Consider the following 98,839-nt stretch of genomic DNA (forward strand, 5'->3'; position numbering starts at 1 on the left):
CTCTCCAATCGCAATGGATGAAGGTCTACGTTTCGCAATCCGCGAAGGTGGCCGTACTGTAGGTGCTGGTGTAGTAGCAACTATCGTTGAGTAATAATTAACTTATAAAGTTAATTATTAGAAAAAAGGTCACTTAGGTGGCCTTTTTTAATGCCTGTGAAAAAGTTGTTAGAAGTTAGAAGTTAGAAGTTAGAAGTTAGAAGTCAGACTTTAGTTGGCGAGTGAATGGCTTTATTTATTGTGGAACTCAACGAAGGTGCTTGATAGCAATGGCAGTTGGTTATTATTTCTCACTAACCACTAACCGCTTATGGCTTTTTTTAACTTTTTCTGTGCGCGCTTTTGTTCTGCTTTTTTAACGTGTTTGCTGATCCACTTGGTCATTTTTACCATTAATGCTGGCGGGAAGTCGTGCCCCATGCCGTTGACTATTCTTAGTTTGGCTTTACGGATTTGCACAGCTGTTAATTTACCAGCTGAAACAGGTATCACAGGGTCTAGATTACCGTGGATCACTAAAGTAGGCGCTTTAATTTTTGCCATTAAGTATTGTCTGCAATCACTTGCTGCAATAGCAGCAAGTTGACGATTGAAACCTCGTGGGTTGTAAGCACGTTCGACGCCCAAAATGGCTTGTTTACGCAGTGTTTGTTCATCTTGCGGGTAAGCAGGGCTACCAATGAGCTGGTTGAGTTTAATGTTGTAATTAATAGCCCCATCTCGGCAAGGTGATTTGGGGCGGTGCTTTGCAAGCTGTAAAAATAGCTTGAGCTCAGACAGAGACATTTTAGGCTTACCTGAACTAGACATAATAGAGGTTAAGCTCAAGACCTTTTTTTTATGTTTAGCTGCGATAATTTGTGCAATCATGCCACCCATAGATGCACCGACTAAATGCGCTTTTTTGATGCTCAGAGCAGCCATTAATTCAATAACATCGGTTGCCATATCGTCAAGGGTATATGCTATGCTGGAAGTAATAGGTAAGCGTTTACTCAGCCAAATTTTTAGTAAGCTCGGATCACCAAATTGATCTAACTGGCTTGAAAGACCAGTATCGCGATTATCAAATCTGATAACCCTAAAGCCATTCTCAACTAACCCGTAATAGAGCTCTTCAGGCCACACTGTTAGCTGCGCTCCAAGGCCCATAATCATAATGATAACAGGCGCTGATTTCTTGCCTTTATCTTGATAGCTAATTGTAATGCCACTTTTAATTTTAATCGTGCGCATATTACGTTATGTTGATAGCTTATTTAGCGACTTATGTAAAACAGTATAATTAAAATTCAGCAGTCCTTCATGAGTAGAAATATGAATTTTTTATATCAGAATGGGAGTCGCTTTTTAATACGTTTAACCTTCAGCATGTTTTCGCAGTTCTTCTAGCATGCTCGAATTTCCAATCATTTCATCAAGTACAGAGCGAACATTATTATCACTAGAGTGCTGGTAAAGTGATAAAATATGTTGGGCAATTTGTTGGCTATTGCCACCTTCTGAGCTTTGCGATTGATAGTATTGCGATATCAGGCCTTGCCCCGCTAAACGGCGAATATAATCGTTAGGCTCATGTTGCAGTAGTGAAGTAAAGCGCTCAGTCAGGCGTTGATCGAGTACGGGGGCTTGAGTTATGACTTCAATGGCTTGAATTTTGAATTTCTCATTATCACTATTTGTGGCCAGCTCTAAAATATTATCGACTACCGCAAAGTCATACTCAGGTATTTTTGATTTATTCAAAATATACATATTCATTTGTAGTTGAGTTAGGGCTGCGAGCCTATCGATATCTGTGGCATTTGGGTCGAGTATTTGCTCTCGTAATTGTGTGGTTATTTTTTTCGCATAATCAGAGTCTGACTTTATGCGTAGTTCATAGTCTTGTGGTAAGTCGGCATAAAAACCGTAAAGCGGGTTGCTTTCACGCATTTCATCTATTTCTTGCTGTTCTTTTTCCGTCAGTACAGCAAGCACTAACTCCTTAAAATCATCGTTATTATATTCTTGATCTATAGAAGTATTTTTTATTTTTAGGCTGGCAACTTGTCGCTGTAAAGATATTATTTTGTTATGCAATTGAGTAATTGAAAGTTCGTTGTTGTCATTATTCAGTGGCATATTAGTAACAATGATCGATGACTGTTCAGTGCTGCTTTTATTGTTAGGTAAACTCACTGATTTGAAAAATGTACCGTAACACGAGATGACAAGTGCGGCTGAGGCAAGGACTATTGCGACTGATCCTTTACTAATTAGCATGTGGTGGAGGCTCCATATTTGAAAAGGCGTAATTTACCGCCTTGAGGGCTATAAGTCTGTTAAAAGATGTAGAAAGTTAAGTATGCTCAAGCGTATTATAATTTATTCGCTAAGTATGATTGATAATGAAGGTTATTACAAAGATGCAAATGCGCTTCATACCTATGCTGAGCTTTTTGTATATGATGTGCCTTCAGGTGATTTATTTGCAGAGTCAACGAAACGAATTATCAGTACAACTTGTTTGACGTGTTTAGCTGTACACAAGGCATCTTTGCGACAACAGGGGCGATTATGAGTTGATTAAAATAGCAGGATTTACGTCTCAAGAGAAATTGATAAATGAGATTTTTCAGTCATCAAAAAGCAATTAGGCCCTGAACCTCAGGACCTAATTATTTATCAATTAATGTTTTTTTGCATACTGTTCGGCTTGTTGCCATACGCGCAGCACATTGCCACTGAGGATTTTTTTGATATCTTTGTCACTGTAACCACGATCCATTAATCCTTGCACTAGGTTTGGGTAGCTAGATACATCTTTTAAGCCTACTGGCAGCGAATCGCCAACACCATCGTAATCAGAGCCGATGCCAACATAATCGATACCAATTAGTTCAACAACGTGATCGATATGCTCAAGTACTTGCTCAAGGCTCGCAAATGGATACGGGTTTTTAGCACGATACGCGGCATCAAAATCTTGACTTAATTTAGTGCCTTCTTTTTTGGCCGACTCTTTTTTACTCTTTAACTGCTTACCCCAAGCACCTGCTTTAGCGGTTACAAAGCTTGAACCAAAGTTTATTTGAATAACCCCGCCGTTCTTTTTCAGCGCTAGTAGCATATCGTCATCCATATTACGCTCAAAACCCGGCGTATATTTGCGCAGTGATGAGTGTGAGGCAATAACCGGTGTTTTAGATAGCTCCATTACTTGATAAAACGCATCATCTGAAATATGTGAAACATCAATCAGCATGCCGATATTGTTCATCTCAGCAACCAACTTTTTACCAAATGGGCTAAGACCTTTCCATTTACGGCGAATATCATAAGATGAATCTGAAATATGGTTGCTTTGTGAATGAGCAAGGGTGATATAGCGTACACCACGGTCAAAAAAATGTTTAAGGTTATTCATGTCACCTTCAATTGGTGAGCCGTTTTCCATCCCCATTGCTATCGACATTTTGCCTTGTTTAAACTGCTTTTTAATATCGTTCGTTGAATCGGCAATAGCAAATTTGTCAGGGGCGCGCTGGGCAATTGCTTCCATACTATCAATGAGTTGATTTGCTAGTTGAAAACTTTTTCCTTTCCCTTCAAACTCTAAATGAGCAGGAATATATATCGACATAAAAGGGGCATTTAAACCGCCTTTAACTGCACGTGGGTAATCAAAATCACCACCGTCAGTCGCTTGCGTTACATCGGCCCAATTTCGGTGTATACGATACGGTACATCAATGTGGGTATCGATCAAAATTGTATCTTTTGCGAGTTTAATTGCTTTATCAGAGAGGGTAACTTGCGTAGCTTGTGCCCCTGTAATAGTTAGTGCAATGGCGCTAAGTGCTAAACGTATTTTCATGTTCTTACCTATATTATTATAATAATGCTAATGATTGTAACAATAATCGATTAGTCCTGCCTACTATCCTATTTTTTAGCCATTAATCATTTATTACCCTTAGGTATCAAACGTAATCATTATAGTTCTAGCCAACAAAAACTCAGTATGCATCTAAGGCGTACGGCAATTTTAAAGCTGATCTTCCGCACCCACTTTAAGAATAAACTTTCTGATACTGTTCACCCAAACAATCAATAATGGTTTGATTACGCGCTAAAGTGAACTGACACTATTTGGAGTGAGCTAAAGCTTATGATTCACACAATCGCAACGTTTTTGCAAGCAATCACCCAGTATTTCACATTATGCCCCAGAGATGTTATATCAACAGTTACGTCAAGGGGTTTAGAGGAAACTTGAAGCTGCAACTAGGCGACAATATTCCATGGCAAGCCCAGCTACGATTGGTGTAATTCAGGTGGTATAAAGTTCGACTACGAAGGCTGCACTTTCACCTGCTGCTCGTTTTGGTTTAGTACACTGGAATGACATAGGATGATAGCGATGATTGACACGCCCCCTAACAAGATCCAACTGTTGGTCAAATTAGTGTAGGTGATCAATAAGGCTGTCATCGCAGTGCCAAGGAGGCCACCGAGGCGCGTGCTCAATGAGGTCACTGACTCGATACTTACTCTGACGTTGTCACTACTTAGCTGGTGTTGCAGCTGCAATTGTGCGGGCTGTGCTAATCCCATGCAAAAATAGAAGCAAACTAATGCAAGTATGAGCATAGGTACAGAGCTAACCCAACTGAGTAACACCACAAACATCAGCTTGAATACGTGTGAAAAGGCCATTACATATCCTAGGCGTTGGTCAAACCAGCGGCAAAGTTGTGTGCTTAGTGCTGCGGCAAGGCCATTTAATGCAAACCCAAGCGCTAACATTGCCGGAAATATCCATGCCAATGCCTCGACAGGCACCTGACTATATTGCTCAGCGAGGGCAGGCCAAAACTTCTCTATGCTACTTGCAACTGGCACGGCAAATACCAGTATCACTAATAGCTTGCGCATTCCGCGTTCTTTGCAAGTATTCAGTATGGTAGTGCAGTGAGAAAATAGGGTGGGTGTTACGTCGTCGGTTTGCTTGGCTGTCTGTGCGCGGACAATAAAAAAGGTGCGGATAAACGTGATAATGAACACCACAATAGAAATCACTAAAAGGGCTTTATACAAAGAGGTTAAGTGAAAGTGGCTGGCGTCCATAAACGCTAGAAATAACGTAGCAAATAATGCAGCACTTGCCCCGATAAGATAACTTAATCCATACACTTTACCAAACCCACTATTGAGGGGCTCATCTCCATCTAATTTTTGATAGGCTTCAACAAACCAAGCGTTGAGAGTGCCGGTCAGAGATGCTTGACTTAACCCCCAAAAAGCCATTGCAGCACATAGCTGCCATAAGTGTTGGCTAAAGAGTAAAGTTAGGTTACAAAGTGCAGCAAACACTAAGGATGATAGGAATACTTTACGCCGACCTAATGCATCGGCAAAGACCCCACTGGGCACTTCAAATACAATGATAGTAAACGCCATTACCATCATTGTAATTGCGATATCCTGTAGCATAAAGCCCAAGCTCAGCATATAGGGTGTAAAGATCGGTAGTACTAGCATGCTCGCAAACATGGTTAGCCCGAGGTGTTTCCCATACTGAATGGCAAATTGTGAGCGGGTCATGCGTTAGATACCTGTAAAGTTGAAAATACTTGGTCAAGCTTATTGCTTATCGTGCTTGCAATACACTCTAAGTCCCTTTTATCTGTCATTATTTCATCATGTAATCGAAGCAGAGGTACTACGTCTACCGACGTTAGTATATGATCTAAACCATTACAAGGTGGTTTAAATACATCATGATAAAGTGATGATATATCAGTTACTTGATGTATTATGTTTAACACCTTTAACGGCACGGCAGTATCACTGACATCGCTCGCTGAAAAGAAAGTCGCATCGTGTTGGTAAGGGGCGGTTGTTGAAAAGTGTCGAGTGAGTGTTAAAAAAGCTTCGGCAATGGTCGCAGACTTAACATCATCGCTTTGTGCAACTAGCTGTTCTGCTTGCTGGCGTTCAGAGCTCGACAGCAATGGTAATACAGGATCGATTAAAAAGCAGTGTGCAACTTGATAGCCTAAATCACTGAGGTAGTTCGCCACCTCAAGAGACATCATGGCTCCTTCACAAAACCCGCCGATAAAGAATGGCCCCGAAGTCTGTTGCGCAAGTATGCGTTCGGCATAGTAAACCACTAAAGGTTGCATGCTAATGTGCTTTCCTGTGAATAACTTTACGTTTTCAACTGCATGAAGCTGGCAGTATGGGCTTAATTCACCCCCAAGTTGCGCAAAGCTATCGGCGCCCGCAGCCGCGGGTAACATATGTATCGTTGGTAGCGCACTGTCATTAAAAGTCAAGCTCGGTGTAAAGTGCGGATGAGCAAGAGCTTGTGCTAGCGCTTGTTCATCATTTAGGTGAGCAAACTGTTGGGTTGCCAAGTCATTTATCACCATGGCCAACTCACGAATGGAAGTGTGTTCTAACAATATTTGTGGAGTAAGTTGCCAGCCAAGCTGGTGAGCTTGACCGCAGAACTTAAGCATACTGATAGAGTCTGCACCATAGTCGATAATGGGATCTATGACTGAGATCGCATCGCAATGTAAAATTTGTTGCCACAGTGCTAGGATATTGCGCTCGATTGTTGTGCTTGGAAGCTCAATAGGCCTGCACGTATGCTGTGGCTCAGGAAGCTTTCGTTTGTCTAATTTACCGTTTAAGGTTAATGGTAACGTATCTAAAAACATAACCGTATTAGGCAGCATATAACTTGCAACCTTGGGGCGTAGCGCTTGAAGAATAGCTTCAGCTGTAAGGCATTGATCATGACTACGTTCGCTAATGATGTAGGCATGTAACTGTGTTTGACCATGCACCTTACGAGCGATGACTGCGCTACTTTTAATACCGCCAATAGTATTGAGCTGCTGTTCAATACCAGCTAATTCAACTCTGAAGCCGCGTATTTTTACTTGCTCATCATTACGGCTAACATAGCATAGCTGATCTACTTGATTCCAATAAACTAAATCTCCAGTGCGATAGTAAGTACTAGCATTGCCCCATAATGAACATTGCACGAATTTGCTGTTGCTTAGTTCGGGTTGCCCAACATAACCTGCTGCAACTCCACTGCCGCTGACCAGTAACTCACCGGGGCAGCCTATAGGTAACAATTGATTATGCAGGCCTACAACTGCTACAGCGCGACCGGGGATTGGTTTACCTATGGGGATTGGCTTATCTTGGACAGTAACGGTATGTAAGGTCGTAAAGGTTGTACATTCAGTTGGGCCATATCCATTGATAAAATGTTGTGGTGCAAATTCAGAAGACACTAATTGATGAACTAGGTGATCCGTTAGTGCTTCACCACCGACCAGAAGATAAGTTAAAGAGTGAAAAATCGCGTTATCCTGGCTAAATATGGTGTCGAATAAAGTACGAGTGAGCCACAGTGTCGAAATATTCAACCGGACAATGGTGTCTTTAAGCTCGCTCGGGGAGTGGAGTATATGTTGGTATCCGAGGTGCAGTTGAGCCCCATTCAATAAAGCACCCCAGATCTCAAATGTGGCAGCATCAAATGCAGGGTTAGCAAGCTGAATAAAATTATCATGCGTTGAAAACTGTAGCTGTTCGCTGCTTTGAACCAAAGAAGTACAACCGATGTGCGTAACCGCTACACCTTTTGGTTTGCCAGTCGTACCAGAGGTATAAATGATATTGGCAATATCTGTACTTTTGGGTAAATCAAATGGACAAGACGTGTCACCGCCCTCGAAAAAAAGAGTCTCGTTGACTTTAAAGCCGATGGCGTTGTGCGTATCAAGCAAGGGCTGCAGTAAATGAGCCGAGTTGTCATGATAGAGCAGCAGATCTGCTTTACTGTCGTCTAGTTGATAGCGTTTTCTATCATTAGGATCCTTTAAAGCCAATGGCGTATACGCAGCTCCTAGCTTTAGTGTGGCGAGCATAGCAACTACCATGGCAATATTGCTTTCCATACAAATAGCAACGACACGAACCGATGGTACTTGTTTGTGCATCAAATGGGCGAGTTGATTTGCTTTGCTATCTAACGCCTGATAACTCAACTGAGTAGCGGCATTACTGACGGCTATGCTATCTGGCGTCATTGCTACGATTTGGTGAAAGCGCTCAACAATGCTAGGTGCATTAAAGGCATTATTTTGCATCCCACTCAGATATTGCTGGTGGTTGATATCATAGTCGGTGAGCAGATTAAGTTCGAATAATTGGCTGTGAGTAGGCTCGACAGCATAGCAACACAGTATACGCTGAAATAATGTCGCAACCTGCTTTATATAGCATCGAGTGTAAAGCGTTGTTGCATAAGTTAAGCTGATCCTTGGTTGGTCGCCAATATGTAAATAGGCTGCCAAATCGAATTTTGCTTGATTGTCGTCAATCGCTGGCAGTTCAGCCACGGACCAGTATTGGCCGGATTGAGTGGGTGTAAACTGGCTGAGCGTAAAGATACTCTGAAAAACAGGGTGCATGCTGGTATCGAGTTTGATATCCAGCAGAGACTTTATCTCTTCAAACGCAAGCGCTTGATGCTGCTTGGTGAGGTTAACCAGAGCGTTTACCTCGGCTATCCAGCTTGATATCGTCTGCGCGTACTTGAACACAGGTTTTATCGGCAAGGTATTCACAAAGTAGCCAATAATTCCTTGCTCGGCCATGGAGTTTCTATTTTCACTAGGCATGCCCACCGCAAAATTATCTTGGCCGCTGAGTAACGCAAGCGTATGATACCAAGCTGCTAATCCTATGGTATTGAGAGAAACTTGATGGTGTTTAGCAAGTGCTTCAAGCTTAAAATTTAACCCTGTTTCTAATGGTAGTTGAACCGTATCACCTTGATGTTCAAATTTTGCGGGCCTATTTTGGCATTGCGCAAGGGTAAGTGGTGAGAGATCGTCTAGTTGAGTACACCAAAATTGCTGAGCTTTTTGCTTCGATGCGAGCTGTTTTGGTGATGATTGAAAATAAGCATAATCATTAAATTGTACCGCACGTGCTAATGGCTGTTGTAAATACAGTCGTTCAAGCTCTTGCAGAAACACGCCTAACGACCAGCCGTCAAACGCGATATGATGCCAAATGAGCAATACGTACCGAGTATGCTCAGTATCAATGAAAGTTACCTTAAAAGGACGCTGCTCACGCAAACTAAATGGCGCGTAAAACGCTTCTTTACAATAGGTATTCAGTGCAGTGTTTGTAATCGAGACATGTTCAAATGCTATCGGCTGATGACACGGTGCCTGGATTGGATCACCCGTTTCATCAAATGACACAATATTGTTTAATACGCTGTGTCGAGTGATGATGCATTCAATTGCTTGAGTTAATTGTGAGTGGCAGCATGTATCTGCCAGTGTTAGTAAGCACGGAATATGATACGTACTGGCAGAGTCAGATGCGGTTTGGGCAAAATACATTTGCTTTTGCCCAAGCGTTAAAGAGGCATGAGGCATAGGCGCAGGCAAAATAGCTAAGGTATCAAATCGCTGCTTACTGATGATGTTGTTCTCCGTTAAGTAACTCAGTAGCTCAGCTTTATGGGCTTTTAGTGTTGTGACCACATCGCTTTTTGATAAGTCATGTTGGCTGGCAATTTTTAGCTTTTCTTGGTCTTGCCAAAGGCTTATCCCTTGCTGTTTTAGATCATAAATAATATCGGTGATCATGGTTTAAATCTCCATTTTAAATTCGTCGTGAGTAGCTTGGTACTGTGCTAGCTGCGCTTCTATTGCTTGAGCAAACATTTTGAACTCGGGGTTGGTAAGCAAAGTAGACACCGGTATGTCTAGCGCAAATTCAGTGCCGCATTGGCCGACCAATTTGGCGGCAACAATGGATGAACCTCCTAGAGTAAAAAAGTGTTGACTAAGGTCAGCCTGTTCTACTTCTAAATGTGCTATCCAAAGCGGAGCTAATGCTTTTTCTACAGCAGTTTCAGGAGGTTGCGGATGGCTGTTTGAAGCATCAAAGTCATGAGGTAACTGAGCGACATCTAGTTTTCCATTAACTGTTAACGGGATTTCTGCAAGCGTAATTACGGCGCTAAGCTGCATATAATGAGGCAGCTGTTGGTTGAGCCAGTGGCGTATGGATTGTGTGTTTTGGCTAGGGGTTACGATGTAAGCGACAAGTTTGTTACCGCCAGATGGTGTTTTAAACAGATGCATCACCGCTTGCTGCACATCACAGTGCTGTAACAACTTACGTTCGATCTCACTGGGCTCGACACGGTGACCGTCAATGTCCCACTGGTTGTCAACTCGGGCGATAAACTCAAGCGCGTTTTTCTCGTTTATTCTTACCAGATCGCCTGTGCGATATAACCGCGTTTCGATCTTATTGCTAGTAACACTAAGAGTATGCTTTGCAAAATGAGCAGCAGTCAGTTGTGGATCTTTCCAATACCCTAAACCAACAGCGCTGCCGCCCACATAGAGCTCACCGATTGCACCGTTTGGCATTATGTTTTGCTGTTCATCAAGTACGACTAGGTGAGTATTACGAATAGCATACCCAATGTTGATAGGTTCATTGTGTTGTACTTCTGATTGTGTGACGCAAACACTGGTTTCACTCAGGCCATACTCATTTAAGAGCGTCTCGGCGAGCTTTCTCTCTGAAGAGTTAAGTGTAGAACCTCCGGTAAATAACAGCTTTAGTCCCACCGCAGCTATGTCGCTGGCAAATTGATTGATGAGCACCGTTGGCAAAAATGCCACGTCGACTTGCTGCTGTGCCAAATAGCTGCATAGAGCTTTGGGGTCTTTTCTGAGAGGCTCAGGGATGATCTCAAGTTTTGCCCCTGCTGCTAGCGCTGGAAAAATCTCGCAGATGGAGGCGTCAAACACATACTCTGCAAACTGGCTTGCGGTTACTTGCTGAGTACTTTCAAGCTGATGGCTTTGGCGCATCTCTAGGCATAGATTGGCAAGTCCACCATGATGTAGCATCACGCCTTTAGGCTTACCTGTAGTACCTGATGTAAAAATCAGATAAGCAAGTGCCTCTTCTGAATATGGTGCTGGTGTAAAATTATGGTACAGAGGGTGGGCCAGCATAGTATCCAGTTCAACCACCAGCGCATTGCCTAAATACCAGGTTGGATACTGTGAGCATAGCAGCAACTGAACTTCAGCTTGGATCAGTACTTCTTGGTTACGTGCAGCAGGCTGGTTGGTCGATAGGTTGATAAATGGGAGTCCCGCTTTTAGGGCGGCTAACATAACTAACGGAGCTTCAAGCCCCTTATCAAAATACAGCCCAATGTTCCCCGAGATCTTTGGGCGATAGGTTATCAGTTGAGCGGCTAAGTGCTCGGAGCCTTTGTCTACCTGCGCATAAGTGATCTCCTTACCTTCAAAACTCAATGCTGTACGTGAGGGGTAACGGCATACGGTGTCTTTGAATTGCTGTAAAAACGAAGGTGTATGTTTAGTAGGTGCAGGTATTAAAGATAACAACGTAGATTTGTTGATTGTGGAGACTGTATCTAAAGGTTGCTGCGCGTTATCGCATAAATTAGCGAGATACACAGTGAAAAAGTCAACAAACTGCTGGCATCTCTGAGGCAAATAGCAGGCTGCCATATAGATAAACTGAGCTTGGATTGTGCTTCCTGCATCTTGGCAGATTAAACTCCAATCAAACTTAGCAGGGTGATAGTCTGTGGCTTCGGTGTTCGTTGTAGCTACTCTAAAGTGACAGTCACTCTGGTTATGGATATTAAACTGATCAAGGCTGAAAAACGTTTGAAATAAAGGAGAAACGCCAGCTTCGCGCTGTGGCTCGACAGCGCGACTTAAGGCCTCGATCGGCACCGATTCATGGCACTTTGCAGCAGCTAAGTAGGCTTGGTTTTCGCGTAAATGAGTCGCAAAGCTTTGTTGGTTTTGCTTATGCAGCACATGCGGTAAGGTGTTAACAAAGTAACCAATAGCCTGCTTCAAGGCGGCTGGGCGGTTATCACTTGGAGAGCCAACAACGACATGTTGTTTTTGACTCCAAGTACATAGTGCTAATTGGTACGCGGTAAGCAGCACAGTGTATAGTGAAACATGCTGTGCGCGGGCCAGATCTTTTAGTTTTTGTGTCAGTGTTTCAGGTAGAGAAAAGGTAATCGATTGACCGATATGATCATTTACAGGCTTGCGGGCAAGGTCGGTTTCCCATTGCGTCAGTGTTAGGTTGTCAAATCGTGGCTGCCAAAATGTCAGATCATGGGCTATTTTATCAGCCTGCCATGCGGCATAGTCCTTAAACTGTAAGGTATCTGGGTGATGAGTCTGTCCACTTAACTGAGTTTTAAGAGCATCCAAAAAGACCTGAGTGGACCAGCCGTCAAAAGCAATGTGGTGGAGCACCAAACAGATAGCATAACTAGCCGTACTTGAGGTCTCGAGTAAAGCTAAGCGCACGGGGGCTTGCTGAGCAAGATCAAAGCTGCGCTGGGTAAAGTCATGGAGCTGTGATGGTGCAATAGTCTCGGCATTAATGTCAGTTAATGTTTCACTATAACTCCACTGTCCATGTTGCGTTTGTAAATAAGTGGTACGCAAAATATCATACTGGCCAATAACCTGCAGCGCGGCATTATACAATGCATGTTGCTGTTCGGGATTATCACACTCTAGCATTAAGGGTATATGGTAGGCGCCCGTATTGGCACTGAGCTGTTCGTGAACTAGCAAGGAAATTTGCTGGGCAGTTAGCGGTTGTTGGTGCAGCGGTCGCTTACTGGGTTGAATATGCTCGGTGGTCATTGGCAAGTTACCAATGTTGGCGATGGTGCGGGTCATTAAAAATTTCTTTAGATCAATAGGTAACGATAAGGTGCTCTGCATCTTGGCAACCAAGTTCATTGCACTGAGTGAGTTCCCTCCAAGTGCAAAGTAATCATCATCTATACCCACTTTATCGACTGATAAATCATATTGCCATAACTCACATAGGTGCTGCTCTTGATGATTTCGAGGTGCTCGATAGTGTTGCGCAGAAGTAATTCTCACCGGCTCTAGTGCCGCCAAGTCAACTTTATTATTTGCCGTGAGCGGCAATGTATCTAGCCAACTTACTGCGCTCGGATGCATATAGTCAGGTAAGAGTTTGGCAAGGGTTGAATGGAGCGCTTCAAGCGTGCAGGTTGTGCCACAAAGGTAGGCAACCAATACATCTCCTTGTGGTGAGCTTTGTACTTTGGCACAGGCTTGGCTAATACTTGGATGTTGCAAGAGTGCATTTTCAACTTCTGTGAGCTCAATGCGATAGCCTCGCAATTTTATCTGTCTATCATTACGTCCTAAATATTGATAGTGACCGTTGGCTAACTGACGGGCGAGATCACCTGTTCGATAAAAGCGTTTTCCTTGGTGGATGATAAAGCGAGATTGAGTTTGTTGCGCTAAGTTTGCATATCCTCTTGCAACCCCTAGTCCGCCAATTAACACTTCGCCAGGACAGCATAGCGGCAAAGGGTTGATCGCCTCATCGATAATCACAAACTCGGTGTGATCCAGTGTCGAGCCGATATTAGCTGGTACGGTGTTTTGTGCTGAGGTGGCATACACTGACGCGGTAACCGTAGCTTCTGTTGGACCATACTCAATGAACAGAAGCGGCGTCCACTCCTCAATGAGGTCACGGTGGCAAGCTTCTCCCCCTGTCACTACTCGCCTTAGCTGTGCCTCTTCTGGGCGGGTAAGTATGCTTAATAATGCAGGTGAAATGACCAAGTGAGTAATATTTCGGCTGATCAATGTATTGATGTGTTGTGGTGATCGGGCCGTTTGTTCAGAGGGGATCACCAGTGTTGCGCCGTTGAGGAGGGTCATAAACAGAGGTTCGACAAAGGCATCAAAATAATAGGGAGGCAGCGCACACACTTGCTCATCTTGCGTGAACTGGTAGTAAGCCGTGGTGCTATCAATGAGCGCCAGTACTTGCCTGTCTTCAACCAAAACGCCTTTTGGTGTGTCTGTACTGCCTGAGGTATAAATAATATATGCTAGTTGGTCATTCGTGCGTGTCGCTGTGCTTAGCTCCTGAGGAATCGTTTGTTTGAGTGTATTAATACAGAGTGATGGGAGCTCTAAATCTAATTCATTGATCTGTGTATTACAGTCTGTGCTATGCAGTAGCAAAGCAGCTTGGCTGTCTTTTAGCATAAACTCGGTGCGATTACTGCCTTGTTCCGGGTTGAGCGGTACGTAGCAGCCACCCGCGGCGAGTACGGCTAATATTGTAATAACCATATCTGGACTGCGATGAAACATCAGAGCCACTTTCTGAGACTGCTGTTGTGCGAGCAAAGGCTGAATGTGCATGGCTATATGCTCTACTAGTTCAGCTAACTCGCCATAGCTCAGTGTTTGGTCTTCATATCGCAGCGCAATCTGATCTCGGTGTTGCAGCACAGCATGTGTGAAGCCGTGATATAAGTTGAGGTTGTCGTCAGAATTCGGGGTTTCAACATCTGTGGTAGACACAGTTTGCTGATACAGTTTTACCAGCGGCGTATCTGGGTGTTCAAGTGCAGCGACCATATTGGTGATGTAAGCAGTACCAAACTGCTCGACAAAAGCGTCATCAAATTTACTCGGATCGTAATTGAGCTGACCTTGTAATTGTGCCTTGCTATCGTCAAATGCTAGGCGGAGCTCGCACTTGATAGGATTATACAAGGCGTCATTGTCAAACTCATTAGCCTGTTGGAATGGCAAATCAAATTCATCGACAATATCGCTGCCAAATCGCTGCACGCTAAACATTAAACTTGGCAGGGAGCTATCAGTCGATTCGCTTAAATATTGAAGTTGTTCGTCATAAGGCAAATGTTGATAGCGCTTTGCATCGTTTAGGGTACTTGCTGTTCTGTGGATAAGGGCATTGAAGCTAGGTTGTGCTGAGGTGTTAATTCGCAGTAATAGGGTATTGATCAAACAGCCAATGATCTCTTGAGTTTGAGGGTGATCGCGATTATCTGTCGGTACACCTATCACAACATCAGACTCACCACTATATTGCGAAACCTGCCAAATATACAAGCTTAATAACACCACATAAGGAGTGATGTTATGTTGTTTTGCTATACCCTTGATGCGATTGCTGTGTGCTTCAGATAAAGAAAAATAGTGATTCTGTGCTTGGCCATTGCTAAGTGTATGGTACTGAGTTGGCTGAATTTGAGTGGAGGTAGCGCCCTGTAGTTGTTGCTGCCAATAAGCGTGGGCGTCTTGGTCGTTTTGCTTTGATTGCCAACGAACGCAGTCAAAGTAGTTAGTCTTTTTATGGATCTCTTGATAGGAGCAGTGCTCGGCAAGCGTTTCAAAAAATAGGCGCATAGACCAAGCGTCAAAAGCAATATGGTGCCACAAAAAAAGACAATAAAGCGTTTGCCCGCATTGGTAAAAGGTCACTTTAAATGGTGCTTCCTGATACAGGGAGAATGGCGTATGAATCGCCTGATAAACTTGTGAGTGAAGCGCTTCAAGTGATACTGCCTGTCGCATTTTTATGTCGATCGGATTGGCTTGAGTTTGACAGCTCAACCCAGCTGTATGCTCAACAATATGGCTATTGAGTACGGGGTGTTTGACAACGGTACGATGGATTTGCTCTGTTAACTCGGCAGCGGCCATTCCAGTATTAAGCTTGACCAACAAAGGTATGTGATAGGCACAGCGCGTTGGCTCAAGACTGTCGACAAACAGCAGCCGAGCTTGGGTATTAGAAAGTGGTACAGGGGTTACCAGCGGCCAGCTTAAAAATGCCGCTTCTGAGCGGATATCATACGCTTTAAGTAGTGCTAATAGCGCTGCTTTATTGGTTTTGAGTGTCGCGAGTAACTCTGGTGCTACGTTATCCTCATATCCCAGTGCCAGGGTATTGTGCTCGGACATCCACACGCGCATATGTTGCGCATGAAGCTGTTGTATTAATTGGGTTAACTCCATGATTATAGCTCCATTACCTGAGCTGAACATGGCTGTGGCATGTCCTCAGTGGAATTGATTTCTGTTAATGCCATCGTATTGAGATACTGTGCCAGAGCTGCCACAGAGGGGCTTGCGATAATGGCCGACAGCGGAATAGCAAGCTGATGCCACTTTTGTGCATTACGAGCCAATTGCACCGCTAAAATAGAGTTGCCACCTAAACGATAGAAATTGTCGTGGATCCCAACTTGGTCTAACTCCAAGGTCGTTTGCCAAACATCACAGAGTGTTTGCTCAAGTGCTGTGCGTGGTGGGGTATAAGCATCAGGTGTATTGAGCTGTGGTAATGGTAATGCTTTGTGATTTAGTTTTCCGTTTACTGTTAAGGGCATGGTACTCAACTCAGTGATGCTGTCTGGTACCATGTAAGTTGGTAAGTGTGTTCGCAATTGGTTTAGTAGGTACTCATTGTCAAATATGGCATGGCTTTCCATCACCACATAGCCACTTAGTGTGGTTTGTTGTTGGCGTTCATAGGTGATAATAGCTGCCTCTTTAACTCCTTCACATTGGAGTAATTGTGATTCAATTTCACCTAGCTCGATTCGGTGACCTCTGATTTTTATTTGGTTATCTAACCGACCTAGGTATTCTAAGTGGCCATTGGGCAGCTGCCTTGCTTTATCTCCTGTTTTGTATACACAGACCTGCTGACCATCAATTGTGACCGTGAAAAAGCGTTGATTGGTGAGCTCAGGTTGATTGAGATAACCGACGGCCAAACCTGCGCCTCCGATAAACAACTCACCAGGTACACCTACAGGCACTTGGCGCAATTGGTTATCGAGTACAAATGCCCTCATATCATTGAGAGGTTTGCCTATGTCAGCAATAGTTGTGTTCATATCAGGATGAAGCGGTAAAGCGGTAACGTGTACAGTGGTCTCTGTGATCCCATACATATTAACGAGGTTGATAGTTTGACCAAAGTGCTGCCACCATGGCGTTAGTCTTGTGTAGTTGAGTTGCTCACCACCAAAAATAACGGTTTTCAATGTATTAAGCTTTGCGCCTGACTCAATAGCAGCATCACTGAAGTTATAAAATGCACTGGGGGTTTGATTGAGTATCGTGACACCATACTGCTCGCATTGTTTGACAAAAGTAAAGCTGTCTCTAACCTCTTGATAGTTCGGAATGAACAGCTTTGCGCCGTGACATAATGCTCCCCAAATTTCCCATACGCTGAAGTCGAAAATAGTATCGTGATAAAGCACCCAAGTATCTTGTGCGCTGAATTGAAAGTCAGGTTGGGTTGCTTGCAATAGACGAGAAACATTTTCATGATTTTGGATCACGCCTTTAGGTTTTCCCGTGGTGCCAGAAGTGTAAATAACGTATGCATTACTCTCAGGTGTGACCACGGCCAACGTGGCATCACAGTCAGTGATATCTTTATCGAGGTTGAGTAAAGGCCAACTATCACGCTCGATACTAGATAGCGCGTTGATACTCTTTGTATCGCTCAGTACTACCTCAAGTTTGGCGTCTTCGATAATAAAGCGATTTCGTACAGCTGGAGCTCTGGTGGATAATGGCACATAAGCCGCTCCCGATTTAATTACCGCCAGCATAGCAATAATGGTTTCAACTGAAGGCTGCAGATATAAACCGATAAAATTTTGCTTTCCAAACTGTGAGATGAGGTAAGTCGCTACTTTATCTGCGCGGTCGTTCAGCGCCTGATAACTTAATGTACCTTCACTCGTGATTAATGCCGTTTGGGTAGGACGAGACTGAACTTGTTGGTTAAAAAGAGAGAGCAAATCTTGTTTTGGATACTCTGCTGTGCTGGCATTATGCTCAGTGCTACCGGCCAAAGGTAGCTGCTCGAGCGTTGTGCTGCCTTCTACATTTATGAGCTGTGATAACACATCATTGAAGCTATCACTGAGTGCATTTATAAACCAAGGGTCATAACGATTTAGGTCAAACTCCCATAACATGGTGACAGAGTCATCTTGGTCTTGTCCCACCCGTGTGATGATAACGATATTGAGTTCGAATTTTGATGATTGACTGCTAATCGCTTCGTAATATTCGATGTTATCTAAGCCAGGTAAAGTGAGATCAGGTAAGGGGGAATCGTGGAAACTAAAGCAAATTTGAAATAAAGGATTCACACCTTGGATCCGCTCTGGGTTCACATCGGCTACCACTTCTGTAAAAGGGAGCGTTTGGTTGGCTAACATATCATTGCTGACATCAAAGCAATGTTGGATAAGTGCATCAACACGCATTTGGGGTGTTTGCTGAACACGCGCGACAACGGTGCTGACCAGCATTCCTATGGTGTTTTCAACATTGGTATAACTGCGGTTTGCCACGCCTGAGCCAATACAAATATCTTGATCGCCACTAAAGCGTGACAACACCACATTCAGTGCAGCCAGAGCAACGGAAAATGGTGTGACTTGGTGCTGTTGACTGAAGCGTTTAAGATTATCCCAAAGTGTACGTGGTAATTTTACTCGATGCGCTTTTCCTCGTGCCCTGGGTACCTCACCTAATCGAGAAACTGGCAAGTTGATCCTACTGGGGGCATCTTTTAATTGTACCTTCCAAAATTCACGTTGTTGGGTTGCTTGATCTGAGCGCAACCAGTCGTGTTGATAGGCCGCATAGTCTGCATATTGTGTTATTTCAGGTAGTTGCCCTTGATGTGCACCATTGAGGCGTTGTTTATAACAGCTGAAAAGGTGGTTAATAAAGATATTGGACGACCAGCCATCATGCACTAAGTGGTGCTCAATATGGATTAAAACATGCTTTGTATCGTTTATTTTGACGATAGCAAACCGTGCCAATGGCAGTATGTTAATAGCAAATACGTCATTCATTTCACAATTAACCAGCTGATCGACATGCTCAAGTGCTGTTGCTTCTGGGTAGTCACTAAAATCAAAATAGGGCACATCTTGTTGATAATCAGGATCAATGTATTGGATTGGTTGGTGTAAATCATAGTAGGTGCGAAATACATCATGGTGCTCTACAACATCCTGAATGGCACCTTGCATGGCTTCTACGTCGAATTCACCGCTGAACGTTGTTGTACATTTGGCATGGTACGCTTTATCACTCGGATCTGCTTTAGCTAGAAACCAAATTGCGCGCTGCTGCAGGGATAACGGCACTGCATTTTGATATTTCGCATCTCGTTTTGGTAATGCAACGGTTTCGAACTGGTTTGATTGTAATGCTTGCCAAACCTGTGCAGTGCTGCGGTGACGGTAAATAAGTGTTGCAGGTACACTTATGCCTAGCTGCTGGAACAGTTGATTACTCAGATTGATGACCGAAAGCGAGTCGCCACCTTGCTGGAAAAAGTCCTGCTGCCATTGCAGTCCTGGTAAACAAAAACTTTGAAATTGCGCTAAAAAATCTTGTTGAGTACGACTAAGGGTAATATCACTACCATCTTTGGTAGAGGTTAACTCATAGTTTGACAGTTCATGGGCATTTACCTTACCGTTTTCAGTCATAGGTAATGCTTCCAAGCGTTGATAGTGATCTGGGATCATGTAACTCGGTAATGTTTGTTTTGTGATGGTATTAATACTTTGCACTAACAGGCTATCCAGCGCTTGATGCGTGACTAAAAAGGCAACTAAGAATTTTGCGCTGCCACGCGTGACGACTTGGCAGCTCACGAGTTTAACCGCGCCATGCTGTGCGATAACTTGTTCAATTTCCCCCAGTTCAATACGGAAGCCGCGCAGCTTAATTTGATTGTCATTACGACCAATAAAATGATAACGTTCACCATCAAAGCGAACTAGGTCACCTGTTTTATATAATCTGGCCAAATAAGACGGGTCGCTATTAGGGTGATAATAAGGGTTATCAATGAAGCGTGCTTTGGTAAGCTCTGGACGATTTAAATATCCTTTTGCGATACCGGCACCACTGATATATAACTCCCCCTCAGCTCCTTGGCTGACTTGCGCTAATTGCTCATCTAATACATAGAACCGAGTATGCACAAAGGGAGTGCCAATAGTAAACTCATTATCCTCAAGTGAAAACTCGTTAGCACAGGCGCCAACAGTATATTCAGTTGGGCCATAACCATTGAAAATGCGTGTGATTTTAGACAGATTTTGCAGCATTTCTAAGTTAGGTGTTTCCCCTGCCACTACAAGTGTTTCAAGTGTATTCAGGTCCTCGGGATCCATCAATGCGAGGAGCGCTGGGGGAATACAAGCAAACTGTATGGTATTGCTCTTGATCAATTTACCTAGTGCTTTTTCATCTTTACGTTCTGCTTCCGTGGCAATATAAACCGTATGCCCTAATAAAATAGGAACGATTAGCTCAAAGACACTGGCATCAAAAATATAAGAGGCAAAAAGCAGCACGCGATCGACTTTATCTAACTGAAACCTCTCAATTTGTGCTTCTGCTAAATAATGTAAATTTTGATAAGGGATCTCGACACCTTTTGGTGTACCGGTAGTACCAGAGGTGTAAATTACATAAGCGATATCTGTCATCGCTGAGTTAGCGGGCTCAATTATCTGTGATACTGGTGATTCAATATACACTTGCTCGGTATTATCTAGCTGTGGTGCACCTTTATAGTGTTTGTGTGTGAGCACAATCGCAGCTTGGCTATCATCAAGAATGAACTGGCAGCGGGCAGATGGAGCCTCTGTCGAGATGGGAATATAGGCCATTCCAACTCGGATAGCAGCCAGTATGCCGATAACCATTTCGATACTTCGGTCAAGGTAAAGTGCAATATAATGGGAGCTAATATGATTTAACATTGCCTTATGTTGAATATTTGTCGCAACTCTTTCAACTTCTTTCTCAAGCTCTCGGTAAGTTAATATTTTGTTATCACAAATTAAAGATGCTTTACTTGCGTGCTGTGAAAAGGCTTTATGTAGCAGAGCCTGAGGGTGCTCACTTAAATTGATAGATGGTGTTGTGTCCATTTTAGTACTCCTTTAAAACATATAAATCATTCCTGTATATATTGTGTGTCAAATGAATCCAAAATGTAAGTAATTTGTTTATTTTTTGGTGGGTGATCGAGAGGAGTTGGAGCAAATAATCAAACATCGCTACTATGGGGTATCGAACTAACAAGGAATTATCATGAAAATCAAAACTCTAAGTACAACTTTTTCGGCAACTGCTTGCAACTGTACATTACATTGGTGATACGAGCTTTTGGGATCCAATCAGACATGTCCAAAAGATGGCGATTATCAGCCAAGTTGGTAGCTGCATCAGATGTAAGGAGTTGCGCTAGGAAGTAGTAAAGCAATGGTTGAAAAAGTAACCGAGGCTTTAAGTGGTAGAGATCTATTTGACGCTGAGCTCTTTTTTAAGGGCGATGAAGTTTACTTTAGTGCAGTTTCATCGAAGCTATATGACTCCGATATAGTCGCACTTATCTCTCAAAAATTAAGCGAATTTGAGCTGTATGCTGGTGCTATTTTAGGTTTGCCTATCCCCACCATTCACTTCAATCGGCATCGAGTGTGGTCTTCGTCGAAGGGGAGTCTAAAAAATTATAGTTCAACAATATGAAAATTATTAAATTGGCAGATATTTTTCGATTTGAAAGTATTGGTAATCACGCAGCAATATTATACGTCTTGATGCTATTACTGAGCTAGAAGAAACGATTAATTATGCTCTACTTACAAAACTAAGTAACAATGCAGAAGTCGAGATCTCTCGTCGTCAAGCTATAAAATTAAAGCAACAAATGATTTTTGCTTTATAAGGAATCAGAATGCACTTCACTTTGAAGAGCTTTAAATTCGCCTTTAGAAATAATAGTTACTGATTCATGCAGTTCTGAAAAAAACAGCATGGCCTCGCCATTGTGTAGTTGTTGTTTTACTTGTGCGACTTTGGCTTCCATACTGTATTCAACGTCACCGTAATCGGTGCCTTCACGTAGCACATAGCTTTCGATTAAATTGTATAAGGTATCTTTATCTAGCTGTTCGTGTGGGATGATCATAATTACTCTTTTTTGGCGATCTGGGTGAAGAAATCTGGCACTACATGCTCTAACCAATAAATCGGTTTAAATGGGTTATTGCCACTTATAAAGCCAACATGGCCGCCTTTTTCTGAGACTTGCAGCGTAATATGCTCACTAACATCTTGCCTACTGGGTACAGCTTTAATTGATAGCATTGGGTCGTCTTTCGCATGAACAATTAATGTGGGTGTTGTAATGTGTTTTAAATAAGGCTTAGCACTGGCTTGTTGATAGTAGTCTTCAGCACCCACAAAGCCGTGTAATGGTGCGGTAAGCTTATCGTCAAATTGCCATAAATCGTTAATACCCATAAGTTGTTCAGGTGTTAAGTTAATTTGTTGCTTGATTTGAGGGAGCTTTCGCTTCATTGATTTTTTCATGCGATCAAGCAAGTACTTTTGATAAATTTTAGCCAAACTTTTACGAATTACTTGGCATGAAGGCGATAAATCATAAGGAGCCGAAATAACCGCCGCTCCATCGAGTAAGCATTGCTCACCTTGTTCGCCTAAATATTTAGCCAGTACATTGCCACCGAGTGAAAAACCCACTGCAACCATTAAACGCTGAGGAAACAGTTGTTTAAGTTGTTTGATAAAAAAGTCGAGATCACCCGTTTCACCGCTATGATATGCACGGGGTAGGCGGTTAACTTGCGTAGAGCAGTTACGAAAATGCATTAAAACAACACTAAACCCCTGCTTTTTTAGGGCTTTCATCATGCCTTTGGCATAAAAGCTATTGATATTACCTTCCAGGCCATGCAATACAACCGCCAGCGGTGCGTTATCGTTTTTAGGTTGTGACCAAGCGAGCTCTAAAAAATCACCGTCGGGAGTATCAAGCTGCTCTAACTGATAGCGAGTATTATGAAAAGGCCGAAAAAACCGTGGCATAATGGTTTGCACATGGGGATTAGTCATCCACCAAGCTGGCTTGAAATCTGTAGACATAAGTTAAAACATGTTTAGCTAATAGAATCGCTAGTGTAACAAACTTTTAATAATAAAAAGCCCCTAATCAAATAACTTGATAGGGGCTTTGTGCGTCGTGCTTAATTCTGATCGGGTGTTTTATCGTCATGTACTTTTTTGATAAAAAAGTACACAAAGAAAAGGCATAAACTGATCACTACTCCTAGAAAACCAAATGATAAAAATAGTACTGGGTCACTAAAAAAGTCTCTGAAGAATACGTCCATAAATGCCTCCTAATGTTAATGGTTTAATGATAGTGACAGTTTGGCTGGGTTGTTATGATCCAGATCAAGCTATTTTCCTAAGTTGATTAGCGGTGATACAGAAGTTGATTTGGATCAAGCTTTAAACGAAGGCTGTTAATGCATTAAAAAAGTAGTTAAGGGCTTTTACACTACAGATTTTTAAAATAACAAAAAGTTAGATCAATCTAAGTGTGCTTATAAAAATTGTCGTTATAAATCAGTTGCATATATTAACTGTTGGGCTCGGGCATTCATCGTGTAGGTCGTCATCTATGTTTAACTTAACCTGTAAGCTTTTTAACAATCAGCATGTGTACATTTGTTTTAGCTAAGAAGTGAATTGAGAGTTTATTTAAACATTATTTGTGCAAAGGTTAAGTGTATAAATTAATTAAGGCGGCACTTCGCTAAATCAAAAATTAATGCAGAGACATTTACTTGCCATTGAGCTGTGATGATACGGGCACTACAACAACCACTGCTCACTCGGGTTTTGGTAAGCGCTCTGCTTGCTAATTTCGCCTAAGTTAAAGTTATTACCTTATTTTTTATGATACTTTTACTGCTCCATATAAAACTGCTTAAATGCATCGTAAACAGCAAGGTGTAAAGTCTCGTTATAATCAAGTTGTTCAAAGTAGGTGAAGTTAACTTGCGAAGACGTAGGAAGCTCTTTTTTTAATTTGTTGTAAACTTGTTTGGCACCTTCTTCCATAACCTTACCTTCTTTACCTACCGCCACATAAACAGCTTTGGGTGAATGAGTAGGGCTTACTGGGTTATTTAATAATTTTGCGTCGTTAAACCACATGCTTGGACTGATAATTATATAGCGCGAAAAAAGTTTAGGGTGCTTTAGTAGTATTTCCGTTGCGAGTAGCCCGCCTAACGATTGGCCAATTAACGTGTTTTCTTGGTTACTACGATAGGTTTTATTCACCAGTGGCTGTAATTCTTTTTCTATGAATTGAATAAACTTTGCAGAACCACCATGAGTTGGTAGATCGCGTATGTCTAAAGGGTGTGTGCTTGGTGGGGTGTAATCATGTTTTCTATCGATATTGGCTATGCCTACAACAATACTTTTTGGCAACATTTTTAGCGAAGAAAATGAGCCAAATTGAACCAAACCGGCAATATGTATAAAGTCTTCTTCTTTTGAGCCATCTAACAAGTAAATGACAGGGTAAGTTTGTTCGCCATTATGTTTATAGCCTTCTGGTAGATAAACATTTATCTCTCTTTTTTGGCCTAAAATGGAAGATTGAAATGATAGTGTATCACCAAGTATAAAAGGAGTTTTAGTGATCTCGTTGCAAAAAGCATTAAAGTTGATGATAAGCGCTAACAGTATGAAGGGAATTGTTTTTTTATACTTCATAAGTAATCCTTTTAGTTTTAAGTTTTGATATATCGTTTTTTACCTGTTCAATATACTCACTAAAGACATTCATCGTACAGTTAATTAACTCATGAGAGAGTGATAAAAAATCATAGAACGTTTTAATTACCGTTTTGGGTTTTAGGCTGCAAAAGGCAAAGTCTACCGCAATTAAGAGTAGCCATGAGCTGGGTCGTGTTTAGTCTGTTGCTTATCAATTTTTAAAGTTTCCTGAATATAACCAAGCAAAGTTGATGAGTCTACTTGGCTGTGGAATTAACGTTTAAAGCTCAAGCGTTTGCCAAATACATCCCAATATTATGCGGCGCTGCCTGTTTTGCTAAATCCATGCAATTAACCGCATCTATCAACATCTCTTGCTGTTGCTTTTCTAGCTTTAACTCGGCGCTGAGCAGGTCTTTACGAATTGCAGCATAATCTGCAATCTCGGTGTGGTTGGTTTTTAAATAGCCGCGGGCGGCACGCAGCGGTTGTAATACCTGCTGATCAAATTCACTAATACATTGCTCAAGTTTGTTTAACTGAGTTTGGCTAATTGCTAGATTGAGAGAGTCTAAATAATAAAGTAGCAGGCACAGGTTAACGTTTTTACCTTGCTGGTTTTGGTAATCTAATAGGCGTGCTTGCATGTCACCTTTACTGTAAAGGCGACATGCAAATTGCCAAAAACCTCTGCTATTGAGCAAGTTCATTGGCAAACGCTTGTTCTTTTTCTTCCATCTCTTCAAGGGCCATTAATAGCTCCTCTTCGATGTCATTTACTTTTGGTGTTAATGTCGCTTGTTTTGCTAGTAACTCTTTGAGTTTTGCTTTGTTGTCATCGTTATAAAGCTCGTTATCGCCAAGTGCTTCTTCGATTTCTGCTAATTCAGCTGAATGTTTATCAAGGTGTTTTTCAAGCTTTTCAATCTGCTTTTTGAGTGGTTGAATGGCTTTTCTAAACTCAGCCTCTAAACGCTTTTGTTCCTTGCGATTAACGTTTGAGTTTGCTTTTGGTTCATTGTCATCTTGAGTGATTTTTGTTGCTTCCTTATTAGCATTAAGTAACCATTGATAGTATTCGTCTAAGTCGTAGCCAAACTGAGTTACTTCACCGTTATCCACTAAGTAGTATTCGTCGGCGGTATTTTTTAGCATGTGACGGTCATGGGAAACGGTAACCATCGCGCCTTCAAACCCTTGCAACGCCATTACTAAAGCATGACGCATTTCTAAATCAAGGTGGTTTGTTGGCTCATCCAGTAGTAATAGGTTAGGTTTTTGATAGACCAGCATAGCAAGTACTAAACGGGCTTTTTCACCCCCTGAAAACGGTGCTACGGGCTCAAGAGCTTTATCACCAATAAAGGCAAAACCACCTAAAAAGTCACGCAGTGATTGCTCGGTGGCTTTAGGATTTAAACGCTGCAAATGGGTAATCGCGCTGGCTTTTAAATCTAGCGATTCCAATTGATGCTGAGCAAAGTAACCAATGTTTAAACCCTGATGTTGAAATACTTCACCGGCTTGTGGCTGTAGCTCACCAGCGAGTAGTTTTATGAGAGTTGATTTACCTGCACCATTACGGCCAAGTAGGGCAATGCGACTACCAGGGACTAAGTTAAGTTTTATGCTTTCTAAAATAGTCACATCACCATAACCCGCTTTGGCTTTATCAAGCGTCATAAGCGGGTTAGGTAAAGCAAGTGGCTCTGCAAACTCAAAATCAAACGGCGAGTCAGCATGAGCTGGGGCGAGCTTTTCCATTCGTTCAAGCGCTTTCACACGGCTCTGCGCTTGCTTGGCTTTACTGGCCTTTGCTTTAAAGCGGGTAATAAATTGTTCAAGGTGAGCTATTTGATCTTGTTGCTTTTCGAACATTGCTTGCTGTTGTAATAGGCGTTCAGCTTTTTGACGCTCAAATTGCGAGTAGTTGCCTTTGTAAACATTGATCTTTTGCTTGTCGATATGCCAAATTTGATCAACTACCGCGTCTAAAAATTCTCTATCATGAGAGATCAACATTAGAGTACCCGTGTAAGCGCGTAAAAAGCGCTCTAACCAATACACCGCATCTAAATCTAAGTGGTTGGTTGGTTCATCCAGTAATAATAAATCCGCATCGCGAATAAGCGCTTGGGCAAGGTTTAAGCGCATTCGCCAACCACCGGAAAAATCACTAACGGGGTTTTCAATTTGGTTATTTGCAAACCCTAACCCGTGAAGTAATTCGCCGGCTTTGGCTTCTATGCTATAGCCTTTAATATGCTCAAGCTGTATGTGTACTTTGGCTTGGGTATCGCCATCATTATTTTGTTCGGCCTCGCGCAGCGCGATACGCATGGCGTAATACTCAGGATGGCCTTGTAATACATAATCAATTGCGCTGATATCTAGTGCTGGCGTTTCTTGTTTTACCGAGGCGATAGACCAGTCTTTAGGGATACTGCAATTACCTGCATCAAGCTGTAACTCAGATTTCAATAAACTAAAGAGTGTTGATTTACCGCAGCCATTGGCGCCAACTAGGCCAACTTTGTGTTCTGGAAATAATGTAGCTGAGGCATCTTTAAGGAGTGCTTTACCGCCGCGAAGTAATTCAATTTCTGAGATCTGGATCATGTAGTCTGCGCTTTACTGTGCCTTTGTGAACTTGGCGCTATCATAGCACGGAAGCTGGGCTATATTTCAATCGTCAGCGTATCAACTGGGTAGTTATTGGGTTAAAATGTAGCAAGTTTCTTTTCAAACTGTGGGAAAGCGTAGTGAAACAGAAAAAACGATTTATTGCTGGGGCAACCTGTCCAGAGTGTAAAACCATGGATATGATGATGCTTTACAAAGAGCACGATGTAGAGAAAGTCGAATGTATGCAGTGCGGCCATAAAATGGCACAGCCAGAGCAGGCTGTTCAGGCATCAACACGCCAATTTGAACAAGTCATTGGCGTGTTTAAACCAGGCGATTAAGCGCCCGCAACCATCAATAGTGTGGCGGCGGAGGCTCTGGCGTGTCTGACATCACCATAGATGATGATTGCGACTCTTTAATTTTTTCAGCCAGTAGCTCTGTTTGGCGCTTCATTTTTGCCAACAGCTGCTGGTGCACTTTTATTTCATCATTTAAAATTTCAATCGTTTCGTCTTGAAAAGCCACTTTGGCTTCAAGTTCTGTTAAGCGATGCTCAATTGTGTTCATTTTTCTCTCGTCTAGTAAAGCGCTCAGCGATCCCACTGGAGCTTTCGGTTAACAACGCAGTATCGTTGTCAGTAAAAGCGACATCAAGTACCACTGCCGATTTTGGTCTACTGCCTTCTCGCGGTGTTACATGCCAACTTTGAATTTGTTCACCACTGGATAATTGCCATAGCTCCACTAAGCGGTTTGGTGAGCCTGTTGCCAGCAACGTGCCTGCTGTATTAAAGCGTACCGCAGTGAAAATTCTCTGGCGGGCAATATACGCCAGTTTACTAACAAGATCACCTGTTGTCAGCTGCCATACATGTGCTTGTGTCATACTGTCTGCGGTAAATGCATAGCGACCTTGCGGATCTAAGGTCACTTGGGTGACACGACTTGGATGGTTAAAGCGATGGATCACTTGTCCGGTACGAGTATCCCAAAAGTACGCCGCATAATCGTTGGAGCCACTGAGAGCAAAATTTCCGTTGGGCGATAAAGCAACAGCGTTAATTTTTTCTTGATGACCAAGGAACTCAATGCGTCTACCGGTCTCTAAGTCGAGGTAAACAACAACGCCATCGCTACGACCGTACAAAACACTGCGGCCTTGGTTACTAATGGCGATATCACGAATAGTGGCGGTTTTTATTTTGTAGTAGCCGGTATTTTTGCCTGTGGCAATATCCCATACTGCAAAAGTGGTTTTTTCAGCGGTAACAGCGTGGCTGTTGTCATAAGCGATAGCCACGGTATGTACTAGGCTATCTGCGTCTTGTTGCTGAAACCATTGGTATTTTAGTACTTGCTGTTGATTATCCCATAGGGCGACCCCATGGTGTATAGAGGAGATCAGGCTGTATTTGCCATCATGAGATATTGCGGAGGCGAACGCGCCTCTGGCTGCATGCTCGTAGCTTGCAGTGGCTTGGTCTTTTTGTTCTGAGCAGGCAATCAGCAAGGTGCAGCACAGAAGATACAAAAAAGTACGAAATATCGACATATTACAGCTATTTCCCCTTAACTCTTAGTGATTGAGAGGTTAGACTAGGGCTCGTGAAAGCCTAGGTTGTTTATCTAATTAACGTGAAAGTGAGCGTATAGCCTACTATCAGCAATTAGATAAGTAGCCTACCATGGGCCGTTAACCTTTAACTAGTAATAATACAATAAATGACATCTGCAAAGTGTGTCGGAGATTTAAAATGAAAAAGACGATTAAATTGTCATTGATTGCAGCGTCAGTTTTAGCGCTAACAGCTTGTAATCAAGAAGCAAAACAAGAACAAGCACCTGTTAAACTTGAAACTGAAGTACAACAACAAGCATACGGTATTGGTGCATCTGTTGGTAACTTTTTAAATAAAGATTTAGCCGATAAAAAAGAGTTAGGCATTGAGCTTGACCAAGCACTATTAATTCGTGGTTTTGAAGATGCCCTTGCTGGCGACGCAAAAATTGACGAAGAGAAAATTCGTGAAGTATTAACTGCACTTGATACGTCAGTACGTACTAAACAAGAGCAACATGCCAAAGTAGAAGCTGAAAAAAGCCAAGCTGAAGGTGAAAAATATCTAGCTGATAACGCTAACAAAGAAGGCGTAACAGTAACTGAATCTGGCCTACAGTACGAAGTGATCACTCAAGGTGATGGCGAAATGCCAGTAGCAACTGACGTAGTTAAAGTGCACTACAAAGGCACGCTACTAGATGGTACTGAATTTGATAGTTCGTATGCTCGTGACGAACCAACGACTTTCCCACTTAACCGCGTAATTGCGGGTTGGACTGAAGGTTTACAACTTATGCCTGTAGGTTCTAAGTATAAGTTTACTATTCCAGCAGAACTAGCATATGGCGATCGTGACTTAGGTAAGATCCCAGCTAACTCAACACTTGTTTTTGAAGTTGAATTACTTGAAATTCAAAATGAAGAGCAAGCAGCAGCTGCAGAGTAATTAGTTAATCTGTATTGAAAAGGGGCTAATTAGCTCCTTTTTTGTTGCTAAAATTTTAGCTAAAGGCGTTTTCTTTCATGGTCAACGTACCTGCATCAGCATTGAGTTCGATTTGCGTACCGACCGGCAAGATAAATTGTCGTTTTATATGGCCAATCATCGCCCCTCGGTAGGCAGGGATAGCCAGCGGTTTTATATAATCTGCAAAAATTTCATCTAGCGTCAATGAGCCATAGCCATTTTCCGGGCTGCAATCGTTACAGTCACCAAATACAAATCCTGCTATTTTGTCCAGTGCACCCATTAGTTTTAAAGTGCTGAGCATGCGGTCGATCCGGTAAGGTGCTTCATCGATGTCTTCTAAAAATAAAATAGCCCCGTCAAATTCTGGTAAATAAGCTGAGCCAGCTAGCGCTGTTAGTACAGTTAAATTACCGCCGACAAGTTGTCCCGTTGCTTTACCAGAGGTAATAGTTTGAGTTAGGTATTGGCTATTAACTAATTCATCTTCGGCTTTTGGCAAGTTGCTAAAGTGCATGCGGGTTTGTTGTTCAAACATTTGTTTAAATTGTTTAACATGGAATGGATTCCAATCACTAGAGGCGTTAGGTCCATGAAAACTAACAATACCGGCTTTAGCTAGTAACCCGTTATGAAGTGCAGTGATATCAGAGTAGCCCATTAGTGGCTTGGCATTAGCGCGGATCATTGCATAATCCAGCAGAGGTAAAATACGTGCTGCCCCAGAACCACCTCGCAAACAAAAAATAGCATCAACACTGCTGTCGCTAAATAGCGCATTAAGGTCGTCTGCACGCTGTGTATCGGTGCCCGCAAGGTGCCCACGTCTTGCCATGATATTAGGCGCTAATTTGACTTTGTAACCCAGCGCTTCAATTATTTGCTTAGCTAAAATAATATCTTTTTGATTTGCTGTTGCTGCTGATGGGCTAGTTACACCAATCGTACCTCTTCTTGGTAAGGCGCTCGGCTTTTTTAAACTTAGCGTCGTTTGACTTGATCGATTAGCTGCTTGAGCGCTATTGCCTGCGAGTAATCCTGCACTGAGGAGTGGTACAGACTTCAAAAATGTACGTTTATTCATGGCGAACCTTTGTAGTTTTAATGCACAATAAGGCTATAATTACATCATTGAAATATAAAGTTCAATTTTATGGGTTGTTTGAGGAATATTAAATTTACAGATGGGTAAGGAAAGATTCAAAGTAAACAGCAAACAAGGAGCTTAGCTCCTTGTAACGTAATAATTGTGTATTATCTAGGTGTGATTAGAATATAAATTATCAATTAATTCATCTTCTAACTCAAAGCGCAACTCAAGTGTTTCACCCAGTTTTGATAAGTCGTCATCAAAATCATTGAGTAAGTCTTCTTTATCCACCTCTGCATATTTGTCATTAAAATCAAGTGAAATGTCAGTAGTTTGCGAAATTCGTGGATAAAGTTCATTGGCAAGCTGCTGACTGTTAGGGCCTTTTTGCTTACATGCCTTGGCAATGTCGTCATACACTTCAAAATGACCAGCAGATAAATAATCCATCAATAGTTGGCAAAAATTTTGGATCTGTAATTGGTCAGGTAAAGCATGATCTTTTTTATCATACGGTGAAAAGCCAGCAATACGACAATATAAAACTAACAGCTCTTGGCGTTCTGAGAGCCATTTATCGATCACGGTGTGGCTACCACCCCATTTTTGTTGAGCTTTTTCCAAACGCGTCAGCATTATCATTCTCCTTAGCTGGGTTGGTTTCTTCTATAACAATGAAATATGCCGCAAAGATCAACACATTTTTTTATAATTTTGTAATAAAAAAATAACTACATGATATACAGTTAGTTCTTTATAAAATATAAATCGTTTATAGTGTTTCAGGCAAGAAAAAACCACCATAAAGGTGGTTAATTTCTTTTCCATGACTTGTTTAAACAAGCTTTATTATTATTAAAAGATTTTTATTTTTATTGTTATGTAACTTTTATTGTTTTTATTGTTAACGCGAGACAAGTTATACCAAGGTTTTTACTATGTTGCAAACATATTAATGAAAAACTTCAAATGTTATTGTTTGTTGTATTAATTTTGCACTAAACAAGCATCTTCAAATAGGTTATTAATCTGTATCAATACTAAGGTTAATTAGTGCCATAGCGATAGAGAGGTGTGCGATATGGTGATACAATCTGCGTAATATCTATCAGCTTTAGGATCTTTTACGCTATGAGCGAATTAAAAAACGACCGTTATTTACGTGCACTACAAAAACAGCCAGTTGATGTGACTCCGGTATGGATGATGCGCCAAGCAGGGCGTTACTTACCAGAATACCGTGCAACTCGTGCACAAGCGGGCGATTTTATGAGCCTGTGTAAAAATGCTGAACTCGCTTGTGAAGTAACATTACAGCCGCTGCGTCGTTACCCATTAGATGCCGCTATTTTATTTAGTGATATTTTAACTATTCCAGATGCGATGGGCTTAGGTTTGTATTTTGAAACCGGTGAAGGTCCTAAATTTGAACATCCAATTTCATCACTTGCTGATGTACAAAAAATTCCAAAGCTCGATCCAACCGATGAGCTTGGTTATGTTATGAATGCCGTAAGCACGATCCGTCGTGAACTAAAAGGCGAAGTACCGCTAATAGGTTTCTCGGGTTCGCCTTGGACACTTGCTACTTATATGGTTGAAGGTGGGAGTAGTAAGACCTTTGGCAAAATCAAAAAAATGGCATTTGCTGAGCCAAAAACACTGCATTTGTTACTTGATAAGCTTGCTGATTCAGTGATCGATTACTTAAATGCACAAATTAAAGCCGGTGCGCAGTCTCTAATGGTGTTTGACTCATGGGGGGGGGTATTGAGCCCACGTGATTATAAAGAGTTCTCATTGCAGTACATGCACAAAATTGTTGATGGTTTAATTCGTGAATACGATGGCCGCAAAGTGCCTGTTACGTTATTTACTAAAAATGGTGGTCAATGGATTGAAGCGATCGCAGCAACGGGTTGTGATGCAATTGGTCTCGATTGGACAATTAATATTAGCGATGCTAAGCGCCGTGTCGGCGACAAAGTAGCTCTGCAAGGTAATATGGATCCATCAATGTTGCACGGCACGCCAGATCGTATTCGTCAAGAAGTAGCGACTATCCTTGAAGATTTTGGTACTGGCAATGGTCATGTATTTAACTTAGGCCATGGTATTACGCCTGATGTTGATCCTGAAAACGCGGGGGTATTTATTAATGCCGTACATGAGTTTAGTGCGCAATATCATAAATAATTAGTTCGCTTTATGCATGAACATTAAAAAAGCCCGTTTAAAGTTAAGCGGGCTTTTTGTTGTCTTTTAAAACGCTATCTAAAATTCTTATTTAAACAGTCGATTCAAACCATTTAACGCGGCAACCCGGTAGGCTTCAGCCATAGTTGGGTAGTTAAAGGTAGTATTTACAAAGTAATCAATATTATTGCCGCCATTTTTTTGTTCCATAATGGCTTGGCCAATGTGCACGATTTCAGAGGCGCGCTCACCAAAGCAATGCACACCCAATACTTCTTTGGTTTCGGTGTGGAATAATATTTTTAAACTGCCTACTTCTGTACCAGCAATTTGCGCCCGTGCTAAATGTTTAAATTGAGCTCTGCCGACTTCATAAGGGATTTTCGCGGCGGTTAGCTGTTGCTCGGTTTTACCTACAGAGCTCATTTCAGGAATGGTATAAATACCTGCTGGAATATCAATAATTAGTTTTTCGTCACAGTTGCCGCAAGCTATTGCATCAGCAGCAATGCGGCCTTGATCAAACGCCGCACTCGCAAGGCTTGGGTAGCCAATGACATCACCAACGGCATAAATGTTATCGACCTCTGTTTGGTAAGTTTCATTAACTTTTAACTGCCCGCGGCCATCAGCTTTTAAACCAACCGCTTCAAGGTTAAGTCCGTCAGTATTACCGGTGCGACCATTGGCAAATAAAATACAGTCAGCTTTAACGCGTTTTCCTGATTTGAAATGCATAACAACGCAATCATCACGGGTTTCAATACGGTCAAACTCTTCGTTATGACGAATAACAATACCGCTATTCCAAAAGTGATAGCTTAACGCATCAGATATTTCAGCATCCATAAAGGCAAGTAAACGGTCGCGAGTATTAACTAAATCAACTTTAGCACCTAAGCCCTTAAAAATAGACGCATATTCACAACCAATGACACCAGCGCCGTAAATAAGCACACGATGGGGGTCATGCTCTAGCCCTAAAATAGTGTCGCTGTCGTAAATGCGTGAATGGGTAAAGTCGATTTCCGGTGGGTGATAAGGGCGAGAACCCGTAGCAATAACAATGGTTTTAGCAGTTAGTCGTTCGGTTGAATCATCAAGACGTTTAATTTCAATGGTGTGCTGATCAACAAAGCTAGCATCACCTTGAAACATATGAATACGATTACGGTCGTAAAAGCTACTGCGTAAATTTGATTGTTTAGAAATAACCGAGCTGGCGTGGCGCAAAATATCAGGAAACGTTAACCGACTAGGGCGCTCACCCACATTAAACAATGGATTTGCTTTGTACTCTATGTAGCGGCTAACAGAGTGCCGTAGTGCTTTTGAAGGGATAGTACCCCAATGTACGCAACCACCACCAACAGCGGTCTGGCGTTCGATAACGGCCACTTTTTTGTTGCTTTTAGACAGATTCATGGCGGTACCTTCACCGCCAGGACCTGTGCCTATAATAATTGCATCATATTGAAATGATGGTTGTTCTTGCTTTACTTGTTGTTTGGCCACAGCCACTCCTACATTAACTAAAAGAGGCTTTTAATAACCTCGCATTAAGTGTAAGCCACGCCTGCTTTTGATTTTCCCAGGCTGCTTCCAACTCATGATATTGTGTCATTAAAGCTGATTTTTCGCATTGTTGCAGCATGTTATTCTTTTTAACTTCTAAAACTTGCTTTTTTAGTGCACAAAAGTGTTGTAGTTTTTTCAGTAATAAATCGTACTCTTGCTGCAATAATGTAAGTTTATCTTGGGCTAAAGGCAATTTCGCGAGGCGATTTTGCGTTCTATTCATTAACGTTTCGGCTTTCGCTTTTTCGATGCGCTCAACTGGTGTACGCTTTAATTTTTTAGCAAGTCCAACAGCCGCAAAAGCGCGGATCATCCATTTGGTGGGATCATAATGAAACCATTTTATGCCATTGCGATAATCACTGGCAAAAATATGATGAAAGTTATGGTAACCCTCGCCATAAGTAAATAAGGCTAGAATCCCGTTATCACGAGCGGTATTTTTTTCAGTATAAGGTCGAGAGCCCCAGATATGCGCCACCGAATTGATAAAAAAAGTGAAATGCTGGCTCAATACCAAACGCAACAATCCAGCTAATAACAGCATGCCAAATACATCGCCAATCATTAAACCCAGCAAAAGTGGAATACCAATATTAGTCGCTAATACTAATTTCATATAATGACGGTGTTGCCACATCACTATTTTATTACGTTGTAAATCACGACAATTACTATAATCACCATAATTGTCGCCTTGGTAATCGCGTAACATCCAACCTATATGGCTATACCAAAAACCGTTAGTCGCGGCGTATGGATCTTTTACAGGGTCATCAACTTGACCATGATGAACGCGGTGATCACTGCTCCAGTGCAGCGCACTATTTTGTAGTGCAAAAGCACCGCCTAGGGCAAAAAAGGCTTCTACAACAGGATGAGCGTCGTAAGTTTTATGGGCCCATAAGCGATGGTAGCCTGCGGTAATTGACATACCAGCATAAAACATACAAGCAATAAATGCGATCCAATGACTACTGGTAAAGCCATGGGTAAACCCATACCAAGGCACTAATGTGGCAGCAGCCAAAAAAGTAATACTAAAAAATAGGACATTGGTCCAAATAATCGGTGGTTTTTTCATCTTTTAAAATCTGAGCGTACACTTGTAAGCTAAAATAATATTTCATTCTCCTGCCGTCAAGTATTAGACTGGGGAATTAAGATAAAAATCACCATAAATTGATTTAAATTAAATCAGGAGTAGTTCATGTCGGGTGTTCGCGCGCAACAGAAACAAAAAACACGACAAGCTTTAATTGAAGCGGCATTTAACCAATTAAGCGCCGATCATAGCTTTTCTAATTTAAGTTTACGTGAAGTTGCTCGTGAAGCAGGTATAGCACCAACCTCATTTTACCGCCACTTTAAAGACATGAATGAACTGGGTTTAACCATGGTCGATGAAGCCGGTTTAACGCTACGTCAGCTAATGCGCCAAGCACGCCGACGCATAGCCAGTGGCGGCAGTATGATTACCACCTCAGTGGTTACATTTATGGAGTTTATCGATAATTCTAGCAACCAATTTAGGCTACTACTACGCGAACGTTCCGGCACTTCTAAAGCGTTTAGAGCCGCTGTAGCTCGTGAAATTAAACACTTTATTTTAGAGCTTGCCCATTATCTTGAAAGCGAAACCCCGTGCGATGCAACTCATGCGTATATTCAAGCAGAGGCTATGGTCACGCTAGTATTTAATGCCGGTGCTGAAGCCCTTGATATTGAAGGCCAACAACGTGATGAACTGGTTGAGCGCGTTATTTGGCAATTACGTTATATCACGCGTGGCGCTAGTAATTATGTGCGTGATGGTAATAAAGAGTAAAAAATAGCAAAGAGTTAATCTAAGCATAGGCTGGAAGCTGATTAGTTTAATAGGCTTTTATTTTCGGTTTTTTTTATTAACTTATGCTTAAAACTTTATTTTTTGGATTATTAATTCTTTTTGTGCAGTGTTTAATTCCTTTTTGTGGAAATATTATGCTTGCATGCGCAGTTTTGAAGTGTTAAAAATAGGGCTCGCTGAACACACACATTTAGTAAAGACGATGCAAAACACTTATTTAATTACATTAAACCTGAACCTCTTACTGCAAGCTTTCGTGAGCGGGGATTAGTGTATTTGCATTAAGTAAACACAAAGAACCCCGCATATTGCGGGGTTTTTTTTATCTCGCATCCAGGGCCGCAGAGAATTAAGGGTAGACTATGCAAGAACAAGATAAAGTATGGATTTTCGACACCACCTTACGTGATGGTGAGCAAGCGCTTAAAGCAAGCCTAACCGAAGAAGATAAAATCCAACTGGCGCATACCATTAGCCGCCTAAATGTGGATGTGATGGAAGTTGGCTTTCCGGTTTCGAGCCCTGCCGATTTTCGTTCAGTACAACGTATTGCAACCGAAGTAAAAGGGCCGATTATTTGTGGTTTAGCACGCGCTGTTGCCAAAGACATTGAGGCCTGTGGCGAAGCATTACGCACGGCGCAACAAAGTCGTATTCATACTTTTATCGCTACCAGCCCGCTGCACTTAGAGCATAAACTACGCATGAGCTTAGATGACGCCACAGCGATGGCGGTTAAATCAATCAAACTTGCCCGTAATTATACCGATGATGTGGAATTTTCATGTGAAGACGCAGGGCGTACTCCGCATTGGGATTTATGTAAAATTGTTGAGCAGGCAATTAATGCTGGTGCATCAACTATTAATTTGCCGGATACGGTTGGCTTTGTTACGCCAGACGAATACGCGGCGATGATCCGCCATTTAATGAATAACGTGCCAAATATTGATAAAGCACGGTTAAGTGTGCATTGCCATAACGATTTAGGTTTAGCCGTTGCTAACTCGGTTGCTGCAGTGCAAGCTGGTGCACGTCAAATCGAATGCACCATTAATGGTATTGGTGAGCGTGCGGGTAACTGTTCACTTGAAGAAGTGGCGATGATCATGAAGATGCGCCAAGACCACTTAAAAGTGTACACCGATATTCGCAGTGAAGAGATTTATCGCGCTTCACGCCAAGTGGCGAAAATTTGTAATATGCCAGTGCAACCTAATAAAGCGATTGTTGGTGAGAATGCTTTTGCCCACAGTTCAGGTATTCACCAAGATGGCGTATTAAAAGCGCAAAACACTTATGAAATTATGTCACCAGAAAGTGTTGGCGTGCCAAACAATCAATTAAACATGACTTCACGTTCGGGTCGTCATGTTATTGAACATCGTTTAGAAGAGCTTGGTTACCAAAAGTCTGATTACGATATGGATAGTCTATATGAAAGCTTCTTAACCCTTGCAGATCAAAAAGGTACAGTATACGACTATGACCTTGAAGCGATGATTTATTTTAACCAAATCAGTGATAAAGACGACAAATACCAATTAGAGTTTGTTAACTCAACGTCTAACTCACAATCCGTAGCAAGCTCTACTATTGGTATGACGATTAATGGTGAGTCTAAACAAGAAGCAGCCACTGGTAATGGCCCTGTAGAGGCATCATTCTTAGCGATTGAACGTTTAACGGGTATGGCTGTTGAAATGATTGAATTTAATCTAGAAGCAACCGGTGAAGGTGCCAGCTCATTAGGTGAAGTAAATATAATAGCTAAATACGATGGCCGCCCTTATCACGGCGCGGGCATTGCAGCGGATGTGGTTGAGGCGTCAGTACGCGCCATGATCCGCGTTTATAACTTAATTTATCGTGCACAAAAAGTGTCTGATTTAAAACAACAAAGGAAAGCAGGATGAATCAATCAAATTATAGCGTTGCGGTATTAGCAGGCGACGGTATCGGCCCAGAAGTAATGGCAGCAGCAGAGCAAGTATTGGATGCTGTGAGCAGTAAATTTGGTTTTACTTTAACTCGTCATCATCATGCCATTGGCGGCGCTGCGATTGATCAATTTGGTAAAGCGTTACCCGATCAAACTCTTGCTGCGTGTGAAAGTGCCGATGCAATTTTGTTTGGTTCAGTGGGCGGCCCAAAGTGGGAGCATCTTCCTGCCAATGAGCAACCAGAGCGCGGATCACTTTTGCCACTACGTAAACACTTTGGTTTGTTTTGTAACTTACGCCCAGCGCAACTATTACCAGCACTGAGCGCAGCATCACCATTGCGTGCCGATATAAGCGAGCAAGGCTTTGATATTTTATGTGTGCGTGAATTAACCGGTGGTATTTATTTTGGCGACAAAGGCCGTAGTGGCGAAGGAGCTGAAGAATCAGCATTCGATACACAAACTTATTCACGTAAAGAAATAGAACGTATCGCACGTTTTGCTTTTGAAGCAGCAAAACTGCGAAATAATCATGTAACTTCAGTAGATAAAGCCAACGTATTAGCATCAAGCGTATTATGGCGTGAAGTTGTAACTGAAGTCAGTAAAGACTTCCCAGAAGTAAGGTTAGATTATATTTACGTTGATAACGCGGCAATGCAGTTAGTTAAGCAACCAAGCCAGTTTGATGTGTTACTGTGTGATAACTTATTTGGTGACATTTTGTCAGATGAATGCGCGATGATCACCGGCTCTATGGGCTTATTGCCGTCAGCTAGTTTAAATCAGTCTGGTTTTGGTATGTATGAACCGGCGGGTGGATCAGCACCAGATATTGCAGGTAAAGGGGTGGCAAACCCAATTGCACAAATTTTAAGTGCCGCGTTAATGCTACGTTATTCATTAGGCCAAGATGAAGCGGCGCGCAGCATTGAAAAAGCAGTCGCTGAAGCGGTAGAAGCGGGCGTAGGCACACCGGATATTTATCCAAATGCAGGTTACACCACGCAAAACGTAGCCGCAGCGATTGTCGCTCGTATATAAAATCGCACATATTTAAACAACTTTTCACTCGCTGCACCGTCACGCGGCGAGTCACACAAATTAGGGGATCAACAAGTGGCCCAAACGTTATACGATAAAATCTGGCAAGCACATGTAGTTGCTAGTATTAATGAGCAAACAGACTTACTTTATATTGACCGTCATCTAGTACACGAAGTGACATCGCCGCAGGCTTTTGCTGGTCTGCGAGAGAAAAACCGTAAAGTACGTTGTCCTGAAAAAACCATCGCAACCATGGATCATAATGTATCGACTAAAAGCCGCTCATTAGATGCCGCCAGCGAAGTATCAAAAAATCAATTAATGGCACTTGATGCTAACTGTAAAGAGTTTGGTATTGTACTTTACGATTTAAACTCAATTAATCAAGGTATCGTTCATGTAATGGGGCCTGAGCAAGGTATTACTTTACCTGGCACCACCATAGTGTGTGGCGACAGCCACACCTCAACTCACGGTGCATTTGGTGCACTTGCTCATGGTATTGGCACCTCTGAGGTTGAGCACGTACTAGCGACGCAAACCTTACAACAGAAAAAAGCCAAGTCATTAAAAATTCAAATTAATGGGGTTTTACGTCCAACGGTTACAGCCAAAGATTTGATAATGGCTGTGATTGGCAAGCTTGGTACAGCAGGTGGTACAGGGTATGTAGCAGAGTTTTGCGGTGAAGGCATTGAGGCGTTATCAATGGAAGCCCGTATGACACTGTGTAATATGAGTATCGAAATGGGCGCAAAGGCAGGTTTAATTGCACCGGATCAAATTACTTATGATTATTTAAAAGGTCGCCCATTTGCACCAAAAGGCGCGGACTTTGATGCAGCCGTTGCCTACTGGGAAACTTTAAAAACTGACGAAGGCGCACAGTTTGATCTAGTTGTTGAATTAGAAGCTAGTAGCATTCAGCCGCAAATTACGTGGGGCACTAGCCCAGAGCAAGTTATTGGTGTGGATGAATCTATTCCTGATCCAGACAAAGAAGCTGATTTAATTAAAGCTGATGCGATCCGCAGTGCCCTTAAATATATGGGCTTAATTGCCGGTGATAAGTTATCGTCAGCGAGCGTAGATACGGTATTTATCGGTTCATGTACCAACAGTCGAATTGAAGACTTACGCGCCGCCGCACAAATTGTTGAAGGCAAGCAAGTGGCTGCTGGTGTTGAGGCGTTAATTGTACCGGGCTCTGGCTTGGTGAAAAAACAAGCTGAAGATGAAGGCTTAGCCGATATTTTCAAAGCGGCTGGCTTTGAATGGCGCGAACCGGGTTGCTCAATGTGCTTAGCAATGAATGACGACCGTTTAGGTGCAGGCAAGCGTTGTGCATCTACTTCAAACCGTAACTTTGAAGGTCGCCAAGGCCGTGGTGGTCGTACACACTTAGTAAGCCCAGCAATGGCCGCTGCGGCAGCCATCCATGGTCGCTTTGTTGATATTAGAGGAGAAGCCTAATGAGCATTTTTTTTAGTGGCTTAATGGCCCCACTTGATAAAAACAACGTCGATACCGACCAAATCATTCCCAAGCAGTTTTTAACTTCAACCAGCCGTGATGGTTTTGATGCGGCATTGTTTTATGACTGGCGTTATTTAGATAATGGCGAGCCAAACCCTGAATTTATTTTAAATCGGCCATGTTACCAAGGCGCGAAAATCTTGCTAACCCGCGACAACTTTGGCTGTGGCTCATCACGTGAGCACGCACCTTGGGCACTTAAACAATACGGTTTTGAAGTGATTTTGGCAGAAAGCTTTGCTGATATTTTCTTTAATAACTGCGGTAATAACCAGATGCTAGCGATTGCATTACCCGCGCAAACATTGGAAGACTTATTTGTATTAAGCGAGCAACATGACGATATTCATATCGACATCGATCTTGAAAATCAGGTGCTTACCAGCAACAAGTTTGCACCAATCGGTTTTGATATTCGCAAAGACGTAAAAGAACGCTTATTAAGTGGCTTAGATTTTATCGGCGTGACCGAAACACTAAATCCGCAAATTGACGCCTTTGAAGCAAAGCTGAACGCCGATCGCCCTTGGCAGTAGTGGTTTAAAAATTATTTAATCATGAAACGCGGCTAAGGCCGCGTTTTTGAGGGAAAATACTCTAAGTGCATTGTAAATGCGTTGCTTTAAGCTTTACTCCAATCGAGTGTTAGCGATACTGAATCTGCAAAGCGTAAAGCGTGCGGTTTATCGACCCGCGCCTTAGCATAATTGACACTAGAATGGCGATGACATACCTCGAGTATCTCTGCGACTAGTTTCTCAAGCAATAAAAAGTGCCCTTGTTCGACCAGCGAAATAACTTCTTTGGTGATCACTTTATAATTAAGTGCTTGTTCAACTTGATCCGTTTCGCAGGCTTGATCAGCAGGGTAGTGAATTTCTAAATTGATCACTACATCCTGTTTTTTCTCACGTTCATCGGGATTAAAACCAATAAAAGTGCGTAGCCGTAAGTTAGTTACATGGATAATTGCATTGGCCATATAGTTAGCCTTTTATAAGTTGCAAAAACTCATTGCGGGTTTTTGGATCGGCTCTGAAGTTACCTAGCATTACCGATGTACGCATACTTGAGTTTTGTTTTTCAACCCCGCGCATCATCATACACATATGTTTGGCTTCCACTATCACACCTACGCCTTTGGCTCCAGTGACTTCTTCAACCGCTTTAGCGATTTGATGAGTCAGTTGTTCTTGAATTTGAAAGCGGCGTGCATACATATCAACGATTCGGGCGAATTTCGATAACCCTAATACTTTGCCATTAGGAATATAAGCGATATGACAGCGCCCTACGAATGGTAATAAATGATGCTCACACATCGAATAAAGCTCTATATCTTGAATTAAAACCATATCATCTGCATCAGAAGTAAATACCGCATTATTGGTAATTTCTTCTAATGTTTGACGATAGCCTTTGGTCAAATATTCCATCGCTTTGGCGGCGCGTTTTGGCGTATCTAATAAACCTTCGCGTTGTGGATCTTCACCTATAGCAGTAATAATTTCGTGGTAACTATTTTTTAATTTATCGTGCATAAATTTCTCGATTAATCCGTTATTTTAAATGTCTACCACCATCGACGGGTAAAGAACGTCCCGTGATGTAATGGCTGCTAAGCAATAAATCGACGCTGTTTATAATTTCGCGACAACCGGGCTCGATGCCCATTAATGATTTTTTAAGGGTTTTTTCTCGATACTCATCGCTATCGTGATCATTAAAAATAATTAATGAAGGGGCGATAGCGTTCACTTTAATATTCGGGGCAAACTTAGCTGCAAATGATTTTGTTATATTTTCTAAGGCGGCTTTACTTGCGGCATATGCAATATGCTTTGGGCTTCCTTTTTCAACAACATAATCAGTTAAATGAATGATATCGGCAGGTTGTTGCTGCTGTTGCTGGAAATTTAACAGTAACTCGTTAAGCGCTAAGTTAATTAAGTAAGGTGCTTTGGCATGGATCCGCATCATGTTATCAAATAGCGTACTGCTATCTGGATTATTTGCTTCGCAGTCCCAACTCGATGCGTTGTGGATCACCGCCTTTAAGCTACTTGTGAGCAGCTTTAATTGACTGGCAAACTCATTAATGCCGTTGTCTGTGCTAAAGTCTGCGTACATACATACAGCACCATGGTCAGATAATTCATCAATCGCCAGATGACGAGTTCGGTAAGTAACGATAATAGCTTGCCCTTGGGCTATAAAATGTTTTGCCAGTGCTAAACCAATACGTTGGCCGGCACCTGTTATTAAAATGGGCGATGTCATAACTAAATACAAATCCTTAGGTTTTTTAATGCGATGAGCTGAATTACTATGAGTTTACTAACAACTATAAACTAAATTACAGAACTATTTCACCTTTACTGCAAAGATATTGCACTCAATTACAATCTGTTTGTACGCCGTAACGAACAGTTGCGATCATTTGCTTCAGTCGTATTTCATTCGCGGCTATTTCAGTGGTACGGTGGGAGTTCCGTAAGGCGCTTATGTTGGTGTTAAAGTGAAAAGCGGGCAATTCTTTTTATTGTTAACTGCCCAAGAAGTGTCATTTACGGTTTATGAGCTTATAACAACCTAAAGAACATCATAAATGGTTGGAATAGCTTGGCGTTTATGTTGAGTGCGTAGATAAATTGCGATTAGTTTTTCAGTTACCTCGTCACTGATTTCTTTGCCTTCTAGAAAATCATCAATTTGTGCATAACTTAAACCAAGGGCTTCTTCATCAGTAAGGCCTGGACGATCACACTCTAAGTCGGCAGTTGGCGCTTTATTAACGAGCAAATCGGGGGCACCTAACTGCTTGGCTAATGCGCGTACTTGGCGTTTTGATAAGCCAAATAATGGCGCTAAGTCGCATGCGCCATCACCAAACTTAGTATAAAAGCCAGTAATGTTCTCGGCGCTATGATCAGTACCAACAACGAGGCCTTGGCACAGTCCGGCAATTTCATATTGCGCTACCATACGTTGACGAGCTTTCACATTACCTTTAATAAAATCAATTTGTGCTTGTTCCGGCAGTGTATCACCGCAACCTACCACCGCCGCTAATGCTTGCTCATGCATACCGTCTGTTGCGGGTTTAATATTTACTGTTAGGCGTTTATTTGGTTGAATAAAATCAACTGCCAATTGCGCTTCAGCTTCATCAGCTTGCACACCATACGGTAAGCGAACCGCAATAAATTGATACTTATCGGTTTGTTGCTGCGCATTTAATTCGTTAACGGCGAGTTGGCATAAGCGACCACAGGTAGATGAGTCTACACCGCCACTAATTCCCAGCACTAAAGAGCGTGAATGTGCTGCCACTAAACGGTTTTTTATAAAGTTTACACGGCGTGTGATCTCGTTGTTGACGTCTATATTTGGCTGGACTTTCATTTCTGCCACTATTTCAGCGCGCATGCTGAGCTCTCCTAATAATATTACTGGTTGTCATGGTTATACCAATTAGCTTAAAAGCATGATCTCTATTTAATGCAATTGGAATTATTATCTAATTCAAAGGGTTTAATTTAAAGCCCTAAATGTAACTTAATTTTTTGTAATTCAGCTTTTAGCTTATCAATTTCAGCAAGTAACTCATTAAGCTCGCCAGCTTTGAGTGCTGGCAATTCTGGTGGCTCCACTGCAACAGCACTTGGTGGATCAGCAAATAAATGGCTGTAACGGCTTTCACGTTTGCCGGGTTCTCGCGGGTGCTTAGTTACATGCTCGGCGCTGATCAAAGCATTTAATGCCAGCTCAACTTCAGCAACATTATTAAACTCAGCAAGCCGATTGCTACGGGTTCTTAATTCTCCCGGGGTTTGTGGGCCACGTAGTAGCATTAAACAAATAATAGCGCGCTGTTGTTCCGTTAACTGTAAATTACCAAATTCAGTATTGCAAAAACGATGTGCAAACTTAGTTACGCGTCCAGATAATTCTTCGTCTAATGTTACTAACCGCTGGGCAATTAACGAGTCTAGCGCCTCTTGTATTTCAGTTTCGCTGAGTGTGAGTACGGGCTCTCGGTTCGATTTTTGATTGCACGCATTGGTCAATGCATTTAGTGACAGCGGGTAATGCTCTGGTGTGGTGCTTTGTTTTTCAAGTAGGCAGCCGATCACGCGTTGTTCAATAGCAGTGAGTTGCATAATAAATCCTTCTTTTTGTTATGCTTTAGCTTACACCTTTATTGTTTACCTAGCCATTGTTGCAGTTTCGGATTAAGCGCATCAAAATCGAGTGGTTTGGTTAGGTAATCAGTCATTCCTGCACTGAGGCATTTATCTCTATCGCCTTGCATAGCATTAGCGGTTAACGCAATAATAGTTACGTTTTTGTAGTACTCACCCGCATCCCCATTACGGATAGCCTTAGTTGCTTGGTAACCATCCATTTCTGGCATCTGGCAGTCCATCAATAATAGCTTGTACGGCTCTGTGGTTTTGCATTTTAGTTTTTCGATAGCCGCCACACCGTTTTCAGCGATATCAAAATTAATGCCTGCTTGTTTTAGTAATGCAGAAGCAACGACTTGATTTACTTTATTGTCTTCTACCAGCAGGATTTTGTCTTGATTTACAAAGTGTGTATTGTTGATTGCAATACTTGCTGGTAGTACATTGTTATTTTGTTGTTGCTCGATAAATTTTTCATTCACCAAAGAATCAAATAAGTCCGAAGGTGTCAGTGGTTTAAAAATCATGCAATCGGCGTCGATTGGCAAGTTTGCATGTGCTTCTGGTGAGAAACTCATTGGCGCCATAAGTATCAGTTTTACTTGATGCTCGCTGAGATAAACTTTCAGGCTATTAATTGCAGCAGCGTTGCTTTGCTGAAAAAAGCTATAATCAAGCAACACAGCATCAATTGGTTCATCGCTAGAATTAAGATAATAACTCAAGGCTAGGTAATTTTGGAGAATATGCGCACGCGCGCCCCATACATTCAGTTGTTTCTGTGCAATTGAGCTATTTAATGGACAAGTATCGACAATTAAAATATGTTTGTTTGTGATTAAATGGCTCGGTAAGTCTTGTGGTTTACCCTGTAGCGGCTGTACTTTAATGGAAAAAGTAAAGGTACTACCTTGACCATAAACACTGGTGGCGTTGATTTCCCCATCCATCAAATTACAAAGCTGCTTAACAATCGCCAAGCCCAAACCTGTGCCGCCATATTGGCGAGTAGTTGAGGTATCCGCTTGAGTGAAAGAATCAAATAATGAAGCTTGTTTGTCGGCTTTAATACCAATACCGGTATCAATAATTGAGCAATCTAAAAAAGTCGCGTTAGTGGTATTTTTTAAATTTGCACTCACGATAATTTCACCATTATGAGTAAATTTAACGGCATTGCCGAGTAAATTATTAATAATTTGGCGAAGCCTATTTGGGTCACTAACAATCTTATTTACATTAATTTTAGTGGCATCTAAAATCAGTTTAGTATTCTGTTGCTCTACTTTAAGGGCAAATGACTCGACAACTTCACCTAGTAATTTCGGTAAATTAAAGGCAATCTCTTCGATATCTAATTTACCAGCTTCAATTTTTGAAAAATCCAGAATATCGTTAATTATATTAAGCAGCGATTGTGCTGATGATTGTGCTAATTCAATATGATGCGTTTGCTGAGGATCTAACTTAGTTTGTTGCACAATGTTAAGCATCCCGAGCACACCGTTCATTGGGGTGCGAATTTCGTGGCTCATGCTCGCTAAAAACTCTCCTTTTGCGGTTACAGCTTGCTCCGCAGCTTCTTTTGCTGTAACTAATTGTTGCTCAGTTTCTATACGTTGTTCGCTAGAATACAAGCTGCCAATTAAAGCGGCAACGGCAATTAAAAAGCTTTCTTCGTTACGCGACCATGCCCGCGGATAGTGACAATGCTCAGCACAAACAATACCAATCGCTCCGCCTCCAGTAGGAATAGATACACACAGTATTGATTTTATATCGAAAGGAGCTAAATAGTGTGCTGTAAGAGGGGTTGTAAATTTATTGCTCTGTGCATTTGAGGCGCGGATCACAGCTTGATTATCAATGGCTGTAAAAAAATCCTTTAACTCAGTTTGCAGCCATACTGGTAACGCAGTGTTATTTGGTGTGTGTTTACCATGATGGGCAAATGATTGCAGTTGATCTCTTGCATCATTGAACAGCCATATACTGGCACGTTCAACATTAAATGCATCGCAAATTGATTGTGTAATAATATCTTTTGCTTGTTTTAAATTGCCAGTCAGCACTGCGTTATTAACGGTAAGAGAGGCGAGTACCTCATTATGCAAAGCGGTTTTACTGCTTTCTAACTCAATACATTTACGCACGTTTATATCTTGTAATGAGCCAAAAATCTTAATACAGCGGCCATTACTGATTTCTGCTTCACCATGCATTAACACCCATAAAGCATTACCTTTAGAATCGATAACCTCGAGCTCAACTTCGTAACTTTCACCATATTTAATCGCTCGCTCAACGAGCTTTTTTATCGTGTCGCGGCTTTCGCCTTCTTTAAAATAGGTAAAGTTCGTTGGCCAATCAGGTTGTTCGTCTAACGGATATTTGAAAATGTTTTTGGTCATATCTGACCAATATACTTGTTGTGTTTCAAGATTAAATGACCAAGCGCCAATTTTCGCAAGACTACTCATTGTCACTAGCATCTTTTCGTTTCTCAGCTGGCGATTGAGCATTTTTAGGAATAATAAGAAGGCTAAAATTAGTAACCCACAAATAGTAAATATTGCTAATCGCAGTGGCCAAATCGTAGAGTTTGGTGGTGCCCAACCGACTTTAGGGGTCACAAAAATTTCCCACTCACCCCCTTGAAAGGTTAAAGTAAATTCCAGAGGGTTGCGCTCTAAAATATCCGCTTTACCACGGAAAAACTCTCCTTTTAGACCCAAGCCATTGCGTCCTTGGATGGCGACATCGTAGTCTTCTTCTAGCTCGAAGATACCTGCTTTTTTATATATTCTTTCAATGTCGAGCACCACCGATAGCAGTCCCCAAAAATGTTTATCAGGAGGAAGGTAAACTGGGATTCGAGCAATTAATGCTTCACCACCTTGCACTAATGTAAGTGGGCCTGCCATAACTATTTCATTGTTGTCACGTGCACGAATTGCATCTGCACGTTGTGCTTTGTTCTCTAAAAAGTTTAGCCCGATGGCTTTTTCATTGCCTGCCAATGGGTAAGTCATGCGGAGCACCATATCAGGTGCACCGCCGATATTGCGTAATTCAGATGAGGTGGCGAATAATGGTGCGGCAATTTGTGTAAAACGCTGTTGATCTAAATTAGGCTCTGCAGCTACTGCAACAGCTAAACCACGTACCAATTGAATATTTGATACTAATGTTGATTCAAGTTGAGTACGGTAGCTACTCACTTCAGATAAAATTAATAGTCGATGAGATTGTTGGGCACGTTTATAACTGATCTGATCAAGCACTAAACCAATTAATAAAATAAAAATGAGCGAGCACCAAAATATCAGTTTAAATTTGTATACTTGTTTGTGATCATATGTCTTTAACAATGGCATTAGCGACTGGTGCTTTTATATTTGGCTGTTCAACTATAGTCAATTTATCACGGAAATAAAAATAGTCCGATACATTGAGCTATTTGTTTTTTATTTATTTAAATTACCGCATTTTTCATAAAACTATGGTTATGATAGTGCTAATCAAGAGTGAAAGGACAGGTTCATGTTTAAAATTATCAAGTGGCTGGTGTTAGCAATCGTAATTTTAGGATTAGCCGCAACGGCTGTTATTTATGGTGTACTGGCAATTAGTTTACCGGCGCTTGATGGTAATGGGCGTAGTACCTACGTCAGTCAAGTGGTAAAAATCTCCCGAGACCAACTGGGTCAGGCCGTTATCTCAGCTGAGAACCGCCTTGATGCGGCGTATGCTTTAGGATTTGCCCACGGGCAAGATAGATTCTTTCAAATGGATTTACTGCGCCGTAATGCTGCGGGTGAATTGAGTCAACTGTTCGGCAAAGCAGCATTGGATTTGGATAAAAAAATGCGCTTTCACCAGTTGCGAAAACGCAGTGCTATGATTGTTGAACAATTGCCTCAAGCTGATCAAGCATTATTAACAAGTTATGCCGCTGGCGTTAATGAAGGCTTAGCACAGGTAGGTTTTAGCAGTTTTGAATATTTACTAACAGGCGCTGAGCAAAAGCCTTGGCGCAGTGAAGACAGTTTGTTAGTGATTTACAGTATGTACTTAGATTTACAAACAGCGACCTTTGAACGTGACCAAGCGTTAATTCAAATTGCCGATATTTATGGCCCAGCAATGGTCAGTTTTTTAACTCAACCCAGCCAATATCAAGCGGCTTTAGATGGCAGCACACTCGCACCTTATGATTTAGCTATTCCTGAATTTCCTAAGCAAACCTTACAAGCTTTACTCAGGATTGACGAAAATCAAGAGCGCGGTAGTAATAACTGGGCGGTAACTGGGCAGTTAACGACCACAGGTGCAGGGATGCTGTCGGATGATATGCATTTGTCGATGGCAGTGCCGGTTATTTGGTATCGTGCGCAACTTAACTATGTAAAGTCAGGAATAGTGAGCCAAGTGACAGGGGTTTCCTTGCCTGGTGCGCCAGCAATTGTGGTCGGGACCAATAACAATATTGCGTGGGGATTTACAAATGGTTACCTCGATACTGCCGATTGGATAGCATTAACTGATAACAGTAAAACATGGCAAGAAATTGAGCAAATAGCACTACCCGATGGGTCAATTGAAGAATATCAGCTGACATTGAGTGAGTATGGTCCAGTACGAGAAATAAATGGCAAGCCTTATGCGCTCAGCTGGGTTGGCCATCAACCTTATGCAGTTGACATGGATTTATTAAAATTAGAGCAAGCAACCACAGTCGATGACGCGCTGCTGATCGCCAGTGAAGTAGGTATTCCAGTACAAAACTTAATGGTGGTAGATAGCCAAGGTAATGCGGGTTGGAAAAACATGGGAGCCATTCCTGGGCGTATTAAGCCCAGTGAACTAGCTGTTCCGGAGCATGCTTACTCAACACTTTGGCAGCATAATGAACAGCAAAGGCCGGAAGTTAAAAATCCTGTTGATGGCCGTTTATGGACTGGAAACTCTCGCGTTGTATCGGCTTTGGATGATCAGCGTTTTGGTAATGGTGGGTATGCCTTGGGAGCACGATCGAGTCAAATTCGTGATAGATTGTATGAAAAACAACATTTTAATGAAGCTAATTTTAACCAGTTGCAGCATGATAATCAGGCGCGCTTTTTACAACCGTGGCATAGCTTATTGCTGCAACAGCTTAATAAAAATAGTACGGCTAATCAGCAGTACATAAAAGAATTAGAAAACTGGCAAGGTTGCGCTTGTGCAACGTCAATTGGCTATACGCTGGTTAGGCGTTATCGTGATGAAGTTATCAATAGTGTATTTACGGCTATGCAAGCAAAGCTAAAGACTCAAGGTGGTTCATTAAAGTATGTTAAACGTGATTTAGAGCCAGCAATATGGCAGCTTATTGAACAGCAACCAGATAGCTGGTTAAATCCACAATTTGCTGATTGGGATGCACAATTAACTGATTCATTTCGTCAAGTTGTCAGTAATTTAAGTAAAGAGTTTGGCAGTAACTTAAAAGGTTGGCAGTGGGGTACAGTGAATGAATTAGTTATTGAGCATCCATTCGCACAGCAAATACCACAACTAAGTAAATTATTAAATATGCCGACAGCGCCAGGATTTGGCGATAGTTATATGCCAGCAGTGCAGGGGCGTAGTTTTGGTGCGTCACAGCGATTTATTGCTCAACCTGGGCATTTAGAAAACGCCATAATGGCCATTCCCGGTGGCCAGTCAGGGCATCCACTATCGCCATTTTATCGCGCAGGATTTGATGACTACGTAACTGCAAAACCAACGCCGTTATTACCGCAAACACTAATGCATGAGATCACAATCTCACCTGCTAATAAGCTTTAGATGAGTAAAGCCAGCTTGTATTAAGGTAGTAATGGTCGTTTGATTTTGGCCATTACTTTTACTCTTATGAAGTGTACTTAAGCTAAGTGTTAGGCTAAAAACCGCCAAACTAAAAAATTATACCTACATATACTTACTTCAACACTGTTGTTGGTGCTATCTTAAAAATAAACCAGCGCTAGGTATGCTGCACTAAGCAGGCGTTCAGAGCTGATCACGTATTATGCACGTATTGAACTATCAAATTTAATGTTCTACGCCTAAAGGAGTTGTGTATGTCGGCAGAAAAAACCCATCTTGAGATTTGTAATTTAACTAAAGAGCAGTATCCACAAGTAAAAACCTTGATGGATCAAGCTTATCCAGATTTAGGTGGGGCGTGGCCTAGTCATACCATTTTCCGATTGATTGACCAGTTCCCTGAAGGCCAGTTGGGGATGGTTGACGATGGTGTACTTGTGGGCATTGCCTTGAGTGTGCAAGTGGATTACACGCGTTTTTCAAATCCACACACCTATGAAGATATTGTTGACGGACATGACCGGGTATTTAGTGACCCTGATGGTGATGCGCTGTATGGGTTAGATGTGGTTATTTCGCCTACGTATCGTGGTATGCGTTTAGGGCGCAGGCTTTATGATGCGCGTAAAGAATTATGTCGTCAGTATAATCTGCGGGCTATTTTGGCTGGTGGTCGTATTCCGCGTTATTACAATCACAGCAATGATATGAGCCCAACAGAATATATTGCCAAAGTCGATCATAAAGAGCTGTATGATCCAATTTTAAGTTTTCAATTGTCGAATGATTTCCAGGTTAAACGCTTACTTAAAAAGTATTTACCGGAAGATCAAAATTCGGTGGGTTATGCCACGTTACTTGAGTGGAATAACATTATGTTTGAACCGACCGACACGGTACTTGAATCAACGAAGTCGATAGTGCGAGTAGGTGCAGTGCAATGGCAAATGCGCAGTGTTGAGTCGGTTGAAGAAATGCTCACGCAGGTTGAATATTTTGTAGACACAGTGTCTGATTACAAAAGTGATTTTATTCTCTTCCCTGAATTTTTTAATGCGCCACTGATGGGGCTGACAGAGCAAAGAAATCAAACCGAGGCTATTCGTTATTTAGCAGAATACACTGAGACTTTCCGTGATGCGATGTCGCGCATGGCGATTGAATATAACGCCAATATAGTCACCGGCTCGATGCCGCTGGCCGAAGGCGATAAAATCTATAATGTCAGTTATTTATGCCATCGCAGTGGTAAAATTGACGAACAGCGTAAAATTCATATCACGCCTCATGAGCAAAATGATTGGGTGATTCAAGGTGGTGACAAAATTGCGGTATTTGATACTGATGCAGGGCGCGTGGGGATTCAAATTTGTTACGATGTTGAATTTCCTGAATTGTCGCGTATTTTAGCAAACCAAGGTCTCGATATTCTGTTTGTGCCATTTTGGACCGACACCAAAAATAGTTATTTACGAGTACGCCACTGCGCACAGGCGCGGGCCATTGAAAACGAATGCTACGTGGTTATTGCCGGCTCGGTAGGTAACTTACCTGAAGTTGAAAGCTTAGATGTACAATATTCACAATCTGCCGTATTAACGCCATCTGATTTTTCGTTTCCACATGATGCAACATTAAACGAAGCAACCCCCAATACTGAAATGCTGCTATTTAGCGATTTGGATATGGACAAATTAAAAGTGCTACACAGTGAAGGTACGGTGCGTAATTTAAAAGACCGTCGTAAAGACTTGTATGACGTAATATTGAAAAAGAGAGAAAATTAATGGCGTGGATTTATTTAATTATTGCCGGCTTGCTGGAAATTGGCTGGCCTGTAGGATTAAAAATGTCGCAAGAGGGTGAACATCGCTGGTTAGGTATTGGCATTGCTGTGGCGTTTATGGTTGCCAGTGGTTTTATGTTATGGCTGGCACAGCGTGATATTTCGATGGGGACTTCCTACGCAGTGTGGACAGGCATTGGCGCGGCAGGAACATTTTTAGTAGGGATACTATTTTATAATGATGCAGCAACATTCGGCCGTATTGCCGGTGTATTAATGATTATTAGCGGTGTTATCACATTGAAAATCAGTCATTAATTCAGTGAATTAAAAAATAGAAAGGCGGCCACGTTGCAGTGAGCTGCCTTTGTTTATGCGGTGGGTAACATGACCAATACAGCGGCAATTGCTATTAATACTAGTCCTGCAGTGTCTTGGCGTTTTAAAGGTTGCTTGAGCCATAAAACTGAGATCAATATTGTAAAGAACACCTCTACTTGCCCGAGGGTTTTAACATAAGCTACGTGCTGCAAGCTCATTGCACTAAACCAACCAATTGATCCTATGCAACTAAAAAAGCTCACTAAGCTGACCATTTTTTTATAGTGCCACATTTGTTTAAGCGTTTGTGGTTCTTTAACAACCAAATACGCAAATAGCATAATACTTTGCAGGCTTATCACAAACAGTAGCACCCAGGCTGCAGAGTGAGGAAATAGTAGCCCAGAATTTAAACTTGCTTCTCTTACCCATAATGAGGTGAGCGCAAAGCAAGTGCCGCATGCTAGACCTAGTAAGGCTGTTATCAAGTTAAACTGTTTAACTTTAGCAATACCACTGAGAAGTAAAACGGCAATAGCGCCTAAAAACACCCCTAACCAGCCAAGTAGACTCAGTGCTGAGCCAAAAAACAGTACGCCTAATATAGCGGCAACTAAGGCTTCACTTTTAGCAAGCCCTGTGCCTACTGCATAGTTGTTCATTTTAAATAACTTAACCATTAAGCCTGTGGCAATAATTTGCATCACACTTGCGCCAATAATAAAGCCCCAAAAAGTAACATTAAAGCTTGGCATGGCTGTTGGTTGATATTGATAAAGAGAGAGCAAGTAAATTGCTGCAATGGGACTGGCAACAATAAAGCGCGATAAGGTTACACCGGCTACGCTCATATCATTACTTAATTTACTTTGTAGCGCGTTACGCCACGCTTGCATGAAAGCAGCTAAAAAAGTGAAAAATATCCAAGTCATGGTGAGTAATACAAAAATGATTAGGCAGATAAAAGTAACAGCTTAGTTGTGCTGGTTGTAGTGAATATTTCTCAGCTGCGACAAAATGTCACAGTTTTAAAGTGTTCACTCTAAGCTATAGTGAAAATGATGTTATTGTTAGTCGCCATCGTTTAATAAACTTTGGCGGCTTTTTTATTTGGTATATTTCTATACAAGGAATGTAGCTATACTAAGTTATTGTAAAACAATAATCAGGAACAACAATGACAACTTTACTTATTTGCGCATTACTTGCTGTACTTATGCCGTATTTAGCCAAAGCACCGGTGGCATTTGCAATGAACAAGCTTGATGGTTACGACAATAAGCACCCAAGAGAGCAGCAGTCTAAGCTCACCGGATTTGGCGCAAGGGCGCTGGCGGCACATCAAAATTGTTTTGAATCATTGGCCGTGTTTGCTGTCGCGTTAGCCACCGTGTTGGGCACTAATAATGTCCACCAAGTTACTGAGCTATTAGCCATTACTTATATTATTGCTCGCGTTCTATATTGTGTTTTTTACTATCTAAATTTAGACGTACTGCGTTCTTTATCATGGCTGGTTGGTTTAGCTGCTGCAGTCGCTATGATTGTTGTGTGCTTGTAAGCTTTGTTTTTTTTAAACGCTAAAGCAAGCGGCTTAAATAAGGCGCTTGCTTTAGGGTCTTTGGTTGTTAAAATTTACTTAGCCGCAACAGTCACTTTTTCAATAAGGTCTTCTGATTTGTAATGCTTATCTATCGCGAAGTCTAGTTGCACCAATACATCTTTGAAGCCTGAATGTGAAGGCTTATATTGCCATTGCATTAATGCTTTTTTTGCCTCTTTATCGAATACTCTTTCAGGTTTGGCATTTACAACCGACACATTTTGTGTCTTTCCGGCTGGGCTAATATCGTATTTTAATACTACTGAACCGCTGATACCTTGTTCAGCTGCCTGTATCGGGTAAAGAGGCTCAATACGCATGATGGGTGAAATAGCTTGTACCTTACTTATTGCTTCTGGTTGTTTTGCGATCGCAAAGCTGCTGATCATACCCGCGGCAAAAATAAGTAGAGCGCCTTTGGCAATCATTGAGCTATTACCATTATGTTTGATTTGATTGAGTCGTTGTAACATCGTGTTTTTATCTCCATAGTGTGAATAAGCTATTAACCCTGCACGGCTATTTGCTGCACAGTTGATCAGAGCTTTACTGTATAAAATGCGTTGTTGAGTAGTTTTATTGGTCAGTACTTTTTCGTCGCACGACAGCTCTTGCAAGCGTCTAAAGCTCATGTAGCCAAGCCAAGCCAGTGGATTAAACCAAATCAGCAATGTGACCACTAATGCCAGCGCATTAAATAAATTATCGGCGCGTTTTATATGTACTTTTTCATGTTCAATGATCAGCGTTAACGCAGTGCCATCAATGTGTTGTGCATAGGCGGTTGGTAAAACCAGCTGATTACTGAATAGCCCTATAACCATTGGTGTACTAATGGCGCTACTTTGTAATAGTGGCATGTCGGGATGTGCGTCAATCAGCACTTTATCATCAAGATTGGTTAATCGTAATTGGTTGATAAACCGCATATGTACCACGGTGGCAGTTAACAGCAGTATGCTCAAGATAGCGCTATAAACTAGCGCCCAACTAATACTAATAGTTGTTGAAAAACCTTGCTTGGGGCTGATCAGCATAGTGCTAATGACGTTGTTTGGCAGCGGCTTAAAATGCTCTGGCATATTTGCTAGCAGTAATGTGATTGGTAACATTAGCCATAACTTATAGACAAAGTTTGCATTGAGCCATTTTAGTGAATAGCGTTCTAAAACCAGCAAACTGAGTATCAGTAAGCTGATTAATAGTTGCTGTTCAAGAAGCCAGTTAAAGGTGTTTTCTAACATATTAAGCCCTTACTTTTGCTGTTTTTCCCAGTCATCAATCACTTTTTTAAGTTCGTTGATGTCTTGTTGAGAAAGTTGCTCAGATTTAGCAAAGCCGCTGACTAACGGCGCGATACGGCCACTAAAAAATCGCTCAATAAAGTTTTGGCTCTCATTGAGGGTATATTCAGCACGTTCCATGCAAGGAGTGTAAATATATTGCCGGCCATCTTTTTCAAAGCTCAAAGCGCCTTTTTTAACTAACCGACCGAGCAAGGTTTTAATGGTTTTTTCGTGCCATTGTTTATCATCGCTTAAACGCTCGATAATTTGGCTCGCTGTTGCTGGGTAGCTCAACCAAAGTGCATCGAGTACTTCAAATTCTGCTTTCGATAATTCAATCATTATATGTTGCCTACAAACGTAATCTATAAATTAAGATTATACCTGTAATCATTATTTGCAACTGTTTTATGTAAAAAATAATTAATTTTTTAAAATATCGAATTTATTGATTTTAAGGTAGCTGTTTTCAGGGAGGTTGAGCGTAGCCAGATTAAGATCGCTAATTTGCTCACGATATAGATCAATCACTTTATAGCCACAGTAATGGGCCATTTTCCGGATTTGGCGATTAAGGCCTTGTTTTAAAATAATGCTGAACTGGCACTGAGCTATTTTTTCCACCGTACAGGGTAAGGTGATTTGTTTATTTACAGGAACGCCCTGAGCCATTTTTTGGCAAAAGTCGTCATCCAAAGGTTTGTCAACGGTGACTAAATAGCGTTTTGGTTGGTGGAAGTCAGGGTGGATCAGCTGATTACAAAATTCACCATCATTAGTCAGTATTAACAGACCACGAGAATCTTTATCTAGCCTGCCAATCGGGTATACGCGGGTATTTGTTGGTAGATGGTGAATTAAGCTGCTAGGGTCATGTTGATTGAGTTTACAATCAATTCCTATCGGTTTGTGATAGGCATAATAAACGCGCGTTGCTTTACCTTGTACACGCGTGTTATTGACGCGTATATCGTCGTTATCATCAACGTGATCAATATGGTTTGCTGGGCGGTTATTTACGCTCACCACACCTTCATCAATTAAACGCGAGGCTTGTTTACGAGAGCATACACCAGCGTGAGCAATGTATTTGGCAAGACGGATTTTATTGTTCATAGAAGAGTTTAGTTATTAAAGTAAAAGTACTTGGCGTTTTTTATATACTCTTACTATCACAAAATGCCGAGTTTAGTATTTTGCGATAGTGTGGGTATTTAGCGAATGATGCGGATTTTATCTTTTGACCACTTTAGTAATACATGACTACGAAACCATACTGGTTGCAGTTTGTTATAAGCTTTTTCTTTAATATCTAAAAAACCATTAGGTGTAACTTCTGCAAATGGAGTTAGTTCATTTGAATTATCAAAGAAGTAAGCTCTATAGCACAGTTTTGTCATTTCATGTAATTGCTCTAGGCTACGTTGGTAGCGGCTGAGTATTTTATCTGGTGGCACAGGATGTCCACCCGAAATAACTCGTTCATCTACACGATCTAAATTAATCTCAGGGTCATTAATACATAATAAAGATAGCTTTGAAAGCCGGATTTATTTGCTTTAGTAATGTAGTCAAGGTGGCTGTGATGACTCATTACAGATTCATAGCTATGAGAGAACCCCTTCTCTAACCAACTTTCTCGTAAGTCTTTTGATATTTTCTGTGCTTGTTTTGAGCGCTTTATAGGGTCTACAATCAAAAGGGACTTTTCAATCTCATCGGGGTTTGTATATTGCCCTAATGGTACATCGTATTTTTGACGTAACTCGTCCGTGAGTGTCGTTTTTCCAGAGCCATTTGGGCCTGCGATTAATCTTAGCCTTGGCATAAATCATCGGCTAAAGAAGGGAAGTTATTGGTCACAGCAAGACTTTTTATTCTAGTTTCGTGCCCGTCTGGTGCTACTTTCACAATGTAACCATCCTTAGCGATAGTAATACTCGCTTGATTTATTTTGGCTCTCATTCGTGCATGTGCTGTGGCAGAGCGTGCAATAGAGCTAAGCGCTTTCAGATCTATAAGTGGATCCTTTCGCGGTACTTGTGCAATACGTTTTATTTTATTTCTACTGTCAGTCATATAAATCCCCTTTTAAAGAAATTTTAAATACTAGGGTCAAATTATATACGCTTTTTTATTTTTTTGCTGCTTTATAGTTTGATTAACACATCTTCATTATCAAAACTTAAGCCTAAAAATGGGGTTACCTCCGGTGCTAACATAAATGTGCGAATGTTCATGTGATCGTGTTCATTAGGGTTGCCAAGTACATCATCACGATAAAACGTGCCAAAGCAATCTAGAGTATTTTGTTTACTTAGTTGGTTCAGTTTAGCAAAAGCAAAAATTTTACATGAGCCATTATTTTCACCAGCGGCACTTTTTAAGCCATGGTTATTGAATGCGCAGGCTGTAAAAGTATAGTTTGCTTCAATCACAGCCATCGTATCGGCAAATGCAATGGTGTGTGGCTCATTAGCCAAGTGGCTTAAAAAATCGTTGAGTGTCATAGTAATCCTTATTTAGCTAACTCTAGCTGATTAGTTTGTTGATTAATATTAAATTTAAACAACTGTAAAAAATTCATCCCGAGTAATCCATAGCCACTATGGTTATCAATTACTAACACTTCAAAGTTTTCAATGTGTTGCTGGCCAATTAAAATTGAATCAAGTTGGTAACGTTTTGCGATTACTTGGCCGTTGGCGGTATTGATGTTTAAGCTATCAATATAGTTGGGTATTGGCCGTAATGCTTGAAATACGTTATTTGGTAATACGGTAAAGCTTGCCCCTGTATCTATCATTAGTTGGGTGTTGAGTGCATCGTTGATTTGCATATCTAATAAATAGTGGGCACCGTATGGATGTAATGGTACTAGATCAATACCATTTTGCGCTTGTGCTATGCGTGTTTGTAATTCAGTAAGCTGTGCTTGTAATGAATGTTCCACAGGAAAACGTTCTAATGTTGCTTGCGCGCTTAGCAGATCACCAAGATGGTAATACGCATTAGCGAGTGCGAATAAGTAATTAGGATTTTCGTTATCATAATCAAGCCACACTAAGGTTTGATTAATGGTTTTTTGCCACGCGTGCTGCTCTGTAAGCGTTTTTATTTGTGCGATGGTCAATTGTATTAAACGCATATTAATGGCTGCTTGCTGGCTTTCATTGGCAAGTGATTGCAATGAGAGTAATGCAACAATAGCTTGATGAACCTGTTGGTTTTTCATTAAACGTTCGGCATCAAGCTGCAACATATTTATATCGTATGGGTAGCTATTTAAAAATAATTGCAAAAAAGTCTCAGTAACTGTGAGCTCATTATTTTTTAACCAGTTATCGAGTTTATCTAACCATAAAAAGTAAAGTTGTTCAGCATGTAATGGCTGGCTTGTAGTTAATGCTTGGTAGCTGGCTAAGGCAGCCGTAAACTGTCGCTGATTAAATTGCTGTAGGGCTTGCTGGTAGAGTGATTGCTGGTTGTTTTCAACGCTAACAGATGGCGGCAATTTAACAGCTGCTTGCGGGGCTATTGCTTGCTGTTGTGGCCACAATAAATAGCCATTAAGTGACACTGATAACAGTAGCAGCAGCGTGATCAGTTTAGTAACAGTAGTCCCTTTCATTGCTCGCCCCTAGAGTATTATGGCTGGCTTAAAAAGTGTTTAAGCGCTTGAATATCAGTTATTTCAATATCGGCTAAGCCTTTGTAGGCATATTTAGCTGGTTGGTCATTTAACCAAAGTGACTGACAACCCGCATTATGCGCACCTTGTACATCGGTGTCTAAACTATCGCCGATGTGCAAAATATGCCGGGTTGGTACGCCAAGCGTGGCGGCGGCCTGTTCAAACATTGTGGTATGAGGTTTGGCTTTACCGTGAATACCTGCTTGTAAAACCAGTTCAAATACACCCTTTAAGTTAAAACGTTCAATTTCTACATTACCATTAGTAATAGCAATTAAGCGATAGCGTTTACTCAGTTGTGAAAGTAAATCGAGCACTTTATTAGTCACCACAATTTGGCTGCGGGCATCAGTAAATGCTTGGTAAGCATTATTGACATGGCGTTCGAGCTCTGTGTTTTTATAACCGAGCTTTGCCAGTGCTGTTCGCAGAGTGCTTTTGCGCCATTGCGTAACATTATCGACTAACTCGGGGTTATCAAGTAGCGTCTGCTCGCGGCATTGTTGCCAATAGTCTTTCCCTTGTGCTTGCCAGTTTGGCAGTGCATTGAGATAATTTGTCTGTGCTTGAACGGCTGCTGTAATTATCGGATGGTTATTGTATAAGGTGTCGTCTAAGTCAAAACTCAGTACGGAAAAAGGTGAAATGGCGCGATTAAAGCGGATCATATAAGCTCCTTGCTAGTCGGTTTTTGAGCGTTTTTTAGCGCGAGGGTGCGTGTTGTCATACACTTTAGCTAAATGCTGAAAATCTAAATGGGTATACACTTGAGTGGCCGATAAACTGCTGTGACCCAATAACTCTTGTACTGCTCGCAAGTCACCTGATGATTCTAAAATATGTGATGCAAATGAATGACGTAATTTATGTGGATGTACTTGGCTGCTAATACCTTGTTTTATTCCCCACTCTTGCATGCGTAGCCGTACGTGACGTGTTGAAATACGGCACTTTTTGCTACTGACAAATACTGCAATTTCTTCTGGATGAGCAAATTGAGGGCGTAGTTTAAGCCATTTATTTAATGATTCTAGCGCCTTGCCTCCCACTGGTAACAGACGCTCTTTGTTGCCCTTACCGCGAACTAATATTTCCCCCGCACTGCGATTTATATCTTGTAGGTTAGCACCAACTAACTCACTAATGCGCAAGCCAGATGAATACATTAGCTCCATCATTGCTTGATCGCGAATAGCTAGGGGATCATCGTCGTGAATATCAAGTAATCGTGCCATTTGGTCTACATCAAGGTTTTTAGGCAGGGGTTTGGCAAACTTGGGGCCTTTGATTGCTTCAGCCGGATTATGATAATGACTGTGTTGATTGACATCTTTGGTTTTTAAAAATTTATACAAACTGCGAATGCAGCTGAGCTTTAAACTAATTGTACGGCCACTTAGTTGTTTGCTTCTAAGCTGCATGCTGTAACGGCGTATATGCTCACCCTGTACGTTTGACCAGTTATCACAAAGCTTACTGAAATATAATGCGGCAAAGCCAAGTTGGCTAGTATATTGAATTATGGTGTGTGGTGAGTATTGTTTCTCAAATTTAAGGTAGTCACTAAATTCTTGAATAGGCGTACGCCATGCATCGCTTAACTGCTCGTAAAGTTCATCTATATCAGGCGGGAGCTGCTCGCTCATGCAAATTCCTGTTCTAACTCCAGCAGCCTAAGTTGTAATGAGTGTACAAACTCAAGCACAAATAAGCTGTCTTTTGCTGGTTCGAAATGATTAGGATCTTTACTACCAAATGCCAAAATAGCGATAGGGTGATGACTGTTACCAATTAAATAGAGCGCAGTTGATTGTGTAGCAGCGCTGAACAGTAAATCTCGCTCTTGCTGATTTACGCGACCCAGATAAACGCCATTATGCTCTAAGCGGTGTTCAATTAGTTGTGCAAACTTTTTATCATACTTCAGCAAGTGGCATTCATTAATCGCCGGATTAGTACAAATAATATTGCGTAAGTTTATTGCTAAAGTTTTAAAATCGTAGTTAGTCCAAAGTTGGCGATGACACTCGCTGAACAAGCTATAAATTAGCTCATTTTCTTTTGCGTGCTTAATTAAGTTGTCAATTTTGCTTTTCAACATGGTGTTGTGTTCACGCAATTGACGCTGTTGAATGTGCACTAATGAGGTCGCGCCTTGCGCTTGCTGCAGCTCAAGTTGGGCTAATAGTGCTGGATTTTGAGCTAAAAACAAGGGGTTTTGTTGTAAAAACTCACTCACTTGCGCACTAGTTACTTTGTTATTTGAGTTACTCATAAAGCAACTTGCCCATCAAATACATGCTCGGCAGGGCCGGTCATGCGTACTGGGTGGCCTTCACCTTGCCAGCGAATTTGCAAACTACCTCCCGGTAAATCGACCAGTACTGTGGTGGATAATTTACTTTGAATTTGGCCAATTACCATTGCTGCACATGCACCTGTACCGCAGGCGAGCGTTTCGTTAACGCCACGTTCCCAAACTCGCAGTTTAATATGTTCAGAATTGATCACTTGCATAAAGCCTACGTTAACGTGCTGTGGAAAACGTTCATGGTTTTCAAGTAGTGGGCCTAAAGTGCTAACGTCAGCGGTCTCTATATCATCAACTTCAAGTACACAATGTGGATTACCCATTGATACCGCGCCACTAAATACCGTGTGCTCTGCTGCGCGAATAATATAAGTCAGTTCACGCTTAGTCGCTTTGAGTGGGATTTTGCTTGGTTCGAAATTAGGGTGGCCCATGTTCACGGTGACTTGGCCATCTTTTTCGATGTATAAGGTTAAATTACCTGATTTGGTAGATACGGTGACTTTATGTTTATTAGTAAGGCCTTTCATCCGTACAAAACGGGCAAAACAGCGAGCACCATTGCCGCATTGTTCTACTTCGTTACCGTCAGCATTAAAGATACGATAATGGAAATCAAGATCGGGAGAATAAGGCGCTTCAACCATCAATAGTTGGTCAAAGCCGATGCCGAAATGGCGATCTGCCAGTTTTTTTATTTGGTCTCGTGATAAGAAAACGTTTTGTGTAATGTTATCAATCACAACAAAATCGTTGCCTAGGCCGTGCATTTTGGAAAAATTAACTAACATAGCGCTCTAATTCGGGTTGCTCTGCGCTAATCATGCCACAGAGCAGCCTGGTTACAAAAAGTTTATGGTAAAATTTTCTCACCTTGCCACAGACTTTCAACCGTTTCACGGGCGCGGATCAAATGACTCTGCTCGCCATCAACCATAATCTCCGCCACGCGAGGGCGAGAATTATAATTTGAGCTCATAGTAAAGCCGTACGCACCAGCGCTGCGCTGGGCAAGTAAATCACCTTGTTGTAAGGCTAACAGGCGATCTTTACCTAAAAAATCACCGGTTTCACACACCGGACCGACAATATCAAAGTTGTATGTGGGCGTGTCGTCATTACGCGGTGTTACTGGCACAATGTTCTGCCATGCTTGGTATAAAGCAGGGCGCAACATATCGTTCATACCGGCATCAACGATTGCAAAAAACTTATCTTGGTTTTGTTTTATAAACTCAACCTTAGTAACCAAAATACCCGCATTGGCAGCAATCGCACGGCCCGGTTCAAAAATCAGCTCTAGGTGTTGATAATCAGTTAAACGATCGGTGATATGTGCTACATATTCACTTGGATGCGGTGGCGCTTCGCCGTTGTATGGTACACCTAAACCGCCGCCAATATCTAAGTGGCTGAGTTCAATACCGTTGGCTTTTAAATCATCAATTAGAGCCAGTACTTTGTCTAGTGCTTCAAGGAATGGTTTGATCTCAGTCAGCTGTGAGCCAATGTGACAATCAACGCCGGTGATTTTTAAACCAGGCAATGATGCAGCATATTGATAAACACTCGTCGCAGTCAAAATATCGATACCGAATTTGTTTTCTTTTAAACCCGTTGAAATATACGGATGGGTTTTCGCATCAATATCAGGATTAACCCGAATCGAAATCGGTGCGACTAAATTAAGTTCGTTGGCAACATGTGAAATACGATCTAGCTCTGAGACAGACTCAACATTAAAACATTTAATCCCGAGCTTGAGTGCGAAAGCTATTTCGTCAGCTGTTTTAGCAACCCCAGAAAAAACCACTTTGCTAGCGTCGCCACCGGCTGTAATGACGCGGGCAAGCTCACCTTTAGAAACAATATCAAAACCAGAGCCTAAGCGTGCCAATACGTTTAAAACAGCAATGTTTGAATTGGCTTTTACAGCATAGCAAACTAAGTTTTTATGGTTGGTCGCTGCCTGTGCAAAGGCAAGGTAATGGCGTTCAAAAGTTTTGCGAGAATATATATAACAAGGCGTTCCGTATTGTGCAGCGAGCTCCTTGACAGTGATATCTTCAGCATGCAGCTGATTATTTTTATAGTCAAAAAAGTCCATTATTGGTCCTGTTTTGATTCAGTTGTTGATGACTGCGTTTGCGCAACTGGCGTTGTTACTTGTTGTGGTTTATTTGGCTCGGCTTTATCTTCTGGTAAATACAGTGGCCCGCTTTGGCCACAGCCAGCCAAAGTGATGAGTAGTACACCAAGTGAGGAAAGTCGTTTTAATTGTTTAAGATGCATCTCTTTCATTAGATTAATCGTGTTGCTGGCTTTATAATCGCAGATTAACAGAATATCTAAAAAATGCAGCTATTCGCGGATGAATTTATTCCTGTTACACTTAGCTACAAGCAAATTAATCCTACTGCCGTAAAGGAAATAATAATGACTGATCATGAATACCATCAATTAGCCGAAGCACTTATGTTCACTATTGAAGAGCAAGTGGATGACTGTGATGCTGACTTAGACTATGAATCTGCCCAAGGTATTTTGGAAATTATTTTTGTAGATCGCAGTAAAATTGTGATTAATAAGCAAGCGCCTTTGCACCAAGTATGGGTTGCAACTAAATTTAATGGTCACCATTTTGAATTGCGTGGCGATAAGTGGATTGATAATCGCTCGGGCGCAGAATTTTGGCAGTTTATGAATGAAGCAACAACACGCCAAGCTGGCCAAACGGTCGAATGGCAATCAGAGCTATGAGTTTAGCATTTGTAGAGTACCCGGCAAAGGGCGAGCACAAAGCAACGATTATTTGGTTACATGGCTTAGGCGATTCAGGTGATGGATTTTTACCTGTCGCATCGCAGCTTGCATTGCCTGGCGAATTAGGTGTGCGGTTTGTGTTCCCACATGCGCCAGTGCAACCGGTCACTATTAATGGTGGTATGGCAATGCGTTCTTGGTATGATATTAAATCTATGGAGTTAGATAAGCGTGCCGATGAAATTGGGGTACGCGAATCTGCGGCTAAAATTGAACAGTTGATAGAGCAAGAGTTGGGCAAAGGTATTCCTGCAGATAAAATAATATTGGCTGGTTTTTCTCAAGGTGGCGTTATTGCGCTTCATTTAGCACCGCGTTTAACTCAAAGGTTGGCAGGTGTAATGGCGCTTTCGACCTATATGTGTGTGCCTGATAAGTTAACTGCTGAAGCTAAACAGGCAGATTTGTCGGTATTTATGGCTCATGGTAGCCAAGATCAGGTAGTACCTTATGAAGCCGGTCGTCATGCGTTTGACATACTGACAACGCATAACATGGATGTAAGTTGGCAAGAATACCCAATGGGCCATCAGGTTTGCGGGGAAGAACTAGCGGCTATTCGTCAATGGTTAATTGCTCGCTTAAATTAATAGTGTTGAGTAACCGAGGCTAAAATGAAACAAAAAATAGTGATCACTGCAAGTATGAGTCGAGAGGCGGCACCTATCGCGCCTGAGATAACATATCAATGGCATTGGCAGCGCATTGCTACCGTTATACTATTCGTGACCTGTGCGTTAATTATTTTTACTTATAGCCTATTGAGCTCCGTTAATGCGGAGCAAAATGATCAACAACAAGCCCTTGATAGTTCCACCGTCGCTGTTGCTCAAACAAGCGAAGAAGATACGCCTTTGGTATCTTCAACACCGATAGCAGACAATACTGAGTTTGAAAGAGTCAGCGAACCGTCGATGCTCACTGCTCTTAGTGCTGATGGTAATAGCACTAGTATAGAGGATGATAAAAGTGAGTCGCTAAAAATGGCGATGCTAACGGATAGCCTAGAGCAGCAAATTATTGCTAGCAATCAGTCTGAACACAGCCAAGCACTTGCAGCTAATGCTATCGATATTACAAATACCAATAATAATGAGCCAGTAGAGAGTGACGATAGTGCGGAGCAACCAGATGGTTTTGCTTCATCCGCACATATTGCCAACGTTGCTCTTGGTGCAAAAATTGATACCGATAAAGTAAGCCGAGCAGTATTGACCCGTGCAGTGGTTGATCGTGAACCCGTTAATGTTTTTAAAGCGGATGTGCGTTTAAATGAATTTACTGCAACAATGGCATTTTTTAGTGAGCTTAAAAATATGCAAGGGCAGACGGTCAAGCATGTTTGGCGCTATGAAAATAAAGTGCTAGCCAGCATTGAACTTGGTGTAACGTCTCCTCGGTATCGTACTTACTCCAATAAAACTATTTTACCTGAACAAGTTGGCAATTGGCGTGTTGATGTTATCGACGAACAAGGCCATTTATTGGCACAGAAAGAATTTCGCATTTTAGCTGAGTAAGTGTTTATTCACTTTAGGCTCAGCAAAGAAAATTAATTGGACTCCTTTTATGATTGAAAACGTGACAAAAAAACCTCAGTTTATTCGTATCGCAACACGTAAAAGTGCATTAGCACTGTGGCAGGCTGAATTTGTAAAGGCACAGTTGGAGCATTTCCATGCCGGTATTACTGTTGAGCTAGTACCTATGTCGACGCAAGGAGATATTATTCTTGATACACCACTTGCAAAAATCGGTGGTAAAGGGCTATTTGTTAAAGAGCTTGAGCAAGCCATGCTAGATGGTCGTGCAGATATCGCTGTGCATTCAATGAAAGATGTACCTGTTGATTTTCCTGAAGGGTTAGCACTGCATACAATTTGTGAACGTGAAGATCCACGTGATGCATTTGTGTCAAATACCTTTGCTAACATTGCACAGCTACCACAAGGTGCTATTGTTGGTACATCGAGTTTGCGTCGTCAGTGTCAAATTCGTGAACTGCGTCCTGATTTAGAAATTCGCGATTTACGTGGTAACGTCAATACTCGCCTAGCTAAGCTTGATGATGGCCAATATGATGCGATTATTTTAGCTGCTGCTGGGTTAATTCGTTTACAGATGCATGACCGTATTGAAGCATTTATTGAACCAGAAGAATCGTTACCAGCGAATGGTCAGGGCGCTGTAGGTATTGAATGCCGTATTGATGATGAGGTTACCCAAGCGTTACTTGCACCACTTGAGCATAACGAGACACGTATTCGTGTTAATGCCGAACGTGCTATGAACCGCCGTTTAGAGGGGGGGTGCCAAGTGCCAATTGGCGCTTATGCTTTAGTTGATGGCGAGCAAGTACATTTACGTGGTTTAGTGGGCGCAATTGATGGCAGCGAAATTTTACGCGCTGAGATCAGTGGTAAAGCAATTGATGCTGAACAGCTTGGTGTGCAACTGGCTGAACGGTTACTTGCTTTAGGCGCAGATAAAATTTTAGCCGAAGTATATAGAGACGCATAAATGTCACAGATCCTGATAACTCGCCCACATGGAAAAGGCGCCGACCTTGCAGAGCAACTGTCGCAAAGGGGTTATCAGGCGACTTTATTTCCGGTCTTGAAAATTGATTACTTAACTCCAGATAATACTCAACTGACCCCTTTATTGAATGCAGATAAAATTATTTTTATCTCCCAAGATGCTGTCAAAGCATTGTTGGCACTTAAACCCGATATCAATACTAAAGCGCAATTTTATGCCGTAGGTGAACAAACGGCAGAGGCCATTTGGCAGGCATTTGGCGTACGAGCAGCCGTGCCTAAACTGCATGATTCTGAAGGATTATTGGCTTTAAAATCATTACAGCAAGTTGAAGGTCTAAATATAGTGTTGGTCAAAGGTAAAGATGGCCGAGCAACGATTGCAAAAAACTTAAAGCAACGAGGGGCATTTTTAAATAATTTAGTGGTTTATCAACGAGGCCCTGTAGAAGGTAATGCAACTGACTGGATAGACCACTGGCAAAGCCTTGATGTTAAAGGTATAGTTATAACAAGTAATGCGGCAGTTGATGCGATTTTTCGTGAACTGGGCACAAAACAATTAGAGTGGATCAGACTGTGCCAGTTTTATGTTGCCAGTGCTCGCATTAGTGAATACCTTGCGACGCAACAGATTGACTCGGCAAATATACACATTGCTGCAGGGGCAAGCGATAGTGCTATGCTTACTTGTATTAGCGAAGGTAACATTATGAGTGAAGATACAAAGCCAACATCACAGCTTGCTGCTCCAAAACCAACGCCAAGTAGTTCAACCAAGGCGAATGCTAAGGTTGCAGACTCTGCTTCGACAACAAAAAAAGACTTTGCTATGAATCAAAACACGAACCAAAACAACAAACAAAAAATAAGTAAAACTGGCAGCTTAGCATTACTTATCTCGTTGATTGTGGCCTCTGGTGTTGGTTTTCAGTTTTACCAAAAACTTCATACACAACAGCAAGCAAATCTGTTAGTTAATCAGTTATCAGCTGACAACCAATTACTCAGTAAAGAGCTGCAAGCAGTGAAAGCTACGCAGCAAACCCTGCAACAGGCACTGTTTAATAGTGAGCAAAAAGTTGCAGCGAGCTTAGCTGAAAATGCAGATAACACGGCAAAACAATTAGCAGCCGCCTTGCAGCGTGCAGAGCAACAAACATATAGTCTTAATCCACAAGAGGTGACTAGTTTGCAGCGTATGGCTGAGTTTAAACTGTGGGCTGAGCATGATTATAAAGGAGCTGCGGCAGTATTAACTCGATTAGATACGTTATTAGCAGAGCATCCAGGAACTGGCGCTATTCGCCAAGCAATATATCAAGATTTGCAAGCGCTTAGCATTGTTGAGCCGGTTGCAATAGAAGCAATTTATTTAAAGCTGCACGGCGTACTTGGGCAAGTAGATAAGCTCGTTTTTAATGCGGTGGCATTACCACAAGAAGTGGAGCAAGAAAAGCAACATGCATTGAGCGAAAATGTTAGTGACTGGCAGCAAAATCTAGCGAATACCTGGCATCAAATGATGGATGGTTTTATAAAAATCCGCCAACGTAAAGATGTTGCTATTGAAGCTCTGCTTACAGAGCAAGAACGCCATCTAATTAAACAACGTTTGAGTTTGTATTTATCACAAGCTCAAGATGCTTTATTAACTAAACAGGCGAGTGTTTATTTTACTGCGTTAAATCAAGCAAGTGAATTAGTTAATGATTACTTTAAGCAAGGTGATCCGCAAACCCAAAACGTGTTAAAAGCATTAGCTGCATTAAATAAAGAGTCATTAAACTTTAATCCAAAGATCGCTTTGAAAAGTACTGAGCAGGTCAAGGAGTGGGCACAATGATCCGCTTAATCTTAGTTATTTTAGCGATTGTAGTATTGCTTGCTGTTGCGCCATTGTTACTCGGCGAAACAGGCTATGTATTGATCTCATTTAAGCAAACAACAATTGAGGGCTCCATTGTTGCATTTGCAATTACAGCATTAGTGATATTTATTGGTGCTTATTTAATTTATAAATTAGTGCGTTACTTATGGTCTTTATACAGCAACACTCGCCATCGTTTTTTTGCCCGCAGTGAAGAACGTAAACAAACAGCGATTGAGCAAGGTGTATGGAGCTTAATTAATGGTGATAGCGAGCAGCTAGAACTGGCATTGGAACACAATAGCGTGGCTGATAATTGGCAAGATGTGCGCTATGCGTTATTAGCTAAAGCGGCTTTACAAAATAATGACACAAGCAAAGCGATTGGATTACTTGAGCAAATATCGCCAGCAAACCAACTAAAAGCGGCTAAACTCTGGTTGGTCAGTGGTGATAGCAGTACTGTGTTCGGTGAATTAAAAGCGTTAGCGGAAGCTAAAAAAGCCACCGCCTTAGAGCTAAAACTATATGCCGAAGTACTTGTTCAGCAACAAAAATGGACTGCGCTTGAGCAGTTTATGCCGCGTTTACTTAGTAAAAAAGCGTTAACGGATAGCCAATGGTCGATATTATTGACCACCTACTTTATGGCACAGCCAGAATCGCAATTAACCGATAAGTATCAGCAACTTTCTAAAAACGTAAAAGTAAAAGCGCATAGCTGTTACTTAGCTGCAATGGCAAAAGCTGGGCGTTTAAATGAGATTGAGCTAAGTTTACTTAAAATGCTGAAAAAACCAGAGCAGCATATTGAGCTTGCACACATATTAAAAGAGTCCGCTCCTGGCGACGCATTAAAGTTGCAGGCGAGTTTACAAGATACTTTAAAGAAAGAGCCGGATAACCAAGCCTTGTTATTGGCACTTGCATGCTTAGCTAATGCTCATGGCGAGTATGAGCTTGCTGCTCGGGTGTTCGATAAAGCATTAAATCGAGAAAACAGCAAAGAATATTTAGTGCAAGCACAGCTTAGTTATAGTAAAAGCGCACAACCACAAAAAGCACTTAACCTTTATTTGTAGTTACCGTTAGTTGAGGCCTGAATAGGAGCGCCAGAGCATTGCAAAATATATTTACTCTGACGTTTGGTTTAACCTTTGCTTATTTTATTACTGGATTTTTCAGTAATTCGCTGCTTGCTATTGATGGTTATGCAGTGGCTTCGTGGCCACCTTCAGGCATAGCCCTTGCGGGTTTTTTATTGTGCGGGCGACGCGCCTTTGTTGGGGTTTTGCTCGGCGCTTTGCTTACTAATATGATTCATCTCGATCATATTACTGATATTTTGCATTGGCAGCTTTTTTTACAAGCTTTAGCTGTCTCTTTAGCGGCCGTTTTGCAAGCTTGGGTAGGCTGCTATTTCATCGTTAAAATAATTAAAGCTCCATTAGATTTATCCTCTTTAAAACACAGTGTGCAAAGCTTGATCATTGCAGGTCCTGCTTGCTGTGTGATTGCTGCAGCAATAGGCACCAGCTTATTAATGTTCAATAATATAATACCGGTACATACCGCTTTTGATAACTTTGTGGCGTGGTGGATTGGCGACAGTATTGGGGTGTTAATTTTTACACCATTAATATTGGCGGCTTTTAATTACGAGCAGATGCGTAATCGCTTACAAGTAATTTTACCTGCAACCCTAATTTATGTCGTTATAAGTATTAGCTTTTATGCTGCAGCAAGTGTGAAAAAAGACAAAGATATTCAAAAGCAAGAAGCAAAAGTAGCTGAAGTGCGGTTGGAAATAAATCATAAATTGGATGAGGTATCGGCGCATTTAGCTCTGCTTTCTACTTTTTTTGCCAGTAGTGATGATGTTAGTTACGCTGAATTTAAGCGTTTTACTACAACTCAACTTGATTACAGTGATGAAGTACTTGCCTTAGAGTGGGTGCCAAAAGTACCGCTATCAACGGTTGCCCAATATCAACAACAAATTCGTCTAGAAGGCTTTAATGAATTTTATATAAAAGAGCAATCACCCCAGCAGCAGTGGCAGAGTGTGACCAAACGAGACAGTTATTACCCTGTACAGTATGTGCACCCTATGTTGGGTAATGAAGAGGTTGTAGGTTTTGATTTAGCCTCAAATGCGCAAATCCGTAATGTGATGATGATGTCAAAAACATCGAATGAGTTGATTATTAGCGAGCCGATGAAGCTGGTACAAAGCAAACAAGATGATACTGCGGTATTGTTCTTCTTTCCGGTTTTTGGTGACTTAGATATACAAGGTGATTTTAGGGGCTTTGTGGTTGGCGTTATTAAGTTAGCGCGCTTGGCTGATACTTTGCAGTTTAATCATCATAGTCAAGTAAGTATACACTTCTACGATGTGACTGATACGCAGCAGCGGCAACTAATCTACCGCGCACCTCACACCGATAGTAAATTGCTGAGTGAATACCAGTTAGTTATTGGGCAGCGAATTTGGCAAGTTCAGCTATTTGAGCCAACCACACAAACGTCATGGATAATGTACTGGTTTGCACAAATATTAGGCATGTTATTTGTTTGGTTACTGATCACTTTTTTAATCTCAGTGACCGGCACCAATATTCAGGTGCGCGAGCAAGTTGCTCAACAAACACGAGTGTTGCGTCAAGAAAAACAAAAAGCGGATGAAGCAAGTCAAATCAAAAGCCAGTTTTTGGCGAATATGAGTCATGAAGTACGCACTCCGATCAATGGCATTAAAGGGCTGCATTATTTAGCGTTGCAGCAGCGAGATTGGCAACAAGCCCGCCATTATATTGAACAAGCTGATGGTGCGCTGAGTGTGCTGCTGCGAGTATTAAATGATGTACTAGATTTCTCTAAAATGGAAGCTGGTAAACTCGATTTAATACAAGAACCTATCGCGTTAAATCAGCTTATTGATGAATTAGTTAATTTGGTGCAATTTGACGTTGATATGAAGTCGCTGAAATTAATATTAGAACTAGATAACAACGCAGATCTACAACTAGATAGCGACCCAATACGCTTAAAGCAAGTCTTACTAAATTTATTAAATAATGCAATTAAATTTACCGCTACAGGCACCATTACACTCAAAGTATGGCAGCAGCAAGACGCCACTTACTTTAGTGTCAGTGATACTGGTATTGGTATTAGCCAAGTAGCCCAACAGCAACTTTTTCAACCGTTTGCACAAGCTGATAGCTCTACCTCGCGGCGATTCGGTGGTACAGGTTTGGGGTTAAGTATTTGCAAAAAGTTGGTTGAATTGATGGGGGGAAGTATTAGTTTAGCGAGTGAGGAGGGGCAAGGTTCAACTTTCACTTTTACCTTGCCACGTATTTCGCCTCTCGTTAAAGCAGAGCAATTAGAGCCACTCTTTGCTGAGCTTGACACGAGTACTTTATCGTTTGCTGAATTTAAGATCCTATTGGTAGAAGATAATCCACTAAACCAACATGTTGCTACCGCTATATTAAAAACCAAGGGGTGTATTGCGGATGTTGCCAGTGACGGTTTTGAGGCGTTAGAGAAGGTATCTGAAACTCATTATGATTTAGTGCTTATGGATATTCAAATGCCTAATATGGATGGTTTGCAAGCTACTAAAGTGATTCGTGATGAGCTATTTATGCATCAGCTTCCTATTATTGCTCTGTCCGCAAATGCTCATGATGACGATGTTAAAAAAGCACTCGCGGCTGGTATGGATGGCTATTTAACAAAACCAATTGATGCCGAGAAACTATTTAAAACAGTGTGGCACTACCTACAAAAGAGTACTCATTAACTTTTAGTACTTTTATCGAGTGAGGCTGACAAATGACCTCAATAATACAAACAAAATCATCTAAACTTGAATTACCCATTTAAGTGCGTATGATCCGCGAAAATTAACTGAACTGAGTGCTAATTATGATCAATAAAAAACTCCCTTTGCTAGATATCCATCGCCATTTAGATGGTAATATCCGTGCACAAACTATTCTTGATTTAGGTCGTCAGTTCAATATTAAGCTGCCTGCTGATAATATTGAAGCACTTATTCCATATGTACAAGTTATTGATCCTGAGCCTAACCTAATGGCTTTTTTACAAAAGTTGGATTGGGGCGTTGCAGTACTCGGTGACTACGATGCATGCCGTCGTATCGCTATTGAAAATATTGAAGATGCGCAAGCGCAAGGTCTAGATTATGTAGAGCTGCGTTTTAGTCCTTATTATATGGCGCAAAGCCAAGGTTTACATCCACAAGGTGTGGTTGAAGCGGTGGTTGATGGTATTAAAAGTACCACTCAAAACAGCGCTGTAAAAGCGAATTTAATAGGTATTATGTCGCGCACTTACGGCACTAAAATTTGCCAGCAAGAGCTTGATGCGTTACTCGCGTTTAAAAACGACTTAGTGGCAGTTGATTTAGCCGGTGATGAAATTGGTTTTCCGGGTGAGCTATTTGTTGATCACTTCAAACAAGTGGGTGATGCTTATTTGGCGGCGACCATTCATGCTGGCGAAGCGCTAGGATCGGCAAGTATTTGGCAGGCAATTAACGAACTGGGTGCGGATCGCATTGGCCATGGTGTCAAAGCTATTGAAGATGCCAAGCTAATGGACTACCTACGTGATAAACGCATAGGAATTGAATCGTGCCTAACTAGTAACGTACAAACCAGCACAGTAGCCAGCTTAGCTGTGCATCCACTGAAGCGCTTTTTAGATCATGGTATTTTAGCGTGTATTAATACCGATGACCCTGCTGTGGAAGGCATCGAAATTGCTCATGAATATATGCTTGCAGGGCCCGCTGCTGGCCTGACTCAGGCTGATATGGAAAAAGCCCAAGCCAATGCACTTGATATTGCATATTTGAGTGATGCTGAAAAGCAATTGCTCAAACAAGCTGCCGCTGCTCGATAACAGCAGCGACGACTCGGCGTATTGATTGTACGCCTAGTGTTATTGGCAGCTTAGGTAGTTTTCATACATTGCTTTGAGAATATCACTGCGGCCTATCATGCCTATGACCATACTGCCTTCTACAACTGGGTAGTTTTTCGGCTTACCGGTTTTCATTTGTTCTGCAAGCTCTAAGATGTTTGTGTCTGCATTGACGGTAACAACCTCGGTCTGCATCAGTTGTGCAACTTTAACCACACCGTCACAAAAATAGCTATTCTGCATCAATGGTTTTAATAGTTCTTGCTCAGAAATAAAGCCCACTAAACTTTTATTATCATCAAACACTGGTGCACCCAGTAGTTTGAATTTTTGTAGTTCTGCAATTGCTGTGGTCATCTCGGTTTCGGGGGTAATATGCGGTAATTTACGCTGCATAAAATCTTTTACTTTGGTATTTAACATTTGGGTCTCTCCCAATTAATGAATTATGCAAAGTATGGTTAAGGATTGGCTGTTTGTGAAATTGTTTATGTTGATTATGCTGATAGGTAACAACAATCACAGTATTAATTTTAGTCATTGCAGCTTGGGCATTCGCCGCTAACAGAGGATCAGTTCAAGCACTGACTATTTTGCTACCTAACAACAGTGCTTGTAGCTCCTCAAGAGTAAACATCATCGGTGGTAGGTCGTGATCTGTAATTAAATAGCCAGTGCCTGCCTCACCTTCAACGAGTACGCCCGAACTCTGTAAGTGCTGAATATCGCGATAAATTGTTCGCTGAGATACCTGTAATTTACTGGTAAGTTCGTTTGCGGTGATCGCAAAGCGGCGACTTTTTAGTATATTAACTAACTGCAATAGCCGCTCTGATTTGTGCATTGATTTTAACAATAGAACCACTATTACTTGCGTCAATGCCTTGTCTAAATTGCTTTTAATTCCAACGACGCTCGTATCTTGGGACGATACTATTTTATAAATGCAAATGCATCGGCGTACATGTTTTCGCGAATTGCACCGTGATTTAAAAAGTCATCGCGAACAATACCTATCATGTCAAAACGTCCGGCCATGTAAATATCATATGGGGCAAGCGATACGATATCGTTCATCACCGCTTTATGTACGTAACCTGTGTGGCCTGTCCAGCTAGCTGTTGGGTTTTCAACTACCGGGATAAAGGTAAAGTTTTCACGGCTATCGGCCCATGTTTGCATTTCAGTATGCGCATACAAGGCTGACTCTTCACGCACACCCCAATAGAACAATACCGGACGCTCACAACCGATTTCACTTAAATGATCAGCCATAGATTTTGCGTATGAAAACCCTGTGCCGCCAGCGAGTAAAATGATTGGGCGTTCGCATTGGAGCCGCAACTGTGAAATGCCTAAGCCGGCTTCAATCAACACCTGAGTTTTCTGAGCATATGCTTGGCGAAGATGCTCTAAAGTTTGCATTGCATATGAATCAACGGCAGATGCGCCAATATGGAGTTCTAGCTCATCAGACTGTGAGGGGCGGCTGGCAATTGAAAACGCGCGCTTGTCTTTTTCGCCAAGCACTACTTGCAAATATTGGCCAGCTTCAAAGGTGACGCTTTCAACAGGTTTTAAAATTACTTTGTGAACAAATTCAGTGAGTGGGCTGATAGCGACAACTTCAGCGTGTAATGTTTGCATGTTTTACCTTAAATTAGCGGATACGCACTTTATTTGAGCAATAATAACATATCCGCATAGTGAGTTTATAGCCTCTAAAAGAGCTGTTAAAGAATATCTAAGTTTTGCCAGATTTCATCGACGCGATCTTTAGTCGCTTGATCCATCACTATGGGTTCGCCCCACTCTCGAGTGGTTTCACCAGGCCATTTATTAGTGGCATCCATACCCATTTTTGAACCAAGACCTGAAACCGGTGATGCAAAGTCTAAATAATCAATCGGTGTGTTTTCAATTAGAGTGGTGTCGCGGGCGGGATCCATACGTGTAGTAATCGCCCAGATCACATCATTCCAATCACGTGCGTTAACGTCATCATCACAAACAATGACAAACTTTGTGTACATAAACTGACGCAAAAACGACCATACCCCCATCATTACGCGTTTGGCATGACCTGGGTATTGTTTTTTCATTGTCACTACGGCCATACGGTATGAGCAACCTTCTGGCGGTAAGTAAAAATCGACAATTTCAGGGAACTGTTTTTGCAAAATGGGCACGAATACTTCGTTAAGTGCGACCCCTAAAATTGCCGGTTCATCTGGCGGACGGCCAGTAAAGGTACTGTGATAAATAGGATCCTTACGGTGTGTCATGTGGGTAACGGTCATAACTGGGAAGTTATCAACCTCATTATAATAACCCGTGTGATCGCCATAAGGGCCTTCAGGTGCCATTTCGCCTGGCATTATATAGCCTTCAAGAACTATTTCAGCACTGGCAGGCACTTGTAAATCATTGGATATCGACTTAACTACTTCTGTTTTGCTACCACGTAGCAAGCCGGCAAAAGCGTATTCACTCAAGGTATCTGGCACTGGCGTGACGGCGCCTAGGATAGTCGCCGGATCAGCACCCAATGCTACCGATACCGGATAAGGTTGGCCTGGGCTTTCTTTACACCACTCTTGAAAATCGAGAGCACCGCCACGGTGTGATAACCAGCGCATAATGATTTTATTTTTACCGAGTAATTGTTGGCGGTAAATACCTAAGTTTTGGCGTTTTTTGAAAGGCCCCTTGGTGACGGTTAAACCCCAAGTGATTAATGGAGCCACATCACCAGGCCAGCAGTGTTGAATTGGCAGCTTAGTTAAATCAACATCATCGCCTTCAAGAATAACTTGCTGACAAGGCGCTTTTTTAACTTCTTTGGCAGGCATATTTAATACTTGCTTAAACACAGGAATTTGGCTGAACGCTTCCTTAATACCTTTTGGCGGCTCTGGCTCTTTTAAAAAGGCCAGTAACTTACCGACTTCTCGCAGTTCGTTAACGTGTTCTTTACCCATTCCCATGGCAACACGCTCTGGTGTACCAAATAAGTTAGCCAGCACGGGGATATCATACCCTTTAGGATTTTCAAACAATAAAGCGGGGCCTTTAGCACGCAGTGTGCGATCGGCAATTTCGGTCATTTCTAGATAAGGATCAACTTCTTGGTGAATACGCTTCAGTTCACCTTTTTTTTCTAATAAATCGATAAAATCACGTAGATCTTTGTATTTCATTGTGGGCCGCTTTAACGCTTAAAAGACTGTTGGCATTATACTTAAATAAAGACGTTAAGCGAATTAATGAACTGTTTTTAAGGGGCATTTAGGCAAACATTTTTATTACATTATAAGGTGATTAAGCTATAGTTTATAACAAATGTTTGAAATGAGTTTTTGATTAACAGGTGGGCTTATCGTAAAAACATTTATCAAGGCTATTATTACTTGCTGCGTAATTACTTTTGTAGATCAAGTAAGTGCTAAGCAAACATTAGCTTCCGCGATCAATATGCCGTTTTTTAATGAGCACAGTGCCGTGATGTTAGTGGTAGAACCGCTAACGGGTGAAATTAAATTTGCTAATAAAGCAGCGGCTGTATTTTATGGTTACAGTATTGAACAATTACAAACAATGCGTATCCAGCAAATTAATATATTTACTGAGCAACAAGTTGCACAGGAGCGCCAAACGGCTCTGAGTAAAGGGCAAAACTATTTTGTTTTCAAACACCGGTTAGCGAGCGGTGAAACACGTACCGTTAGTGTTTATTCAGCCCCATTTACAATTGAGAAAAAAAACTTCTTATTTTCTGTAGTACATGATATTTCATCTCAACGTAACCTTGAAAAAGAACTATGGCATTATCAAGAAAACCTTGAACAATTGGTTGCCAGTCAAACTAATGAAATAGAACAAAAACGCACCGATCAATTGCTGTTAGCGCTGATATCTATTTTTGTACTGATAATACTGTTAGCGACTTTAACTTGGTTAGTTTTGCGATTACGCAGGGCTAAAAAATCGGCGCAAAAAGACAGTGTGACGCTAAAAGCGATTTTTAATAGTATTGATGATCTGCTCATTTATACTGATGCCGAACATAGGGTTATTACAGCTAATACTACGGCTGTGCAAAAGTTAACGGCAGGCGAAACACTGAAGGGTAAAAATATTTACTCATTTACTGAGTGTCCGAAAGGAGTTGTTGGAGTTGATAGTGAGTGTCAATTTCATGGAACCAAAGAGATATTTTGGGGAGAGGCACGAGTAACCGCAGTTATCGACGAAAAAAATAGCAAAATTGGTGAAATACATTTAATTCGTGATATCACTTTAAAATTAAAAGCATGTCAGCAACAACGACTCGCGAGCACGGTATTTTCGACAACCAATGAAGGTATTTTGGTTTCTAATCGTGAGAATGAAATTCAAGCTGTAAATAAAGCCTTCACACAGATCACCGGTTATCAAGAACAAGATGTGCTAGGTAAAACACCGGCAATATTAAATTCGGGCCATCATAAACCATCGTTTTTTAAAGTGTTATATCGACGTTTAAATGAAACTGGGCACTGGGAAGGCGAAATATGGAACCGTCGTAAAAATGGTAGTATTTACCCGAGTTGGGTCAATATTTCGGTGGTGTTTGACGAGGAAAAAGACATTGAAGTGTATGTTGCCTTATTTAACGACATTTCTTTACGCAAAGAAAATGAACAAGAAATGTGGCTACAAACTAATTTTGATACTCTCACGGGTTTGGCAAATCGTTATCATTATAACAGTAAGTTAGATCAAGAAATGATCCGTGCAACAGCTGATAACAAGCGTTTGGCAATTTGTTTTATCGATTTAGATCGGTTTAAAAGTGTTAATGATACTTTAGGGCATAATAGCGGTGATTTACTGTTGCTTGAGGCTGCCAAAAGGCTTAAAGCATGTATGCGTAGCGCTGATGTAGTAGCCCGCTTAGGTGGCGATGAATTTGCGCTATTACTGCCTGGGATCAATACGTTAGCAGATATTGAACGACTAGTTACAAAAGCTCTGCAGGCGCTTAGTTCTTCATTTAAAATAGGTGAGCAAGATGTATTTGTATCCGGCAGTATGGGGATCACTATTTTCCCCGACGATGGCATAGACCGCAAAATATTATTACGTAATGCTGATAGCGCCATGTACAAAGCTAAAGCACAAGGACGAAACTGTTTTGAGTTCTTTACCAGCGGCTTGCACGAACAAGCGGCAGCTCGTAGTAAGCTTGAAAATGCTCTTCATAAAGCGCTTAGTAATAACGAGTTTACCGTTTATTTTCAGCCAATTATTAGCCACGATAAAAAAACGGTTGGCTGTGAAGCTTTATTGCGATGGCGTAGTGCGGAACTTGGCGATGTGTCGCCGGCACAATTCATTCCTGTATGTGAAGAGTTAGGGTTGATCATTCCAATTGGTGAGTGGGTACTCAGAGAAGCATGTCGTGAAGCTGCTAAGTGGTGTAGCAGTTTCGGTGCTCATTTTTTTGTTACGGTAAATATGTCTAGCGTGCAATTTATTCGCCAAGATATTGAAGCGTTAGTTAAAAGTGTTTTGCAGGAAACACAGTTATCAGCTCAGTGCTTAACCCTTGAAATTACAGAGACGCTACTTGCAGATAATAGCTCAAACATTTTGCAGCAGTTGCAAGCATTACGTGCAACCGGCGTGGCTTTGGCAATTGACGACTTTGGTACAGGTTACTCGTCGTTGAGCTATTTAAAGCGTTTTCCGCTGAGTAAGTTAAAAATAGATCGGGAGTTTATAAAAGATTTACCCGATGATCTTGAAGATTGTGCGATGGTCAGTGCAATTATATCAATGGCTAGTAACCTGCAGCTCAAAGTTGTTGCTGAAGGAGTTGAAACCTCCGCACAACTAGCTTTTTTAAACGCTCTAAGTTGTGATTATATTCAAGGTTTCTTATACAGTAAGCCACTGCCAGCGGCACTATTTGATAAATATATTAGGGAGTTTATCGCGGAGCAAAATAATACATAAGCAGCTACATATCACAGTAATGTTATTTCAAAAGCGTGTGTTTATCATGATGGCAATAGCAGTAGATGGCTCTATTATTCAGAGTTAGAACTTAAATCTTTCTACTGCGCTAGTTAATGAGTGGGCGAGTTGGTTAACGTCTTCACTTTGCTTGGCGAGTGACCTTGCATGTTCGGCATTCGTTTGTGCTTGCACCGTTACTTGCGCCATAATCTGTTTTATCTCATTGCTGTTATCAAGCTGGTGATGTGATGAACTGGCAATTTGCATTCCCATTTGGTTAATTGTCACTAAGGTACTTTTTATTTTATCCACCGCTTGGTTTAGCTCACTACTATTTGCTACACATTCTTTTGCTTGTTGTTGACCATCGTTGATTTCATGATGAGCAGTATTGGCCTGGTGTTGCAGTGTTTGGATCATAGTATGAATTTCGCTAGTCGAGTTTTGTGTACGCGCAGCTAAAGAGCGTACTTCATCTGCCACAACAGCAAAGCCTCGGCCATTTTCTCCTGCACGGGCTGCTTCAATAGCAGCATTTAGCGCAAGCAAATTAGTTTGTTCAGCAATGCTACTAATTGTATCCACGATCGCGCCAATTAATTGTGTGTGCTGGGTTAGCTCATCGGTACTTTGCACAGCTTGATCAAGCCTAGTAAGCAGCGCTGCAATACGCTGGCTGTTACGATCAGCAATCTGGTTTACATCATTGGCAAACTGCGAAGCATTGGCAACTTCATTGGAGCTGTTATCAGCTCGTTCACAGACCGCTTGGGAATTACTGTGCATGCTATGTGCGACTGAGTCGGCCTCTGCAATACGATCTAATTGCTGTTGTGCTGCTTGGGTCATATGTTGCCCTTGCGCACTGGTTTGAATGGCTGATTGATCTAAGGTGTGGGCGTTATCACTTATCGCACTTAATAATGTGCTTAGATCATCGCTTAATTGATTGATATTGTTTAAAAGTACACCAAATTCATCATCATTATGAGGTTTTGTACGTTTCGATAAATCTCCAGATGCGATACGTGATAGTGCTTTATTTACAGCACTGAGTGGTTTTAACATTGCTTTGGTGGTTAAAAAACAGATCAGTGCTGCAAACGAAATAAGCACTAAACTTATAATAATCGCGAGTCGCGAACCGGTAGTGATCACCGACTGAGCATCGGCCTGTAGGGTATCAAAGCGTTTATCGGCTAAATGATTTAGCTCAATAATGAGCTGCTCGGTAAGTTGAAACTGTTGCTGGAATGCAGCAAAGGCTTGCTCAGTCGCAACTTTGCTGGTCAAAAGTGTACTTTGCTGCTGGTACACTTTTGCCAACTGTTGATTAATTAAGCTAAGAAGATCTTTTAGGTTGCTGAAATTTGTTTGATTTTTTAACTCACTCGCTTGCTGTTGTAGGTATGTAAAATTAGATTGGATATTGTCTAATAAAAAAGCGGTATCTTGTTGGTGTTCTGTGAGTGTTTGTAGAGAACTAATGTGGTTGATGCTTTTAACATTATTGCCTAAGGTGAATAGCAAATCGTCAATGCGAGTCGCAGTACCAACAATGGCTGCTAATAACGACTGTTGCTCAGGCGTTACTTCGATTAATTCTAAATCAAGTAAGCCATTGCTCAAGTCAGCGAGATTATTAGCGTAATTATTTGCTAATGAGGTAACCTGAGTTACTGCTGTTAGGCCTTGTTGTTTGGTATTGAACATTGTTGCGCTAGTGGTAATAAATTGCTGATAGCGTTGTGTTATTTGCGATAGTAATTGCAACATTTGTGGTTGGTCGTGCAGCTGAGAGTTTAATTCTTCTAGCTTGGTTTTAAATAAATCTTGTTCCTCATGAGTTCTCAGTTGCTGCTGTTGCAAACTGGCTTTACTTGTTTGGCTGTATGCAACGGCATTAAATTTGGTGATTGATAACAGCGATAACCGTAATGCATTACTTTGTTGTTGTACCGGTATGGCTAAAGTTTCTATATCCGACGTGGCGTGATTAATTTGTCCTAATGACCAGTAAAAAAAACCACTGCTGGCGAGCATTAAAAAACCAATTGTAGCAAAGGCAAAAATTAGTTTCGTTTTAATAGCAATAGCGCGCATAGTGAACCCGTAAATACTTAATTATTTATGCTTAATTATTTATGAGTGTAGCAGTCTTTTTATAAATTATAAGTTTGGCGAGCGATTGTATCACTCTAAATTACAGTGATATTTGTTGCCATCAATTATTAACATTGCTTCATTCCCTTTGGTCCAAAACAGTACATCTTCATTGGTATATTTTACGCCCGAGGCACTGATTTGTTTGGTCAGCGAATGCTCTACTTGATTGTAATTTAGCGTGGCACTTTCTTCATCATTACTGGTAATAACTGCGCTCAGTTGACTATCACAGGAAAAAGACTGACTATTTAATTGTTCTGTGCATGCGCTGAGGCTAATAACACCGAGTGCAGTTAATAGAATTTTATACATAAACAAGTACCTTGGCTAAGAGTATTTAGCAACTAGCATAGCAAACGAAAATTAACCTTTGGTGAAAATACTCGTTTAGACTATGTTGATAATTATAAATTTTTTAACAGCAAAGGAAACTAGATGGCAGGTACTAACCTATTGACATTGTTGGATGATATCACCACTTTATTAGATGATATTGCCACTATGAGTAAAGTAGCCACGAAGAAAACTGCGGGCGTGCTAGGGGATGATTTAGCCTTAAACGCGCAACAAGTGGCAGGAGTCACAGCCGATCGTGAGCTGCCAGTAGTGTGGGCGGTAGCGAAAGGCTCATTTGTGAATAAAGCTATTTTAGTCCCTGCGGCGTTATTAATAAGTGTTTGGCTACCTTGGCTTATCACACCTTTATTAATGGTTGGTGGATTATTTTTGTGTTTTGAAGGTGCCGAAAAGTTAGTCGAAAAGTTATTACCAGCTACGAAAAATAATGAGCTAGATGCTACCGAAAATTTAGATTTAGTTGAGTACGAAAAACAAAAAGTAAAAGGGGCTATTCGAACCGACTTTATTCTATCGGCAGAAATAATAGTTATCACTCTAGGTACAGTGGCGGGTGCCAGTTTACTTAACCAAGCGTTGGTACTGAGTGTGATTGCTGTGATCATGACCATAGGTGTCTACGGTTTGGTTGCAGGTATTGTAAAGCTTGATGATGCTGGTTTGTATTTACTTACTCAAGCTCAACAAACGGGTAATCGTTTTAAGGAATTGTTAGGTAAAGGTCTACTTGCGGCGGCACCACGTTTAATGGCGTTTTTAGCATTTGCAGGTACGGTTGCAATGTTTTTAGTCGGTGGTGGAATTTTAGTGCATGGCATAAATATGCTACATCATTGGCAAATATCGGTTACCGAATTTGCCCTTACAAACTTAGGTACGTTGGGGGAAGCAGCTGCGCCATTATTATTTGATGGTTTACTAGGTGTGTTGGCTGGCGGCGTTGTGGTGCTAATTCACCATACTGTTGTAAGCATGAAAGCAAAAAAGTCGGCAAAGTAAAGCAACCAAGGTTAGTTACTTTCGTTACGCTAAATGCGTTATTTGCAATTGATGCGTCGCTTAGAATCGCAAAGCTTGCAGCCCCTCTGCCATCTGCATGGCTAATGGCCTGTTGAGGTGATTTCACTATGGATATGGTTGCTTTTTGTTTTTCATCTAAGTATTTAGATGGATACTTATGTAAAACTTTATTGGGTACAATTACTATAATTATAAAAAATACACATGTAAAAGGATGTTTTATGAGCAAAATAATGCAGTTTATTGTTGCGATTGCGCTGTCTGTTAGCAGCTCCATAAGCGATGCAAATCAATCTGCTTTTACAGTCGAGGACTTCAGCCGCAGTAGTGAATATAGCCAAGTAAGAATTTCCCCAAACGGGAGCTATCTTGCAGTAGTTATGCAACCTAAAGGTAAAAAGGTACTGGTAATTTTTGATGCTAAAAAGTTCACAGTTCACCATGCTGTTAACTTTCAGGGCAATGCGCAGGTTGGTGCTTATCATTGGGTCAGTGATGATCGTGTGGTTGTCGCAAAAGAGTATTTACGTGGTTGGCAAGCTCATCCTGAATATCATGGTGAGTTATATGGCGTGAATGCTGATGGCTCAAAAGCTAGGTATTTGGTTGGCTATCTTGGCGAAATGCAAACTGGCTCTCGTATCAAAAAAGCCACACCACTTTATGGCACCTCTTATTTATTGGATCCTTTAATTCACGACGAAGATAAAATGCTTATAGTGACTTACCCATGGACATCAAGTAGTGAACCGCACACGGTTGTTTATGAGGTTGATATTTTTTCAGGGAAGCGTCGTAAAGTTACACGCTCCCCGTCACGTATGGCCAACTTTTTGACCGACCATGAAGGAAATGTCAGAGTGGCTGTTTCCAGTGATGATTACATTAAGCCTACAATACATACCCGTGAAAAGTCAGGTGGGGATTGGCAGGCGCTTAATTTAGCTGGTTTGAATTACAGTGATGTTGAGTTGCACGCTTTTGATAGTAGTGGTGATGCTGTCTATATCACAGCATCAATAAGTGGTGAAGCTCAAGGCTTATACAAATTAAATCTAAAAACTAAAGCAATTGATTTAATTCATAAAGAGGAGGGGGTTTCACCAAAGCAAATATGGGTTGATGAAACATCAAAAGAGCTATTTGCGATTGAAACCGAACTAGGTTATCCAACTTATGCCTTTGTCGATGGACAATCAGATAAAAGCATGCGCTTAAAAGCTTTGATCTCAGCTTTACCAGGTGAACAAGTACAGCTAGTGAGTAGTACTGAAGATGGTGATACTAATATTATTTATGCCTCGAATGACCGAAACCCTGGTCAATACTATTTATTCGATGCCAAAAGCAATAACTTACGATTTTTGTTTGCATCTCGAAGTTGGCTTGATGCCGAGCAAATGGCGCAGACCAAGCCTGTAAGTTATACCAGTCGAGATGGTTTAACTATTTATGGCTACTTAACAGTACCGAAGAACACCATAGAAAAAAACTTACCTTTAGTGGTTATGCCACATGGTGGTCCACATGGCCCGCGCGATTGGTGGGGATTCGAGCCTGATGCACAGTTGCTTGCAAGCCGTGGTATGGCCGTACTAAAAGTTAATTTTAGAGGCTCAGGTGGTTTTGGCCGTGATTTTGAGCATGCTGGGTATCGAAAATGGGGAGCTGAAATTCAATTTGATATTATTGATGGTGTGAAGTATTTAGTTGGGCAGGGTACTGTTAATAAAAACAATATCTGTATTATGGGCGCGAGCTTTGGTGGATACTCAGCGTTACAAAGTGCGATTTTAGAACCTGATATGTTTAAGTGTGCGATTGGCGTTGTTGGCGTTTATGATTTGCCCTTAATGTTTAAAGAAGGGGATGTTGCGGAGCGCGACAGTGGCCAACGTTATTTACAGAATGTATTGGGCACAGATGAAGCGCAATTAAAGGCTTTTTCACCGAGCTATAATATTGATAAGTTAAAGGCTCCAGTGCTGATAGTGCATGGGGGTGAAGATCAGCGGGCACCGATTGAACAAGCTGAATCACTGATTGCGGCTCTAAAAAAAGCTAAACATCCTTATATATATGAATTACTTGAAGATGAAGGACATGGTTTTTATAAACAAGAACACCGCACTCGTTATTATCAACAAGTGCTGGCATTTTTAGAGCAACACTTAAAACTGTAGCGTAGCGGTTTGGATTAGTAGGATAAATGGCAAGCCTTTAGCTTGCCATATTTATTAACAGGAATATTCCAGACACAGCTCCTTGAGTTGTACTTTGGCTTTGTGGTTATTTTGCCCTGCAGCTTGTTGATACCAATAAATAGCTTGATCCATGTCTTTTTCTACTCCTTCACCATCACGATACATTTGCGCAGTATTAAGCTGACCCCATTGTGAGCCTTCTTTGCTGGCGAGTAAAAAGCTTTCGAACGCTTCAGGAAATAACCCATCTTTGTAATAGATGATGCCTTGTTGGTTATTTTTATTAAGCTTTAACCCTTCATATAGCGGTTTAGGGCGTGGTGGGAACATCACAAAACCACCATATAAGCTATATGCATAAGGGCGTAGTACATCATAAATAGCGCCTTCATCATATAAACGCTGTACTTCGCTGCGCGGTAAAGTAATTGTTTTTGATGAGAAATAATCTTTTTGTATCAATAAGCTGGTACGCATAGCCATAGTAATGCCGCTGTCGCGTTTATAGCGATAATTGCTGATTTGAAAGGTGATATTTTGGTCATCAAACTCGAGTACTTGGGCTACTTTTAGGTTTTCAGGGCGCAATGGTGCGTTAGAAAACTTATCAGCATGTACCAAGTAAGTATCGAATGCTTGTGGCTGGTTTAGTATTGCTTGCTTGGCTTTTAGCTCATCAAGATGTTGTGTATAAAAGTAAATAGATAACCAGATAAGTAATATCGAGCCTATAAAATATTTGAGCAAAGAAAGCTTTTCTAGCCATGGCAGTTGCATAATTGAAAGCTGCACATTGTGCTGACAATGGCTACACTGGTATTGATAATGCCATGCTAATGGCAGCATAGGGACAATTGAAAAACGTAATAAGCGGCTGTGATTTTGTAGTCGATAGTCATCGTGATGGCACTGTGGGCAGGTTTTTGTTTGGCTGAAAAACGACAATGAATCGCTGATATTGAATAGTAGCATATGGCCTTTTCCCTTCCTTGTTTTACGTTAAATTAAAACAAGGAGGGTTAGATGCAAAGCAGAAAACTGTAAGCAAGTATGTTTGGTTTGTTTATTTACTTGCTACAGGCTTTGCTTTAATTGTAGTTTTAGCATCAGCTGCCATAAACGCAAATACAGCATATGCTGCGGTATTTTGTTTAAGTTTAGCCGGATCTATTTTATCAAGTATGTCATCAGCGGTGTGATGGTAGTCAAAGTAATCAGTACCGTCTTGGTGTAGCTCAAAAATTGGTGCGCTGGTGGCATTTTTAAATGGAATTAAATCAGGCCCACCATTAGCGCTATTTTTACCTATGTATTCAACATTTAGCGGCGCAAGTTGCTTGGCTATTGCACGCACTACTGGCAACGAGGCTGCAGATACATTCGATTCAAAGCCATACACTACATCAGCACCAAAGTCAGATTCAGCGGCGGCAACAATTTTATCAAGTTCATTCGCATGCTGTTTAAAATAAGCTTTAGCGCCCCATAATCCTAGCTCTTCAGCGGCAAATAACACTACACGAATACTGCGTTTAGGGCGCTTTATTTCACTAATATGTTTAGCTGCCGCCATGGTTAACGCAACACCTGCACCATCATCAAGTGCGCCAGTGCCTAAATCCCAAGAATCTAAATGACCGCCAATCAGTACGTACTGTTCAGGGTTTTGTGTGCCATTGAACTGACCAATCACGTTATAGCTAGTACCTTGGCCGCGATCTTCAGTTTGCACATTGATATTTACGGTAACATTTTTACCTAGTGCAACTAAGCGAGCTAGCTGATCTGCATCAGGATTAGCAATGGTCACATTAGGAATTTTCGTAACACCGTCTTGATAGTGACTGCCTCCGGTATGAGCAAAGCGGTGGTGTGCAGTGCTAACAGAACGCATCATATAACCAATCGCCCCTTTTTTTGCAGCCTCAACTGAACCTGTTGAGCGAGCACGTACAGCAGGGCCATAACCATTACCATCAATGTCGCGGTTCATACGGTAGTTAATATAGGCAATTTTACCCTTCAAGCTATTTGCTGGTGCTGCGATAAGTTCATCAAGGGTTTCAAATAATATAACTTCAGCAGTAATACCGTCTTTTGGTGTGCTCACACTATGACCTAGTGCGGTTAAATGTAGTGTTTGTTCACTCGGGGTAAGAATCTTACCGCTTTCACTGAAGCGGCGCCATTCAGGGAAAGTTGCTTCTTCTAGCCATACTTTATCAAAACCAAGCTGGTTAAATGTGGCTTGTGCCCACGCAACAGCTTTTTTATCGTTTTCTGTGCCAGGTAAGCGAGGTCCTATTTCAGTAGTAAGCGATTCAAGCAATTGATAGCTTAGCTCGCTGTTACTGGCGTTAGTTCTAAGTTCAGCAATTTGCTGAAGTTGCTTCGCGGTAAATTCAGGTTCGGCGGCATTGGCTAAAAAGCTGCCGGCGAGCAGTAATCCGATGATGATTTTTTTCATTATTGACCTAGTTATATTTTCAAGTGAAGGTTAGTAAAGCATTTAATGCTGAGCAACAAAAGTAGATGAGATAAATGCCTATCGGTGGTGATGTTATGGTGAATGTTTATTGAGAATATAGTCAGCTTAATGGTAGCAATTTGTATATTCTGCTATTATGCAGCATAACTAAGTCGGGCATCTGCAGCGGCTTTTCATGTTTACTTTTTGCACTGGAAATTACTTTGACCGTTACAGCTTTTTCATCTCTCGCTTTACCATCTGGGTTGATAGATAACTTATCAACATTAGGTTACACCCAAATGACCGCTGTACAGGCGCAAAGCCTGCCGGCAGTGCTTGCAGGTAAAGATATCATTGCACAAGCTAAAACGGGATCCGGTAAAACCGCCGCATTTAGTTTAGGCGTGCTTGCAAAGCTCAATGTGAAACGTTTTCGTATTCAATCATTAGTACTTTGCCCAACTCGTGAGCTAGCAGAGCAGGTTGCTGTGGAAATGCGTAAATTAGCGCGCGGTATCCATAATATAAAAATATTAACGCTATGCGGTGGCGTGTCGATTGGTCCACAAATTGGCTCACTAGAGCATGGTGCACATATTATTGTTGGTACACCTGGGCGTGTAGATGATCATATTCGCAAAGGTACGCTACGTTTAGATGATGTTGAAACTTTAGTGTTGGATGAAGCCGATCAAATGCTTGATATGGGCTTTCAAGATACTTTGGATGCGATTATTGAGCGTATTCCAAAACAGCGTCAAACTTTATTATTCAGCGCCACTTTTCCGCGCGCAATAGAAGCGATTGCCAAACGTGTATTAAGCAACCCTGTGATGGTGAAGGTTGAAGAAGAGCAAGAAAAAAGTACGATCAAACAGTACTTTTATAAAATGGATAATAACAAACAACGTTTTAATACATTAAAATTGTTGCTGCTGAAGTTTCAGCCTGAAAGCTGTGTGGTGTTTTGTAATACCAAGGTCGAAACTCAACAGGTGTGTGATGATTTAGCTGATGAAGGCTTCAGTGCCGTGTCATTGCATGGTGATTTAGAGCAGCGAGATCGTGAGCGCACCTTGATCCACTTTGCTAATAAAAGCGCCTCGATTTTAGTGGCCACTGATGTAGCCGCTCGTGGTTTAGACATCGATGATATGGATATGGTGATTAACTACCACCTTGCCCATGACCCACAAACCCATGTACACCGTATTGGTCGAACTGGTCGTGCTGGTAAAAAAGGCATTGCATGCTCTATTTATGGCGATGCAGAACAATTCAAAGTGGCACAAATTGGTGACCATTATGAATGTGATTTTTTACCAGAACAATTACCGCCATTTAGCCTACTTGAAAAGCCACCATACAAACCACAAATGGTGACACTAATGATCGATTCAGGTAAAAAGCAAAAGGTACGCGCAGGTGATATTTTAGGTGCATTAACCGGTAAAGATGGTGTTGCCGGACGTCAGGTCGGTAAAATTAATGTGCTTGATAATGTGGCTTTTGTAGCTGTCGAACGAAATAGCTCAAAGCCCGCGCTACGAAAATTAACGGAAGGTAATATTAAAGGCCGTAAAATTCGTGCCCGTCGTTTAACGCGTTAATTATTGCTTATGATGTTTTTGAGCAGCTTGCCCTAAGCTGCTCATATTCATTTTTTAACTGTTTAAACTGCTCTGCATTACCATGTTGTTTATCTGGATGATAGTGTGTTGCCAACTGCCGCCAGCGCTTTTGTAATACCTGCATAGAAAAATCGTCAGGTAATTCCCAGCGCTTCAATAATGTATGGCGTTGTTGTTGGTCAAGCGTAGTTATTGCTGGCGATGCACGAAAAGTATGCCAAAAGTTATCTAATAGTGATTTAACTGCTGTTATCGAGGCGTCGTAATTTTGCCAATCTAGATAGTACGCTTGTAATGAGTCATGCGCTGCGATGGTTATTTTATCTGGATTATCGGTGAGCTCTATATGTAAACTGGCTACCAATAAATATTGATTTGGCAACAGTTGTTGTTGCAACTGATAAAGTGCATTCATAATTAAAAAGTTACGTTTAAATAGGTCACGGTATGGATCTGTATCTAAGTCATTAATTACACCACGCTCAGATAATTTCAATGCTAAAGTGTGAATCTTCCAAATGTGCTTCGTTAAAATTAACTCGAAAATCTCATCAATCAGTGGGTTAAGCATTGTTTACAGTCTAGTTATTGGTGTATCTTGACTAAACTATCATAGCTTCTACTGCTAACAAAGTTCCAAGGAAAAAATTATGCTGGGTCAGTTTAAGCGCCTATTCTTTATTTGTTCGATTAGTGTACTTGGCGTTTTTTCTCAAGCAGGTAATGCTCAACAACCTATCGCACTTTTTGAACAATTCAAAGTTACAGATGAATGGTCTGAAAAGCAACGGTTAGCAACCCAATTACTGTCTACACAATTATCAAATCAACAACAAGTTACTATTTATTCTAGTCTAGCAGAGCATGCGTTTGAGTTGAGTAATTATCCCCAAGCATTGTATTATTTTCAGCTACTCGAGCAGCATAGTACATTTGAAAAGCTACCTGAGCTACACTTTAGAGCTATAAAAATGCAAGGTGTAGTACAATATTTTCAAGGTTTATTGCAACAAGCCATAATTAACTACAGCCGTGCTTTAAACTTGGCGGTGCGTTTAAAGAGTCCATTAAAACAAGCCAACTTATTGAGTAATATTGGCCTTGCATACTTTAATATGCATAACATGGAGCTTGCTTTAGATTATTATCAGCAGGCAAAAGCACTTTATGAAATTGATGGTAGCGCACAAGACCGAGCCGACATTCTTCATAACATTGCGGGCATCTATATTCGTTTATCTAGCTATGATTCGGCACTCGAAATTTATCGCGAAGTGCTCGACGTATTTCAGCAATTAGGTGATGAAGAGGGAGTTGCTCGTGCCTATGGTAATATGGGGGTTGCTTATACTGAGTCGGGTAAAAATCAATTAGCGCTGCACTATTACCAGCTTGCTTTACGCTATTATCAAAGTGTTAATGACGCCTATCAATTATCTGTACAGCACACAAACCTAGCTAACATAAATTTAAAAATCGATGAGTTGGATACTGCTTTGTATCACGCGAAAACAGCTCAAAAATACGCTCAGCAGATAGATAATCAATCTTTACGGTTAGCTTCTTTACATGTTTTAGCTAAAGTGCAATTAGTGATGGGGGACATTGAGATTGCGGAGCAAAATTTACAACAATCAATATCACTAGCCAAAGAATATAAAGATGAATTGCGTATTCAAGATGGCTTAGGTATCGAGGCATTATTAAGCGCTGGTGCTGGTGACTATAAGCGAGCTATTCATTTGCATCAGCAGTTTGTTGATTATCAACATAGCATAACCAGTGAAGAGGTCATGAAAGCGTTAAATGTATTTCAGTCTCAGTTTCAGTCGAATCAGTTAAACCAGGAAATTAAACAGCTTAAACAAGAGCGTAGTCTACAAGAATTAAAGATTGAAAAACGTTCACAGTTAACCATTTTACTGTCGATAGTGCTGATGTTGGTATTGACCTGTGCAGTGGTATTATATCGCCGTGCAATTGAAAAAAAGGCTAAAACTCAATTAGAGCAAAAAGTTGAACAACGTACTCAAGAATTACAATATGTGGCGCAAGAGCTACGTGCCGCGAATCAAGTTAAGAGCCAATTTTTGGCTAATATCAGCCATGAAATACGCACACCACTTACTGCTATTTTAGGGCAAACAGACGACTTGTTACATGGTTTGTATCAGCCTCAACAATTACAAGCAGAATTGTTAGTTATTAAAAAGCATAGCGATCATTTAAAAGATTTAATTAATGATGTGCTCGATATTAGTAAGATAGAAGCAAACCGTTTAGATTTACATGTTAGCGAGTTTGATCTCGTGGAGGTTGTTAATGATGTTTATGCTATGTCGAGTATGCAGGCTAAAAGCAAAGATTTAACGCTGTTATTAGAAAATCACTTAGGCTCGAGCTATTGGACTAAGTTAGATATGATCCGCGTTAAGCAAATATTAATAAATCTACTGACTAATGCGATAAAGTTTACCGAACATGGCTGTGTCACTCTGCATATTAATCACACGGAACAAGGCGTATGCTTTAAAGTGATTGATACGGGGATTGGTATGAATACAGAGCAAATAAAAAATATTTTTGAATGTTTTCAACAGGGTGATAATACTATAACTCGCAGGTTCGGTGGCTCAGGACTTGGATTGAGTCTTTCCCAACAATTAGCAATTATGATGGGGGGTTATATTAGTGTTGAAAGTGAGTATGGTAAAGGCAGTGAGTTTATTTTTAATGTGCCATGCAAAGAGTATGCGCCAACCCTCCTTGCTACCGACAACTCAAAACCAGCCGCAACTAAAGGTCTAGTTGGGCGAGTATTATTAGCAGAAGATCATCCCGACAATCGTAGACTAATAACGCGTTTTTTAAAGTCAATTGGCCTTGAAGTGATTTCAGTAAGTAATGGTGAGCAAGCGGTTGAACAGTGTCTCAGTGAATTTCCTGATGTTGTTTTATTAGATATACAAATGCCAGTAATGGATGGCCTTAGCGCATTTGAACTGTTAAAAAAGTGTGGTTTTAATAACCCTATTTTTGCGTTAACAGCTAATGCAATGAGCCATGAGATAGCTAATTATATAGCGATGGGATTTACTGGCTATTTAAGCAAACCAATAGAAAAAGATGCGTTTTATCAGGCACTCTCAGCGCATTTAAATAGCGCCAGCACGCTACCTTTAGCTAATCCTGACATTAGTGATTTAGTGGCGAGTTTTATTGCCAGCTTTGATGATGAAATAGAATCACTTACACAGCACCTTGCAGCAAAGGAGTATATTGCATTACAGCAAGATAGCCATCGTATCCTTGGTGCCGCACAGATATTTTCATTAACAGATGTAGCTAATGCCGCGATGCGCTTAGATAAAGCGCTCTTATCACAAAAACATCAACCCATCAGTGATGCGGACATAAAAAAGTTAGTTGATGATTTGATTAACCAGTTATCACAACAACAGACTTAAAAGAGCTGTATAAGCTTAAAAGCTCGTTACTTTAAGGCTAGTCAAAAGTAAGCTAATCCTAACCAATAAAGTAATTAATAAAACAAATTTATAATAGGAGTGAGATTGAGGCATAGGTGAAAAAAATGCCTGTATTAACAGGCATTTTAGAATCTAGTAAAGAGAATTATTGGCGCTTCATCGAATCAAAAAATTCATCATTGGTTTTACTCATTGAAAGTTTATCAATTAAAAACTCCATGGCATCAATTTCAGACATTTCATGAACTATTTTGCGTAAAATCCACATTTTCTGTAGTTCAACTGGTTTAGTGAGTAATTCTTCACGGCGTGTTCCCGATCGGTTAAAGTCGATCGCAGGGAATACACGCTTTTCAGCAATCTTACGATTTAAGTGTAATTCCATATTACCAGTACCTTTAAACTCTTCGTAGATAACTTCATCCATCTTAGAGCCGGTATCGATAAGCGCAGTTGCGATAATAGTTAAACTACCACCTTCTTCAACGTTACGTGCAGCACCAAAGAAACGCTTTGGTTTATGCAGGGCATTAGCATCAACACCACCAGTAAGTACTTTACCAGATGAAGGGATTACGGTGTTATAAGCACGTGCTAAACGCGTGATTGAATCCAGTAAGATGATTACATCTTTTTTGTGCTCAACTAAACGTTTTGCTTTTTCAATGACCATTTCAGCAACTTGTACGTGACGGCTCGCAGGCTCATCAAACGTTGATGCAATTACTTCGCCTTTTACAAGACGCTGCATCTCAGTTACTTCTTCAGGACGCTCATCGATAAGTAATACCATCAAGGTTGCATCTGGGTGGTTATGGGTAATTGATTGCGCAATATTTTGTAGTAGCATTGTTTTACCCGCTTTTGGCGGTGCTACTAATAAACCACGTTGACCACGGCCAATTGGGGAGGCTAAATCAAGTACTCGAGCAGTAATATCTTCTGTACTACCATTACCGCGTTCCATACGTAAACGTTCGTTTGCATGTAGCGGGGTAAGGTTTTCAAAAAGGATTTTAGTACGAGAGTTTTCAGGTTTATCAAAATTTACTTCGTTTACTTTTAGTAATGCAAAGTAACGTTCACCGTCTTTAGGTGGACGTATGAGACCCATTATAGAATCACCAGTACGCATACTAAAACGACGAATTTGGCTAGGTGATATATAAATGTCATCAGGACCAGCTAGGTAAGAGGCTTCTGATGATCTTAAGAAACCAAAACCATCCTGCAAGATTTCTAATACACCACCGCCAAAAATATTCTCTCCACTTTTGGCGTGGGCTTTAAGGATAGCAAAGATAATATCTTGCTTTCTTAAGCGGGCTACGTTTTCGAGCCCCATGGACTCAGCTAAGTTTACAAGTTCTTTGATCGACTTGTCTTTTAATTCGCGTAAATGCATATTGGTGGGTTCTTTATTACAGTTATCATGCTCATATAATCGATATTGATTAGTGAGAGAGGTTTGTTGGTAAACTAAGGATTAGTTGGCTTTATAAACTAGCAGGTCATTCGCTAGGCGTCCAGTCTTTATACAAAAAAATTTTAAAAAAAGGGCGGTTGCCCTTTTTTTAGGCATATTTTTAGATGTTATTTTCTAAAAACTCAACGAGTTGAGTTTTAGAAAGTGCACCAACTTTAGTTGCCGCAACTTGGCCTTCTTTGAAAAGAAGTAACGTAGGAATACCACGAATACCAAATTTAGGTGGTGTGCCGGCATTTTGGTCGATGTTTAATTTACCGATTACAACACGGCCATCAAACTCTTCTGCCACTTCATTAAGAATTGGCGCGATCATTTTACACGGTCCACACCATTCTGCCCAAAAATCAACTAATACAGGCTTGTCTGATTGTAATACGTCAGCTTCAAAGCCATCGTCAGTTAATTGAATAATTTTCTCGCTCATTGCGCTCTCCGATAAGTTAGGCGAATTATTTAATGCGTATTTAAACACTCTTGTTTCTTATTGCAAGTTTAAACGTTATGCTTAAACGCTATGACTAAGACACATTTGACCGATAAAAAGTTTTCAGACTTTGCTATTGCACCGGAAGTGGTTGCCGGGTTAACCGAAAGTGGGTTTGAATATTGCACACCCATACAAGCTAAATGCCTACCTTTTATTTGTGATGGCCGCGACATTGCGGGTCAAGCACAAACAGGTACAGGCAAAACGTTGGCGTTTTTAACTGCCACATGCCATCGGTTATTACAATCTAGCAAAGCACCTAGTAAACATCCAAGAGCCCTGATCATGGCGCCTACTCGGGAGCTTGCGATTCAGATCCACAAAGATGCAAAAATTTTAGCGCCACACTGTAATCTTAACTTAGGTTTAGTATATGGTGGCGAAGATTACGAAAAACAACGTGCTCAACTAGAAAAAGGCGTAGATATTTTAATTGGCACCACAGGGCGCTTAATCGATTTATATAAACAAGGGTGTTACACCCTCAATGAAATCGAAGTAGTGGTACTTGATGAAGCCGATCGTATGTTCGATTTAGGCTTCATAAAAGACATTCGTTATATGTTCCGCCGTATGCCGGATACATCACAACGCCTTAATTTATTATTTTCAGCAACGTTATCGTATCGCGTTCAAGAACTGGCGTTTGAGCACATGACAAACCCAGAGCATGTACAAATTGAACCCGATGTGAAAACTGGCAAACGCATTGTTGAGGAGTTATTTCATCCTTCTCAAGAAGATAAAGTTAAGTTGTTATTAACTTTGATTGAGGAAGAATGGCCTGAGAAAGCCATTGTGTTTGCAAATACTAAACATAGCTGTGAAACGGTTTATGCATGGTTAAAGTCTGATGGACACCGAGTGGGAATGCTCACTGGTGACGTAAATCAGAAAAAACGTCAATCAATTTTAGCGCAATTCTCTAAAGGTGATTTAGACTTCCTAGTGGCAACGGATGTTGCCGCTCGTGGTTTACACATTCCTGCAGTAAGCCATGTATTTAATTTCGACTTACCAGATGATTGCGAAGATTATGTTCACCGTATTGGCCGTACTGCACGCGCTGGAGCATCGGGTAAGGCAATTAGTTTTGCATGTGAACAGTACGCATATAACCTTCATGAGATTGAAGAATACATAGAGCACAGCATTCCTTTATCACATTACGATAAAAGTGCATTGCTTGATGATGTAACTAAGCCTACTATTCATAGAAAGCGTAATTATTCAACAGGCTCACGTAGTCGTAGTAACAACAGCGGACGTAGACCAAATAATAGTTATCAAAAAGCACGGTCGTAATTTCGACCGTCGTTATAGTCGTAGTAGTAACTAGAGGTTTTTGAACGGTGGGGCAACTTGAACCGCAAAAAAATATTTATGCAGTAATTGATTTAGGATCTAACAGTTTTCATATGTTGATCGCTAAGTCAATTGCTGGCGGCCTGCAAACCATAGGCCGAGTTAAACGAAAAGTCAGATTGGCGGCAGGGCTTGACGAGAATAATCTGTTAAGCACTGAAGCTATGCAACGAGGTTGGGAGTGCTTGGCTCTGTTTGCCGAGCGTCTTCAAGATATTCCCAAAGCTAACATAACTATTGTTGCAACTGCTACCTTGAGGCTAGCAACCAACGCTGATGAATTCAAAGAAAAAGCAGAGCAAATTCTTGCTCACAAAATTAATGTCATTAGTGGTGAACTCGAAGCCCGCACTATCTATAAAGGCGTTGCGCATACATCTTCATGTAGTGGTCGCCAACTAGTAATAGATATTGGCGGTGCCAGTACCGAGGTCGTAATAGGTAAGGGGTTCGACGCACTACATTACAAAAGCCTAAACATGGGCTGTGTTACCTACCTGGAACGTTACTTTAAAGACTGTCAACTCAATAATGCTAATTTCAATGCCGCTATTAAAGCTGCACGAGTTGTTATTGATGATATAGCGCCAAGTTATAAAGTGGTAGGTTGGGAAGTTGCATCAGGTGCATCGGGTACTGTACAAGCTATCCAAGAAATTATGGTGGCACAATCACTCGATGAAACATTGAGTTTAGGTAAACTCAACAAGATTAAAAAACAATCTATTGCCTATGGGACTATCGCAGAGTTAGATTTACCCGGCCTTAGTGAAGAAAGGCGTTTGGTTTTTGTGTCAGGGCTCGCTATTTTAATTGCTTTATTTGAAGCGTTTGAAATTGATAAAATGGGATTAGCAGGAGGAGCTCTTCGAGAAGGCGTGCTCTATAACATGATCCCTGAATTTCATAATCATGATATTCGAAAGCGCACAGTTGATGGCCTGATGAGCCGTTATCATGTCGATCAAAAACAAGCGAACCGAGTTGCAGAACTCGCCAGTCACCTCGCAGCTCAAGTCAGCCAGCAGTGGCCACTATTCAACAATAGTGGGCTGCCTTTACTAAAAGCGATTGCGCAATTGCATGAGATTGGTTTGTTAATTGAGTATAAGCAATATCAAAAGCACACCGCTTATATTTTAGAAAACACCGATATGCCAGGCTTTTCACAATCGGAGCATAAAATTATTGCGGCTGTAGCGAATGCACATCGTTCAGATCTACAAAAGAATGTTTTTGAGTATTTAGGCTGCCATGCTCAGCTTACTCAGTATGTAACACGATTGCTTAGGATCGCAGTGATCTTATCAATGCGTCGCCAAGATGATGTATTACCAAAATTAGTATTAACTGTTAATAATGACGCTCTAACACTAATATTTGAAAATGATTGGCTAAAAGCTCACCCGCTCATGGCAAGTGAGCTCCAACAAGAGTCTAAACAGCAAGCAAAAGCTGGTTGGAAGTTTATTGTTAAGTAATAAAAGGGCTGTAAAAGCCCTTTTATTGTATTAAAAACCACCTTTATGTACTAAATTTGTTCGAACAGTCAATTAAATCAAAAAAGATCAAAAAAAGTGTTGATCTGTTTTTGGATCTCCCTATAATGCGACCCCACTGAGACGGGGAACGCCAACGCATAGCGGGGCACAAACAACTCAGAGAGTTAAATAAAACTTGAGTTTAAATCATCGTAAGGAAGTTTAAAATTAAGTCTTGACTCGAAAAATAAAGGATGTATTATACGCATCCCTAGCGACAACGTCGCAACGTTCTTTAACAATATAAAGCAATCATCTGTGTGGGCACTCGTACAGATTGAGTTCTAACAGCCAAGCTTAGTTTACTAAGTGAGGCAAACAAATTTAGAGTCTCAATTGAAACTGAGTGA

At 41.3% G+C, this 98,839-nt stretch carries 79 protein-coding genes and 1 pseudogene; 30 read left to right on the plus strand and 50 right to left on the minus strand.

From position 1 onward, the window contains the following. Positions 1-94 (plus strand): annotated as a pseudogene (locus HHO47_RS09470) (elongation factor Tu); the annotation flags it as partial. Between the two features lie 206 nt (positions 95-300). Here HHO47_RS09470 and HHO47_RS09475 read toward each other — a convergent pair. The 7 genes from HHO47_RS09475 to HHO47_RS09505 all read right to left on the minus strand — a co-directional run bounded on the left by HHO47_RS09475 (position 301) and on the right by HHO47_RS09505 (position 20,956). Then, a complete protein-coding gene (locus HHO47_RS09475) occupies positions 301-1,236 on the minus strand; it encodes an alpha/beta fold hydrolase (RefSeq protein WP_169020083.1) in 936 nt (311 codons plus the stop codon). 123 nt (positions 1,237-1,359) lie between these two features. Then, positions 1,360-2,265 carry a hypothetical protein gene (locus tag HHO47_RS09480; RefSeq protein ID WP_169020084.1) on the minus strand — a complete coding sequence of 302 codons (906 nt, stop codon included), beginning with the start codon at positions 2,263-2,265 and terminating at the stop codon, positions 1,360-1,362. Between the two features lie 406 nt (positions 2,266-2,671). After that, positions 2,672-3,859: a dipeptidase gene (locus HHO47_RS09485; RefSeq protein ID WP_169020085.1), complete on the minus strand. Its 1,188-nt coding sequence runs from the start codon at positions 3,857-3,859 to the stop codon at positions 2,672-2,674. A gap of 476 nt (positions 3,860-4,335) precedes the next feature. Then, positions 4,336-5,589 (minus strand): MFS transporter, encoded by a 1,254-nt coding sequence (locus HHO47_RS09490; protein ID WP_169020086.1) that lies wholly within the window; start codon positions 5,587-5,589, stop codon positions 4,336-4,338. Then, entirely contained in the window at positions 5,586-9,689 is a 4,104-nt protein-coding gene (locus HHO47_RS09495) for a non-ribosomal peptide synthetase (RefSeq protein ID WP_169020087.1), read from the minus strand. The genes HHO47_RS09490 and HHO47_RS09495 overlap by 4 nt, the downstream gene beginning before the upstream one ends. Positions 9,690-9,692: 3 nt before the next feature. After that, positions 9,693-15,971: a non-ribosomal peptide synthetase gene (locus tag HHO47_RS09500; RefSeq protein ID WP_169020088.1), complete on the minus strand. Its 6,279-nt coding sequence runs from the start codon at positions 15,969-15,971 to the stop codon at positions 9,693-9,695. Positions 15,972-15,973: 2 nt separating this feature from the next. After that, entirely contained in the window at positions 15,974-20,956 is a 4,983-nt protein-coding gene (locus HHO47_RS09505; protein WP_169020089.1) for a non-ribosomal peptide synthetase, read from the minus strand. A gap of 334 nt (positions 20,957-21,290) precedes the next feature. Between HHO47_RS09505 and HHO47_RS09510 the strand changes: the two genes are divergently transcribed. Together HHO47_RS09510 and HHO47_RS19340 are read left to right on the plus strand one after the other, a co-directional pair. Further along, positions 21,291-21,557: a hypothetical protein gene (locus tag HHO47_RS09510; protein WP_169020090.1), complete on the plus strand. Its 267-nt coding sequence runs from the start codon at positions 21,291-21,293 to the stop codon at positions 21,555-21,557. A gap of 97 nt (positions 21,558-21,654) precedes the next feature. Beyond that, positions 21,655-21,756 (plus strand): hypothetical protein, encoded by a 102-nt coding sequence (locus HHO47_RS19340; RefSeq protein WP_348981646.1) that lies wholly within the window; start codon positions 21,655-21,657, stop codon positions 21,754-21,756. On the opposite strand, the gene HHO47_RS09520 is transcribed toward HHO47_RS19340, so the two are convergent. From HHO47_RS09520 to HHO47_RS09540, 5 genes are all read right to left on the minus strand, one after another. Beyond that, a complete protein-coding gene (locus HHO47_RS09520; protein ID WP_169020091.1) occupies positions 21,751-21,999 on the minus strand; it encodes a YheU family protein in 249 nt (82 codons plus the stop codon). The genes HHO47_RS19340 and HHO47_RS09520 overlap by 6 nt on opposite strands. Positions 22,000-22,001: 2 nt before the next feature. After that, positions 22,002-22,976, minus strand: coding sequence for a hydrolase (locus HHO47_RS09525; protein WP_169020092.1), 975 nt, complete (start codon positions 22,974-22,976; stop codon positions 22,002-22,004). An 828-nt stretch (positions 22,977-23,804) separates the two neighbouring features. Beyond that, positions 23,805-24,626 carry an alpha/beta hydrolase gene (locus HHO47_RS09530; RefSeq protein WP_169020093.1) on the minus strand — a complete coding sequence of 274 codons (822 nt, stop codon included), beginning with the start codon at positions 24,624-24,626 and terminating at the stop codon, positions 23,805-23,807. A gap of 290 nt (positions 24,627-24,916) precedes the next feature. Then, positions 24,917-25,339, minus strand: coding sequence for a TIGR02444 family protein (locus tag HHO47_RS09535; RefSeq protein WP_169020094.1), 423 nt, complete (start codon positions 25,337-25,339; stop codon positions 24,917-24,919). After that, positions 25,323-27,248 (minus strand): ATP-binding cassette domain-containing protein, encoded by a 1,926-nt coding sequence (locus HHO47_RS09540; RefSeq protein WP_169020095.1) that lies wholly within the window; start codon positions 27,246-27,248, stop codon positions 25,323-25,325. Before HHO47_RS09540 ends, HHO47_RS09535 begins: the two co-directional genes overlap by 17 nt. 143 nt (positions 27,249-27,391) lie before the next feature. Here HHO47_RS09540 and HHO47_RS09545 point away from each other — a divergent pair, with 143 nt between their 5' ends. Then, complete coding sequence (locus HHO47_RS09545; protein WP_029216159.1) at positions 27,392-27,595, plus strand: YheV family putative zinc ribbon protein; 204 nt, start codon at positions 27,392-27,394, stop codon at positions 27,593-27,595. A 13-nt stretch (positions 27,596-27,608) separates the two neighbouring features. Here HHO47_RS09545 and HHO47_RS09550 read toward each other — a convergent pair whose 3' ends face one another. Together HHO47_RS09550 and HHO47_RS09555 are read right to left on the minus strand one after the other, a co-directional pair. Beyond that, a complete protein-coding gene (locus tag HHO47_RS09550; protein ID WP_169020096.1) occupies positions 27,609-27,824 on the minus strand; it encodes a SlyX family protein in 216 nt (71 codons plus the stop codon). Further along, positions 27,811-28,809 carry a WD40 repeat domain-containing protein gene (locus HHO47_RS09555; RefSeq protein WP_169020097.1) on the minus strand — a complete coding sequence of 333 codons (999 nt, stop codon included), beginning with the start codon at positions 28,807-28,809 and terminating at the stop codon, positions 27,811-27,813. The genes HHO47_RS09550 and HHO47_RS09555 overlap by 14 nt, the downstream gene beginning before the upstream one ends. Positions 28,810-29,011: 202 nt before the next feature. On the opposite strand from HHO47_RS09555, the gene fkpA reads away from it, so the two are divergent. Beyond that, complete coding sequence (gene fkpA, locus HHO47_RS09560; RefSeq protein WP_169020098.1) at positions 29,012-29,764, plus strand: FKBP-type peptidyl-prolyl cis-trans isomerase; 753 nt, start codon at positions 29,012-29,014, stop codon at positions 29,762-29,764. A 55-nt stretch (positions 29,765-29,819) separates the two neighbouring features. On the opposite strand, the gene HHO47_RS09565 is transcribed toward fkpA, so the two are convergent. Both HHO47_RS09565 and rsd read right to left on the minus strand, forming a co-directional pair. Further along, positions 29,820-30,869, minus strand: a complete 1,050-nt coding sequence (locus HHO47_RS09565) for a S66 peptidase family protein (RefSeq protein ID WP_169020099.1) — start codon at positions 30,867-30,869, stop codon at positions 29,820-29,822. Between the two features lie 174 nt (positions 30,870-31,043). Continuing rightward, positions 31,044-31,511 (minus strand): sigma D regulator, encoded by a 468-nt coding sequence (gene rsd, locus HHO47_RS09570; protein WP_169020100.1) that lies wholly within the window; start codon positions 31,509-31,511, stop codon positions 31,044-31,046. Positions 31,512-32,006: 495 nt separating this feature from the next. On the opposite strand from rsd, the gene hemE reads away from it, so the two are divergent. Then, positions 32,007-33,071 (plus strand): uroporphyrinogen decarboxylase, encoded by a 1,065-nt coding sequence (gene hemE / locus HHO47_RS09575; protein ID WP_169020101.1) that lies wholly within the window; start codon positions 32,007-32,009, stop codon positions 33,069-33,071. A gap of 87 nt (positions 33,072-33,158) precedes the next feature. Here hemE and sthA read toward each other — a convergent pair whose 3' ends face one another. Together sthA and HHO47_RS09585 are read right to left on the minus strand one after the other, a co-directional pair. Further along, positions 33,159-34,586 (minus strand): Si-specific NAD(P)(+) transhydrogenase, encoded by a 1,428-nt coding sequence (gene sthA, locus HHO47_RS09580; RefSeq protein WP_169020102.1) that lies wholly within the window; start codon positions 34,584-34,586, stop codon positions 33,159-33,161. A gap of 13 nt (positions 34,587-34,599) precedes the next feature. Then, positions 34,600-35,733, minus strand: a complete 1,134-nt coding sequence (locus HHO47_RS09585; RefSeq protein ID WP_169020103.1) for an acyl-CoA desaturase — start codon at positions 35,731-35,733, stop codon at positions 34,600-34,602. Between the two features lie 126 nt (positions 35,734-35,859). Here HHO47_RS09585 and fabR point away from each other — a divergent pair, with 126 nt between their 5' ends. From fabR to leuD, 5 genes are all read left to right on the plus strand, one after another. After that, a complete protein-coding gene (gene fabR / locus HHO47_RS09590; protein WP_169020104.1) occupies positions 35,860-36,477 on the plus strand; it encodes an HTH-type transcriptional repressor FabR in 618 nt (205 codons plus the stop codon). A gap of 383 nt (positions 36,478-36,860) precedes the next feature. Beyond that, complete coding sequence (leuA, locus tag HHO47_RS09595; protein WP_145242424.1) at positions 36,861-38,414, plus strand: 2-isopropylmalate synthase; 1,554 nt, start codon at positions 36,861-36,863, stop codon at positions 38,412-38,414. Then, on the plus strand, positions 38,411-39,487 hold the full coding sequence (gene leuB, locus HHO47_RS09600; protein WP_169020105.1) for a 3-isopropylmalate dehydrogenase: 1,077 nt from the start codon (positions 38,411-38,413) through the stop codon (positions 39,485-39,487). Before leuA ends, leuB begins: the two co-directional genes overlap by 4 nt. A 75-nt stretch (positions 39,488-39,562) precedes the next feature. Further along, positions 39,563-40,963 (plus strand): 3-isopropylmalate dehydratase large subunit, encoded by a 1,401-nt coding sequence (gene leuC / locus HHO47_RS09605; protein ID WP_169020106.1) that lies wholly within the window; start codon positions 39,563-39,565, stop codon positions 40,961-40,963. Then, positions 40,963-41,562 (plus strand): 3-isopropylmalate dehydratase small subunit, encoded by a 600-nt coding sequence (gene leuD / locus HHO47_RS09610; RefSeq protein WP_169020107.1) that lies wholly within the window; start codon positions 40,963-40,965, stop codon positions 41,560-41,562. Before leuC ends, leuD begins: the two co-directional genes overlap by 1 nt. Before the next feature lie 86 nt (positions 41,563-41,648). Here the strand turns inward: leuD and folX are convergent, their stop codons facing one another. The 6 genes from folX to HHO47_RS09640 all read right to left on the minus strand — a co-directional run bounded on the left by folX (position 41,649) and on the right by HHO47_RS09640 (position 48,593). Continuing rightward, positions 41,649-42,008 carry a dihydroneopterin triphosphate 2'-epimerase gene (gene folX, locus HHO47_RS09615; RefSeq protein ID WP_169020108.1) on the minus strand — a complete coding sequence of 120 codons (360 nt, stop codon included), beginning with the start codon at positions 42,006-42,008 and terminating at the stop codon, positions 41,649-41,651. Between the two features lie 4 nt (positions 42,009-42,012). After that, entirely contained in the window at positions 42,013-42,567 is a 555-nt protein-coding gene (folE, locus tag HHO47_RS09620) for a GTP cyclohydrolase I FolE (RefSeq protein ID WP_169020109.1), read from the minus strand. Positions 42,568-42,586: 19 nt separating this feature from the next. Then, positions 42,587-43,306: a dihydromonapterin reductase gene (folM, locus tag HHO47_RS09625; RefSeq protein WP_169020110.1), complete on the minus strand. Its 720-nt coding sequence runs from the start codon at positions 43,304-43,306 to the stop codon at positions 42,587-42,589. A 312-nt stretch (positions 43,307-43,618) separates the two neighbouring features. Further along, positions 43,619-44,455 (minus strand): ammonia-dependent NAD(+) synthetase, encoded by an 837-nt coding sequence (nadE, locus tag HHO47_RS09630; RefSeq protein ID WP_169020111.1) that lies wholly within the window; start codon positions 44,453-44,455, stop codon positions 43,619-43,621. A gap of 110 nt (positions 44,456-44,565) precedes the next feature. Next, positions 44,566-45,189, minus strand: a complete 624-nt coding sequence (locus HHO47_RS09635; RefSeq protein WP_169020112.1) for a YceH family protein — start codon at positions 45,187-45,189, stop codon at positions 44,566-44,568. Positions 45,190-45,227: 38 nt separating this feature from the next. Further along, entirely contained in the window at positions 45,228-48,593 is a 3,366-nt protein-coding gene (locus HHO47_RS09640) for a response regulator (protein WP_169020113.1), read from the minus strand. Positions 48,594-48,759: 166 nt separating this feature from the next. Here HHO47_RS09640 and HHO47_RS09645 point away from each other — a divergent pair, with 166 nt between their 5' ends. The 3 genes from HHO47_RS09645 to HHO47_RS09655 all read left to right on the plus strand — a co-directional run bounded on the left by HHO47_RS09645 (position 48,760) and on the right by HHO47_RS09655 (position 53,176). Further along, positions 48,760-51,051: a penicillin acylase family protein gene (locus HHO47_RS09645; RefSeq protein ID WP_169020114.1), complete on the plus strand. Its 2,292-nt coding sequence runs from the start codon at positions 48,760-48,762 to the stop codon at positions 51,049-51,051. A gap of 275 nt (positions 51,052-51,326) precedes the next feature. Further along, positions 51,327-52,859 carry a bifunctional GNAT family N-acetyltransferase/carbon-nitrogen hydrolase family protein gene (locus tag HHO47_RS09650; RefSeq protein WP_169020115.1) on the plus strand — a complete coding sequence of 511 codons (1,533 nt, stop codon included), beginning with the start codon at positions 51,327-51,329 and terminating at the stop codon, positions 52,857-52,859. After that, on the plus strand, positions 52,859-53,176 hold the full coding sequence (locus HHO47_RS09655) for a DMT family transporter (RefSeq protein WP_149982191.1): 318 nt from the start codon (positions 52,859-52,861) through the stop codon (positions 53,174-53,176). Before HHO47_RS09650 ends, HHO47_RS09655 begins: the two co-directional genes overlap by 1 nt. Before the next feature lie 53 nt (positions 53,177-53,229). Here HHO47_RS09655 and HHO47_RS09660 read toward each other — a convergent pair whose 3' ends face one another. Continuing rightward, the gene (locus HHO47_RS09660; protein WP_211183677.1) at positions 53,230-54,111 is read right to left on the minus strand and encodes a DMT family transporter; all 882 of its coding nucleotides are present in this window, start codon (positions 54,109-54,111) and stop codon (positions 53,230-53,232) included. 245 nt (positions 54,112-54,356) lie between these two features. Here HHO47_RS09660 and HHO47_RS09665 point away from each other — a divergent pair, with 245 nt between their 5' ends. Further along, positions 54,357-54,740, plus strand: coding sequence for an MAPEG family protein (locus HHO47_RS09665; protein WP_169020117.1), 384 nt, complete (start codon positions 54,357-54,359; stop codon positions 54,738-54,740). Positions 54,741-54,814: 74 nt separating this feature from the next. Here HHO47_RS09665 and HHO47_RS09670 read toward each other — a convergent pair whose 3' ends face one another. From HHO47_RS09670 to lptM, 14 genes are all read right to left on the minus strand, one after another. Beyond that, entirely contained in the window at positions 54,815-56,026 is a 1,212-nt protein-coding gene (locus HHO47_RS09670; protein WP_169020118.1) for a M56 family metallopeptidase, read from the minus strand. Positions 56,027-56,035: 9 nt separating this feature from the next. After that, complete coding sequence (locus HHO47_RS09675; RefSeq protein WP_169020119.1) at positions 56,036-56,410, minus strand: BlaI/MecI/CopY family transcriptional regulator; 375 nt, start codon at positions 56,408-56,410, stop codon at positions 56,036-56,038. 81 nt (positions 56,411-56,491) lie between these two features. Further along, positions 56,492-57,184, minus strand: a complete 693-nt coding sequence (locus tag HHO47_RS09680; protein WP_169020120.1) for a pseudouridine synthase — start codon at positions 57,182-57,184, stop codon at positions 56,492-56,494. A gap of 98 nt (positions 57,185-57,282) precedes the next feature. Next, positions 57,283-57,525: a hypothetical protein gene (locus tag HHO47_RS09685; protein WP_169020121.1), complete on the minus strand. Its 243-nt coding sequence runs from the start codon at positions 57,523-57,525 to the stop codon at positions 57,283-57,285. 38 nt (positions 57,526-57,563) lie between these two features. Further along, positions 57,564-57,896: a hypothetical protein gene (locus HHO47_RS09690; protein ID WP_169020122.1), complete on the minus strand. Its 333-nt coding sequence runs from the start codon at positions 57,894-57,896 to the stop codon at positions 57,564-57,566. Next, the gene (locus HHO47_RS09695; RefSeq protein ID WP_169020123.1) at positions 57,884-58,147 is read right to left on the minus strand and encodes a hypothetical protein; all 264 of its coding nucleotides are present in this window, start codon (positions 58,145-58,147) and stop codon (positions 57,884-57,886) included. The genes HHO47_RS09690 and HHO47_RS09695 overlap by 13 nt, the downstream gene beginning before the upstream one ends. A gap of 71 nt (positions 58,148-58,218) precedes the next feature. Beyond that, entirely contained in the window at positions 58,219-58,578 is a 360-nt protein-coding gene (locus tag HHO47_RS09700; protein ID WP_169020124.1) for a HopJ type III effector protein, read from the minus strand. 8 nt (positions 58,579-58,586) lie between these two features. Beyond that, a complete protein-coding gene (locus tag HHO47_RS09705; RefSeq protein ID WP_169020125.1) occupies positions 58,587-59,699 on the minus strand; it encodes a retroviral-like aspartic protease family protein in 1,113 nt (370 codons plus the stop codon). 17 nt (positions 59,700-59,716) lie between these two features. Continuing rightward, on the minus strand, positions 59,717-60,430 hold the full coding sequence (locus HHO47_RS09710) for an HAD-IA family hydrolase (protein WP_169020126.1): 714 nt from the start codon (positions 60,428-60,430) through the stop codon (positions 59,717-59,719). 12 nt (positions 60,431-60,442) lie between these two features. Further along, positions 60,443-61,408 carry a tyrosine recombinase XerC gene (locus HHO47_RS09715; protein WP_169020127.1) on the minus strand — a complete coding sequence of 322 codons (966 nt, stop codon included), beginning with the start codon at positions 61,406-61,408 and terminating at the stop codon, positions 60,443-60,445. After that, entirely contained in the window at positions 61,405-62,037 is a 633-nt protein-coding gene (locus HHO47_RS09720; protein WP_169020128.1) for a DUF484 family protein, read from the minus strand. Before HHO47_RS09720 ends, HHO47_RS09715 begins: the two co-directional genes overlap by 4 nt. Beyond that, the gene (gene dapF / locus HHO47_RS09725; protein ID WP_169020129.1) at positions 62,034-62,864 is read right to left on the minus strand and encodes a diaminopimelate epimerase; all 831 of its coding nucleotides are present in this window, start codon (positions 62,862-62,864) and stop codon (positions 62,034-62,036) included. The genes HHO47_RS09720 and dapF overlap by 4 nt, the downstream gene beginning before the upstream one ends. Before the next feature lie 62 nt (positions 62,865-62,926). Beyond that, positions 62,927-64,180, minus strand: coding sequence for a diaminopimelate decarboxylase (gene lysA / locus HHO47_RS09730; RefSeq protein WP_169020130.1), 1,254 nt, complete (start codon positions 64,178-64,180; stop codon positions 62,927-62,929). Further along, the gene (gene lptM / locus HHO47_RS09735) at positions 64,180-64,374 is read right to left on the minus strand and encodes an LPS translocon maturation chaperone LptM (RefSeq protein WP_169020131.1); all 195 of its coding nucleotides are present in this window, start codon (positions 64,372-64,374) and stop codon (positions 64,180-64,182) included. The genes lysA and lptM overlap by 1 nt, the downstream gene beginning before the upstream one ends. A 135-nt stretch (positions 64,375-64,509) precedes the next feature. Between lptM and cyaY the strand changes: the two genes are divergently transcribed. The 8 genes from cyaY to add all read left to right on the plus strand — a co-directional run bounded on the left by cyaY (position 64,510) and on the right by add (position 74,247). Continuing rightward, positions 64,510-64,833: an iron donor protein CyaY gene (cyaY, locus tag HHO47_RS09740; RefSeq protein WP_169020132.1), complete on the plus strand. Its 324-nt coding sequence runs from the start codon at positions 64,510-64,512 to the stop codon at positions 64,831-64,833. Then, positions 64,830-65,486 (plus strand): alpha/beta hydrolase, encoded by a 657-nt coding sequence (locus HHO47_RS09745; protein WP_169020133.1) that lies wholly within the window; start codon positions 64,830-64,832, stop codon positions 65,484-65,486. Before cyaY ends, HHO47_RS09745 begins: the two co-directional genes overlap by 4 nt. 24 nt (positions 65,487-65,510) lie before the next feature. Beyond that, positions 65,511-66,416 (plus strand): DUF2914 domain-containing protein, encoded by a 906-nt coding sequence (locus tag HHO47_RS09750; RefSeq protein WP_169020134.1) that lies wholly within the window; start codon positions 65,511-65,513, stop codon positions 66,414-66,416. Positions 66,417-66,465: 49 nt separating this feature from the next. Then, complete coding sequence (gene hemC, locus HHO47_RS09755) at positions 66,466-67,416, plus strand: hydroxymethylbilane synthase (RefSeq protein ID WP_211183678.1); 951 nt, start codon at positions 66,466-66,468, stop codon at positions 67,414-67,416. Next, positions 67,417-69,282, plus strand: a complete 1,866-nt coding sequence (locus HHO47_RS09760; RefSeq protein ID WP_169020135.1) for a uroporphyrinogen-III C-methyltransferase — start codon at positions 67,417-67,419, stop codon at positions 69,280-69,282. Beyond that, positions 69,279-70,388: a heme biosynthesis HemY N-terminal domain-containing protein gene (locus HHO47_RS09765; RefSeq protein ID WP_169020136.1), complete on the plus strand. Its 1,110-nt coding sequence runs from the start codon at positions 69,279-69,281 to the stop codon at positions 70,386-70,388. The genes HHO47_RS09760 and HHO47_RS09765 overlap by 4 nt, the downstream gene beginning before the upstream one ends. Before the next feature lie 38 nt (positions 70,389-70,426). Beyond that, positions 70,427-73,120: a CHASE domain-containing protein gene (locus HHO47_RS09770; RefSeq protein ID WP_169020137.1), complete on the plus strand. Its 2,694-nt coding sequence runs from the start codon at positions 70,427-70,429 to the stop codon at positions 73,118-73,120. Positions 73,121-73,245: 125 nt separating this feature from the next. Further along, positions 73,246-74,247 (plus strand): adenosine deaminase, encoded by a 1,002-nt coding sequence (gene add / locus HHO47_RS09775; protein ID WP_169020138.1) that lies wholly within the window; start codon positions 73,246-73,248, stop codon positions 74,245-74,247. A 39-nt stretch (positions 74,248-74,286) separates the two neighbouring features. On the opposite strand, the gene HHO47_RS09780 is transcribed toward add, so the two are convergent. The 4 genes from HHO47_RS09780 to ubiD form a co-directional block, all read right to left on the minus strand. Next, positions 74,287-74,691, minus strand: coding sequence for a CBS domain-containing protein (locus HHO47_RS09780; RefSeq protein ID WP_169020139.1), 405 nt, complete (start codon positions 74,689-74,691; stop codon positions 74,287-74,289). A 154-nt stretch (positions 74,692-74,845) separates the two neighbouring features. Beyond that, positions 74,846-75,124 carry a helix-turn-helix transcriptional regulator gene (locus HHO47_RS09785; protein WP_248290971.1) on the minus strand — a complete coding sequence of 93 codons (279 nt, stop codon included), beginning with the start codon at positions 75,122-75,124 and terminating at the stop codon, positions 74,846-74,848. Positions 75,125-75,201: 77 nt separating this feature from the next. Continuing rightward, on the minus strand, positions 75,202-75,915 hold the full coding sequence (gene fre / locus HHO47_RS09790; RefSeq protein ID WP_169020140.1) for an NAD(P)H-flavin reductase: 714 nt from the start codon (positions 75,913-75,915) through the stop codon (positions 75,202-75,204). A gap of 86 nt (positions 75,916-76,001) precedes the next feature. Further along, positions 76,002-77,468 (minus strand): 4-hydroxy-3-polyprenylbenzoate decarboxylase, encoded by a 1,467-nt coding sequence (gene ubiD / locus HHO47_RS09795; RefSeq protein ID WP_169020141.1) that lies wholly within the window; start codon positions 77,466-77,468, stop codon positions 76,002-76,004. A 274-nt stretch (positions 77,469-77,742) separates the two neighbouring features. On the opposite strand from ubiD, the gene HHO47_RS09800 reads away from it, so the two are divergent. Further along, positions 77,743-80,268, plus strand: coding sequence for an EAL domain-containing protein (locus HHO47_RS09800; RefSeq protein WP_248290972.1), 2,526 nt, complete (start codon positions 77,743-77,745; stop codon positions 80,266-80,268). An 84-nt stretch (positions 80,269-80,352) separates the two neighbouring features. Here HHO47_RS09800 and HHO47_RS09805 read toward each other — a convergent pair whose 3' ends face one another. Continuing rightward, positions 80,353-82,374 (minus strand): methyl-accepting chemotaxis protein, encoded by a 2,022-nt coding sequence (locus HHO47_RS09805; protein WP_169020142.1) that lies wholly within the window; start codon positions 82,372-82,374, stop codon positions 80,353-80,355. A 90-nt stretch (positions 82,375-82,464) separates the two neighbouring features. Continuing rightward, complete coding sequence (locus tag HHO47_RS09810; protein WP_169020143.1) at positions 82,465-82,749, minus strand: MliC family protein; 285 nt, start codon at positions 82,747-82,749, stop codon at positions 82,465-82,467. Between the two features lie 123 nt (positions 82,750-82,872). Here HHO47_RS09810 and HHO47_RS09815 point away from each other — a divergent pair, with 123 nt between their 5' ends. Together HHO47_RS09815 and HHO47_RS09820 are read left to right on the plus strand one after the other, a co-directional pair. Continuing rightward, positions 82,873-83,793: a DUF808 domain-containing protein gene (locus tag HHO47_RS09815; RefSeq protein WP_169020144.1), complete on the plus strand. Its 921-nt coding sequence runs from the start codon at positions 82,873-82,875 to the stop codon at positions 83,791-83,793. Positions 83,794-84,035: 242 nt separating this feature from the next. After that, positions 84,036-85,997 (plus strand): alpha/beta hydrolase family protein, encoded by a 1,962-nt coding sequence (locus tag HHO47_RS09820; protein WP_248290973.1) that lies wholly within the window; start codon positions 84,036-84,038, stop codon positions 85,995-85,997. 54 nt (positions 85,998-86,051) lie between these two features. Here HHO47_RS09820 and HHO47_RS09825 read toward each other — a convergent pair whose 3' ends face one another. Continuing rightward, entirely contained in the window at positions 86,052-86,990 is a 939-nt protein-coding gene (locus tag HHO47_RS09825; protein ID WP_169020145.1) for a tetratricopeptide repeat protein, read from the minus strand. Positions 86,991-87,081: 91 nt separating this feature from the next. Further along, entirely contained in the window at positions 87,082-88,485 is a 1,404-nt protein-coding gene (locus HHO47_RS09830; protein ID WP_169020146.1) for a M20/M25/M40 family metallo-hydrolase, read from the minus strand. Between the two features lie 224 nt (positions 88,486-88,709). Between HHO47_RS09830 and dbpA the strand changes: the two genes are divergently transcribed. Beyond that, positions 88,710-90,098, plus strand: coding sequence for an ATP-dependent RNA helicase DbpA (gene dbpA, locus HHO47_RS09835; RefSeq protein WP_169020147.1), 1,389 nt, complete (start codon positions 88,710-88,712; stop codon positions 90,096-90,098). Between the two features lie 7 nt (positions 90,099-90,105). Here the strand turns inward: dbpA and HHO47_RS09840 are convergent, their stop codons facing one another. Further along, positions 90,106-90,690 (minus strand): DNA-J related domain-containing protein, encoded by a 585-nt coding sequence (locus tag HHO47_RS09840; protein WP_169020148.1) that lies wholly within the window; start codon positions 90,688-90,690, stop codon positions 90,106-90,108. Positions 90,691-90,769: 79 nt separating this feature from the next. Here HHO47_RS09840 and HHO47_RS09845 point away from each other — a divergent pair, with 79 nt between their 5' ends. After that, the gene (locus HHO47_RS09845; protein WP_169020149.1) at positions 90,770-93,586 is read left to right on the plus strand and encodes a tetratricopeptide repeat protein; all 2,817 of its coding nucleotides are present in this window, start codon (positions 90,770-90,772) and stop codon (positions 93,584-93,586) included. A 166-nt stretch (positions 93,587-93,752) separates the two neighbouring features. Here HHO47_RS09845 and rho read toward each other — a convergent pair whose 3' ends face one another. Together rho and trxA are read right to left on the minus strand one after the other, a co-directional pair. Further along, the gene (rho, locus tag HHO47_RS09850) at positions 93,753-95,012 is read right to left on the minus strand and encodes a transcription termination factor Rho (RefSeq protein ID WP_169020150.1); all 1,260 of its coding nucleotides are present in this window, start codon (positions 95,010-95,012) and stop codon (positions 93,753-93,755) included. Positions 95,013-95,193: 181 nt separating this feature from the next. Continuing rightward, the gene (trxA, locus tag HHO47_RS09855) at positions 95,194-95,520 is read right to left on the minus strand and encodes a thioredoxin TrxA (protein ID WP_145239901.1); all 327 of its coding nucleotides are present in this window, start codon (positions 95,518-95,520) and stop codon (positions 95,194-95,196) included. Positions 95,521-95,610: 90 nt separating this feature from the next. Between trxA and rhlB the strand changes: the two genes are divergently transcribed. Together rhlB and gppA are read left to right on the plus strand one after the other, a co-directional pair. Then, the gene (gene rhlB / locus HHO47_RS09860; protein WP_169020151.1) at positions 95,611-96,888 is read left to right on the plus strand and encodes an ATP-dependent RNA helicase RhlB; all 1,278 of its coding nucleotides are present in this window, start codon (positions 95,611-95,613) and stop codon (positions 96,886-96,888) included. A gap of 47 nt (positions 96,889-96,935) precedes the next feature. Beyond that, on the plus strand, positions 96,936-98,429 hold the full coding sequence (gene gppA / locus HHO47_RS09865; RefSeq protein WP_169020152.1) for a guanosine-5'-triphosphate,3'-diphosphate diphosphatase: 1,494 nt from the start codon (positions 96,936-96,938) through the stop codon (positions 98,427-98,429). The last annotated feature ends 410 nt before the right edge of the window (positions 98,430-98,839 follow it).

This window comes from Pseudoalteromonas arctica, from assembly GCF_012927645.1.
GTDB lineage: Bacteria > Pseudomonadota > Gammaproteobacteria > Enterobacterales > Alteromonadaceae > Pseudoalteromonas > Pseudoalteromonas arctica_A.

Excerpts from the sequence above, each read along its gene's own strand:
- HHO47_RS09675 (WP_169020119.1), bottom strand. The coding sequence starts at position 56,410 with ATGATTGAATTATCGAAAGCAGAATTTGAAGTACTCGATGCACTTTGG.
- HHO47_RS09555 (WP_169020097.1), bottom strand. The coding sequence starts at position 28,809 with ATGTCGATATTTCGTACTTTTTTGTATCTTCTGTGCTGCACCTTGCTG.
- add (WP_169020138.1), top strand. The coding sequence starts at position 73,246 with ATGATCAATAAAAAACTCCCTTTGCTAGATATCCATCGCCATTTAGAT.
- folM (WP_169020110.1), bottom strand. The coding sequence starts at position 43,306 with ATGACATCGCCCATTTTAATAACAGGTGCCGGCCAACGTATTGGTTTA.
- hemC (WP_211183678.1), top strand. The coding sequence starts at position 66,466 with ATGATTGAAAACGTGACAAAAAAACCTCAGTTTATTCGTATCGCAACA.
- HHO47_RS09480 (WP_169020084.1), bottom strand. The coding sequence starts at position 2,265 with ATGCTAATTAGTAAAGGATCAGTCGCAATAGTCCTTGCCTCAGCCGCA.
- HHO47_RS09810 (WP_169020143.1), bottom strand. The coding sequence starts at position 82,749 with ATGTATAAAATTCTATTAACTGCACTCGGTGTTATTAGCCTCAGCGCA.
- HHO47_RS09695 (WP_169020123.1), bottom strand. The coding sequence starts at position 58,147 with ATGACTGACAGTAGAAATAAAATAAAACGTATTGCACAAGTACCGCGA.
- HHO47_RS09510 (WP_169020090.1), top strand. The coding sequence starts at position 21,291 with ATGGTTGAAAAAGTAACCGAGGCTTTAAGTGGTAGAGATCTATTTGAC.
- HHO47_RS09540 (WP_169020095.1), bottom strand. The coding sequence starts at position 27,248 with ATGATCCAGATCTCAGAAATTGAATTACTTCGCGGCGGTAAAGCACTC.
- HHO47_RS09690 (WP_169020122.1), bottom strand. The coding sequence starts at position 57,896 with ATGCCAAGGCTAAGATTAATCGCAGGCCCAAATGGCTCTGGAAAAACG.
- HHO47_RS09720 (WP_169020128.1), bottom strand. The coding sequence starts at position 62,037 with ATGAGTAACTCAAATAACAAAGTAACTAGTGCGCAAGTGAGTGAGTTT.
- HHO47_RS09640 (WP_169020113.1), bottom strand. The coding sequence starts at position 48,593 with ATGCCATTGTTAAAGACATATGATCACAAACAAGTATACAAATTTAAA.
- HHO47_RS09635 (WP_169020112.1), bottom strand. The coding sequence starts at position 45,189 with ATGCAACTCACTGCTATTGAACAACGCGTGATCGGCTGCCTACTTGAA.
- HHO47_RS09780 (WP_169020139.1), bottom strand. The coding sequence starts at position 74,691 with ATGTTAAATACCAAAGTAAAAGATTTTATGCAGCGTAAATTACCGCAT.
- HHO47_RS09475 (WP_169020083.1), bottom strand. The coding sequence starts at position 1,236 with ATGCGCACGATTAAAATTAAAAGTGGCATTACAATTAGCTATCAAGAT.
- rhlB (WP_169020151.1), top strand. The coding sequence starts at position 95,611 with ATGACTAAGACACATTTGACCGATAAAAAGTTTTCAGACTTTGCTATT.
- HHO47_RS09550 (WP_169020096.1), bottom strand. The coding sequence starts at position 27,824 with ATGAACACAATTGAGCATCGCTTAACAGAACTTGAAGCCAAAGTGGCT.
- ubiD (WP_169020141.1), bottom strand. The coding sequence starts at position 77,468 with ATGAAATACAAAGATCTACGTGATTTTATCGATTTATTAGAAAAAAAA.
- leuB (WP_169020105.1), top strand. The coding sequence starts at position 38,411 with ATGAATCAATCAAATTATAGCGTTGCGGTATTAGCAGGCGACGGTATC.
- HHO47_RS09750 (WP_169020134.1), top strand. The coding sequence starts at position 65,511 with ATGAAACAAAAAATAGTGATCACTGCAAGTATGAGTCGAGAGGCGGCA.
- HHO47_RS09700 (WP_169020124.1), bottom strand. The coding sequence starts at position 58,578 with ATGACACTCAACGATTTTTTAAGCCACTTGGCTAATGAGCCACACACC.
- rho (WP_169020150.1), bottom strand. The coding sequence starts at position 95,012 with ATGCATTTACGCGAATTAAAAGACAAGTCGATCAAAGAACTTGTAAAC.
- HHO47_RS09765 (WP_169020136.1), top strand. The coding sequence starts at position 69,279 with ATGATCCGCTTAATCTTAGTTATTTTAGCGATTGTAGTATTGCTTGCT.
- HHO47_RS09530 (WP_169020093.1), bottom strand. The coding sequence starts at position 24,626 with ATGAAGTATAAAAAAACAATTCCCTTCATACTGTTAGCGCTTATCATC.
- fre (WP_169020140.1), bottom strand. The coding sequence starts at position 75,915 with ATGCAAACATTACACGCTGAAGTTGTCGCTATCAGCCCACTCACTGAA.
- HHO47_RS09490 (WP_169020086.1), bottom strand. The coding sequence starts at position 5,589 with ATGACCCGCTCACAATTTGCCATTCAGTATGGGAAACACCTCGGGCTA.
- fabR (WP_169020104.1), top strand. The coding sequence starts at position 35,860 with ATGTCGGGTGTTCGCGCGCAACAGAAACAAAAAACACGACAAGCTTTA.
- HHO47_RS09830 (WP_169020146.1), bottom strand. The coding sequence starts at position 88,485 with ATGAAAAAAATCATCATCGGATTACTGCTCGCCGGCAGCTTTTTAGCC.
- HHO47_RS09535 (WP_169020094.1), bottom strand. The coding sequence starts at position 25,339 with ATGAACTTGCTCAATAGCAGAGGTTTTTGGCAATTTGCATGTCGCCTT.
- HHO47_RS09715 (WP_169020127.1), bottom strand. The coding sequence starts at position 61,408 with ATGAGCGAGCAGCTCCCGCCTGATATAGATGAACTTTACGAGCAGTTA.
- HHO47_RS09825 (WP_169020145.1), bottom strand. The coding sequence starts at position 86,990 with ATGCTACTATTCAATATCAGCGATTCATTGTCGTTTTTCAGCCAAACA.
- leuA (WP_145242424.1), top strand. The coding sequence starts at position 36,861 with ATGCAAGAACAAGATAAAGTATGGATTTTCGACACCACCTTACGTGAT.
- HHO47_RS09520 (WP_169020091.1), bottom strand. The coding sequence starts at position 21,999 with ATGATCATCCCACACGAACAGCTAGATAAAGATACCTTATACAATTTA.
- HHO47_RS09650 (WP_169020115.1), top strand. The coding sequence starts at position 51,327 with ATGTCGGCAGAAAAAACCCATCTTGAGATTTGTAATTTAACTAAAGAG.
- HHO47_RS09500 (WP_169020088.1), bottom strand. The coding sequence starts at position 15,971 with ATGGAGTTAACCCAATTAATACAACAGCTTCATGCGCAACATATGCGC.
- HHO47_RS09820 (WP_248290973.1), top strand. The coding sequence starts at position 84,036 with ATGAGCAAAATAATGCAGTTTATTGTTGCGATTGCGCTGTCTGTTAGC.
- HHO47_RS09495 (WP_169020087.1), bottom strand. The coding sequence starts at position 9,689 with ATGATCACCGATATTATTTATGATCTAAAACAGCAAGGGATAAGCCTT.
- folX (WP_169020108.1), bottom strand. The coding sequence starts at position 42,008 with ATGGCCAATGCAATTATCCATGTAACTAACTTACGGCTACGCACTTTT.
- HHO47_RS09565 (WP_169020099.1), bottom strand. The coding sequence starts at position 30,869 with ATGAATAAACGTACATTTTTGAAGTCTGTACCACTCCTCAGTGCAGGA.
- HHO47_RS09670 (WP_169020118.1), bottom strand. The coding sequence starts at position 56,026 with ATGTTAGAAAACACCTTTAACTGGCTTCTTGAACAGCAACTATTAATC.
- leuD (WP_169020107.1), top strand. The coding sequence starts at position 40,963 with ATGAGCATTTTTTTTAGTGGCTTAATGGCCCCACTTGATAAAAACAAC.
- HHO47_RS09525 (WP_169020092.1), bottom strand. The coding sequence starts at position 22,976 with ATGTCTACAGATTTCAAGCCAGCTTGGTGGATGACTAATCCCCATGTG.
- lysA (WP_169020130.1), bottom strand. The coding sequence starts at position 64,180 with ATGGACTTTTTTGACTATAAAAATAATCAGCTGCATGCTGAAGATATC.
- HHO47_RS09505 (WP_169020089.1), bottom strand. The coding sequence starts at position 20,956 with ATGGACACAACACCATCTATCAATTTAAGTGAGCACCCTCAGGCTCTG.
- fkpA (WP_169020098.1), top strand. The coding sequence starts at position 29,012 with ATGAAAAAGACGATTAAATTGTCATTGATTGCAGCGTCAGTTTTAGCG.
- rsd (WP_169020100.1), bottom strand. The coding sequence starts at position 31,511 with ATGCTGACGCGTTTGGAAAAAGCTCAACAAAAATGGGGTGGTAGCCAC.
- HHO47_RS09680 (WP_169020120.1), bottom strand. The coding sequence starts at position 57,184 with ATGAACAATAAAATCCGTCTTGCCAAATACATTGCTCACGCTGGTGTA.
- HHO47_RS09845 (WP_169020149.1), top strand. The coding sequence starts at position 90,770 with ATGCTGGGTCAGTTTAAGCGCCTATTCTTTATTTGTTCGATTAGTGTA.
- HHO47_RS09665 (WP_169020117.1), top strand. The coding sequence starts at position 54,357 with ATGACAACTTTACTTATTTGCGCATTACTTGCTGTACTTATGCCGTAT.
- folE (WP_169020109.1), bottom strand. The coding sequence starts at position 42,567 with ATGCACGATAAATTAAAAAATAGTTACCACGAAATTATTACTGCTATA.
- HHO47_RS09485 (WP_169020085.1), bottom strand. The coding sequence starts at position 3,859 with ATGAAAATACGTTTAGCACTTAGCGCCATTGCACTAACTATTACAGGG.
- HHO47_RS09660 (WP_211183677.1), bottom strand. The coding sequence starts at position 54,111 with ATGACTTGGATATTTTTCACTTTTTTAGCTGCTTTCATGCAAGCGTGG.
- cyaY (WP_169020132.1), top strand. The coding sequence starts at position 64,510 with ATGACTGATCATGAATACCATCAATTAGCCGAAGCACTTATGTTCACT.
- trxA (WP_145239901.1), bottom strand. The coding sequence starts at position 95,520 with ATGAGCGAGAAAATTATTCAATTAACTGACGATGGCTTTGAAGCTGAC.
- HHO47_RS09710 (WP_169020126.1), bottom strand. The coding sequence starts at position 60,430 with ATGATCCGCTTTAATCGCGCCATTTCACCTTTTTCCGTACTGAGTTTT.
- HHO47_RS09760 (WP_169020135.1), top strand. The coding sequence starts at position 67,417 with ATGTCACAGATCCTGATAACTCGCCCACATGGAAAAGGCGCCGACCTT.
- hemE (WP_169020101.1), top strand. The coding sequence starts at position 32,007 with ATGAGCGAATTAAAAAACGACCGTTATTTACGTGCACTACAAAAACAG.
- nadE (WP_169020111.1), bottom strand. The coding sequence starts at position 44,455 with ATGCGCGCTGAAATAGTGGCAGAAATGAAAGTCCAGCCAAATATAGAC.
- HHO47_RS09745 (WP_169020133.1), top strand. The coding sequence starts at position 64,830 with ATGAGTTTAGCATTTGTAGAGTACCCGGCAAAGGGCGAGCACAAAGCA.
- HHO47_RS09645 (WP_169020114.1), top strand. The coding sequence starts at position 48,760 with ATGTTTAAAATTATCAAGTGGCTGGTGTTAGCAATCGTAATTTTAGGA.
- HHO47_RS09585 (WP_169020103.1), bottom strand. The coding sequence starts at position 35,733 with ATGAAAAAACCACCGATTATTTGGACCAATGTCCTATTTTTTAGTATT.
- HHO47_RS09655 (WP_149982191.1), top strand. The coding sequence starts at position 52,859 with ATGGCGTGGATTTATTTAATTATTGCCGGCTTGCTGGAAATTGGCTGG.
- HHO47_RS09840 (WP_169020148.1), bottom strand. The coding sequence starts at position 90,690 with ATGCTTAACCCACTGATTGATGAGATTTTCGAGTTAATTTTAACGAAG.
- HHO47_RS09815 (WP_169020144.1), top strand. The coding sequence starts at position 82,873 with ATGGCAGGTACTAACCTATTGACATTGTTGGATGATATCACCACTTTA.
- lptM (WP_169020131.1), bottom strand. The coding sequence starts at position 64,374 with ATGAAAGAGATGCATCTTAAACAATTAAAACGACTTTCCTCACTTGGT.
- HHO47_RS09805 (WP_169020142.1), bottom strand. The coding sequence starts at position 82,374 with ATGCGCGCTATTGCTATTAAAACGAAACTAATTTTTGCCTTTGCTACA.
- HHO47_RS09800 (WP_248290972.1), top strand. The coding sequence starts at position 77,743 with ATGCCGTTTTTTAATGAGCACAGTGCCGTGATGTTAGTGGTAGAACCG.
- dapF (WP_169020129.1), bottom strand. The coding sequence starts at position 62,864 with ATGTTAGTTAATTTTTCCAAAATGCACGGCCTAGGCAACGATTTTGTT.
- HHO47_RS09705 (WP_169020125.1), bottom strand. The coding sequence starts at position 59,699 with ATGAAAGGGACTACTGTTACTAAACTGATCACGCTGCTGCTACTGTTA.